Source organism: Enterococcus sp. 6D12_DIV0197, from assembly GCF_002174385.1.
GTDB lineage: Bacteria > Bacillota > Bacilli > Lactobacillales > Enterococcaceae > Enterococcus_D > Enterococcus_D casseliflavus.
Genome location: NZ_NIBN01000001.1, coordinates 2,291,370 through 2,406,712 on the forward strand (window position 1 = coordinate 2,291,370; position 115,343 = coordinate 2,406,712).

Genomic DNA, 115,343 nt, shown 5'->3' on the forward strand with positions numbered 1-115,343 from the left:
GACCATACGGTCATTAAGCTCATAAAAATTAACTTTGCTAGCTATTGCTTGCATGTATTTGTTTCAATAAATTGAAACGTCCTACACATTGGTTCGTTTGCTTGCTTTGTTCAGTTTTCAAAGGTCTACCGTGCTGTGTTAGCAACTTTTATATCATATCAGAGCGACAGTTGATTGTCAACTCTTTTTTAAAAAGTTTTTTTCGCTCGTTGTTTTTCAACTTCGTAGCGGCTGTCTCAGCGACTTAATTAGAATAACAAATGATTTGTTATTTGTCAACAACTTTTTTCAATTAATTTTGTTGATGTATCAACATTGATTAACTGTTTTAAAACTGCGACTTCGTTATAATATCATCTGTTTTATTTTTGGTCAAGTCTTTTTTGAAGATTTTTCAACTGTTGTTTTGACCCGCTGGCTCAATTGCCAACGTTGAATACTTTATCATTCTATGAATGAAAGAGCAAGCTTTTTTTCTGAAATTTTTCCAATTAACAAAAACAAAGAAAAAAACTACCCAAAAGGTAGTTTAATCAATATCGATCGTACGGAAACGGATTTGATTTTGATCGTCTCGTTTTAAGGTTGTTTCTTCTTTCAAATAAGAGAACTTCTTCTCATCGATCGCTGGATTTTCAAGCATTTCTTCATAACCTGCAAAAATATCATGGATGTATTTTTTATAAGCTTTTTTCTTTTTGATTCTTTTCTTCATTTGGCACCGTCCTTTACGTGCTTATCTTAGCAAGCCGAAAGGATTCTGACAACCATTATCCACATTTTCATACCAAAAATTCACTTTGACACACCTTTTCCATTCTTTCAGCCAAGTGACAAGAATGGAAAAAGAATGTTTAGTTTGTGATCAAACGTTTTTGAAACGCCAATCGCTCTCCATTCGGAAAAGGAAATGTTACCTCTCCTTTATATTGATAGCCAGCTGCTTGGATATTCTTTTGCATCCCAATATTGGCTTTATACGTATCGATACGCAAATCAACGATTCCTTGCTCTAATGCAACCACTTCAAGAGCTTGCAGCAATTTGGCACTTAACTTTTGCCCTTTAAAATGAGAACTGACAACGACGCGATGAATGGATAGATACGGACCGTTTCCATCCCACCCTGCGCCGGTAATTGCGTTGTAGACAGGATCATCACCAGAAACCAGTGCCGCAGACGCTGCGATTTTCCCATCTTTCACTAACACATAGCTTTCACCTTTTGCAATATCTTCTTTGATTTGAGTTTCTTTTGGGCCATAGCCATTTTGCCATTGTGGTGATCCTTGAGCTTTTAAAAAAGCAATTCCTTCCTCAATCAGCGCCATTAACTCCGTTAAATCGCCCTCAGTTGTTTTACGAAATTTCTCCATTTAACCCCACCTTTCTTCTATGACTTTCTTCTATAAAAAGAAACAGAAGATGATAGAAAGTCGTTTTAATCAATCGTTTTTAGTTTGCCTTGAAATTCACTGATTGATTGATATCCTTTTTCTTTCATGATCGTTTCTAATTCTTTCGTCAATCGTTCAAAGATCGCCGGCCCTTCTTTTTGCAACTCTGTGCCGATCTGCAACATAGAGGCACCACACAACAAATGCTCGTACGCATCTTGACCATTACGAATCCCACCTGTACCAATAATTTTGATTTCTGGCTTGAGACGTGTATAGAAAGCCCGCACATTGGCTAATGCCGTTGGTTTCACATATTCGCCTCCGAGACCACCAAAACCACCTTTTGGTTTGATGACTACCGAGTCAGTAGCAGGATCGATGAATAAAGCATTCCCAATACTATTGATTGAATTGATGTAGGTTAACGGATACTTGTTTAATATCTTAGCCATCTCATCAAAGTGAGCCAAATCAAAGTATGGCGGCAATTTGACACCTAAAGGTTTTGTGAAAAAACCAAAGACTGTTTCAAGAATTTGATCGGTCAAAGGAAAATCATAGGCAACTTGTGGTTTTCCTGGCACGTTTGGACAAGAAAGATTCAACTCAGTGATTCCTTCAAAATCACTTTCTTGGATCTTCTTCAATAACTCAATGTTTTCAGCCACACTCATACCAGCGACAGAGAAAAAGAAAGGCGCTTGCTGAGTCATTTCCTGCTGTTTTTTGATTGCATAATCTAAGTAGTAGTCCACCCCTAGATTTGGTAATCCCATCGAATTGATGCTTCCTAAGGGTAAATCGGTATAACGTGGTTCTGGATTTCCGGCACGTGCTTCTAGCGTTGCACTCTTTGTGACAAATGATCCAGCTGCTGATACCGCTAATTCATCTAATTCCTCGATCGTCATACAATGGACTCCTGAGGCGTTCATAAACGGATTTTCGTATGTAAATTTCCCAAAATTCGTAGCTAACATTGATTCATTCCTCCAATCTTTTCAACTAGTTTACCGTTTCATTTCTGAAAATGCAACGGTGTCTTTGATTGGGACAGGTTTTAGAAGGAGCAACCTATTTAATCACTGTAGCAAATCAAAAAACCATATCCATAGCAGCTTGTTAAAGCTTGCTGAATAAAAATGGTTTTTGAAAACAATCTGTTTGTGCTGTAATCAAATGCTTAGTTTTTAGAGCATGATCATGATTTTATTAAAGCTTTCACTTCTATTTACCGCTAAATCAAATGCTCTTTGAAGATATTCTAACGGAAAGCGATGGGAAATCCTATGACTGGCACTCAAGCGTCCGCTTTCTAAAAAGGTGATTGAATCAAACCATTCTTTGCCTGGGAAAGGCGCAGAATAGCTATTCCAAAAACCCTTAATGGTTAATTCACTGCGAAAGATTTTTTCAAATGCCCGTTGCTTAATCAAAACATCAGAATAAGTGATCCCTTGAAATCCAATTTTCCTGCCTTTTTTTGTCACTAAGAGACATTGTTCTTCGGTTGTTTTAGTACCTGCACATTCCATTGCAATATCTACGCCTAAACCATCCGTTATCCGAGAAATCTCTTTTCAAGGTCTTGAACACTAGGATCGATCGTATCGGTGACACCTAAATCTAATGCTTGTTTCAGTTTCTCTGATTGAATATCAATGCCAATAATCGTTTTCACACCCGCAATTTTTAACCAATTTTTAACCATTGGATCGTCAGCAACCCAATCGTTCCTAACCCAAAACGGCAACGACTTTGTCACTTGAAAGAGAAAATGTTTGTGAAAAACCAAGAACGATTTTTCCTTTTTGCAATTATTTCTGAAGTCACGTAAAAAACAAAAAACCTCGTAACAATGAGTCACGAGATTTTGGTGAAGCAATCTATTCTATTTATGAGTATTTAAAAACTATCCGTAGCTCATCACTTCCGCCAATAAATCGAATGGGTGAACTAAATTAAGCCATTCCTCGCAGGAAATTTCCTTCGGTTTTGGTTTTATTTATGCGACCTCATAAGTAGAAATTCTCAAGTGTTACTCGATGATACTTGCGTTTTCCATCGAAAGCGTACAATTCAAATCATTTCAAATGATAAGACACTTGAATAGGAGTTTTTTAATTGACTGTTCAACTTTTTTTGAAATTGAAAACGAATAAACACATACTATATACATACAAATTTTTTACCTATCAAGTGAATTAAACCTTTTTCTTTGATACTTCAACACTCCAGTATCTCCGATGACGTATAATTTGTATTTTCCATACCCTACTTTAAATTCTAATCTTTCGCCACTTGCGATTTCAAATAAAAGATAATAGGTAATGGATTGATTCGTAAAGCCGTTTGCAGCAATATTCGTGCTACTAGTCATTCGTTTGTCTACTAGCGTGGCAAGTACTGCCACTTCTGGCGTAGATTGATCCTTTAAGAATTCGACAATATGATATAAGATAACTGCGACGAAAATAAAAGCAAATAAAGTAAATAGAAAATCCACAAAACACACTCCTTTTTTGTTTTTATGATCAAGGGAATCAACCAAATCATTTTTACAACTTAACTATAATTATACATTAATTCAATTAATTAATCTCGAATCTCTAATAAAAATATGTAACTCGCTAAATGATTGACCGAAACTGTAGTTTGGCTATCGTTTTCCTATATGTATGGTTGCATAGAACACATTTGTATATTTGTTAACCAAGAGTCAGTTGCTAGGATGAAATCACATGACCTTTGAAAAAACATTCCTAGAATCATCCTTCTTCATTCTACATTGACTCCTTAAGGAAAATTCATCGTATCCCAAAGTCTCTGACTAAATTCAGTAACTTTTCTTTAGACATGTTTTCTGGGATGCACCTTAAGGTTATCAATGTGGATGAATAAGAATTTATTCTGTGCTCTTTTTTTGTCAAAATGATCGAAGGTTTATAGAAAGTATTACTATTTCGTCAAAGTTAAATACTAACTCACTTTGAGTTGTCATATGAATGGAAAATACGTTGAGCTTTCAGGTTTAAAAATATATGATTTTCTTTAATGCTTTTAGTAAAAAAGTATAACTTTTTCACCAAGTAACTGTTTATTTAAGAAAGTATTCTAAAAAAAAACTCTTCTACCAACTTTTTCAAAGTTAATAAAAGAGTTCTGTGTTTATATCCTCATTTTGCCAACTGTCCGACACCTAAGAAAACAGCTTGTTCCATCTAGTTAACAAATATGAAACAACTTTCTATGATTGAAAATCCTTAACGAATCCCCAAAGCAATCCGTGCATAACGACTCATTTTATCGGTCGTCCAAGCGGGATACCAGACTAATTTCACCTCTGGATTTTTGACTTCTGGAATATCGCTTAGTGCTTCGTGTATCGATTCAGTCAATACGTCGGCTAAGGGACAGCCCATTGTTGTTAAGGTCATTTTGATTACGGTATTGCCTGTTTCTGCATCAAATTCGACTTCATAAACTAAGCCTAGATTCACTATATCAATCCCCAACTCAGGGTCAATCACGGTTTCCAAGGCAGCCAAGACACGCTCTTTGATTGCTTCTGCTTCTACTTCAGTATATGCCACGGTTGAAGACCTCCTTTAATTCTTGTTTCAAATAATACCTTCTTTTGCAAGATTTGTAAATGGACGATCCTTGATTATGGCCGGCTTTTCTTGTGTATTTTCAGTTCTGGGAAGACCCCTGTCGTTTTAAAGGTCCGTTGTTCATCATCTGTCGCAAAACGGCCTGTAATCGATTGGGTCGGCACAAAATTAATAAACGCATTGCCGTCAGCTTCTAAAACGGCTTGTTCTAAATCGTAGATCTCGTAGCGCGTCACGACCATCATGATCATATTGCCAGGTACGCCTGAATACCCTCCGACTGAGGGGAACAAAGTCATGCCGCGAAACACATGCTTAGAAATATTTTTCCCAACAGCTTCCGCATTGGTCGTAATAATCATTGCCGTTACCTTTTGATGACTTGTGTGCAGCATGTCCACAACGTAGCTCATCGCGAAAATCGAAATGATCGTGTACAAGGCACTTTCCCAAGAAAAGACGAAACCTGAGACCATGACAATGATGCCGTTTAAAATAAACATATATTTACCGACTGTTTTTCCAGTCGTTTTTGATAATATCAACGAAAGGATATCCATTCCGCCGGTGGTAAAACCCATTTTCAGTGAAAACGCAACGCCGACGCCTAACAGTACGCCACCTAGCAAAGCGTTAACCAAAATATTGTCAGTGATCGCTCCTTGCGGAAGGATCATCGTTAAGACGGAAACGACAACGACATTGATAAAGCTCAATAGTGTCGATGATTTCCCGAGTTTGATGAACCCGAGAACAAAGATAGGCAAGTTTAAGAGGAAAATAAACAGCCCCGTACTAAGGTGAACGCCAAAATGTTCCAAGGCAAGTGCCACGATCAATTGGGCGACCCCGTTCATCCCAGCAGAAAGAACGTTTGCGGGAATCAAAAAGAAATTTAAAGCAATGGCTGCAGTGATACCTGACAGCAAAATAACTCCTATTTTTTTCAATCGTTCTGATTGTTCGTGCTTCGTTAATAACTTACTCACAATGATCTAGCTCCTTCACTAAAAATCTCCTTCCAAAGAATAGCAGTTTGTGTGAAAAAATGAAACAATTATTTGCAAAAATTTACTTTTCATTCCCGCATCGTTCGCCTCCATGTTAAAATCATAGGTAAGAGATGAGAGGAGTGATTGATTTTGGCAAAAGAAGCAAGTTTTGATGTCGTATCTGAGATCAACACAGAAGAAGTGAAAAACGCCATTCAACAGGCGGAAAAAGAATTGAAAAACCGATTTGATTTTAAAGGCTCCACGGTAGAAATCAAGATGACTGAGGGCAAACTGACGATCGTTGGAGATGACGAATTTAAGTTGGAGCAAATCAAAGATGTGCTCTTTGCGAAGCTGATCAAACGGAATGTACCAACGAAAAATATTCAATTTGGCGAAACGGAGCATGCCTTGGGGGCAAAAGCTCGTCAAACGGCAGAATTGATCAATGGCATCGATAAAGAAAACGCCAAAAAAATAACGACAGCGATCAAAAACGCCAAGCTAAAAGTTAAAACCCAAATTCAAGACAATCAAATTCGGGTAACAGGCAAAAGTCGTGACGATCTGCAAGAGGTGATCCAATTGTTGCGTAAACTGCCCCTGACGATCGATTTACAATTTACAAATTATCGCTAATCAAAAAAACTAGAACAGAGTCTAACGTGATGGTTAGGCAAAATCAGCTTTATCTACTGATTTTGCGCAACCGCTCTTGAAAGCTCTGCTTCTAGTTTTTTTCTTGCCAAAAATGAGTCACTGCCTTTGATAACTCTTGCGGCCGACGAATCTGCAAGGCATGCTGCCAATGTAGTGGGAAAAGTTCTTGGTAACGCGGTGTCCGAAAGCGCTGATCCAGCAATAACACCACGCCACGATCGCTGACATCCCGAATCACTCGACCGGCTGCTTGCAGGACTTTATTCATCCCTGGCAGCTGATAGGCATACGCAAAGCCAGCTGCCTTTTTCTCATCGTAATATTCCCGAATCAATTCTTGCTCGTGATTGATTTGCGGCAGTCCGACTCCTACCACTGCTGCACCGATCAAGCGATCGCCTTTTAGGTCGATCCCTTCAGAAAAAATTCCACCAAGGACACAAAATGCCACTAATGTTTTTGGCTGGCTCTCTTGTCCGTCTTGACTTGTTTCTAGCAAGGATGATCGTTGCCGCTCAAGAGATTGAAACTGTGCAAGAAACGCCTCGCGCTCTACTTCGTTCATGGCTGTCCCCTGAATCAAGACCTCCACCTCTGGCGCCTGTTGGGAAAATGCTGCCGCCACATCATCCAAGTAACGATAAGAAGGGAAAAAGACCATATAGTTTCCCGCTTTCGCTGCAGTCATTTGCTGGATTGCATCAACGATTGCAGGAATGCTGGCTTCACGTTGGCGATACGTTGTTTGGATATAGTCTGCAATAAAAATCCCCTGATTTTTCGGATCAAAAGGACTTGGCAGGCGATAGCGCAAAGCTTCATTGCCGCCTCCTAACACCTCTTGATAATAGGACAAAGGAGTAAAGCTCGCAGAAAACAACAGGCTGGCCTTGCCCTTATCTAACACAGATTCCAAAAACGGCGCTGGTTCGATGCAAAATTGCCGTAGTTTGATATCATAGCGGTCGATCTCCACCGTCGTTTCGTAGTGATCATCATAAAATTCACTGATCTTCAAATAATGATTAGCTTCAAAATACACTTGCAGCACTTCTTCTTGCAATTCATGCTCAGGATTTGCCGGCAACCATTCCTTCATCAATTCAGCTACTTTGTAGAGCTGATTGACCATCGTTTCATGGGGAGCTGCTTGATGGTGGTATTCCCACTCTTCCTCTTTTGCTATTTGAGCAATAGCCGCAAATTCTTTGTCAACTTTGTTTAGGGCGCGTTTTAATTTTTGCTGGTCATTGGATAGTTTCTTCTTTAATTCCTTAAATGGCTGCCGGGTAATGGTTGCCGAATACATTTCTTTGGAACGGTTGACTAAGTTATGGGCCTCATCCACTAGAAAGAAATATTCTTCATCCGGCTCCTCAAAAAATCTTCGCAAATAAACGGTGGGATCAAACAAATAATTATAATCACCAATAATGACATCGCAAAAGACACTGACATCCAGTGAAAGCTCGAAGGGACAGACCGTATGTTTCTTTCCGTAGGTCTCGATCACTTCTCGGGTTATTTGGTTCTCGTGATGCAACAGATCCCATAATGCTTCATTGATTCGATTGTAATAGCCTTGCGCATACGCACAGTGTTCTGGCGTACAGTTTCGTTCATCTAAAAAACAGATTTTGTCTTTGGCGGTAATCGTGACACTTTTGGTTTCACTACCGTTGTCTGCTAACTTGCTCAGTGCATCTTCGGCCACTTGTCTGGTGATCGTCTTCGCCGTCAGATAAAAGACCCGATCAGCCCCTTCTTCCCCTAGCACTTTTAATGCGGGAAACAGCGTTGACATGGTTTTTCCAGTTCCAGTTGGCGCTTCCGCAAAAAGTCGCTTGCCATTTTTTAGTGTTTTATACGCCGCTGCTGCTAACTCTCGCTGCCCTTTGCGAAAGGTTTCAAAGGGAAAAGACAGCAGCTGCAAAGACGTATTGCGGACACGGCGCCAATTCTCTTGAAAAACTAACCATTTATGATATTCCTGAAGTAATTCTTCATAAAAAACAGCTAATTCTGAAAACTGAAATGTTCTTCTCGTACGGGTGGTCAGCTTTTCAGTGGTTTGATAATAAGTCAATTGTACGGCGATCCGATCGATGGGTCTCCTCGGATCATTTTCTCCATCAGCAGTAGCTTCTGCTTCTGCTTCTGGTTTCTCTTGTTTTTCACTGTCATTAAGCGCTGCTTGTTCATTTTCTTGTAGTAAAAACAAATAAGCATAAACCATTCCCTGGGCAAAAAACAAATCGATTTGATCTTCAGGGATATCTTCGAAAGCTGGTTCTGAAGTTTTGATCTCATCGATCACCCAAGAATTAACAGCTGCATCAAAAAAGAGACCATCGGCACGTCCTTCGACAGTGATCGAATCTTTCTCAATTTGGCTTTCTCGTTTGAAAAAGACTTCTTTTTGATACGCATCCCCAGCCTCTTTTTGTAGTTGGCGATGGATACGGGCGCCTTCTTGTGCGGTATGATTACTGACTTTGCGGCTATCAATATCGCCTCTGCGCAAAATAAATTCTACGATTTTTCTAACCGCAACTTTTCCTTTATACACGTGTTCACCTTCTCGTTTGCCATTATAGCGGATAGATCACTTTTGGAAAAGGGAACAGAAACAGCTTTTCATCCTCTGCGGAGAGTATCCTATCCAAACAGGTTTGATCTCTAAAAAAATCACTTGCGGCAAAATGCCTTCTCATCAGGTAATCAACGCCATTTCCACTTCCAGAGAATGGGTTTGACGAAAGGTTACCAAAAAAACCTACTCTACTCACCTAAGCAAGTAAAGCAGGAATATTTTTTTAAGAAAATTTATTGATCGACCTGAATGTCATAGCTAACGCCATTTTGATCATAGGCCTTCTGATTATTGGGATCTAAGGTGAACTCAAAGGTTCGCCCATCTGCCATGATCGTCAAACGTTTTCCTTCGACGATGTATGAGGCATCTTGATAGGTGATCTCATAAATTTGATAAGGATCGTTGGACAACTGTACCTCTGAATGGGAAAAATGACGCTGAAAATCACTTTCGATTTGTCCTTTATACAAGGCAACATCACTAGAGCTGGCTGAACTATCTTCTAAGTCTGCCATCGGCAAATACTGCTTAACGATCGTCAACTCATTCTCATGGAAATCATAAACCCCTTGGCTTTGCGGAAAGATGACACTCTCATCTTGGATCAACATCAAATCAAGGTCGCCATTTTCAACCGCTTTTGAGGCGGAAGTAACGGTTTCAGAAACTTCTTTCGAATCATCGATGGATAGCTCTTCCTCACCACAGCTCGCTAAAAGAAGCACAGCAAAGCATACAGTGAAAAAGAATTGGAGCGATTTTTTCATAAAAAACACCTTCTTACAAAAAGTTGATGTATACCAATCAAAACGAACACAAGGTCCTGAACACTTACTTTCCCCGAACTTAGTCACGACGAATGTTTCTGCTGCAGGAAAAAATTAGACCAGTTTCAAACGAAACACGCGCTTTCTTATTTTAATTAGTATAACAGCAGTTTTTTGCTAATGCGGTTTCTTAGAAAAATTTTCGAATTCCCACAATAATTCTGAGCTTTTCTCTCATCAAACTATTGGTTAGCCTTATCACCTGCCTGCCATAGGGTGGTCACAGCATCTTCACGAAATAAAGCCTATCCGTGCCAAGTACAGGCGTGTCAGAAAGCACAGCAAATTGTTCGAAGCCGACTGCTTGATAGAACTGTGGCGCTTGGTAGTCTTGGGTGGTAACTGTCACGGAACGACACCCCGCTTTTTTACCGTGATCGAAAAGTGCTGCCATCAATTGTTTCCCCACCCCTTGATTCTGATGGTGTGGATCAACTGCAAACAATTGAATATGAATCGTATTACCTGTCCGTTTCCCAATCAACCCACCAAGTTGATCGTGATTGTCAAAAAATGCAAATGAAAGCTGCTCTTGATCGGAAAAGGCACTCACTGCCTCTGTTTTTTTCGTTGAATAATTGAGCCATTGACAGATCGCCTGACGATTGTCTTCTGTGTTCATCGTTTCTATCATTAATTTTTCACTCCTAAAAACCTTTCTTTGTTTCCTCTTATACTTTAAGCTATACTTATAGTCAGACACAAGTATTTGTGATCCTAGGAGGTTTTAGCATGAAAATCATTGGTTTAGTGACAGGACCCGTTCAAGAAAATTGTTACCTTATTTGGAAAGAAGATTATTTGTTGATTATTGATCCTGGAGCAGAAGCAGCGAGATTGATCGCTGAGATCGAAAAAACAGGCGCAAAACCAGCAGCGATTTTATTGACTCACACTCATTATGACCATATCGGCGCAGTTGACCATTTGCGGGATTATTATCAGATCCCCGTTTACGTTAGTCCGCTTGAGCAAGAATGGCTAAGTGATCCTATGAAAAACCTTTCTGGTCGTCATCCTGAATTAGGAACCATCACCGCACGTCCAGCAGAATTCGAGCTAGAATTGAAAGAGTACAAGATAGCTGGCATGTCCTTTAAGGTTGTTGCAACCCCAGGTCATTCCATCGGCAGCGTCAGTTTTATTTTTGACAAGTTTGTCGTTTCTGGAGACGCCTTATTTAAAGGCAGCATCGGTCGGACCGATCTACCAACTGGCAACCTTGAGCAATTGCTGACCAGCATCCAAACGCAACTTTTTGTTTTACCGAATCAGATGGCCGTTTATCCTGGCCACGGGGAACCAACAACGATCGAGATTGAGAAACGGACCAATCCGTTTTTTAACGCATAAACGAATTACGAACCAAAGGAGGAATTACTACTTATGGCAAAAACAGAATTGTATGTCGTGCGTCACGGGAAAACCATGTTCAACACATTGCAGCGTGTACAAGGCTGGTGCGACACCCCATTGACTCGTACTGGTGAACAAGGCATCCATTATTTAGGACTCGGGTTACGAGATGTGGATTTTGTGGAAGCAGTATCCAGTGACAGCGGCCGCGCGATCGAAACGATGCGTCTGATACTGGGTGAACATGTCAGAGGACCAGAGATCCCTTATCATATCGACAAACGGATTCGTGAATGGTGCTTTGGCTCACTTGAAGGTGCCTATGATGCAGAAATGTGGGGCGTTCTGCCACGGATTCTTGACTTTCCTGATTACGATGATATGATTGCCAATCATGTCTCGTTTGAGGCGATCGCCAATGCGATCTACCACGCAGATACAGCCAATTGGGCGGAAACCTTTGATGTGTTGACCGAACGTGTCAAAACAGGGTTTGAAGATATCGCCTACCGCGTTGAGAAAAAAGGCGGCGGCAATGCGCTAGTTGTGTCTCACGGCTTAACGATCGCTTTTCTTTTGCATCTGATCAATGATGAGAACAATGTTCGCATGGATATTGAAAATGGCTCGGTCACTCGACTGATCTACGAAGATGGCAGCTTTACGATTGCTGAAGTGGGCAATACCGATTACATCAAAAAAGGCTTGGCACTCTCTCAAGAACTTTTATCCTAAGAGAAACCTTTGGCAGTTGATCAATTTCTTTAAGAAAGGAGCAGTTTTTGTTTTAAAAACTGCTCCCTTTTTTTAGGAAAAAGATTGGTATTCGAATCAGGAAACGGTATACTAAGAGTTGTATTTTGTCATAGAAAGGACTGAACCAATGTTTTTTACAAATTTCATAAAAGCGATTTTATTTGGGATCATTGAAGGGATCACGGAATGGCTGCCAATCAGCAGCACGGGTCACTTGATTCTAGCCGACGAATTTATCGGATTGAATGTTACTCCCGAGTTTATGACGATGTTCAATGTTGTCATACAACTGGGTGCGATTTTAGCAGTCGTCTACTTATATTTCCATAAACTAAACCCTTTTTCACCGAAGAAAAATGAGTTAGAGAAAAAAGATACATGGACGTTATGGTTTGAAGTCGTCGTGGCGGTCTTGCCATCGGTTATTATCGGATTACCGTTAGATGATTGGTTAGATGCGCACTTCTACAACTTTTTCTCTGTTTCGATCGTCTTGATCGTTTATGGGATCGGCTTTATCGTGGTAGAAAAACGCAACAAAAATAAAGCACCAAAATGTACCGATTTGAACAAGTTCACCTACAAAGCGGCATTGATCGTAGGAATGTTCCAAGTATTGGCATTGATCCCAGGAACTTCTCGTTCTGGTGCTACTATCTTAGGTGCTATCATGATCGGCGCTTCTCGTTATGTTGCTGCTGAATTTTCATTTTTCTTAGGTATTCCCACCATGTTTGGTGCCAGTGCCTTGAAAATCTTCAAGTTTTTGAAAGATGGCAATGCCTTTGATTTCCAAGGAACCGTCATCTTATTGACAGGAACCATCGTGTCATTCATCGTTTCGATCATCGCGATCCGTTTCTTGATGAACTACATCAAACGGAATGATTTTACCGTATTTGGATGGTATCGCATCGTTTTAGGAATCATTTTGATCGGCTATTGGCTGATCCAATTATAAGCAAAAAGAGCAACTCTTGGGCAGGTAACTGCCGCAATAGTTGCTCTTTTTTTCGTTTGAATGCTCTCTAGTTCCTCACGTGTTTTTGATCACCATACCATCGATGATATCAACCGCACTTTCGGTGTCGTTGATAATCGATTCAAAGCGATCATAAATATCTTTCCACTTAATAATTTCCAGCACTTCTTTTTCATCCGTAAACAACGCTTTTTTCATTTTTGAATACAAAAGATCTGCTTCTGATTCAATCGTATTTACATCGTTGATCATTTGACGCAATGTTTTTGAATTTTTGAACTTCGGAAACTCTTTTAATGCTGTTTCGACCCCCTGTGTCGCTTGAACGATCATTTCAGCAAATAAGTTCGTCTCAGGGCGAATCTTCGTAATGACCAAATTCTCAAATAAATAAGTCAGTCCCATAATGCCATCCAAAATATCATCTAAACGCTCAGAGATGACCAGGATGTCTTCGCGATCGATCGGTGTGATAAATGAGTCGTACAACTCATTCGTTAACTCAGCGATCACCTGATCGCCTTCCTTTTCTAATCCATGAATCTCAGCTGCCGCTTCACTTAACGCTGTTTCAGAGTAATCATTGATCAACAGCGAAAAACGTTTCGCAGCTAGATGCCCATTTGTTGCCAACTGCTCCATTGCCGCAAAATAATCAAATCCTTTTTTTCGTGCCATTACTTTCTCTCCTCACAAAATTAGCAATAAAATTTTCACCATTAGAAACGCAATCAACCCGCAACCAGGGAACGTTAAAATCCAAGCATAGATCATTTCTTTAACGATGCGCCAATCAACGCTAGAAAAACGTCGAGAAGCCCCTACCCCCATGATGGCAGTCGTTTTTGTATGGGTCGTTGAAACTGGGATACCAAATACGGAAGACAAGAACAAACAGATCGCAGCGGTAACATCTGCAGAAAAGCCCTGGTATTTTTCCAGTTTTACCATATCCATCCCTACTGATTTGATGATTTTCATCCCACCGACAGAAGTACCGATCCCCATGGTCAAGGAACAAAGAACCATCACCCAGAGTGGGATCGAAAAGCCATTGCCGGTCTTTTCAGCAAGATTGTTGTAGAAAAGCCCTAACATGAAGACACCCATAAATTTTTGGCCATCTTGTGCACCATGTAAGAACGCATTGGCACCAGCCGCAATGGCTTGACCAACTGTAAAAATTTTGTTGGCTTTTCGCCGTTGGGTATCGCGAAAGAGCCATACGATCAGTTTCGTGATCAGAAAGCCGCCAATGAAGCCCATCAACGTAGAAACGACAAGACCGATCAAAACTTTCAGCCACTCCTCGCCATTGACTGCATGTAACCCACCAAGGGCCATGGCTGCACCAGTCAGTCCTGCGATCAACGCGTGAGATTCACTAGTTGGGATCCCAAAATACCAAGCTGCGACCGTCCAAACAACAATTGAAAACAAGGCAGCGGCTAATGCGATCTGTGAGACCCGAAAACTCCCGCCTGAATCAAAAGTCACAATGTTGCTGATGGTTTCTGCAACTTGCGCATTAAAATACGTCATCACTAGCACACCTAAGAAATTCATGACGACTGCCATGCCAATGGCGATATTCGGGCGTAAGACTCTCGTGGAGACAGCGGTTGCAATAGCATTCGGCGCATCCGTCCAGCCGTTGACGAAAATCACCCCTAATGACAACACAATCGTTAGAAACAAAGCGATATTCACATAGATTCCCCCATTTAAAAATTCCGAAGTAATCATAGCATAGAAAGCTGTTTCTGTGTAAACTTTTTATAACTATTCAGTAAAAAATGTGTAAAGAAGCATTTTTAAAATCCATAAAGCAAAAAATAGCACGGCCAAAAAACAAATTTTTGTGTTAAGTAAAATTTCTTTACAACTTTTATTGCAATCACTCTTGGCATTAGGTATAATGACTAGTGTTGATTTATACGTTTTCTAAACGTAATTGAACTTTTTTTTCGGAGGTGAAATACATGCCAAACATTGAATCTGCAATCAAACGTGTTCGCACAAGCGAAGCGGCTAATGCTAAGAATTCATCTCAAGTAAGCACAATGCGTACAGCAATCAAAAAATTTGATCAAGCTGTTGAAGCTGGTGCTGATAACGTAGATGCGTTATATAAAGATGCTGTTAAAGCAATCGATATGGCTGAGACTAAAGGATTGATCCACAAGAACAAAGCTAGTCGCGACAAATCTCGTTTAAGTAAAAAAATTGCAAAATAAGCAAATTAAGAAAGGCGCAGCAATCATCGATTGCTGCGCCTTTCTTTTTGACTTACTGTTTGCCATGTTTTAAAACAAATAGCTGGAACAAATACTCTTTGTCCATCTGACCACTTTTCACTAAGTAATCATTTTCGATCAATTCACTATAAAGTGCCGCTAATTGCTTTTCTCCAAACCCCCGAGCTTGCTGCATCGCTAACTTCACTCGGTACGGATGAATCCCCAACGTTTCTGCGATATTGGCTTGCTGGTAGCCAATTTTCATCAAAATCGCCGCCTGTAACAGCAGACGGACTTGGCTGATCAAGATAGCATTGATCTTGATCGTCTCTTCCCCTTGCAATAATAGATCGTCATACAAGCGCAACGCATCCGATACGTTCCCCTTTAAGACATCGCTGGTTAATTCAAAGACATTGTGTTCCAACGTCTTAGGGATCAACTGCAAGACGATCTCTTTCGTAATTTTATTGCCATTTCCTGCATACAGCCGTAGTTTCTGTAACTCCTGCATCGCTTTTGATAGGTGCAGATCCGTTAACCGTAAAAACAAATCAAACGCCTCTCGGCTCATTTCGATGCCATCATTTGCCAACGACTGTTGGAGATACTGACGCACGTCGGCTTCTTTCATAGGTGCGACATCAATCACAACTGCGGCTTTTTTCAATTGCTTAGTAATTTTTTTCCGTTCATCTAATTTATCGACATCTGCAAAAATCACCATTACCGATGATTCCAATGGGTCTTTGATGTAATTCAAAAAATCATCTAGGTCATGCTCAGGTGCATTGCTCTTTTTTTCAGCCGTTAAGAAAAATGGCCGCTCAACGAACAGTAATCGCTGATCGCCAAAAAAAGGCAACGATTGAGCTTCTTGGATCACCATATCAAGGGGATCTTTCTCCATGTCAAAGGAAGCAAAATTCAGATCATCTTTCCCAACGGAAAAACGCTCCAAAAAGGCCGTGCGAACTTGCTCTTGTAAAAACATTTCACTGCCGATGACCAGATAAATCGATTGCAACTCCTTGGTTCGAATTGCTTGCAACGCTTTTTGTAATTCCATCGTTCCCCCCGCTTTCATTCTTATCCTACCATTAGTCAATCGGATAGTCTAGCAGCGTTTTTATCAAAAATGATTGTTGTTTTTCAGACCAAATAAATTGGATCATGCCTTGCTGATCGGTTCGCAAAACGGTCTGATTTACCAACGTTTCAAGCACCTCTTCATGAGGATGCCCGTACCGATTGTTCCGTCCACTTGAAACGATCCCGAATTGGGGATCGATTGCCGCAACAAACTCAGGTGCCGTCGAGGTCCGACTGCCATGATGCCCTAGTTTCAATACATCAACTTTTAAATTCGGATAATCATGAATCAACTTTTTTTCCCCTGCTTGTTCGAGATCGCCAGTAAACAAAAATGTTTTATCCCCTACCTTGGTTTTAATCACCATCGAATCTTCGTTTTGTCCTGCACCTGATTCTGGTGCCAATACTTGCAACTGAAGGAAATCACCCACCACTTGGCCAACCGTCGTCCAAACAACGCTTGTCTGATTAGGCAGTTCGTTTAAAAGCTTGGCGATGCGGTGATCTTGTTCACTTCCTGGCACAAGATATAACGTTTCAACAGGGATCGCCTTCATCAATGCTAGCGCATCTCCCATATGGTCCGTGTCCCCGTGAGTTAGAAACAAACCAGTAATCTTCCTGACTCCCTCCCCTTTCAAAAAAGGAATCAATGAAGATTCAGCGGCAGCTTGTCGTTTGCGCTCTTGCCAGTTTTCTTTCGGAAAAGATAGAGAACCTCCAGTATCGATCACATAAACTTCGCGATTTTTTTCTGCCTGTAAAACGATACTATCGCCTTGACCAACGTCGACATAACTAATGGTAGGTAAAACGCGATTCTGTTGAAAGACCATTGGTACAACAAGCGAAAAACAGATCACCAGCAGCCACCGTTTCTTTTGGTAACAGAGCAGGCCAAGCAAACAACAACTAGCTGCCAATCCTGCAGGAAGGGCACCCACCGTTATCGATACGCCTCCTACAGCGCCCACGGCAACTTCCATAAGTAATAAAAGCTCTTCAAAAAGGGCAATCAGCCCACTGATGGTTGGGAAAAGCGTCCCAGCAATGAACATTAAGAAACAGGCTGGCAGCAAAACCAATTGAAAAAACGGTAAAAAGACAAACGTCAAAAAGCCCCCAAATAATGGAAATTCATAAAAGAGCGAGACAATGACAGGCGCAGCCAGCACCGTGAGGAACTGACTGCGCCAAAACCACGTCAATTTGATCGGTCGCTGCATCACTATCAGGAAGGTCATCAAAAGACTTAGTTGCCCCGATGTTTGAAGCAATACTTTGGGATCAACGAATAAAAGAGCCGTTAAGACGATCCCATAATGATCACTTGCCGATAGCCGTTGTTGATAAAGAGTGGTCACTTGAGTAACCGACAATGCCAAGACAGCACGCCAGACACTAATGCCGCCGCCACAAATCCCAATTACGACCAAGAAAAAGACCCCCATTGGCAACAGCATTTGTTGTTGCGTAAACCCCAATCGGCAGAAGCATCCGCGAAACCACTTGAAAAATAAGACGACATGCATTCCTGAGATCGTAAAGAAATGCAATAAGCCACTAGCACGATACATTTGACGTACTTCTTGAAAGTCATGGTCTTTAAAACCAAAGAGCAACGCATTGATATAGGCTGCTGAGCGTTCAGGAAAGATTCGTTGCACAGAAGAAATAACCTCTGCTCGAACTTTTGCAAGCGAAAAGCCTGAGTCTGCTGCTTCCATTCCTACCATTTGCTCGATATGGACTGTGCCAATAATTGATCGACTGGCTAGATAGGCAGAATAGTCAAACCCGTGGCGGTTTCGTGGTTTTTCAGGAAGAGAAAAAATTCCTTTCACCAGCAGCTTTCTTCCCCAATCGGATCGATCCTGCCATTGCTGTTTTTCAGTCTCTGAAGAAATCGTGTAACGGCCAATCACTTTACCTGCGGAAGATTTTGCTTCAAACGTAAGCAGATCGCCATTGATTTTGATCGTGTCTGGCAACACATTGACTACCCCTTGATACTCACCTTCTTGTATGTTCCCAGTCCGAGAAAGACAGACGCGGACACTTAACAGCAACAGTCCGACAAAACAAATCATGCACAAAAATGCTTGTCGTTTTAAGACAAGCATCACGAAATAATAAAGTGCAATGAGTCCCAGTAAGATGGACTGCACATAGTAAGCAGTCACCGAACAAGCAAAAATAATACTAAGAAATAAAAATGAATCAGTTCTCTTTTGTTGGTTGTGCATCATTCAGCACACCAAATGAAAGTTTTTCAAAATACACCGGATCAAGTTCAACTTGGTGGACGGAAGCACCTACTTGTTGAATCAATTCCATTGCATACTGATTGTTACGATAGTCATTCAAATAATGGATCGTTTTGACCCCTGCTTGCAAAATTGCTTTCGTACAGGGAAGGCAGGGGAAATGCGTCACATAGATTTCCGCATTGTCTGTTGACACCCCTAATTTTGCACATTGCAATAAGGCATTCATTTCTGCATGAATCGTCCGAATACAATGGTCATCGACAACATAACAGCCATCGTCGATGCAGTGTACATCGCCACTGACTGACCCATTGTAGCCTCCAGCGATGATTCGGCGATCTTTGACTAATGTAGCGCCGACTTCAAGTCGGGAACACGTACTGCGTAAAGAAAGTAAAACAGCTTGCGCCATAAAATACTGGTCCCAAGGGATTCTCGTATTGCTCATTCATTTGCTCCTTTGCGATTGATTAGTTCTATTCTAATCGAATTTCTTGAATTTTCAACCGTCATTTCTTAGTATTTCTTACTTTTATTTGGTTCAGTCCGTCACTGTAATCATCTCTTTCAAGGACTCAAAGGTCTTCTCTCCGATGCCTGTGATCTTTTTTAGATCATCAATCTGTTTAAAAAAGCCATATTCTTCGCGGTAAGCGATGATTGCTTCTGCTTTTTTGGCACCCACGCCTGGCAGTTCTTGCAATTGCTGCGCATTGGCTTGATTCAGGTTGATTTGTGTCACTGCTGTCTGGCTGCCACCTACTCCTAAAGCACTCATCTCCATAAACGCTTGATCCTCTTTATGAGGGACGATCACCATCTGTTGGTCTTGCAACACCTGTGCTAAGTTTATGGCTGTTTCTAACGCCTCTTCTGTCAGACCACCTGCTTGTTCGATCAATTCATACATCCGCGCACCTGATTTTAAACGATAAATGCCCGGTTGGTGCACTTCTCCTTTGACATCGATAACGATCTCATACTCTTCATCGTGAAGACCATCTTCTTGAAGGGTTCCACCTTCCCCCATTTCAGACGATTGACCTGCTGCATCTGCCATTGATTGCCAGTTTGTTTCTTTGTTTTGCGAGAACGGTACAAACCAGATGATCAGCAAAACCATCAAAACAGCACCACCAACTGCAAATCGCCAATAGTCTTTTAGCAGCTTCCATTGATCCATTTTCACCACCTCATAGATGAAATACGCAAAAAATAGAAAACGACAGAAAAAAGTCAACACTTTCCACGTGTCGACTTTTTCACTAGCTAAGAAGTAATCGTATATATACAGGTAACTTTCTTTTGGCTCCCCTCATCCTCTATTTTCTCGCTGACTTTTCTAAAACCTTTCATCTGACTGATTTCATAGCCACATGTTCGTGGCAACTCCACCGTTAAGCGAACGGTACGATCAGTCTTTTCCCAGCTTAAAGTTACTAATCCAAACGTACTTTGTAAGGAGCCTTTGACATGGGCTACAGGTACATCGAAGGCTGGTTGTATCAGTATCCCAGCGCTTGTCATCTGAATGCCTAATAAATGACGGACAAACCAATACCCATAAGAAGCAAACATGGCATGATTCAACGAACCCTCGTAAGTGGCTGAATGTTGCGGCGTCGGAAAATGTTCCATTAAAGTGCCGTTTCCACTTGCCAGCATTGCTGCATAACTAGGCGCAGATTTCCTTGTTAACCAATCAAAAATAATATCATTATAGCCAGCTTCAGCCAGCAACTGATAACTCCATGCCATCCCGAAGATGCCGAAAGAGAAAATACCCTCTTGCTGCTTGATCCGTTGTACTAATTTTGGCAAGATTTGTTTTTTTTCACTGAGTCCTGTTTTCATTGCAAAGATCATGCTAGACAAGGTACCCGCACCGTATTGCTCATTTCCTTTAGAAAACTGCTGTTTGATTTGCTGTGTCGTGTACTGGATCGCTGCTGTCACTCGCTGACAATAGTCCTCGTTACCAATGATCCTCAAGTCGATCAATTCTTGGTAACGCTGTAGTAAAAGCAGATACATGCAGGCAGAGCAAAAGGACTGATCTGGCGAAGTAATGACCCCGTTTTGCTGAGTTTCATCAATTGCTCCCCAATCACCGAGGCAGCACTGGGCAATATAATCAAAATCAAAAGCGAGTAAATAGTTGAGGTGCCGTTCCAACTGTGGACGCAGCTTGGCAACCGCTGCTTGTTTCCCATAGGTCTTGACCAATGCCAAAGCAAGCTCTGGAACTACCAATTGCCACCCTAACGCACCACCACCATTTGATGGACCATTTGTCATGATTCCTACAAATGGCGCAGTTGCAGTCATTGCACCATCCGGTCGTTGGTCGTTGGTAAAATCCCACAACACTTTTTCCAACAACGGCGCAATCGCCAGATCTGCCATCTGTGTTGGCAATAAAGCGACGATGTCTCCGCCATATCCGAACCGCTCACGGGTGCAGTCCTCAAAATACGAGTGGATGTTGTTCAACCGCGTGGCTTGGCCAACCGCCCATAACTGATTTAAGAAAGGATCGGAGGTTTCAAGGGTTAGCAACGATTTCACATCCGTATGCAGGCGATAGGCTTTGATTGCGCCCACAATCGCTTGAAGTTTGTTAGCAGGTTTCGTCTCGATCAACGCATAGCGAAAGGAATGATACGTGTAGCGGTTTTCAAAAACGAACGTCCTCGCTGCCGTTTTCTCAATGATGTCTCGTTGAACGATGGGATCATCTGGCTGCTTCCCTTCATAGGGATCGTATATGCCATAAGTTCCACTGATCGTAGACGTATAATCAGGGGTGCCTTTCTCATCTAATGTTTCTGCATAGCTGATTCTGATCTGACCAATGAAATCTTTCTCAAGTGTACAAGCAAATTGACCGCTGATGATTTGACCGAAGTCAATAAGCAGTCCCGCTGCAGTTTCGGTCATTTTTTGGGGAACGATCGATTGTGTGCGCTTGATTTTAGGAATAAAGCTTGGCTTAAAACGTCCGGCGGGACCAGCAATTTGTACCGTTTTTCCTTCTGGACGAGGATCAGGTACATCGGTAACGATTTCTCCTATATAAAGATTGTTTTGCAAATAAGGCCCAAAACTACTCTGCCACTGATTGTCTGAGTAAATGTAGCGATTCTCTCCTCCGTCATTTAACTGAAGCTCCCCCCAGAAACAAGGTTTACCAATCGCTAGTTGTTTGCGGATGTTATACCGACCTAAAATCTCAATCGGAGCAGGGTTGTACCAGCCATTCGCAAGTTCAACTTCGATCCGATTGTCTCCCTCCTGTAAAAAATCAGTTAACTCATAAGTATCATAGTAGACGACTCGATCATAGTTCGTTACATCACTGTTTAAATAAACATCTGATACGGTTTTACCATTAACAGACAAGCGATAAAAACCAAGCCCGCAGCAATCGATCATTGCATAGGAAGGACACTTTTCCAGTGTGAAGGAGCGGGACAAGCAGCTATTTTTCTCTTCTGAAAAGTAAAACCGTTCTTTTTTAATTGGATCATCTAAGCGAGTGATCCACTTGCCCATGGTTTCTTTAGGTTGCTCACGCTTTTCTATCGTGAAAAACACACTGCTGTAAACGGTGACATCGTTGCCTGCTCTTGCTGTCAATTTGACTTGATATTTTTTTCGCTGTGGATGCTGTGGTAAATGGACCGCCATTTTATTCTCAGAAGCGGCTATGTTGGAAACGTCATACACTGCTTGCTGCTGTTCATTGAAAAGTTGCAATCGATAGCCTTGGTGATTGGTCATCGACCACTCAATAAGGACCGGATCATTTAAATCCACTGTTAATGGCTTTGTCTTCCCGTTGATGGTTACCGTTTCTTTCATACGCTGCTCCTTTCGTGGGTTATTGTGCTTCTTCAATACAGATCTGCTTATCAGCAACTTTGATAAATGGCAACCAAATCACCGTTGCGATCACGATCAAGACGATTTGTAGCAATGCGCCCATGATACTACCAGTGACAAAATAGCCGCTAATGATCGGCGGAGTCGTCCAAGGAATTTGTGCAAGCCCTGTTGGGATCGGGACTAACCCGAAATAAAAGGCAAAGTAAGCGACGATCGTTGTGACGGCATTCGCAAAAACAAAGGGAATGAGAAAACTGAAATTCAACATTAACGGTATCCCGAACAACGCTGGTTCACCGATATTGAAAATATAAGGAACACTAGCAATTTTTCCAACCTCTTTGTACTGTTTGCTTTTTGCTACGATCAAAATAGCAATGATCGCACCGACGACCCCAATCGAGGCAAAATGATTCCGAAAGCTCATACTGATAATATTCGTTGGAATCTCTCCCGCCACTGATGCCACACGATTTTGATCTTCAAGGACTTGATGGATTGGGTCCATCACTGCTTGAATGATCGAAGTTCCATGAAGGCCAAAAAACCACAAGAATTGCTCGAAAATTTTCACAACGACCATTCCAACTAGGGAGCCACCTAACATAGTTAATGGAATCCCAAGGGTCCCATTGATCAACGTCATGGCATCACTGTTAAATAAGGCTTCGATGATGAGTCGGATGACCCAAATCGTCGTGATCACAAGAAAAGATGGAATCACCGATTCGAATGGACCAGAAACAGCTGGTGGTACCGCTGCTGGCATTTTGATTTTGATTCCTTTGCCCTCAATTTTTTTATAAAGAACTGTACTAAAAATACCGACAATAATCGCTAAAAACATCGATTGCGCGCTAACGCGGGTGATATCTAAAAAAGTTCCTGCTTCCATTGCATCCAACGGTGTTAATAGTAAAAAGGAAACAAAAGCAGTTAAGACACATTGCAAAACATTTGTTTCAAGTTTTTCTGCCAGTGATTTTGCGAGGGAAATGACAACTAGCAAACCACCGATTGCGAGTGTGGCATTGTTGACATAGAGCAATTTCTCTTGCCAGACACTAGCATCTTCTGTTCGCAACACCATAGTAATAAAATCGGTCACTTGTTGGATCGGAAAAAAAGCAATAATTAAAAAGATCGACGCAATAAAGGTGAATGGCATGTAAGCTAACATTGCATCCCTAACTGAAGTAATATAAATATTCCCATTGACTTTACTTGCAAATGGACCAAGGGTACTTTGGATCTTATCCCCTAATGATGGTTTGTCGTGGTTCATGGTGATTCCCCATTTCTTTCGAATTTGCTGGTACTATTGACTATTATTATCATCCGGATTATGATAATTGATAACGCTACCATACAAGTATTATATACTATCTCTACCTGTCTTCAATGACGATACTCTACTATTTGATTGACTATTTTTTACCTAAGGAGAAAGCGATGGATAAACAAAACATTCTGCAGCAGTTACAACAATTGACGACTACTGAAGAAATAGCCCTTAAAAAGACGCAAACCCTTCCATACAATTATGAGGATTTCAAGAAAGTCTACACTGAGAAAAATGAGCCAATTTACCAATATACCTTCGAAAAACACCTTTCTCGTCTCATACGAAAACGACCGCAGGATAGCGGATTTCTTAAGACAAGCCAGCTCTTGATTTTAAAACATGCACGCTTTTCTTCTACACCACTACATCAGCATGATTTTATCGAAATGAATTATGTTTTTTCTGGAACAGTCACGATCATGATCAATGAGAAAAAAGTGATCCTAAAGGCAGGTGACTTTTGCTTACTAGATACTGGGGTGATCCACCAAATTATCGAAACAAATCAAGACGACATTGTTATTAACTTTTTGATCAGCAAAGAGTACTTTTCCACCCAGATGCTCAGTCGGTTAGCATCCAATAGCATGATCGCCGATTTTGCCATCAATGCGTTATCTGAAAGCCAAAAGCACAATCAATACCTAGTGTTTGAAACGAGTAACAACGACTATTTGATTGATGCGATTTTCGGGGTCTTGGCCCAGTTCTTCAACCCCTCCTTCGGTTCTCATGAGGTCATCCATTCCTATATGATCATTATTTTTTCCGAACTCGTTCGTAACTTCCAGGAAAAACAACGGATCGAGTCGCAAAACAGTGACCAATTGTACCTCGGAGAAGTGTTGGACTATCTGGAGAAACATATCGCTACTTGCACACTAGCTTCGGTTGCGGAGACATTTGGATACAACCCGAGCTATTTGAGTCGCCGTATCAGTCAGCAGCTTGGTCGATCCTTTGTGACGATCCTTCAAGAATTAAAACTCAATCAAGCCAGTTTATTGTTGAGAAACTCTTCCCTACCTGTGGAACAAATCGCACACCAAGTCGGCTATAAAAATGTCTCATTCTTCTATAAGCTGTTTCAAAAGAAGTATCAGTGCTCTCCTCATGCCTACCGTCAAAACTAAATAATACTGCTGCACACCATTTTATCGACAAAAAAACACTGCTCACTTGATGCTGCTAACGCAGCAATCTCAAATGAGCAGTGTTTTTTAACTAATCAGTTTCAAGCAATTCAGGAATTTACGACGCCGATCCTCGGTGATACAACGTTGTATAATATGGCTGTTCGCTGGTATCGATCGCAATACCGATCCCGAGAAATTGATACTCATCATTTAGAATCGTTGCCCGATGTCCCTCTGAATTCATTAAACCTTGATGGGCGTAAATACTGCTGGCTTGGCCAAATGCCAAATTTTCCCCTGCAGCAGTGAAGCTGATCCCGTCTTCTTGCATCCGATCAAATGGAGTCGATCCATCTAACCCGATATGGTCAAAGTATCGATGTTCTGCCATGTCTTGGCTATGCTTCACGGCAGTCTCACTGGTTGCTTCGCTGAAACCAAGGGGTGACAAACCAAATTTCACTCGGGTAGCATTCGTTAATTCAAATAACTGTGTTCGTAAACCGCTTAAAATGGCGGCTTGATTTTGGCGAAAATCATTCGCATGGCGTGTTTCTAGGGAGCGATTGATGATTTGGATCGCAGTCACTGTATCTTCGGCATGAACATCATAGAAAAAAGTAATCAATTGATCGTCTTGCAAGAACAGATCATAGTCGGCATCCGAATCGATGCGATACCGTCGTGATCCTCGTTGTAGACTTTCTTGACGCGTCCCCATCTGATTACGAACGTTTGCTTTTGAAGACCCGATACCTAGCGTGTCATCGATAAGAATCGTGTCTTGATTCGTATAGATCCCTTGCGCAATATCATGTTCATCATACATCACCATCATGAAGTTACGAAAATCATCGTGATAGGAAGTCCAGTTCAGTCCATACCGATTCGCTGATTCATTGATCGCTTCCCCAAAGGTTTCTTCGATCACTTGTCGTGATTCATTATATAAATATGTCTGGGCAGGCGTTTCTGCCGCTGGCCTTGCTGAAGTGTCTTGTGAAAGAGAAAATTGGGACGAGAGAGATTGAGTGATCTCGTTGAGTCGGGCATCACGAAATGCCAAGCGCCCGTCTTGCCATGTGATCATCTGGCTTGCAAAATAAAGAAGCCCGATGAGAAAAATGCTTTTGATCAAGAATTTTATTTTTTTCATATGACACCTCCGTCAATGAATCTTTATGTGTTAGCTTTAGCGCGATCATTTATCCATTCATTCATCCCTAGATTGGATCGCTGATGCACCCTTCCTGTCTTTTCTAAAGACTATCATTCCTGTGGGAAGTTGACCAGCTGCATCATGAAATTTCTTAGATGATCTAGGTCTTTTTAAGCTCCTGTTAAGAAACTTTTTTTACTCATGAAAACTTTGCAGCGCCATCGAACGCTCCATCAAGGGATTGGCGATTTTAGCTAATGTATGTCGATCGTATTCTTCTGGTCGCTTGATAGTGAGGTAAAGAATAAACTGTGGATCATCGGTTGGGTAGATGGAGACCGCAGAGTAAATATAATCAAACTCTCCCGTCATGTAGCCTTGACCATTCTCATTGGCGATCTGAGCAGTCCCAGTTTTGACAGAAATCTCATGGTTCGTCAGTTGGTATACATCATAAGCGGTGCCATAACGTTCATCCGTCACTACATCGGTCATGTATTCTAAAACAGCATCAGCTGCTGCTTGTGAAATAGGCTGGGAAACGACTTCTGGAAAAACTTGAGTCTCTTCCCCTACTCGCCGAATCAATTGCGGACGTATCATCTCGCCACCATTGGCAAATGCACTAAATAGCTGCATCATCTGCATCTGATTGACGCCGATCGCATGGCCATAGGAGCTCATGGCATAATCCACCCGATTTCTTGAAGGTAAGATCCCAGGCACTTCCCCAGGAAGCTCACTTCCTGTAACTTTCCCTAGTCCAAAATCAGTTAAATACTGTGCCCAATTATCAAAACCGATCCGTTGCTGAAGTCGAACCATCCCAGTGTTGCTTGACCAAGCTAACGCTTGCCGCATCGTCAACTCACCATTTGCTCCTGAGTCGTGGTCATTGATGACTCGATCTTCAATCTGCATACTCACAGGATTGTAGCGTTCCGTCGGATCAAAAACACCTTCATCAATAGCGGCCGAAACGGTTGCCAGCTTCAAGGTCGAACCAGGTTCATACATCTCTTCCGTAAAAAGATTACGCCAAATAAAGTGTTCATCCGCAACTCCTTCTTGGGTCTCTGGATGAAAACTAGGTCTTTGAGCCATCGTTAAAATCTCCCCAGTTTTCGCATCCATCAATAAAGCCGTTAGATTTTCTAGTCGTGTTTGTTCCATAACTTCATCCATCACTGATTCAGTGAATAACTGCAGATGAGCATCTAATGTCGTCCAAACATCATTCCCATCTACTCCTTCTTCTACGGTTTGATTGGTTGCGGGAACAGGATTCCCTGAAGCATTGACTTGAAAGGACTCTCGCCCATTTTGATTCTTCAAAAAGTCGTTTAGTACATATTCTAATCCAGAAACTCCGACTCGAATCTCTTCATCATCTGACGTTGTCCCTATCAAATGTGAAGAAAAGATACCATTCGGATAACTGCGACTTGAACGAGCATCGAAATAGATACCGTTGATTCCAACTGCATCAAACGCCGCTTCGATTTGATTTCGAGTAGTCACACTTAGACCACTGCCAACATTGCCAAATTCCACTTGAAAGACAGGCGGGTTTGTTTGATTCGCACCGTCTGTCAAGATAGACAAAACTTGCTCGTTAGAAATAGGTAAATACTCCGAAAGAATCGTTGCGGTCTCCTCAAAGCGCGCTCTGTCTAAATACATGGGTCGTCCATTGTCAATGTAATCTTCAGAAAGAACCGCTCGAACAGTATAGGAAAGAATATCCTGTGCGATCACTGTCCCCTGCCGATCAAAAATCGCCCCTCGACTTGTTTCGATCGATCTTGAACTATAATATAAATTTTCTATTCTTTCAGACAAAGAGACGCCAGCAATCACGCCGACTTGAACAATGTAAATCAAACGTGCAGAAAACCCCATAAAAAGCGCAAGACTGATTATGTATAACCAATGACCGACTAGCTTACGATTTTTCTTTGCTTTTTTCTTTCTGACCATATGATAGTCATACATCGCCAAAGCGCTCCTTTCGATTGAATATACCTCTATAGTATTGGGTATTTGTGATGATCTTGTGAGGGAAAGAACAATTATTTTTCAAAGAGTCATTTTCCTATTAAATCAGCGATTATGCTGTGATATACTTTAAAAAAATATAAATTATTTTTAAGGTTGTGAATAAAATTGCAAAAAATATTGATCGTTGATGATGACACCCATATGCGTGCCCTAGTGAAAACTTATGCGGAGATCGAAGGGTATCTATGTTTTGAGGCAGCGGATGGAAAAGAAACTTTGGAAAAATTAACCAATCATTTATTCGATTTGATCCTCCTAGATGTCATGATGCCGGGAAAAGATGGCTTTCAGACGCTTTCGGAAATCAGAGGCAGCTGTAACACGCCAGTCATTATGATTACCGCTCGAAAGGAAGAATATGACAAACTCTTTGGCTTCAATCTTGGTGCCGATGATTATATTGCCAAACCATTTAGCCCTAAAGAGCTGATGGCTCGCATCAAAGCTGTGTTGAAACGAAGCAGTCAGTTTCAGTTCGAAAAGATCGTTTTTGGTGATCTCGAAGTCAATGTTTTTTCTCATACTGTAACGATCAATGGGAATCCTCTGCCGCTTACGCCAAAAGAATTCGATCTGCTGGTCTATTTGACGAAAAATAATCATATCGCTTTGAGCCGAGAATCAATTTTAGAAGGTGTCTGGGGCTTTGATTATTTTGGAGATACCAGAACAGTGGATACACACATCAAGTCCTTGCGAGAGCGTCTAGGGGATTACCGAGAGTTGATCCAAACGGTTTGGGGAGTTGGGTATAAATTTGATTATGAAGACTAGTCGGTTAGGTTTTACTTACATCAAAAGTAAATTACTCGTGCGGCTTTGGTCCGCCAATATGTTGCTAGTAATCATTGGTATCGCTTTTTTGTGGACTGTTCAAATTTTGCTCTTTGAACCAAATTATATCAATGTAACGAAAGAATCACTTTTAGAAACAGTTCAGGAAACAGCTGCCGCTATTGAAGAAATGGCAGTAGATCCAGATGATTTACCAGAAGAGCCATTACTTTTCCTCAGTAAAACGATCGTTGGGACTCTTTTCTTAGTCGACGAGGATGGCGAAATTCTGGCGGCATTTAACAATGGACAACAATTAAACATAGATGGGTTGAACAACGAATACATCTGGTTGTTATCTCATGCACCTACTGTCCTTAACGGTGAGAGCCTGAGTGCTGTAGAAGACTTTGAAAAGTCTTCTGCCATTCTTATTGGCGTTCCTACCACTCTTTTCCAACGCCCAGCTGCCCTTTTGCTCTCCAATACGATCACTCAAATCGAAGCGCTTCAAAGCTTGAATCGACAGCAACTCTTTCTATTCACCATCATATTAACTATTTTTGCGTCAACGATCTCTTTTTTTTTAGCACAGCATTTTATTCGCCCGATCAAAACCATCAAAGAAGCCATCATCCGCTTAACCAACGGCGAGCTTTATTCCGTACCCAAACTTAAGCGTAGTGATGAATTAGGTACACTTTCTGAATCGGTTGCGGACTTAAGCACAGAACTTCAGCGAGTAGACGTCTTGCGAAAAGAAGTGATTGCCAATGTTTCTCATGAACTACGCTCCCCCCTCGCGTTAATCACTGGCTATGGGGAGATGGTACGTGATGTATCTGGAAGCGACGAACGCCTTCGAAAAGAACATATGGACCTAATTATCAGCGAAGCCCACCGCATGAGTGCTATGGTCGATGACATCATGGATTTCTCTATCATGCAAGCTGGCTACACACAACTTAAAAATGAAATCTGGAATACATACGAGGTGGTTTCCTCCGTCGTTGCTTACGCAAGAGGGATCGCCAATCAATATGACATCACTGTCGATTTTGAAGCAGATCGTACGAATGGAAATGCTCTTTTTGATCGCATCAAAATGGAACAGGTTTTGCGTAATTTAATAAACAACGGCATCAACCATACACCTAAAAATGAACGACTCTTAATCAAATTAACGAATACATCTGCAGGAACAAAAGTTGCTGTAATCAATACTGGAAAAGATATCCCTCCAGAACAACTCGAACTTATTTGGGAAAGATACCAACGCGTCCAACATCAAGCAGGACATAAAGAAGGAACCGGCATCGGCTTAGCGATCGTAAAAACCATTTTGACTTCTCATGCTTTCGAATATGGTGCTGAGTCGAAAAATGGTGTGACTTGTTTTTGGTTTGTTGTGCCGAGACTAGAAGATCAATGAGAACTACGTTTATACCGTTCATCATGAGTACTGAATGACTTACTTTCTATGCACAAAAAAAGCCTTGATTTCTCAAGACTTAATGATTTCTTGTATTTCAGCCATTGATTGGACGGTATGGTCGGCAGATACATCTTTTAAGAGACCTTCTATATCATAAAATATCGTCTTGACACCTGCTCCTTGTCCTGCAAAAACATCCATCGTGCGATCACCGATCATGACAGTCTGATCTTTGTCTAGTTGATACTTTTCAACAAGATAAATCAGGGAAGTTGGATCCGGTTTGCGGGGGAAGTTGTTTTCTGGGCCAACGATCTCAACGATCAGGTCTGCCATCTGTTCTTTTTCTAACAACTCTTTCGTTGAGACGACATCGCGGTGGGTCAAAATGTAGTTCTTGCCGCCAGCAGCAACCACGGCTTCTAATGTTTCTTTGGTTCCTGCAAAGGAAAGCGGCAAACGATCATCCAGCGCTTCATTTGCTTTAAATGCTTTAGTGAACTCTTGAAAATCTAAGTTGTATTTTTCAGCAACTTTTTTGGAAGATGAATCTTTCAGTATATAATAAATCTCCGCTGGATCTGGATCAAAGCCATACTCCTTCAATGTCTTGATAAAAGCTTTTAACATGATTGGGTAGCTGTCGTAAAGTGTTCCGTCAAAATCCCATATGTAAGATTGGTACATGATATCCCTCGTTTTCTCCCTTTTTCAAATGAATGAAAGTCCCATTCATTTTCAGTAACTCTAAAAAGTTTACCACACTTTGTTTGGTTTGTCTTATTTATCAAGGGATTTCCTCCACAAGAAAAAACGCCATTGACATACAATCCTTCCGCTTGCACAAACCTACATGCAAGCGAATGCATTGCAGAACAATGAACGTTCTTCCTTACGAAAAAATTACCAGCTACCAGAAACACCGCCACCGCTACTGCTTCCTCCGCTAAAACCGCCAAAATCATTCGACGAACTTTGCGTATCGGCAATGACTTGTTCTTGATGGGTCACATGATTATTCATCATCACAAAGAACAACGCCATATTCATACCATGGGGGTCATACTCTTGGCGAGCATTATTCAAAACGGCTGCTCGATCAGAAGCATCAAATGAGGATAATTTGTTTGCTAAATCTGGGTGATTTTGATAAACCTGTTTCAAGTCAACTTGGAACAAGGCATCTGTTTTCACTTCCGCTAGAACATTAGAAACTTCTTTTGGAATGGCTTGTACCATCTCAGGATAGGTCGCTTTTTCCGTCACAAGTTGAGCTAAGTATCGCCCTTGCTCATTGCGTCTTCTGATCTCTTCTTTGGCTTGCTTGGCTATTTCTGCTCGATAAGCATCTGCTAAAGGCAGATTCTCGGGTAACACCGCATCAGTCAAATCGTAGTCTGCCATCCGTTCAGTCACTTCCCTGCCTAATTGGGCTTCATAGGTTTTTAAGGTGTCATGTTGTGTAAGGATCACCTGACCGAAATGTTTGACCGTGGTTTGTTTCTTCATCAGCAAGTTTGAAAAATAGGCGCCAATTGCTGGATTCATCAAGCTGTGTTGGATGACTCGTTTATCCGCTGTCGACAATCCAGTGACCGAACTCAATTTCGCTGGCACATAAGTACTCGTCACATACTGCGTAAATGCTTGTTGACAATCTTTTGCTGTCTGATACTGATGGTAACGCTGATAGTTCTTTCTATTGCTAGCCCATTTCAAGAAATCTTTCTGTTGGAAGTGACTATCTTCTAACAGATGTTTCGGCAATGGCAGGTGCTCTTCAAAACGCCGTTTGGTTTTAAGATGGCGAAAACTGATGAACCCGACAAGGCCTGCAGCTGCTGCCGCTACGACACCACTGACGATTTTACCAATAGTGAACCACATCTGCTTAGTGGCTTCTGCTTCTTGTGCCTGTTTTTCTGCTAACATTTGCTTGCCATCTTGATAGATCGTCCCTAAACCAATCGTTTCATCCGCTTCTTTCATTCGCTGATAGACTTCATTAGAAGCTGCCAATATCGCTGTATCATAATCTTCATCTCGTAATGCGTCTTTGGCATCTTCATCCACTAAATCATCTTCCGATAGCTCACTGAAGACATAGGATAGTCCATCGCCATAACCCAGACGAAATTCACGATCGTCAATGGCAAAGAGAAACAATAGTCCATTATTGTCCTCTGGATTTCCTAAACCATACTCATTGAACAGTTCCAAATTACGCTCTTCAATCGATTGCCCATCTAAAGAAGGGATCGTGATCACAGCATATTCTGGCGCGCCAGTCAATGATTGAAAGCCCTCTTTATTCAAAGTATCGATTTGTTTGATCGTCTCTTGTGAAAGGACCCCGGCATCATCACGAACAAATGTCTGTCCAAAGGCAATTGATGGTTGAAGGACAAAAAATCCCATCAAACCAACAAAAACCAACATCCCAAGTTGGAAGATTTTCTTCATTTTACCACCCCTTTTCATCGTGTTATCTTTCATTGTATTCGATTTCAAATGATAAAACATCCGCCTTAAGCATGAAAAAAATAGTTACATGACTAAAAAACCTTTAAAAGACAGCATTTTGGTCGGTCTTTTAAAGGTCATTTTATCATATTTTCCTATTAAAGGAGTACAAATTAATTTTTGAATGAATGGATCGGAGCGGGAATACGTCCCCCACGTAAAATGAAATCAGTAGACTGTGCAGGATTGGTTTTCATCACTGGTGCCGTCCCTAATAATCCACCAAATTCAATGCGGTCGCCGATTTTTTTGTCTTTCGCTGGAATGATTCGGACAGCTGTCGTCTTGTGGTTGATGACGCCGATCGCTGCTTCATCCGCAATCATTGCGGCGATCGTCTCAGCAGAAGTATCTCCTGGAATCGCAATCATATCCAAACCGACAGAACAGATCGCCGTCATGGCTTCAAGTTTTTCTAAATTCAATAAACCAGCTTCTACAGCCTTGATCATCCCTGCGTCTTCAGAAACGGGGATAAAGGCACCCGACAGACCTCCAACATGGTTACATGCCATTACGCCGCCTTTTTTTACTGCATCATTTAACAAGGCCAAAGCCGCTGTCGTTCCGTGGGTACCGACAGATTCTAGACCCATTTCTTCTAAAATCAATGCCACACTATCGCCGACTGCAGGAGTTGGCGCCAACGAAAGATCGACGATCCCGAATGGAACGCCCAAGCGCTCGGAAGCCACGCGCCCGACCAATTGCCCCATCCGCGTGATCTTGAAAGCTGTTTTTTTGACTGTTTCCGCCACAACATCAAAGGACTCGCCTTTGACTTTTTCCAAGGCACGTTTGACGACACCAGGTCCGCTGACACCAACGTTGATTTCCACATCAGCTTCACCGACCCCGTGAAAAGCCCCCGCCATAAAGGGATTGTCTTCCACTGCATTCGCAAAGACAACGAGCTTCGCACAGCCCATATCTGATGCCTCAGCCGTCTTCTTGACTGTTTCTCCCATCAGACGTACTGCATCCATGTTGATCCCAGCTTTCGTTGATCCAATATTGACCGACGAACAGACAAAATTGGTTTGAGCCAAGGCTTCTGGAATCGATTCGATCAATGCAAGGTCGCCGCCTTGATAGCCTTTTTCTACTAGTGCGCTATAGCCGCCGATGAAATTTACTCCGACTTCTTGCGCCGCTCGATCCAAGGTCTTCGCAACTTTGATACAGTCTGCGGGTGTCGGCTGGCAAGCTGCCACTACGATCGCTACAGGGGTAACCGAAATCCGCTTGTTAATAATCGGAATGCCATATTCACTTTCGATCTCTTCGCCGACTTTGACAAGATCTTTCGCTTTTGTTGTAATTTTTTGAAAAATTTTCTCACAGGTACGATCAATGTCGGCGTCAATACAATCCAATAATGAGATCCCCATTGTGATGGTACGAATATCTAAGTTTTCTTCTTCCACCATGCGAATGGTTTCAAGTATTTGATTTGTCTCCATAGTGCCTCCTATAATTTGTGCATGGTATCAAAAATCTCTTGATTTTGAATGCTGATTTTTACACCTAATGTACGACCAATTTGGTGAAGCTCCTCACGAACACCATCAAAATCCTGATTGGCATCCATGTTTAAAAGCATCATCATCGTGAAGTAATCTTCCATGATTGTTTGGGACACATCTAAAATATTGATTTCTAATTCTGCTAATTTCTGGCTAACACCAGCAATGATCCCAACCTTGTCTTTTCCAATAACGGTTAATACGGCTTTCATATCCTCCCGCCTTTCATAAAATTTTTCTTATTATAGCACAACAAAACCACATTTTCGATGTAACATCAAACGAAATTGTGGTTTATTCTTTAAATGTTCGTTATTACGCCCGTTCAATCCTATTTGCTTGGCTATCAAACTCATAAATGATCGGCTGTGCGTTAGGAATATCGATCGTATCCATGGCATCTTTTGGCACGTCTTCCAAGTATTTGACTAACGCCCGCAAGCTGTTCCCATGACCAGTAATGAGAATATTCTTATGATCTTTAAGTAACGGAACCACCTGGTCTTGCCAAAATGGGACTACTCGCGCCACCACCATCCCCAGATTTTCTCCCTTAGGTATCAAGCGAGGGTCTAAAGAATCATAGCGTCGGTCTAAATCATTTTTCTCCACATATAAAGGCGGTTCATCATATCCACGTCGCCATTTTTGCACCTGTTCTTTTCCATACTTTGCCACCATCTCATCTTTATTGACCCCTACTAATTGGCCATAATGACGTTCATTTAGGCGCCATGTTTTTTTCACAGGGACCCAAAGCTGATCGCTGGCTTCCAGAACGGCATCGCAAGTGATGATCGTTCGCTGCAGCACAGATGCAAAGGCAAAATCAAAGGAAATCCCCAATGCTTTGATCTGTTCCCCCGCAGCCCAAGCTTGTTGTCGGCCTTTTTCGGTCAGAGAAACATCTAGCCACCCTGTCCAGTAATTTTCAAAATTTGCTTCGCTTTCACCATGTCGAATCAATACGACCTTCATTCTATCGCCTCCTCTTCTCTTTTATTATCGCAAGAAATCCAAAAAATGTCTTATGTTTCGTTTTTGCCGCTTTGTTTCAGACAACTTTTTATTTTGTCATTGCAGATCCTGTTTCTCGTTTAAGCGAAGCTGCTTTCTTTCTTCACTATCCGTTATTTTCTAAGCATCCTTTCAAATAGATGTGTATAGAAAATGGCTGCTGTTCCTTCTCCACTTTGTTCTTCCTTGGATTGCAAATAATTTGAATAAATGGTTTTACGCTCTACAACAATTTTTGACTTTTTTTCTCTGACTTATTGACTTCAACTGATGTTATGCTATGATAGTTTCTATCACTTATATGTATTTTTATACATTTATTAGTTATTATTTGCATTTTTAATAGATGCGCAGAAAAAGTTAAAGGGGCGTTTACATGAAAAGGTTTAGTAAGGGTACTGTTTTATTAGGGATCATCACAGCGTTGCTGCCGTTTTTCTTTGTCGGACAAGCACATGCAGAAGAAACCGATCCAATCTATGAAAAAGTCAAAGAAAATGGTGTATTGGTCGTGGGTTTATCTGCCGATTATGCACCATATGAATTCCGTGCCAATGTTGATGGAAAAAATGAAATCGTGGGGATCGATATCTCGATTGCCCAAAAAATTGCAGATGACTTAGGGGTCGATCTGAAAATTGAGGAGCTTGGGTTCGACGCGCTGTTAGGGGCTCTAAAAACGGGTAAAATCGATGTCGTCATCTCTGGGATGGCTGCTACGGATGAGCGCCGTAAAGAAGTCAATTTCACTGACACCTATATGGAAGTCCAACAGACCGTCCTGGTTCGAGCAGAAGATGCGGATCGTTTCCAATCGACGGCTGATTTTGATGGTGTAGCTGTCGGTGCACAACGACAAACCACACAAGAAGAGCTGGCAAATACAGAATTGACTGGCTCGACCGTCACCTCTTTGCAAAGGGTGCCTGATTTGATCACCAATCTAAAATCACGCAAGATCGATGCGATCGTGATGGAAGGTCCCGTCGCTGAAGCTTATGTGACGGCGAATGATACCTTGGCATTAGCCGAAAATGTCACGTTTGAAAACGGCGTGAAGGAGACCGCGATCGCCATCTCGAAAGAAGCGCCAGTTTTACTGGAAAAACTCAATTCCTCCATTGAAACTATCATTAGTAATGATCTTTTAAGCCAATACAAAGAAGATGCCTATCGATTGATGTTTACCGAAGAAGGCACGATCGATGAAGAGCAAAGCTTTTGGGAAAAATATCTGCCTTTTTACATCACTGGAACTGGCTATACGATCTTCCTAGCCTTGGTTGGGGTATTATTCGGCTCTATCGGTGGCAGCTTGTTAGCCTTTATGAAGCTTTCTAAGTCAAAAGCATTGAAAGTCATTGCCGCTGTCTATATTGAATATGTTCGGGGAACACCTTTGTTAGTACAAATATTTATTGTATACTTTGGAACAGGCGTGTTAGGCTTAGAGCTTTCGAAGTTAGCTGCTGGCTGTATTGCCTTAGCACTAAACAGTGCCGCCTATGTGGCAGAAATCATTCGTGCTGGGATCAATGCCGTCAATAAAGGACAGCTGGAAGCCGCTCGTTCATTAGGCATGAATCAGATCCAAGCGATGCGCTTCATCATTTTCCCGCAAGCCATCAAAAACATCTTGCCTGCTCTAGGAAATGAATTTGTCACGGTCATCAAAGAGTCTTCGGTCGTATCGGTAATCGGTGTGTCTGAACTGATTTTCCAAACAGGCGTCGTTCAAGGGGCCAGCTTCAAACCATTTTTACCATACGTTATCGTATCATTGATCTACTTTGTATTGACCTTCGCCCTCTCACGTCTATTGGGTGTTGCTGAAAGGAGAATGAAAACTAGTGATTAAAGTTGAAAAATTAGTGAAAACATTTGGCGAGAATACCGTCTTAAAAGAAATCGATCTTGAAGTGACACCTGGTGAAGTCGTTGTGATCATCGGACCCTCAGGAAGTGGGAAAAGTACTTTCTTACGCTGCTTGAATCTTCTTGAACAGCCGACTGGCGGGAAAATCACCTTCGAAGGCAATGATTTATTGGCAAAAGGGGTGAAAATCGATCAGATTCGTCAAAAAATGGGAATGGTCTTTCAAAGCTTCAATTTATTCCCTCATAAAACGGTGTTAGAAAATCTGACTATCAGCCCGATCAAAGTCAAACAGCAAGAGCAAGCTGCTGCCGAAGAGACAGCGAAAGGATTGCTGGAGCAAGTTGGCTTAGCTGAAAAAGCGGATAGTTACCCCTCTAGCCTTTCTGGCGGGCAGCAGCAACGGGTGGCTATTGCTAGAGCGTTGGCAATGGATCCTGATGTAATGCTCTTTGACGAACCAACCTCAGCATTGGACCCAGAAATGGTTGGAGAAGTGTTGACGGTCATGCAAGCTTTGGCAGAAAAAGGCATGACGATGGTCGTCGTTACCCATGAAATGGGCTTCGCAAAAGAAGTCGCCGATCGTGTCATCTTTATGGCTGACGGTATCATTCAAGAACAAGGAACACCAGAACAGATCTTTGAGCATCCGCAAAATGCGCGGACACAGGATTTTTTAAGCAAAGTTTTATAGAAATTGGAGATGACAAAATGAACCGTCCGTTGATTGCAGAACGTTTTTTACAACCAGAAGAAAATCTTTTAATGGAGATCGCCACTCTTGCGAAGAAAACCCCAAATTTGATTGATTTGTCGATTGGTGATCCTGATTTGATTACAGATGCGACAATCATTGAAGCAGCTTTTGATGACGTCAAAGCAGGTCATACAAAATACACCGCTTCAGACGGCAGTGCTGATTTTATCCAAACTGTCGTTGATTTTTACCAAAAGCAATACCAGCTTACTTTTTCTCCTAGTCAAGTACGAGGAACTGTCGGTGCATTGCATGGCATGTACTTAGCTTTGGCTGCCATCATTGATCCCGGTGATGAAGTGATTATTCACGAACCGTACTTTTCGCCTTACAAACAACAAGTCGAACTAGTCGGTGGTGTGCCGGTCTTTATCCCGACCTTTGAAAAAGATGGTTTTCAAATCGATGTCGAGGTCTTAAAATCCGCCATCACTGAGAAAACTCGGGCGATCATTATCAATTCACCAAACAATCCTACTGGTGCTGTTTTTTCTCCAGAAACTTTTGAAAAAATCGCAGCAGTTGCCATTGACCATGACTTGCTGATCCTCTCGGATGAAGTTTATGAAGCCTTTTGCTTTGATGATACCTTTGTACCGATGGCAGCCTTCGCACCTGAGAACACCATCACATTCAGCAGTTTCTCAAAAGCCTTTGCCATGACTGGCTGGCGGATCGGCTACATGATCGCACCTGAATCGATCAATCTTACGGCAAAACTGATCAATGAGGCGATCGCCTATTCGGCACCAACCCCTTCACAACGGGCAGGTATTTACGCATTGAATCACTATGATACCCTCGTGCCGCAAGTGGTTGCTGTCTTTAAGGAACGACTGACTTACATTGAACAACGGGTTGCTGAGATCCCCTTCCTTTCCTTATCCCCTGTCAAAGGAAGCATGTATGCCTTCATCAACATTGAACAAACGGGGTTGGACTCTGTCAGCTTTGTCGAGAAATTATTAAAAGAAACCAGTGTGCTGATGATTCCTGGGAAAGCCTTTGGAGAAACGACCGGCGATGACTATGTTCGCTTAGCTGCCACCCAATCGTTGGACTTGTTAAAAGAAGCTTTCGACCGCATTGCCGCGTGCTCATTTGACTAAAGAAAATCCCACTCACTTCTAGTGTGTGGGATTTTTTTTAGTGGCAGCCGTTTTTCAAAAGTATCACGTTCCATATAAAAAAGGGACAGAAGAATCCGATTGGATTCTTCCGTCCCCTGACTATCTGCTCGTTTTTACTTTTTTGCTTCTTCCAGCAGTTTTGCCATCGCTTCTTTTTGATAAGCTTCTGTCAATTCAGCGATTTTTGCTTTTTGGGCTGCCTCATCCATAGTTGGATCAGCCATTAATGCAGCTTGCATTTTTTCTTGGACATACGCTTGTCCTTGTGTTTTCATGGTGTCCGCTTGTTCTTTCGCTAAAGAAGCCAGTTTTTTTGCTTGATCCACACTCAAGACTTCCCATGAATCTGGCAATGAGAACGTATTGGTACGGCTGACATATTGTCCATCGTTATCAGCGATCCCGAACAAGAAGCGTGATAGGTCACTTTTATAAACCCAGCGCGTCGTTTTTGTTTCTAATCGAGCTGAATCAGCCCCTGTTTCCACGACATTGGTCACTTTATCAGTACCAGTTTGTTTTGGTTCCTCTTGATCAGCATCCGTTTTATACAGGTAGATTTTTTCCGTACCATCTCCTAATGGCTGATACAATAGCAAATCAAAATTCTCGTTATCGGCACTAGAAACCAGTGCGGTTGTTTTAGCAGTCGTTTCTTTTTCCATTCCAAAATGATAGGTCAAATTGGCCATCAATGCGACGACACTTGCCACGAAGACTAGACCTAAGACCAATGATAAACCTGTTTGCAGCTTGTTTTTAGCAAAGACATTCAGTACCGCAAACCCTAACACGCTAAGAACGATCAAAAGCAAGATCATTTGTCCGCACCTCCTTCAAGAACCGTCAATCGTGGTTCTTTTTTCTTTAAGGAGAAGGCGATCAAGAATCCTAAGAAGCTAAAGACCGCTGCCACATAAAAGGCGGCATGGTAGCCAGATAAAGTCGCTTCGATTGCTTTCTCTTTGTATGCCAAAGGCGTTGCATCCAGCAAAGAATCACTTGGCAAGTTGCCCTTGGTGACGTTTGTCAAGACACTGATCAAGATAGCCGTACCAATTGAGCTGGCTACTTGACGGAACGTATTGTTTACCGCGGTACCGTGACTGATCAAATGACCAGGTAAGGCATTCATTCCTGAAGTCGTTACTGGCATCATCACCATTGAGATCCCGAACATCCGAATGCCATAAAGAATGATGATATGCAAAATCGGTGTATCTTTTGTTAAGAAAGCAAATGGTAAGGTTGCGGCAGTCAAGATAAACATCCCGGTGATAGCTAAACGTTTTGCACCATACTTATCAAAGATCGCACCAGTGATCGGCATCATGATCCCCATGATCAAAGCACCTGGTAATAACATCAATCCTGAATGAAACGCTGATTCACCACGAATGTTTTGGATATACAATGGGAGAACCATTTCAGCACCGATCATCGCCATATTCGTGACCCCTGAAAGGATCGACGCCAAGGTAAAGGTCGTTGATTTGAACACGCGCAACTCTAAGAATGGATGCTCAATGTGCAATTGACGCCATGCAAAGAAAGCAATGAAAAAGACACCGGCTGCTAGAAAACCGATTACTTCCATACTGCCCCACCCTTTGTCGCCGACGCTTGAAAAGCCATAGAGCAATGTACCAAAACCAAGGGTTGATAAAATCGCTGAGAACAGATCGATTTTCGGATGCGACAATTCAATTACACTCTTCATTAGAAAGAGCGCTAAGACTAAGACTAAAACGACGATCGGAATGACCATTCCGAACAAATAGCGCCAGTCATAATGATCAATGATCCAACCAGATAACGTTGGGCCTAAGGCTGGTGCTAACCCAATAACGATTCCGGACATGCCCATGGCTGAACCGCGTTTTTCTGGTGGGAAGATCGACAACATGATATTTTGCAAAAGCGGCATCGAGATCCCTACACCGGCAGCTTGCACTAAGCGGCCAATCAATAATGTAGAAAAGTTCGGTGCAGCAAAACAAGCGATCGTTCCTGCAAGGAAGATGCTCATTGCCGTTAAGTAAAGACTTCTCGAGCTGAACTTGTTGATCAGCCATGCGGTGATCGGGATCATGATCCCATTGACCAGCAAGAAACCAGTGGTCAGCCATTGAACATCAGATGCTGAGATGTCAAAGGCATCCATCAAAGTTGGAAAAGCCGTTGTTAACAATGTTTGGTTCAAAACAGTACAAAACGTACCGATCAGCAAAACCATGACCAGTAAGGAACGGTTGTAAGGTTTGCCGTAGATATCTAAAGGACGACTCGTTGACATATTTCACACTCTTTTCAGTATATTTTTCATAAAACCTTCTTTACTTTAAATCTTTCCCTAACATTTGTCAACCTACTTGACATAAAAGTAAAACAAGTTACAATATTAACAAATACCTTTACAAGAATGGAGTCCGTATGTCTCATCTTTTTCGAAAACTCGTTGATAATGAAAACTTGTTGGTCGGCATCAGCGAACTTAGCCAAATGTGTGATATTTCCCCTCGCCAATTGCGTTATTGGGAACAAAAAGGATTTATTCAATCGGTCCCACAAGAAGAAAATGCCCCACGAAAATACCGACTGCCCACGGTCGTCAAAGTGGAAATGATCAAAACGTTTTTAGATGAAGGCTTTACGTTAGCCAAGGCTGTTGAAAAAGCGGACAAAAAAATCAAGACCGCCCATCATATTCGCAAAGTGTTTTCTGGGGTTCTACAAAATTTAGAAGTCATCAATGAACGCTTTACAATCATCAGTCTGGGACCAGTAGATGACGAAGGAAAAATCCTCCATATCATTCACGATGAAGAAACAGAACGATTGCAATACGAAGTGCTGCCTGCTAATCAAACGATCGATTTTGAAAAGTTCAAGCAATGCACGTCAAAACAAGCAGAATAAAAATCTGCCTAGCCTATTCGTTACGTGCAGCAAGTATCCATGACAATGATGCTTGCTGCACTTTTTTTGAATGTCTTGCCTTTGATTCAAAGAGGTGTTGATTCATTTACAAGCAAAAAACCTCATGATATAGTCGAAGGGAGAAACGAACCTTTATCAGAATGGGAAGTGTCATATAAATGGAAAAAGAAGTCTTTACCCAACAAATCAAGGGCGGGTTGATTGTTTCTTGTCAAGCATTGCCTGGAGAACCCTTATATACCGAAAACGGCGGTGTCATGCCCCTATTGGCAAAAGCAGCTCAAGAAGCTGGAGCTGTTGGCATCCGTGCCAATTCCGTTCGCGATATTCGCGAGATCCAAGCCGCTGTTGATCTGCCGATCATCGGAATCATCAAAAAAGACTATCCACCTGAAGAACCATTTATCACAGCGACCATCAAAGAGGTGCACGAATTAGCAGCTTTACAGATTGCGGTGATCGCTTTGGACTGCACCTTGCGCAAACGTCACGATGGCTTGACGGTCAGTGCCTTTATCAAACAAATCAAAACTCTCTATCCCCATCAACTACTCATGGCAGATATCGCCACCTATGAGGAAGGTATCAATGCCTTTGAAGCGGGTGTCGATTTTGTAGGTACAACTTTGTCCGGCTATACGGCGAATAGTCCCACCATTGACGAACCAGATTATCAATTGATCCAGCAATTGGTTGCGGCAAAGGTTCCAGTGATAGCCGAAGGCAAGATCCACACCCCGAAACAAGCAAAGAAAATCCAAGATATGGGTGTGACGGGTATCGTGGTTGGTGGTGCCATCACCCGACCCAAAGAGATCGCCAGCCGATTCGTGCAAGAGCTGCGCAACTGAGTCGTTCATTTCCTAAAATAAGTCTTTCACTGCGCCTTGTGACAGAAGGCGCATTCTTTGTTGTCTTTTTGAGAAACGTTTATACTTAAAAGAGAACGAATGACAACAGAGAAAGCGAGTGAAGAAAATGACAAAAATCAATGCTGGTACAGCAATGATCAAGGTTTTTGAAGCTTGGGGCATCGACCATATCTATGGAATCCCCGGTGGCTCTTTCAACTCAACGATGGATGCTTTGTACCATGAACGGCAATCGGTCAAGTATATTCAAGTACGTCATGAAGAAGCGGGTGCGCTGGCAGCAGCGGCTGATGCCAAGCTAACGGGAAAAGTCGGTGCGGTTTTTGGTTCTGCTGGTCCGGGTGCTACCCATTTGATCAATGGCTTATATGATGCTCAAATGGATAACGTGCCCGTCGTTGCCTTGTTAGGACAAGTAGCTTCGAGCTCGATGAACTACAATGATTTTCAAGAAATGAATGAAAATCCGATGTTCGCTGATGTCAGTATCTACAATCGCACGGTCATGTCCCCTGAAAGTTTGCCCCACGTGGTGGACGAAGCCATTAAAGCAGCTTACAAATTTAAAGGAGTCGCTGTGGTAACGATCCCAGTCGATTACGGGTTTGCAGAAATCGACGAACAGGAGATTGCAACCGCAAAAAATCATAAGACAGGTGTTCTCCAGCCTGATGAAGAGGATTTACAGGCTGCCCTTCCTTATTTTGAACAAGCAAAAAAACCCGTCCTTTATATCGGACAAGGTCTCTTTGGTCATTTTGATGCCATCGATGCTTTTTCTAAGCATTTCTCGATGCCTATCGCAGCTTCTGTCTTAGCCAAAGGCATCGTGCCTGATCTTTATGAAAACTTTCTTGGATTTGCTGGACGGGTTGCGACAAAACCTGCCAATGAAGCTTTGGCAGAAGCCGATCTCATCGTTTTTGTCGGCAGTGACTTCCCTTTTGGACGCCGCTTTTTCAATCCTGATGCCAACTTTGTCCAAGTTGATATCGACGCCTCGAAATTTGGTCGTCGTCATCAGACGGATGTCTCCGTTTTAGGAGATGGTGCGACCGCTCTTAGAAGATGGACAGGGATGGCAGCCCCTCGTCCTGCAGATGCCTGGATAAAAGCCAATCAAGAAAACGCTCGGAATTGGCATGCATGGCGTCATCGTTTTGACCATGATGCGCAAGAGCCCTTGCGTCCTGAACCTGTTTATCGAGAAATCAACCGTATCGCAGCTCCTGATGCCCTGTTTGTCACAGATGTTGGTAATGTGACGATCCACAGTATCCGTCATTTAGAAATGACGGGTCAACAGCGTTTCACAACGTCTGGCTGGTTTGCGACAATGGGCAATGGTGTACCTGGTGGGATCGCAGCTCAATTGAGCTATCCGAATCGCCAAGTATTTACCTTTAGTGGGGATGGCGGTTTTGCGATGCAAATGCAAGACATCATCACCCAAGTGAAATATGATTTGCCAATCATCAACGTGGTCTTTTCCAATGACTCATTCGGCTTCATCGAAGCGGAGCAAGAAGATACCGAGCAAACCAAGTTCGGTGTCCAACTAGCCGGTGCTGATTTTGGTAAAGTTGGGGAAGCATTGGGTGCGAAAGGCTTCACGGTAACGAAGGAAGAAGAATTAGCATCCGTCTTTACACAAGCTAAAGAAAGCCACGGACCTGTGGTGATCGATGTCAAGATCGCTAACGAACGACCTCTTCCTGTCGAAGAACTGAAACTTGATCCGAACCGCTTCAGCTCTGAAGAAATCGCAGCTTTTAAAGCAAAATACCAAGTCCATGATCTGCCAGCTTTGAGTGAGTTGTACGTGGATTCTCAAGAGTAAATAAAAAAGAGAGAAAGACAGAAATCCTGTCCTTCTCTCTTTTTTTTCATCAACCATTTCATGTTTCTAATGCATCGCCTTACTTATTATAAATTTTCGGGCCTTTACGCATGTTTTTTCGATCGTTTTTTGGGGATTCCATTTTTTTTGAACGGCCGCCGCCTTGTTTTTTCTTGATTAGTTCTAACATTTTTTCTTTTTGATCCATCGATTCCACCTCTATTTCTTAGCAATACTGTCGGTTGAAAAGAAGTGTTCCTGACTTCTTTTATGTTTGCGAACAACTACCTTCGATCTATGGCAATAGAAAATAAAAGCTGCCTCTTACGATTCAAATCATCAGCAGCTGATTTTGCCTTTTTCTAGTACCCTGATTTAATCTACTTGGATTTTCCTGGTTTGTCAATGGTTGGTGAAAAAAAGCTGACTTTTGATTGGCTCTTTCAAGAAAAATAAACCTCCCTTTGTTGTACTATTTGTTCAAATTTACTATTTTATTTAAGTTTTTTTATTATTTATTGGTATAATTATAACAGAACACCTATTCTGTTCTTTTCCTTCCCTCGTTCTTCTTCCGATTGTTTCTTAGCTTTCATTGTTCTTACAAATCACTCTATTTGAAAGGAGGTGGATACGTGCTGCACACTTACGCACCTGATCAGATTTATTTGTATGTATTGATTGGCTGTGCCATTTTAGCCTTTTTGCTGCTTCTGTTTGGCGATATCTTCGATTTTGATGGTCCAATTGATCCGATGTTGATCATCCCCTGGTTTGCCTTTACGAGTCTTTTCGGTTACTTAGGGGAAACTATTTTCCCAGGCTATTCGATGATGCTTTTCATTGGTAGCGCTTGTCTTTCTACAGGGCTCGTTTTTCTCTTGAATTTTTACGTGCTGATTCCCATGAGGAATGCTGAAGCGACGCTTTCGAGTTCCGAGAAAGACTTTGAAGGTCGAATCGCAACGGTGCTGACGCCGATTCCTTGTGAAGGAATGGGTGAAATTCAACTCACAAGTGTCACTGGTTCAAGTAATCGTCCAGCCTCGGCTTTTCAACCAATCGATGAACCATTAGCAGCAGGATCAAAAGTGTTGATTATTGAAGTCAAAGAGCGTATTTGCTACGTCGTTCCCTATACAGAAAAATTTTTGGACAACTAAAATAAATCACTAAAGAGGTGCATCTATGGATATTTTCTTATCACCAATTGTCTTTCCGATCGCAATCGTGGCGTTCATTTTACTGATGCTTTTGATCATCTTTGTCACGAAATATCAAACAGCCAAGCCCGATGAAGCGTTGATTATCAGCGGAAGTTACCTTGGCAACAAAAATGTTCATGCGGATGAGAGCAATAACAAAATCAAAATCGTGCGTGGTGGCGGAGCCTTTGTTTTGCCAGTGTTCCAACGATCAAACCGAATCAGCTTACTTTCCAGCAAGTTGGATGTTTCAACACCAGAAGTGTATACGGAACAAGGAGTTCCCGTTATGTGTGATGGAACTTCCATTATCAAGATCGGCTCATCCGTAGAAGAAATCGCAACGGCAGCGGAACAGTTTCTAGGAAAAACCCGTGAAGAATTAGAAAATGAGGCACGAGAAGTCTTGGAAGGTCACCTGCGTTCGATCCTTGGTTCGATGACCGTCGAAGAAATCTATCAAAATCGCGACAAATTCAGCCAAAGCGTGCAAGAAGTTGCCTCTGTCGATCTAGCGAAAATGGGCTTGATCATTGTCTCCTTTACGATCAAAGAAGTTCGAGACAAAAATGGCTATTTAGATTCTCTTGGAAAACCTCGAATCGCTCAAGTCAAACGGGATGCTGAAATTGCGGAAGCCGAAGCACTGAAAGAAACCCGCATCAAAAAAGCCCAATCGGAACAAGAATCGCAAACAGCAGAATCAAAACGCATGACCGAAATCGCTGAAGCATTGAAGGAAAAAGAATTGAAGCTGGCACTTTACAAGAAAGAACAAGACATCGCCAAAGCCGATGCCGATCAAGCCTATCATCTGCAAAGTGCCATCATGAAACAAAAAGTCCGAGAACAAGAGATTGAAGTTGAAGTCGTTGAACGACAAAAACAAATCGAATTGGAAGAAAAAGAAATCTTGCGTCGTGAACGCCAATTTGATTCTGAGATCAAGAAAAAAGCCGATGCCGATCGTTATGCGCTTGAACAAGAAGCATTAGCGAAAAAAGCGTCTGCGTTAGCAACCACTGAAGCTGAGCAGTTTCGAACAGAGTCGTTGGCAAAAGCTGAAGCCGAGACGACCTTGGCGAAAGGAACGGCGGAAGCAGAAACGAAGGAAAAAATCGCCGAAGCCTTCAAGAAATATGATGAAGCAGCGATCCTTAGCATGATCGTTGAGATCATGCCGCAATTAGTCAAAGAGGCTGCCGCCCCATTAGGCAATATCGATAAAATTTCGGTCGTTGATACAGGATCAGGTGAAGGCGGCGGTGCCAATCGTGTCACCAATTACGCCACCAATCTCTTATCGACCACACAAGAAACTTTGAAAGAAACCCTCGGTCTTGATGTGAAATCGTTGATCGAAAACTTCGCTGGTTCCAATACGAGCGAGCCGCCTCAAGAATAAGAAAACTGCTGTTCATCTTCATCGCTTCAAAAGCGACAAGGCGAACAGCAGTTTTTTTCTTACTCATTGCTATTGTGCTTACTCAGTGACCTCTTTGACATAGTTTGCAGGTACACCAGCCACGATCGTGCGTTCAGCGACATCTTTGGTCACCACTGCCCCAGCAGCAATGATCGCATGGTCACCGATGGTCACACCGGCAACGATCGTTGCATTTGAGCCAATCCAGACATTCTTCCCAATCGTAATGGGTGCTGGATAAAGCGTACTACGATCTTCAGGGTGAAGTCCATGATTCAAGGTAGCTAGAACTACGTTGTGCCCTATTAGGGTACCATCACCGATCGTGATCCCTCCTTGGTCTTGAAAATGACAACCGGCGTTAAGAAACACCCCTTTACCAATGCGGATGTTTTTGCCGTAATCTGTATAAAAAGGCGGAAAAAGCGAAAATGTCGGTTCAACTGCTTTCCCAGTCAATTGAGCAAAAAGTTCTTGTAATTCATGAGGTTCATGATAAACCGTATTGATTTTCATGGTCAATTTTCTCGCCTCAGCACTCAAAGCCATCATTTGTTTTGAAGCTTGCGAACCGGCAAGTAAGGGTTCACCACTTGCCATAATTTTGTTTAATTGATCGATCGTCATTTGTTTTTCTCCTAATCATTCGTTACTCACGAGTATTTTCTAGCGAAAAGACAACCTCCACGTCTTCTCCCCCCAACGCTTCTCTTAATCCTGCTGGATCTTCAATAACGCCGATACGACTATAGCCACCATAAGAATTGGTAAAGGTCTGATAAAACAGCACCAATGTATGACTATTCCAGCTCATGATTTCTCCTTCGTGAATGATCTCCGGCCGTTCTGTAGTCATTTCTGGCAAATTCTCAGAAAAACGATAATATTTCTCGTTGTTGTTCAAGTCACTCATTGTCAACGTGAAGGGCATTTGATTCATTAGGTATTCAGACGCCTCATTTTCATAAAACTTCGCTATAAAATCCTGTTGACCAACCGTAATGACCACAGCTGTTGCTGATTCAATCGTCGGTTGATCATGATCCTGACTTGCCTCAGAGGAAGTTTCGCTGGCAGACAGCGCATGCCTCTCCTCTGTTCCACTTGTCCCACAGGCACTTAGTAGGAACAGCAAGACAGCAGGGATGAGTTTTATCAGCATGGCTTCGCTCCTTTCTGCTGATGATTCGATGTAGCGGCGGGCAACGGGATGCTTATTTTCTAAAATACGACTGCTCAGCAGAAGATATGGGACTGAACAGTCGTGCAGCTGGTTGTTGCTGTTTAATTCAAATGCTCTTGGAAGAATTCGGTCATTTGGTCAAAAGGAATCACCTCTGTTTGGTCGTATAGATCAACATGCGAAGCATTAGGAATGACTGTCAGCTCTTTGTTATCACCTTGCAATTGCTCAAAAGCGTCTTGACTGAAGTAAAGTGAGTGGGCTTCTTCTCCATGAAGCAATAAAACGGCGCTTTGGATCTCATCAATGTAAGACAAAAGTGGCATATTTAAGAATGACAGCGAAGACGTGACATTCCAACCATCATTAGAGTTCAAGGAACGTTCGTGGTAGCCTCGTTCTGTTTTGTAATAATCAAAGTAATCCTGCATAAAGACCGGCGCATCTTCTGGCAGTGTATCTGGTACCCCACCTGCTCGTTCGTAGCTGCCATTGGCAAAATCAACTGTACGTTGGGCGTTCAGCTGCTGGCGCAATTCATGGCGTCCTTCAGCCCCCATTTCATCAAAATACCCTTGAGCATTGACTCTCGACATGTCATACATGGTGGCAGAAACAGTCGCTTTCACACGGGTATCGATGGCTGCGGCATTCAAAGCTAGACCACCCCAGCCACAAATCCCGATCAAACCGATTCTTTCTTCATCTACGTTTTCTTGGACAGATAGAAAATCGACGGCTGCTTGAAAATCTTCTGTATTAATGTCTGGGGAAGCCACATAGCGTGGTTCGCCACCGCTTTCACCTGTATAGGACGGATCAAAAGCGATCGTAACAAAACCACGCTCTGCCATCGTTTGCGCATATAGACCAGATGTCTGCTCTTTGACTGCTCCCAAAGGTCCGCTAACGGCGATTGCTGGAAGTGGTCCTTGCGCATCAATTGGTTCATAAAGATCCGCAACTAAAGTGATCCCGTAACGATTCTGGAAAGTCACTTTTCGGTGATTCACCGTGTCACTTTCTGGGAAAACTTTATCCCATTCATCTGTCAATGAAACATTTTCTGTCATCGTTTCTCCTCCTGAGCTGGCATGCGGCTCTTCATTCGTCTCCTCATTATTGCTACTACAAGCACCTAAAACCAACGGTGCCAGCACAACTAAAGACACAAGGGCCTTCTTTTGCCATTTTTTTCATTTCATTCGCCTTCTTTCTCGGTCAACTATCCTGTACCTTAGGGCGATTCTCCAATGTTTCTCAACTGATCAAGGTGTGGATGATCGTTTTTTCTTGATCGCTTGAGCTATTTTTGGATAAACCTATTGTACTTGCAGCATCTTTCTATGTAAAATACTAATATCAAATATCCAACTATTCATATATAGCATAGAAAAAGGAGTATAGACCTATGGAATTAAAAAGTTTAACCACCTTTCTAACAGTTGCAGAAAAAGAAACGATTTCAGCTGCCGCAAAGCATCTGCATCTCTCGCAACCATCCCTGTCACGACAGTTAATGGAGTTAGAAAAAGAATTAGGTGTCACGCTGTTCACCAGAGGCAATCGCAAAATTACGCTGACGGAAGATGGCCTCTTGTTTCGTAAGCGGGCGGAAGAAATTGTAGAATTGTTAGAAAAGACCCGTTCTGAATTTTTGTCGCCTCGAGATACGATTACCGGTAACGTGTCGATCGGTGCTGGAGAAACCTACGTGATCCAGCTGTTGGGAAAAATCATCAAGGAGATTCAAGTTGAGTACCCTAACGTCAAATTTCATTTATTTAGTGGCAATGCTGACGAGGTCAAAGAACGGTTGGACAAAGGATTGTTGGATTTTGGCGTCGTGATCAGCCCCGTCGACGTCAAAAAATACCATTCCTTGCGCTTACCTGCCAGAGACACCTGGGGCGTCTTGATGCGAAAAGACAGTCCCCTTGCTAGTAACGAAGTCATCACACCAAAGGATCTCTGGGAGGTTCCCTTGATTACTTCACGACAAAGTCTGGTCAGCAGTGAGCTTTCTAAATGGTTGAAAAAAGACATGAACAAATTGACTGTCGTTGCCACGTATAATCTCGTGTACAATGCGTCAAAGTTGGTTGAAGAAGGCGTCGGCTATGCATTGACCCTCGACAAATTAATCAACTTCACCCCTGACAGTCCTTTATGCTTTAGAAAATTGAGTCCCACTCTTGAATCAGATCTTGCAGTCATTTGGAAGAACACCCAAGTTTTTTCAAAAGCCTCTGGACTTTTCTTGGAGCGGATGAAGGAACGCTTTATAGAGGAATGATTTCAAATAAAAAAAGATTTATCTCAAAACAATTATGAGATAAATCTTTCTTTACGTTTTTTCTGATTCTTTTTGAATGTGAACTCTTTAGACACCGCCATCCTCCAAGCTTAGCAAATTTCCTTCTGGATCGCGGAAATAGGCAATATGAAAAGCTTGGTCCCCTTCCCCCAAAACGGTTTTACTCACTTCAAACACTACACCAGCATTGTTCATTCTCGTATAATCTTCTTCAAAATCCGTGGTATGAAACGTTGCCGAAAGCGTATCAGATGAAATCCGATTATCCGAAATCGGATAGCCCTCCATTTGATCGATCACGGCATCCACTTGGAACATACCAAAAAAAGGCGCCTCCTCTTTCTTCGATGCAAAGCTTGTATAAGGACCTGACTCATCGCCATAAATTGGTACCAAGCCAACTTTTTCCGTATAAAAATGATAACACTTCTGATAGTCTCCTTTGACTTGAATGCAAGCTGTGATTCGTTGAATAGTCATTTGTCTTTTCTCCTTTTCCAATGTGTCTTCCATCAATCCAAAAGTAAATCAAGCATATTTTACCCATAATAGCATATTTAGCGAGTAAAATTTATTTCATTGTGAATTTTATCCGATAATCTAATCAAAATTAGTGTTGGTTTTCCCAATAGTTACTTATATTAAAACCCAATCAGATGAAAGGCGATAAACTTAGAGTCTTCTGATTGACTTTTACTTTTCTTAACCTAAAAAATGGGTAAACTATAACAAAGATTCCTTTTTGATAGATGTAATAAAATCAGACTATCCAAGTTAAATAAACATACTCTTACTTTATTTACTTTTTTTGAACACGATCAATTCGGTGATATCTTCAAAGAGTGATGGATTAGCGACATCAAAAATCACAGAAAAAAACTTCATTTTCGTGCCATTAGTTGGCGCCTTAAGAATGGTTTCCTTTGTCTCATCGCTGACTGGTAAAGACAATAACTGTGTTCGGACTTTCTCGCTAAAGTGAAAGGAGACTTTGAAGAAGCCCTCCCACATCGAGAGCCAAAAAATTGGTTTCACTTTATTCGTTCCACGAGTCGTTGTCCATTTGTATTCGCCTTTGGACAACCACGCTTTTCCATCTTGGTAATAGCGCCAATCCATAAGAGAGATGCCCTCATTTTCAAGGGTTTCGATAAAACGTTGATAAATGGCATATCCTTCACCCAGTGATTCAGCAATCAGCTGCTCAGTTGGTTTGACGTTTTTGTCTCGAAACAATTGCTTTTTGCCTTCCATCCTTCCACTCAACTCCTTTGCGCTCCGTTTTTTAAGGTTTTCGCTACGTTACAATTTGATTTTGTTGATATCATCTGTGATGACCCAATCATCCATATTTTTTTCACGATTGTACTGAAATGGTGTTATTTCTTCTAATTCAGCGATTTCATAGACCGCTAGATACTTTTTCCCTGCCCATCGATCGACTTGTTTTTTCGATAAAATCAGCTCTTTTTCATAGCGTTTTACAAAATCTATGGATTCTTCTTTCGTCATCTTTTAAGATTCAATCACGTTGGCAATGATGCCCCGATGAGTGATGGTCAAATCGCCGCCGGTCTCCACAAAATAAACAAGATCGTTGATTTTGGTTCTTCCTCCTAAAGGTGATTTTCTGCCGGCTGCCCCCCGAATGATCATTGTTTTGTCACCTTGAATCAGTTTCTCAAGCTCTTTGGCTTCCTTATTTAAATAGACCAAATGTTCTGCCCGACCGGCTTTTCCTTGATACCATTCTGCTGTCTTTGTCATAAGAATTTCCTCTTTTCATATGAATTGTTTTTTGCGCTGTTCATTCCATAGTGGCTAGTTATAGGAACGTTTTTTCAATGGTGTATAGGTGAGAGCTGCAACTGTTTCCATTGATGAATGAATAAAACTTTTGTGCAAAGGCATTAGGCGTGCCGCATCGGGCAAATGTTTCCGCATCTTCTTTCGTTTCGAACTTGGTGATGTCCGCCCAAGTTTCTCCATCTACGAATAATTCAAAAGAAAGGTATCCTCTTTGTTTGGAAATGTATTCTCGGTTTAATTGTTCAACAACACGAACAAATTCCGCTGTTGAGACGCCTTTTTTTAATTTGTACGAATTATGAAAAGCAACCTGTGCCATTGGGGCTTCCTCCTTTTAGATTCCTTCAAGAAATAGAGTGTTTAAAAAAAATACCAGTCCTCCATTCAACCGTTCAAATGACTTTTTTAACATCCGTTGTATTTCTACCCTGTCCTTTCTTAACAGTTGCAACAAAAAGTCCGTTCAGCAGGAGAGCACTTGGAATTAAAGCGAGCACTCAAGAACTTCCCCCAATAGCTTGTCGTGGGGAACGATCAAACATTTCTCGATTGCTTTCCAGTAACTTTCATACAACTTTTTTTGAGCTTTGCCATAATTTTCTTCGCTATCAAACTCCCAATAGTGAGCATATTTCACACATTTTATGACTCTCGTCAATGGATCTGGCAGGCGACCTTCCTTGATGGTCCTCATTTCTTTGATGTAATGGGTTCGTTTCATTAATCGAAAGAACAAGGCCCCCTCCATGGCCTTCATTGCCTCTGTTGCTTCCTGCATGACTGCTTCAAAGGTCTCAACACTACTGGGTTTCACTTGATAGATACTGATTTCTGAAAACACCCCGACCGCTCCTTTCACTTGTGATTTTCTTCTCAATTATAGTATACCAAGTTTACGTCGTTGATAGTTTGGTCATTTTATTCATTTCTCATTTATCTTCCGTTTATTATTGATTTAGCCTCCTACCTGCGGGATCAAATTGCTAAATTATAATTTCATAAAAGGCTAGCAGCCGAGCTTTATCAGTAGGTCACCTGCCTGCCATAGTCACAAAAGGGATCATTAAGCTTTCGCCTACAAAAAAAGCAATCAACTTTTGACAGCAGACTGCTTTTTCTTAACGCTCATTAGTGCAAAAGGAACGGTTTTAGCTCTGTCTCGATAAAGTCGATGCGATCAAAGACAGTTGGCTTAAAATACGCCGTAATGGCGATAACAGTCTCTGATTCGGGATCAATATAAAGGACATTTCCGCTATTGCCGATGGCGGCATAGGTGCTTTTCTCAGCATCCAAGATCCACCATAAATACCCATAACTCATATTTTGAAATTTCTCTATGTTTGTCTCTAGCGGATTGACCATTTCAGTGAGCCATTGTGAAGAAACCACTTGTTGTCCTTGATGGATGCCTTGGTTCAAGCATAGCTCACCGATTTTGGCTAAATCTTTTGCTGAAAGACAAAGCCCGTAACCTGCAGTGCCAATATTTAAAGGATCGCAAAACCAAACCGGATTTTTTGGTGCCTTGCTCATCGTAAAGTGCTTATGCTCTTGTGCCGTTTCCGCATAATAATTGGTCAGTTCGGCTACAACAAGAGGTCGAAATAAATAATGGTTCGCATAATCAACGGTCGTCATTCCAGAAGCTTTCGCTAACAAACCAGTGAGGATCTGCAGACAAACGGTTTGATAATTGAATTCATTTGTCACTCCTTTTCTTCCTCCCAATAAATCAAGCGAGGCGCTGGTCCAGTCGTCACTCGAACAAACGTTTGTCCATGGATCATCTTTGCATTTATACGGGGCTCGCATCGTTAATAGGTGTTTGATCGTAATATCCTGAATCGTTTTTTCGCCCCGTTTTACTTGATAGTCTGGAAAATAATCGAGTACTTTGTCATTGACACTTCGGATGACACCTTGATCGATCGCTATCCCAACTAGTAGAGAAACGATACTTTTCGTAGCGGACATAAGGTGGCAAGTATCCTCTGGCTTATACTCATGCCATTCATCCGAGTAAACTTCCTTTCCATTTTGGTAGGCAGCAATTTGGCAAATATTAGGCTGTTTTTTACTGATACATGCATGCAGTTCTTGTCTATTCATTTGTGAAGCCTCCCTTCAAAGATAAGCATAATACCATTAAAAATTGTTTTCAATGTTATTTTTAAAATTGTTTTTGAAGGGTCTTTTAAAAGACTATTAGCGATGAATACGCAAAAAAAGGCCCTCAATGATAGAGGTGCCTTACTTAAAACTTTCGAATATCGATTTTTGATTTCTATCCAGATTTTTTGAGAGGATCGTTATCAGCAATTCTTCTAATGCCGAAACAGTGGCGATGGTCTCCAAAAACAAGACAACAATTTTTGCATGACTCACCATGAGCAGCAATGGGAAACTACCCAAAAGAAAACCGACTGCTTTGTTGAGCCATGTATGCAGACTACTAAAAGACCGATATTTTACATAGCCAATCAGATAACTGACAAAACGAATCATAGCAATCACTAGTAGCCAGACCCAAAGTGTATGAGCCGCCAACAGCTGTGGTAGAAAAGAAAGAAAAACAGCGAGAAAAAAGCTTACATCTGCGAAACTGTCTAGTAAGGCACCCACCTCACTCGTAAGATTCATCCTTCTTGCAAGCAGCCCATCGACGAGGTCGCTTAAAAAACAATAGGAATAGAGCAGCCAAAACCAGCCTGACATTGGCTGAAGGAATAGTAAAAGTGGTGCGAGAATCAGTCGAGAAGTGGTAAGGATATTGGGTAAATAATTCATTTGTACTCCCTGCATTTCATTTTCTTCACAAATTTTGAAAGCCTAAGATTATTTTACGTGCATAAAAGAAGTCCAAAGACTTTTAAACGTTTTTTCTTTTGAGCGTCCTACAAGCCCTGATGCGAATGTTTCAAAACTGGCTCTTAGTATTCCTTCAACAATCGTATCCGATCCGTACTTCCTGGTATCCGATTCTGCACCTTTGTCCACCCCCCTGCTTGGTATACTTCATATTCTTGAAAGCGGCAAGGAAGACCTTTTGCATGGGCGATATCACTTGTGTCCATCACTTGAAAATGCAGATGAGGCGAAGTCGAATTTCCTGAATGGCCAACGTTTCCGATCACCATCCCTTTGGTGATATTTTGTCCTACGGAAACAGTGACAGATCCTTTTTGCAGATGAACAAATGCCATATAAACGCCCTCAGAAGCTTTTATCACAATGTAGTTGCCAGCTATTTGTTGATAATCATCTTTTTGTTCATTAAAAAACAAACCATTTTTTACAGCGATCGAAAAATCTCTGATCCAGTGAACGATTTTCCGTTCCCGATAGCCATCTCTTGCAACAATTACTTCGCCATCACAAGGCGCATAGATTTTTTCGCCCCAACAATAACAGCTCTCCAGCGGAACCCCTAAGAAGAAATAGCGCAGAAAGCTTCGATTATGAAAAGCTTTGGTTTTCCCCTCAAAATTAACTTGTAAAAAATCAAAGGCATAACGCAACCCCATTCGATCGGTACCATGGCTAGGAATCTTCTCAGCTGGTGTAGTCGGCGCAAGCCACTCACCTCTTAAGGGGAATCCAATGGTTATCGGCTGCTCTTTCATAAGGCTTTCTCCTTTTTGGATCACATGATCTCTTTTATTTTGAAATGACTATCAATCGCGCGGCACTCTATACCCGTGCTTTACTCCTTTTCACTATAGGTCACCTAAGGATTTTTTTCAACTCTAAAAAAGTGGGCTAACGGGCGTGCCTATCAAAAAAACACCTCAATCATGTAGTGATTCCAAACTGTTAGACCAAAAATTCTAACTTTTGAGCGTCGCTTCATGGATGAGGTGTTCTTACATTTTATTTTTTTGTAGCTCTTGGCGGTGACGACTAATCCATCTAGTTATCGTCTGACAAAATAGCATTTGTCCCCCCGCTACTGTTTGCGCTCCACCAATCGATAGTAGACTCTTGCGGTGATGAAATACACCAGTAGATAAATCATTGTAAACAATAGGACAGAAATAATCGTTACCGTGATCAATAAGTTACGATCCGTCAGACCAAAAAGAATCAGTAATTTTCGAATCATTGGTAAAGCAAACGCCAAATGGATGATCGCTGCCATCAAAGGAAATGAGAAGATCATCAAAACTTGCTGCTGGATCACTTGCTTGACTTCCTTATGGCTTAACCCAACTTTTTGCAAGATCTCGAAACGTTCTTTGTCCTCCATCCCTTCGGAAACTTGTTTATAATAAATGATCAATGCAGCAGCTAAAATAAAGATCACACCAAAAATCAAGCCTAAGAAGAAGAAGCCGCCGGTAAAGGTTTTTGTCTCAACTTCAAAAAGATCTTTTGACTCAACGCTCGCCTGAATATCTGCTGCTAGAAGTTCACTACGAATCTCTTTTGCGATGGCTTCGCGATCGCTTGCTTCTGCTGCTTGAAAATTAAAGACTGTTGTTGTCACTGGTTGCTGGTAAAGTTGAAACTCTTCGTTTTGATACCAAGAGCTTAGCTTTTCGGAAAGCCACTGATCATCCGCCACGAGAACAAGATGCTGAACCGGGTTTTCTGCTTTCGTGAATGTTGGCAGTTCTTTCAATTCCCGCAAGCGAAATTGACGATCATCGATCGTCGTCTTTTCTGGTAATGCTTGATGCGTCCATGTGGCAGGAAAAACGAAAAGTTCGTCGTCGGCGGGTCCTGTTTTCCCGGTGATTTCATGGTATTCAGAACTGGTAAGAAAAATAAGATACACGGATTTATCTAAAATACCGCTATTTTCTTCAAAAGTGGTTGAGGGAACAAAATTTGGTTCCTCAAAGGTAAAAAGCAACGGTCTTGTTGTAGTGACTTGCTGGCGCTCTTTGATCGTTAGCTTCGCTTCAAGTCCATTAATTGCTGTGTTGATTTGCTGGGAATCAGCCGCTGACTCAATTTGAACATCGTAAGGAAAACGGGTTTCGATCACATTCTTTTGTCCAAAATAAAGACTGGCGGTCGTAGCAACGGTCACTAACACCATCGTTGATAAAATACAAATACTCGCTAAACCAGCCGCATTTTGCTTCATCCGATACAACATGGTAGAGACATTGATAAAATGGGTCGTTTGATAATAATAGGTCGTTCGTTTTCTTAAAAACTGCAATGCTTTGATACTGCCCGCAATAAACAACAAATAGGTAGCCAAGATTACGAGGACGACGGCGACAAAGAACAGGCCTAATGCACTGATAGGAGATTTGATCGTCACAGAGATCGTATAGCCCGCCACTAAACAAAGGACACCTAATAGTGCCAAAATACCTTTTGCTCGTGGTTCTTTTTCATTTCGCTTGCTTCCCTGCAGTAATTGAAGTGGATTGGTTTTGCGTACTTGCAGTATGTCAAATAAAAATAAACAACCAAAGACGAACATAAAATACAGGATCACCAAGCCAATACTCTCAAATGACAGTTTGAAGACAAAGAACTCGCCTACGGCTAAGATTTTCTTCAGTATCAAAAATCCTAATCGTGCAAACAATAAGCCACTGATCAGTCCGGCGGCAAGACTAATGAGAAAACTGTAAAAGAGTTCCCAAAAGACCACGAAGGCTATCTCACGTTTTCCTAGTCCTAAAACATTGTAGAGACCAAATTCTTTTTTTCGCTGTTTGATCAAAAAGTTATTGGTGTAAAAGGAAAAGATCGCCGCAAAAATCATGAGGATGATATTTCCTAAACGAAACATGAAGATGGCGCTTTGACTACTAGGAAGTTCCTTCATTCCTGGATTGTTCACGATGATTTGCGTCATCATCAAAACAGCCACCAAGAAACTCATAGATAATAAAAAGGGTGTGTAAGCTTTGGCATTTTTACGCAAATTGGAGAAGGCGATTTTTTGAAAGAACATTGGTTACTCCTCCTTTGCAAAGACAGCAGTCATTGTTTCGGCTATTGCTTCTAGAAAAGCGGTATTGCTGCGATCCCCTCGATACAGCTGGTGAAACACATACCCGTCTTTGATAAACAAGACGCGTTGTGCGCGACTGGCTGCGATCGAACTGTGAGTGACCATCACGATCGTCTGTCCATTTTGATTGATCTGTTGAAATAATGTCAGTAATTGATCAGAGGTTTTCGAATCCAGCGCTCCGGTTGGCTCATCTGCTAATAGCAGTTCCGGTTTTGTGATGATTGCTCGTGCGACAGCAACTCGTTGTTTTTGTCCGCCAGACAATTCATACGGATAGTGCTGCAATAAATCGGCGATCCCTAAAGTTTGTACGATAGGCTGAAGCTGCTTTTCCATTTGTTTGACGGAAACTTTTGATAAAACTAATGGCAATAAAATATTGTCTTTTACCGAAAAGGTGTCCAATAAATTAAAGTCTTGAAAAACAAAGCCTAAGTGATCCCGTCGAAAACTCGCTGCGTCTTTTTCTTTGATCGTGGTCAGATCGATGCCATTCAGCTGCATTTCACCCGCTGTTGGTTGGTCTAACGTCGCCATCAAGTTCAGCAACGTACTCTTTCCCGAACCTGATTCCCCCATGATAGCGACATATTCCCCTTTTTCTACCATAAAGGTAATATTTTTCAACGCTTCAACGGGTTGTCCGTTCAGCTGGCTTTGATAGATTTTTTTTACTTGTTGAATGTTTAAAAGTGTCATCTTGTTCCCTCCTTCCTTTTTAGAATAAGCTGACTGGCAGAAAAAAGCGACTTACAATAAAAACCGCAAACTTACAGTGTTGAAAGTTTGCGGCTATCGGTTATTTGTGGTGGGAAAATGAAGTGTGACGATGGTTCCCTGTCCTACTTCAGAGTCAATCGCTAAACGGCAGCCGATTTTTTCAGCCGCTTGTTGACTCATATATAAGCCTAGCCCGCTCGCTCGTTGCTGAAAGCGACCATTTTGTCCCGTATATCCTTTCTCAAACACCCTTGGCAAGTCTTCCTTACGAATACCAATGCCGCTATCTTGAATCACTAAGGCATTGTCTTTAGTGAAAACATTAATGCCACCGGTTTCAGTATACTTCAAGCTGTTGAAAAGAACCTGTTCAAAAATAAAAATGAGCCACTTTCGATCAGATGTCACCGTCAAATCCACTGCCATATCCAGTTGCAGATTCTTTTTCGAGAAAAACAAGGCATACTTTTTGATTGTTTGACGAACAAGGGGCTCTAAAGCAATCGACTCAAAGACAAAATCATCATTCGCTAAATTTTGTCGCAAATAATTCAACATCATTTGCAAGTAATCGTTCACCTTAAATAATTCCGCTTTGACCTCCGTCGGTGACAACGAATCGCTTTGGACCAAAAGATCCAGCGCAGCTAGAGGCGTTTTGATTTGATGAAGCCACAAGCCGAAATCTTCATAAATTTCTTCATTTTTTAACGCTGCCTTGTAATCAGAAGTGGTTTTTTCTCTTGCCAATTGTTTAAGAAGGGCTTGGTATTCGTCTTCTAAACGATTTCGAGTGGCAGGCAAGAACGCCAACGCCGCTTCCGTCATACGTTCTTTTCTTAATAAATGCTGCAGCTGCTTTCTTTTTTGTGCGTAACGAAAATAATGAAAAAGGGAAAGTCCCCCTAAGATCACCCCTGAAAAGACCACATAGTCAATGAAGGGCTCCAACGAAAGGCTGTGGAGAAAGAATAGCCCAAATAGGCCCGCACTAAACAGCAGGTAAACGAGATAAAACTTTCCATAAAGGACGAAATATTCTTTCACGTTAGTCATAGGCGTGTTCCTTTTCTATCAAATACCCTTTATTCTTTACCGTCTGGATCAAATCGGATAGTTCGATCTGGCTTAATTTTTTTCGCAAGCGGGTCATATTGACCGCTAATGTGTTATTATCGATGAATTCTTCACTATTCCAGAGCATTTCAATGATGGTCTCTTTGGCTACGATCTTCCCTCGATGCTGCAAAAGCAAGGAAAGAATCCGAGCTTCATTTGGAGACAGTGGCAACTGTTCCCCCTGTTTTTTTAATACATTTTCTGTGGGATAAAAGGTTACTTGCCCTATCTCAAAGGTCAGCGCTTGTTGGTGGCTATACTGATAGCTCCGCCGCAGCAATGCTTGGATTTTTGCCAAAACGAAGGCTAAATCAAAGGGTTTTGTTAAATAATCATCTGCTCCCATGTTCATCGCCATGATCTGATTCATCTGTTGATCCATCGACGAAAGGAAAATGATCGGCACTTCTGACGTCTTGCGAATTTCTTGGCACCAATGATACCCGTTGTAATAAGGCAGCGAAATATCTAAAAGAACGAGATCCGGTTTGATCTCATGAAACTCTTGCAAGATGCTAGCAAAATTCTTCGCGGAAACACATTCGTACCCCCATTGCTGCAAATATTCTGCTAGAACAGAGACGATCGTTGCATCATCTTCAACAAGATATATTTTTTGCATGTCTTTCTCCTCTCTGTTGATTAATCACTTGCTTCTTTACAGACAGTGTACCAGAAAAGAAAAAGAATCGTCTAGATGGGGGGAACCTTTCAAAGGGCTGTTTTTTTCCTCAATCCTCTGCCAATCAAGCAAGAATTTCTTGGTAACGCTGTGTGGCAAAGGGACTGATATGCCCTTTTTGGCAAAAATTCAGTTTCCCCAGTTTGGGTACGACCCGTTCTACGATGACATTGCCATTTTGAACTTTCGATTCAAACTGCTGCAAAGCCTCCAAAAATCGTGCGTCTTTTCTGGCAGAAGGATAAAAAGACAAGACATACAGATAATAAAAAAGATTGTATCCTCTAAAGGGATATTCTGTCTGCATAAATAATGTACCCATCCCATAATGACAGGGACTGATTGGCTGACGGATCTCCCAATGAGCAAGCAAAAATTCGCTTGCTTGCTTAAGCGTTTCCATTTGTTCACGATCATGAGTATAGCGAAAAGCATCAAGGACCGTTAATGTCGTCATCGGGGTTGAATAGCGGGTCTCCGGGCCGCGACCAAAACTGTATTTATTGCACTTCCAGCCGCCATCTGTTTCCTGAGTAGCAAGAAAATAGTGAAAGGTCTGTTGTAGCCGCGGGTCCCTTGCGTAACCAAGAGCACACAGCGTTCGCAAAGCCAGCGCTGTATGACAGGGATAAATCCCCCCTGATGGCGAAATTTTAAATCTGCCATCTTCTCTCCATCCTTGAAAGATCAATGCAGCGGTCTCTTTTAATAAGTTCTCCTCAGGCGACATACCAAGTTCAAGCAAATAATGAGGACACTCTAAGGTTGTAAAGGGTGCTCCTTTCAGTAATTTATGGTCTGGCGTCGACCATAAATCGGCGCCATGATCATATTGACGGGAAATGATCGCTTCGATATCTTGCTGAACCGTCTGATCCATATTGTTCCTCCTCCATTTCTTAAGTGCCCTGCAATCAACGCAACAACCCCTTATTGACCCACAGTGCAACAGCTTCTAGAATGATAAAATCGACGTTTTTCAACACATGAGTTAGATTTTTGTATTCGAATTGTCCAAATAAATTTTAGGAACCAACGAGTTTTTCAGGATGGACGTACTTAAAACAAGAGTGTTCAGATTTTCCTGATGACAGGTTCTAAAAAAGTTTCTCTCTAAACTCGCCTGATTATGCTAGCCCCTTAATGAAAGATCACCTTAATAAGAACGCGCTCACGCAATAATTTAATGCCACACTCTTTTAGTTAAAGGAATCAGGCATAATGAAATAGCTCAAAACGAATGCCTTCTGGGCTTTCAAAGAATAAGGCATAGTAGTTAGGAGCGATGCGCTCTTTGTACTCCATTGGTCGATCGTGAAGGATCTTTACCCCTAAGGTTTTTATTTTGGGAAAGATCGCATCTACTACTTCGCGGCTTTCCGCCTTAAACGCCATGTGCTGAACCGAGCCAGGTTTTCTTGAATCGATTTTCTCCTTCTTCCATTCTTTTCGTGGGGAACAAATACCGAAATCAAATGAATCCCCTATATATTCTACTACTTCCATCTCGGCATGTTCTAAATACCCAGAATATTTCTTCTGAAGGTCGAAACCTAATAGTGCAAATAATTGATCATAAAAACCTTCTGCTTTTTTTACATCATTGACTGTGATTTGGATATGGTGAAACTGAATGTTCATAATCGCTCCTTTCTGGCTAACAAAGTAAGTGTTTCAGGAAGAAAAGCCGCTTGCGGAAGTTTGATTCAATGGAATTAGCTAGGAAACTCATTTAATGTAGAAATCACATTTTCCATTGCCTTTGCTACCTCTTTAGGCAACTTATTATAGCCATCATTTTCTGTTTCTTGAGCCAAAATAAAGTCCAGCCGTCCTTGCATCCGCTCTCTTAAATGAGAAACATAGGAGGCATCTTGAAAATCGACTTTAAAGCCTGTTACTGGCAGGAAACTCATTTCGGTGATCCCACCGAAATTTTTAAATTCAGCCTCGCCTTCCACAATTTTTTCAATCGATGTTAGTGTGACTTCAGGCGTGACTTTCTTGCCTTTGTAAAAGCCTGTATTTAGAATGTAACAAGCCGTTTGGTTTTCTTTAAACAAGTGCATGAAATGGGCAAAATCTTCCCCTAAAGGATAGACCCTAAATGGATTGGCATAAGGTTCGATGACCAGTTTATCTATATCCGTGGTCTCGACAATATGTTCAGCTGTCGTGCGCTTCGTAGCTAAGGTCAAACCAAAAACAGCGGCTAAAATCGGATCGTCAATTTTTACTACAGGAGGTAGCGTGTCATCTTTCATGATCCAAAATACTGCATCGATCGGCGAATCTAAATGATCCACCCGGTTAGGTGTGACATACCGTGATTTGACGGTTCGACCATTCCCGTTACGAATATCTTGGGTCACAAGCACCTTCTTTCCTTCCTCGTCTAAAGTAACCCCAACATTTTGACAGGTGATAAAGTAGCGGACATTTGGGTTGGTTAATGGATAATCCTGCGTTTTATCAAAATAAGAAGGCTCCAGAGCAGTGGACGCACCGTTTGTTTGATTGATCACAAACGCATCGTCATGCAGAACCTTGATATCATATTTGCCATCATGTTCTGCCAATGTAATGGTCGATTTTCCTGATCCTGAAAGACCAAAAGCAGCCATCGTAAATGTTCGATTCGGTAGCTGATATTGCTTCATTCCTCCATGACACGCCACAAAGCCATTGCGATGCGCGGTAGCCCAAGCCAAAGTTAATGTCGCTTTTTTCAATTCACCAAAATAGTTTAAGCCTAAGACTGCCGCAACATTGTGTTCAGGATCAAAAAGAGACAGCCCATAAGGAAAATCAGGATGAGACCAATCTGGATCAGCGTACAAAAAAATGTCCGTCTCTGGATATTCTTTGGAACGTTGGTACCTTTCCTCCCATGATTTCGTCATCAATTGAAAATTCAACAAATAAGAGTAAAAATTGGTTTCATAGTGCTCTGGTAACAACAGGTGTGCTTTGACCATAAACGCTTCGTCTAATCCTACAACAACTTCACCGCCATAAAATTGCTTGCGGGTTCCTTGGTACAAGGCATCTCGCAAAATGTCTTCATATAATTCTCGCTGGATTCCAGGATGTCCGATAATGCGTCGAGCTGCCGCTGTCCGTCCAACAACTTTTCCGTCATTAAACACGATGACTTTTGCATCCTCTGGTAGTCCTAACTCCTTGGTGTGTATTACCGGCATATCCGTAAGAATAGCGCCAGAAGATTCTTTTGCTAAGTGATAGGCAGTGGCTAGATCATCAATCCAAGTGACATTGTTCCCATAAAAAGCTGACTCTATCAACACTTTAAAACTCGATAAATGTGTATTTTGCGGTGTAATCTCTTTGTGCGAAAATGCACGAATCGTTGCCATGTGCAATCCCTCCTAACAAAAATTTTCTATTCACTACGTTTATTATAATACTTTCTAATCACGCCACGCCATATTTTTATACACATTAACTATAAATTGCTGACAAACCATTTTGTTAAAGGATTTGGCTGTCTGCATATTTGTAGCTTCCCTGCTTTTTGCATTGATTTTGTCCCCGCTCATCAATAGTGAGAAAGAACAAAAAAACTGGAACAAAAAAGAATGTCTTTCTGTTCCAGTTTCTGGTTTTATATTTCATCCATTCTAAACGTCACAATCGACGTAATTAGATAGACAGATGGGTTTTAGTTGCTTATTTCTCAATTGATTCGCCTTCTCTAGTAACTTTGTTATCGTAAGACTTTATGACAATTACCATAAAAAGAACTCACGGTCAAAATCACTGAAAAGAACTCGTTTTTCTTAACGACGTTCTAACAACACGACACACTCCACATGGGTCGTTTGTGGGAACAAATCAACAGGTTGGACTTCTTTTGTCACATACCCTTCTTCTTCAAACAACGCGAGGTCACGAGCCAAGGTTGCTGGATTGCAGGAAATGTAAACGATGCGCTCTGGTTTAACTGCAGAGGTCGTTTCAATAAAGCTGGCATCTAAACCTTTGCGAGGTGGATCAACGAAGACGACCGTCGGTTGAATGCCTTCACGTAGCCATTGCGGCATGATTTTTTCGGCTTTACCGATAAAGTAATGCACGTTTTCGACACCATTTCTTTTGGCATTGGCTTTGGCATCGTTCACTGCTTCAGGAATGACTTCCATCCCTAACACTTCTTTCACGCGATCAGCCAAACTGATCCCGATCGTTCCGATTCCTGCATAGGCATCCACAACGATATCATTTTCAGACAGTTGTGCCATCTCGAAGGCGGTTTGGTACAAGACTTCTGTTTGCGCTGTGTTGACTTGGTAGAAAGATTTCGCTGAGATTTGGAAGGTTTTGCCTAATAATTGATCATCGATCGATGACTTGCCATACAAGACACGCTCGAACTCGCCCATGATCACATTGGTTTTTTCTTCATTGATGTTTTGAATGACAGAAACAACTTCTGGAATCTCTTCGTGGATCACTTCCGCGATCTCTTCTCCCTTGAAGAATTTCGGTTTACGTGTCACTAATACGACCATCATTTCACCTGAGTGATGCCCACGACGAACGACAATGTGGCGTAAGAACCCTTCATGGGCTTCTTCATTGTAGGCTTTGACATTGAAGCGCTGCAAAATATCTCTGACTTTGATGATTGCTTGATCGATGTTTGGATCTTGAATATAAAAGTCTTCGATCGGTACCAGAGTATGGCTGTTTTTGCGGTAAAATCCAGTCGTTAATTTTCCATGAATCTTTTGCACAGGGATTTGCGCTTTGTTGCGGTAACCAAATGGTTTTTCCATTCCGATTGGTGCATTGACCTTGATTTCAGGCAGTTTGGCGATTTTAGCCAAAACATTCTCTACTTGCTGCTGTTTGAAGGCTAATTGTTTGTCATAGCTCAAATGACTCAATGGGGCGATCCCGGTGCGCAACAATGCTTCATTCGGTAATTCTTGTCGATCAGGACTTGCTTGCAACAGTTTCATCACTTTGGCAAAACCAAATTTGTTGCCGACTTTCAATACTTTGATTAAGGCTCGTTCATTTGGCAGGGTGTTTTCAATAAATAATAAGTACCCATCGACTTTGGCGATCCCATTTCCTTCATGGGAAAGATCCAAAATATCAACTTCAAGTTCCTGATTCTTTTTAACAGGATAATTTTTCATAGATTTCTCCTTTGTGCTTGCTTTCTTCATTTTAAAAAGGAATGGCCGAAATTGCAAGCGGTGCTTATTCTAACGGTTCAACTTGACTTCGAGCAAAAAAGAACCGAAGGAGGGAAATCGGCTGATTGCTTTTTCTGGGTCCTGCGGCGAAGAGCCGCTGCAACACAGGAGCAATCCCTTTTCCATCCTTCGGAAAATCGAACAGATCAGAAGTGTTTAAAACTTTTGATCACTGTTTTAGTTATCAGTTATTTTTCTTTTTCTGTGATTTTTCCCGTTCGCTCTTGTTCAAGATTTGTTTTCTTAAACGAATGCTTTCTGGTGTTACTTCACAGTATTCATCATCATTCAAGAATTCCAGTGATTCTTCCAAAGAAAGAATACGAGGTTTCTTGATAACTGAGGTTTGGTCTTTGTTTGCAGAACGGACGTTGGTCATTTGTTTTGCTTTCGTGATATTGACCGTTAAGTCTTTGTCACGAGAGTTTTCACCAATGATCATTCCTTCGTACACTTCGGTACCTGGTTCAACGAAGACCGTTCCACGTTCTTCAATACTCATGATCGAGTAAGTCGTTGCTTTTCCTGTATCGATCGATACAAGTGCGCCTTGATGACGGCCACCAATTTGTCCTTGGATCATTGGCAAATATTGATCGAAGGTGTGGTGCATGATGCCGTAGCCGCGAGTCATTGATAGGAATTCTGTCGTGTAACCGATCAAGCCACGAGCTGGTGCCAAGAAAATGATCCGTACTTGTCCATTCCCTGTATTGATCATATCTTGCATTTCTGCTTTACGCATTCCCAATGATTCGATTACTGATCCCATGTATTCTTCTGGGGTATCGATTTGCACCCGTTCAAATGGTTCGCATTTCACGCCATCGATTTCGCGTTCGATAACTTCTGGACGAGAAACTTGCAATTCAAATCCTTCACGACGCATATTTTCGATCAAAATTGACAAATGAAGTTCGCCACGTCCAGAAACGATCCATGAATCAGGTCCGATTGGATCCACACGCAATGAAACGTCTGTTTGCAATTGCGCCATTAAGCGTTCTTCAATTTTACGAGCGGTTACGAATTTTCCTTCGCGACCCGCAAATGGTGAATTGTTCACGATAAAGGTCATTTGTAACGTTGGTTCATCAATGTGTAAAACAGGTAATGAATCTTGATGATCGATTGGTGTAACAGTTTCACCAACGAAGATATCTTCCATCCCAGAAACGGCAATCAAATCACCGGCTTTGGCTTCTTGGATTTCTAAACGTTTCAAACCGAAGAAACCGAAAAGTTTCGTCACACGGAATTTTTTAACTTCTCCGTTTAATTTCATCAATGCAACTTGGTCGCCGACTTTGATTGATCCGCGGAAGACACGGCCAATACCGATGCGTCCAACGTAGTCATTGTAATCAAGCAATGATACTTGGAATTGCAATGGTTCGTCGCTGTTGTCGATTGGCGCTGGAATATGTTCGATGATCGTATCAAACAATGGTGCCATCGTTTTTTGTTGATCAGCAGGATCATCTGATTCACTTGAAGTTCCGTTGATCGCAGAAGCGTAGATCACTGGGAAGTCCAATTGGTCATCGTCGGCACCTAATTCGATAAATAGTTCTAAGACTTCATCGACGACATGCTCAGGACGAGCAGATGGTTTGTCGATTTTGTTGACAACTACGATTGGCACTAAGTGTTGTTCCAACGCTTTTTTCAATACGAAACGTGTTTGAGGCATCGTTCCTTCATAAGCATCAACAACCAAAACAACACCATCGACCATTTTCATGATCCGCTCTACTTCACCACCGAAGTCCGCGTGTCCTGGGGTATCCATGATATTGATTTTTGTACCGTTGTATTCAACCGCTGTATTTTTCGCTAAGATCGTGATGCCACGTTCTTTTTCGATCGCATTTGAATCCATCGCCCGTTCTTGTAATTGGGTATGGCTATCTAACGTTTGGGATTGTTTCAATAATTCATCAACTAATGTAGTTTTTCCGTGGTCAACGTGGGCAATAATAGCGACGTTGCGGATATCATTTCTAATATTCAATTTATAAACTCCTTTTTTGGTGACATTGCACTCGACAAGCCATTATACCAGAATTTCTTTCTGAAATATAGTGCAAAGTTTTCATTTTTACAGAAAAAGCAGACATCTTGTCGATATCTGCTCCAATTCATCCTCGTTTTGGCATAGAATGCTTAACGGGAAACAGCAATTTCAGTTCAAACCAGCCATCTTCTGTTTGGATCACCATCGTTCCTTTGTATTTATTCACCGTTTCGCGAACACTTTTTAACCCATACCCATGAAAATGTTTGTCTTTCTTGGTGGTGATCGGCAAGCCGTTTTCAAACGTCAAGGGTTCTTCGTAGCGATTTTCTAGGCAGATCAAAAGCATCTCCCCTTTACGGCTGATTTTCAATTGAATCAAGCGATTATCTTCTTTGGTAATTTTGCGGACACTTTCAATGGCGTTATCGATAATATTACCGAAAAGCGTACTGATATCCACTGAATTCATAAAAGAAAGGCTTGCCCCATCTGCAATCACGGTGAAGGTAATTTTTTCTTTCTGACAAAAGATTTGTTTTCCTGTCAAAACAATATCTAACACACTATTGCCGGTATCCATCCTTAAGTCGTACGAGTTGATTTCTTTTTCCATGACAGCCAAATAATCCTGTGTCTCCTGTGAGAGAGGATCATTTTTCAAAACATTGATCAAATGTTTCAGGTCGTGATACTTTTGATTGATGATCTCAATGCTTCTTTCCGAGGTTTGATAATTGATCATTTGATTTTTTAGCAAGCTTTCTAACTTCTGTACTTCAAACTTTTGTTTCATTTCATTCAATTGAACGTGGTAGGCAAATAGCAGCGCCACTCCCCCAAAATCCACCATCGTTCGAATATTAAAAATATCTCTAGCCATACTCCCACTAAAAGGCGTATTTTGATACACATAGCTGATATTGCTCATGGTGAATACCACGATCACGATAATCATCACCGAAGCGATTTCTCGATAGGTGATTACTTGTTCGGCACTTTCGATCACAAATCGTTTTTCCAATTTGTACAAAAGGCCTAACAGCATACTGCATCCCAAAAAAATAAACGCATAGGTTCCGATATAATCGAAGGAAACTTTGAAATCCAATACAAGAAAATAGTAGATTTGATACGTGAGTGATGCAGCAAATTCACCTACGATAAATGCCCTTGCAGTGAAATACAAGGCATTTTTCCACGGAATCTCAGCAGTGGTAAAAAGAAATAGAAACATTATAAGTGCTGAAATGATAATGATCGGAATAAAATAGACTTGTGAGACATCGGAATTAATGATTTCCATATGCAGATACAAGATCAAAAGGAATACAAAAACCCGTCCAATTTTTTTCTTGGTTAGCTTCTCTGTTTTCGTCAGTAATACGAAAAGTAAGGTACTCATCCAATAAGCGATCGCATAAAAAATACCTGGAGTTTCTGATAGTTGATACGGGGACAAAATTGCTTCACCTCATCTAATAGTCATTTAGACATGCCATTGTTTCGCCAGTGTATCCATGATCAATTTGCGTTTTCCTCGGCTGATAGGCAACTCTGCTTCTCCAACGATCACAGTCGAATGATTAATACCCGTGATATGCCTCAGATTGACAATAAACCCGCGATGGATTCTCAAAAAACGATCCGGTTGTAACTGCTGCTCCAATTCCCGCATGACACCGATCGATTCCAATTCTTGATCAGTTAATTTAAAAATCAATTTATGTCCTTGGCTTTCCACGTACTGAATCGCATCTTGATTGACGCGATAATAATTCTGTCCGGCTTTGATACGCAGAAAACTGTCTTCTTTCATCTTCAGTCGCTTGATTGTTTTTTTTAAATACTCCGACAACGAATAATAATTAAAGGGTTTAAGGATATAGCCAATTGCATTGACATCATAGCCTTTGACTGCATATTGCGCCGTACTGGTAATAAAAATGACGAAGACATCAGAATCCCGCTTGCGAATTTCCTCGATCGCTGACATTCCATCGATCAATGGTAGATGGATATCCATCAGCAGCAAATCAAATTCCGAGTCATAACGTTCTACGAAATCATACCCATCATGAAAGGTTTCTACTTGAAAAACGACTCCTTCTTTTTCTTGAAATGTCTGTAAATATGACAAGAGCTGTTGCCGATATTCTTCTTGATCTTCCACGATTCCAACACGGATCATGCGCTCACCAGCCCGCTGCGTTTTTTTATAGTCATAGTGTTTAATCTCCCTTCTTTAAAAAAGTAAAGCGTTTTTTTCGTCGTTTTTCTTATTTTATTTTAACATAATTTGTTATTTATGAAGCGATTATTTTTACGCAGGAAAAGCATAGAGAACGAGCGCTTTCACGTCTTCTCTATGCTTTATTTTTATCGCTTTACTAGGTAACTGTTTTCTTCTGTCCAACATCGAAAAAGGCTGCGATGACAGAGATCAACCAAGTGGCTACGAAGATAACAATGATCATGATGGCTTGAGAGCCAGCATCGAACGCCGCTTCATTGTTCATTTCAAGGTTAGAACCGAAAATATAGCCAAAGGATTCAAGTCGCATGCTGATGAAGTGCACACCACCTAAGATAATCAATAAACTAGCTACGATACGGCTGATATCAGCTGCCATTAACAGTGATTTGGTTTTTGCATAAAAGGATAGCCCAATCGTCAAAAGCAGGAATACTAGCGCTGCTGCTAACAAATACAGAACATTGACTTGCATGTCTTGATAATACGCTTTATTAACGTTGGAGATATACAAGAAGACCAAACTCGTCGTGAGGACGAAAACCAGCAGATAGATATACAAACTGATTTTTTGTTTCTTTAACATTGTCATCATTGTTCCGCTCCCTTCTTCTTCATTGAAATAAAGACATAGCCACTAAAGCTAATAACTGCTACTGCAAGGCCGCCATAGATTCCGACGGTCATGGCTGTCTCCCACCATGGTGTAATTCGGATCGTCTGAACATTTTGGGCGGCACTTTGGGCATAGGCATATAATTGATACTTCATGTTTTCTCTCGCTTGTTCAACAAATTGCGCATCTTGGGCTGCCAAATCAACGGTCAGATAAGGCCAAGCCTCTAAGACATTCGCCATCGTCTCATTTGAGGCAAAATCTGCCATCATCGTAACGCCTGCCATAATAATGGATTCTGGACGGAAGTAGCCGTTGTTGTTGACCATATCTGTCGTCAGTAAGCCATTGAAGCCCCACTCTTCTCGTAAAATATTGATCAACATTGGGACAGAATTATTCCCGTTCGTTGCACCGATCCGGCTGAAGGTCACCATTGCGCCTAACGCGCCGGCATCTTCAAATGATCCTTGGAAGGCACGTAAATCACCTTCACGGGCTTTTTGCTCCGTCATATAAGGCGCGATGCCACTTCGTTGTGTTTCTTGATCATTAAATGCCAGATGTTTTGGACCAATAATGATTCCGTAGTCCAAGGCACCTTTGACTGTATTTGCCGACATATAATTAGACAACATTGGGTCTTCAGAATAGTATTCATGGTTTCTTCCGTTGTAAGGGGTCCGATGAATATTAGCTGCTGTGCCCCAAATCAAGTAATTCCCACTCCATAGACCGTCATTACCAAGTAAGTTGCCCCATTCTTCTGCCAGCTCATGACTAAAGGTGCTGCCGATGATCGTAGCATTTGCCATCGTTCCTAGATGGTAATCTGCATTTTCATCCTCTTCATTTAACCCTCGACCACTTAGCGTTGTGCCGAAACCATTCGGACCGTCATTTTGATAAACGAGTGGCGAATTGATTTCTTCAATGACATCACTCGTACTTCCACCTTTAGCGATTCGCGGTATCAAGATGTCTAAAGGAATCTGATTAACTAGCTGATCCCAACGAATATCATCAATGTCAGTAACCCCTGCCATATCAGAAAACATCAATGGGTCTTCGATTCCATCTACATTGGCTTCCCCATTTTCCGTAAATTGATAGTTTTCATTCGCAAGGTTTTGGACCCATTCTTCCACTTTGTCACCGTCGATCGTCAAATCGTCATAGGTTCGAGGAAAAGTTCCTGCCCAATCTTGTCGAGTAAGATAGGTGGCATAGTCTGGTTTGTAGTAGTTGATGTCGGCATCTTCCAGCTGATTCACGATCGCTGTGCCATTTTCAGAATAAGCAAATGTTTCTTCGTCAACGGTTCCTTCTTCACCGATCGCCACACTCACTACCTGAGCTTCATTTCCATCGGTATCATGCCCTTTAGCTGCCAATACTGCATTGACGGCTTCGTGTGCTCCATCACCAACAGCAAAATAATAATCGCCGCCATCTAAAATATACCCGCCTAATCCGTCTTTCGCTGTCGAATCCCAGCTAGCCATATATTTCATGTCAACTTCGATCGTAACTGTTTGCGATTCAGAAGGCTCTAATAGCTCTGTTTTCTCAAATCCGATGAGATTGACAGCTGCCTTTTCAATGTTTTGCTCACGATTATAGTCCGTGTATGGCGCATTAAAGTATAGCTGACTAGCAAATTTACCGCTTACATTTCCTGTATTGGTAACAGTCACTGTCGCAGTTACTTTATTGTTTTCTTCGTCGATATCGATCGCATCTAAACGCTGGTCAAAGGTCGTATAAGAAAGACCAAACCCAAAATCATAGGTCACTTCATTGGCATAATCCCAAACGTCTACCCCATCGATCGCACCGACGTTGCTATCGGCTTGTCCAGCACCGACCACTGTATCATAATAGCGGGTTTCATAATATTTATAACCGGTATAAATTCCTTCGGCTTGGATCAAGTAGTGGTCGGCAGCTAATGACGCATCCCCACCAAAGCTTCCTAAAGGAGAAGTTGCTGGCAGTTCCCCCATCAAGGATTCCTCAAAACGAATTTGAGATAGATCATCCAACTCAATTTTACCAAAATTCTGCATCGCAGGGGAATTCGCAGTTGCAACAGCATAGGTGTCCGTCAAGCGTCCTGAAGGATTGACTGCTCCCGTCAAAATATCGGCAACACCTAAGAAGCCATAAGCACCAGGGAACCCAACGTACAAAATAGCATCGATGGCATCGTCTTTTTCCAGCTCGTCGATTTCCATCGTCGAACTGCTGTTGATCATAACGATCACGCGATCGAAGTTTTCTTTCGCAAGCTCAATCAAGGCTTTCTCGTTTTCAACTAGACCTAGCGGCGTATCCGTACCATAAACTTCTTGATCGATGCCTTTTTCTCCAGGATAGTAATCACTGCCCTCAGAGCCTGGTCGTGAAATCACCACAATGGCGGCATCATTATACTCAGCAAAGCTTTCTGTAAAGTCGGAATCATCATTTTGCGCCGTCTCATAAAGATCTGTTGCTGGTTCAGATGGTTCATAAGGGGTTGAAAAATTAGCTGGACGATGTCCGTAGATCGGAACGGTATTCCCAAAACGCTCAAAAGAGCCGGTCTGGATCTCCCCCAGACCATTGTAGATCTCCGTCATCGTAGGATTTAATTCAAATCCCCGTTCTTCTAAAGCTTCTTGCAGATTGATTTGGGAATCGCCAACAACGGTACTCCCCATTGTCCCACCTAAAAATGGATAAGCACTCCCCATCCCCAACAAGGTGACCCGATTCTCTGTTTCCGCTAGGGGCAACGCTTGATTTTGATTTTTTAATAAAACGGTCCCTTCTGCTGACATTCGTTCACCCAGGTCACGATGTGCTTGGATCAGCTCCGCACTAGTTTCGTAATCAGAAGTGAATTTGTCATCATTGATGATTTTGGTACTTGAAGTCCCAAGGGCACCATCAATGATCGGGCGCCACTGATCCGCAACGCCGGTCAAGCCCATCAAAGCACCTGACATCGATAATGACAGTGCAGTCATCCCTCTGCATAGTCGTGATAGATTTTGATTCATGTAGATTTCCTCCTTTTTTTCAACTCATGTTTTCCCACTGGATACGTTTCTTGAATGGTATTTTCTTATCTACTCCCTCCTTTAGGTTTTCATCGCTTCTTGCGATTGTTTTGCCCGTTGTTCTTCTAAAATCAATCGTTCTTGGGGATCGATCCATTCTCCGCCAGATTGGAGAACCTTTTCCTTCTGACTAGCTAAGATCAGCGCCTGATCTTCTTTCGTGTGCTTTTCTACGGTTAGAAAAAGGAGCAAGATCGCGATACCCGCATAACAAATCAGCTCAAACCCTAAAAATGCCCAAACAAGAACGGACGAAACTTGTGCGTTTTGGGTGATAGCAGTCGGGTCATAGCCGCTGAGCGTCAGCAAACTGTTGACTAAGGCATTCCCAACCCCTGTCAGACCTACCATGATCGAACCGTAAACAGACATCGTAAACCCATCGCTACGAAAGCCATTTTTGGCTTCTAAGTGATCCAGCACATCTGAAAGTAGCGCTAGTGTCACAAACATCGCAGGCACAGCACCGATCCCTTTTAAAACTAAACCGATGGCAACCGTTGTGAAATCATGGACATCAATAAAACTGATCAGGCCGCCTACCACAGCAAAAACGATCCCTAGCAAAACGGAATTGCGTTTACCCAGTTTGTTTGCTAGCGGCCATGCCACCAACATCCCAATTGCGGTCGGTAAACCAGCGATCAAACCTAGTGAGCCCATTGCGACACCGGCAGAGGCTTCGTCGACCACGGAACTAAACATCCAGCGAGCGTAATACCCCATCGATCCGTTTTTTACGAGCCCACCGAACTGGAACAAGAAGAAATAAGAGATGATCAACCACCAATACTTATCCGAAATACAGGCGGAGAACTGCTTTTTCAAAGAAATCTTCTCTTCTTTGATCGCTAGTTTGGCGTTTTCTTCAGTGATTCGTTCTCGGGTAAAGTAATACTCTAAGAAAATGGCTAGAAACGTCGTGACACATAAAAAGATCATCATCACGCGCCAGTTGTTATAGCTAGCTGCTCGATCGATCACACCCTCCGTCGAAACGAAAAGATAGCTTTGTAACAAGATCGGCACTAAGATACTTCCGCCTAACCCGACAGCCGCTACACCCGAGGCATTAGAAAATGTCGCTAATTTGCCGCGCTGATTACTATCTCGTGTGGATAAGGCGACCATGGAACTATGTGCTGTGTAAAAGAATGGATAGGCTACGGCGTAATAAAAATTATAGGAAAACGCCAGCCAGATCATCTGTAACGTCGGGGATGCGTTCGTTGGTGTAATGAATAGAAATACGATCGCTATCACCAATAACGGTGCAGAAATCAACATATACGGTCGAGCTTTTCCCTGGCTGGTTCGCGTATTATCGATCAATCGACCAACGAATAAGTTACCCAAAATGACAAAGACCACTGAGATTAATGGTAATAAGGCTGAAAAATGCCCGAACTGATTTGTATCTGTCCAACCAATCACATCGGAATAATAACGGTTCAAATAGGCACCGAAGATCGCATTGGAAAGCAATGCCAAAAAAGGCCCAATAAAATATCCTAGAAAAACTTCTTTCTTTTCGACTTTTGCGGTGGTGATTTTGGTCTTGAAGGCGGGCGATTCAAAAAGTGTTTTGACTTTCATGCGCTGCTTCCTCCTATTGCTTCTGAAAATTGATACTTTCCGTTGGTCAACTGATGGCGCTGACCACTAGGCATTTGTAAATGAGCGGTCGTCCCAATAGGTACCTGCACTTCAATCGAAAAGTAACCATCAGCGATCTGCCAATTGCTGATAATTTCGCCATAACTACACCTTACTTTCGTCTTGGCAAAGGTCAGATCACCACCAATGATCGGTCGCACAGTGAACACTTGATAGCCGCCTTTGATCGGTTCGATCCCGGCGATCCGCCGGTAGAAAAAGTCACCGACTGCCCCGCTGGCATAATGATTGAAGGAAACCATTCCATTGGTTCCATCATCGGCACCCGTATTACTAGTACCGTCTTCTCTCAAGGCATCCCAGCGTTCCCAAATCGTCGTGCCGCCAGCTTTTACTTGAAAAAGCCAAGATGGGCAGGTATCTGTTAAAAGCATTCGATAGGCTTCTTCTACATACCCATTATCCGCCAACGCAAACAAAATATACGGGGTACCGGGAAAACCGGTGCCGATATGATACTCGTTTTCTCGTACCAAACGTGCCAGATTGGCTGCCGCTTTTTTCGCATCTGTCTCTGTAAGCATTTGATAATACAGCGGTAAGACGTACGCCGTTTGAAATTCTTTTTTCACACGGCCATCTTTGTCCATCAGTAATTGACGATAAGCGGTGGATGTTTCATGAAAAATTTTCTGATAGTACGTACTATCTTCAGAATAGCCCAAGATCGTTGCAATTTGTGCTAAAAGATTGCTAGTGTTGGCAAGGCTAGCCGTGCCTGTCCATTTGCCCCGCAGCATCCACGTCCAAAGTTTGCCTTCAGGAGCGACCCAATCGCCATAATGATGCAGCAAACGCCAGATTCTTCGGTGCTTGCCAAAGGAAAACAGTTGCGCCCAAAACAGACACGCTTTATGGTATTTCTTCATCGCATGGTAAGTGGTGCGCAGAACTTCAGGATCGCCGCTACTCAGGTATTCCGCCCATGGAACCAATATCACCGCATCTCCCCAGTGGTCAACAGCCATTGGGATCATGATCTCCCATTGAAAGGGCACGACCACCAGCGGCACGGTCACCGGAATACCGCCACTTTTTCTCTGTTCTGATCGGACATCTTGGAGCCACTTCTCATAAAAACGGCGCATATCAAAGTTATTAGAAGCCGTTCGAGCAAACAAAGCAATATCTCCGGTCCAGCCCATTCGTTCATCTCGTTGTGGGCAATCGGTGGGAATATCGACAAAATTAGATTTTGCTCCCCATAAAATGTTACTTTGCAGCTGATTCAACTGAGGATTAGAACAAGTAAAAGAGCCGGTTTCCCTTACGTCAGAATACAAAGCGATTCCTTCAATGATGATTGCTTCTGGATCGATTCCTTCGACACTCAGATAGCGAAAGCCCATGTAGGTCAACCGTGGCTGATAGACTTGCTTTCCCTCCTTGCAGGTGTAAATAATTGCTTGCTTCGCAGTCCTGAGCGGTTCGGTAAACAGTTCGCCATCCATCAAAATTTCAGCATGTCTGATCGTTAGTTTCTGACCTTCATTTCCTTGAATGGTCAGCTTGACAATACCGGCAAAATTTTGCCCCATGTCATAGAGCCATTTTCCACTCGGTGATCGTGTCATTGACTTTGGCTCAAAAACCTCATGCTCTCGCACAGGTACACCAATTTGGGCAATGATCCGCGGCTTGATTTTGACTGTTTCAAGGGAAGCTGGTTGCCACGAGCGTTGCGTTTCATGGAACCGTGCATCGTAAATTTCGCCGTTGTAAAATTCCGCCTCTTTTAACGGACCCTCCATTGCTGTTTGCCAGTTTGTATCAGTAACGATCTTCTCAAAAGACCCATCACTGTATTCAATGTGAACCTCCGCTAAAAAGGCTTGTCTTTTGGCATAGACGCGGTTGCGTCGTGCGTAGGTAAAGGCACCAGAAGCCCATCCTCCTGCCACGACAACTTCCATTTCGTTGCTCTTTGCCAACTGTTTTGTGATGTCATACGTTTGATACTGCAACTGATGTTTATAAGAGGTGAAACCTGGAGCAAAATAGTCGCGACCAATTTTTTCTCCATTCAGGGTCATCTCATAGATCCCTAACGCTGTGGCATAAATTCGTGCCTTGACAACTGACTTTTGACAGGAAAAGGTATGTTTGAAGTACATCGGTTTTGGCGATGCTTTCTTCTCCGTAAAACGATAACTTCCATTGGTGATCCATGATGCTGAAAATGAACCGTCCATCTTCCCCGTCTCAAAATCGCAACCGGCTGCTGCTTGATTCCCTTGATCATCTTCTACTGTCAAATGGACGGTATAGGCGGAGAAAGGCTCCAATGGCGGACCATCGTAATAATGATGATTCCCATTGGTCGCATCACACGTCCATTCCCCCAGCGTTAAGACTGCTTTTTTGATCGTTGTATTTTGTCTTTGACTGGCAACGGTATAGGAAAAACAAGGATTGGACTTATCAGTGACGCATTCCTTTTCTAAATCTTCAACAGTAAAACGCGTAATCTCTAGCATACATCCTCCTTCATTTCGTGTCATTGCTTTTTTTCACTACTTCGTTTATCTGAATGGCTGTACGCTCAGACCTACTTCCGTCAGCTGCCATCAGTTCGATTTCGTTTGCTTCAGAATCAGCTTGCACGATCGCTAGTGCTTCGCCATAATAGGTTTTCGTTTTCGAACCAGTATAGCCTTCTGGGTTGTAAGGACAAGCATGACCTAACCCTAATAGCTTACCGCCTTTGACAGAAACCGCGACTTCATGGTTTTCCATCGGCTTTAAAATGCCGTTGCGATCGGTATACCGCAAACGAATAAAGGCCAGCCCTCGAGGAGAAACAGTACTACTTTCAGGTTCAAGCGTTAACTGAGTTTCTTTTTGTGCGGTCACTAAAGAACTACGGCCAATTTCTTGCTCATTTTCGTCATAAGCAACAACGGTCAATGTGCCACTTTGATAAGTGGTCTTGACGACGGTTCGACAATCATTTTTCATTTTTTTCTTAACGACAAGCTGATCATTCAAATAAAGAGCGATTTGAGCCGCTCGAGCATAGACTTCGACTTCGGCTTTCTGACCTTCGCAGCCCGGCCATGTCCAAGAAGGCATCGCATCCGTCAATTTCCATGCGGATGGTGAATGTTTGCCTTTTTGATAAACAGGCTTCACCGCTAAAAGGGGCGTTGTGGTTTTTTCGAATGCCACTTTTGTGTAAAGGGTTTCGCCACCTGCTGCACCAGTGATATCCAAGCGACCGCTTCCAGCGGTCAACCAACCAGCTGGACTGGCATTTTTAGGATAGGCATCTTCATAAACCCACGAACCAATACCGGCTTCACCGATATAGTCCATGCCTGCCCACACGAAATCTCCAATAATTCGAGGGTGTTTTTTTGCCAGTTCCAAGAAATAAAAAGCATCCTTACAGAAAGTTTCTGTCCCTAAAATCAGCCGCTTCGGATATTTTTTCAAGTCTTTTTTATAGCGTAAAATGCCGTAATTGTAGCCGGCTATGTCCATATTGGCAAATGATTCATAGGTCGTACGGTCACTTCCTCTGAGGGTTGCCCCCAACTTCATGGTCTTATCGCCCAACAAACCAGCCAGCTTATTATAAAACTCACTTCCGACAGCTTTTTTCTTTTCTTTTTGGGCTTTTTCATCAGTATAGACCCCAAAGCCTAGTGAGCTTAGATAATTGAAAAAGATGTTGACACCACATGTTACCGGTCGCGTTGGGTCCAACCCATGCAAGTGTTCCGTTAGTTCTTTCGTCAGCTCGATTCCCCGTGGCTCGGCTGTTTCCGAGACTTCATTCCCCGTCGAATAGAGGATCACGCTAGGATGATTAAAATCTTTGTCCACCATGTCAGCAAGATCCTGACGCCACCAATCACTAAAATCATTAGCATAATCGTAACGGGTTTTATGGGTGTACCACATGTCGACATATTCATCCATGACCAGCATTCCCAACTCGTCACAAGCATCAAGTAGTGCTTTTGAGCAAGGATTATGGGCTGAACGAATCGCATTATAGCCAGCTTCTTGCAAGAGTTTGACTTTTCGTCTTTCGGCATCTGGAAAAGCAGCTGCGCCTAACAAACCGTTGTCATGATGTATACAGGCACCTTTTAAAATGCGACGAACCCCATTAATCAAAAGCCCCGCTTCCGAATCCCATGTCAGCGTTCGTAAGCCGAATCGAGTTTGATACTGACTGCCTTCATACTCAATTTGACACTGGTATAAGTTCGGCTCTTCTGGTGACCATGCCTTTGCATTGGGCAGCGGTAGGTTGATCTGTGCTGATCCGTCGATCGAGACATTTGACCTTGCGATCACTTCCTCCCCATCGATAATCGAGAACAGCGCTTCGCCTTTACTGTTGGATTTTAAAGTCAATGAAATGACTGGTGGTTTTGTTGATACAGTAGTGATTTTTATGCCATTTAGCAAAAGATGCTTTTTCGGTAAAACGAGTAGATTGACGGGACGGTAAATCCCTGTGCCCGTATACCAGCGACTATTTGGCTGATCGGAATTTCGAGCAATGACCTCTATAGTATTTTCCGATCCAAAATGCAAAAAAGCATCCGCTTCAACATAAAAGTTGGTGTATCCGTATGGACGAAAACCAGCCTTTTTTCCGTTGATGATCACTTCGGCGTTGCGATAGACTCCTTCAAATTCAAAAACGACTTTTTTTTCTTGGTAGTCCGCAGGCACGAAAAATGTTTTCTTATAGAGGTAATCAAGTCCTTCATACCAGCCGATGTTGGCAGCGCCTAAACTCGATTCGCTTCGTGGCTCTTCGCGCATTGCATCATGTGGGATGGAAACAGGTTTCTGATTGTTTGTGCCTAAAACACCACAGACCCAACCTTCATTAAAATTTATGATCTCCAAAAGAATCCCTCTTTCTTCCTCAATTCTTTACGAAACCAATTATAGCGTGCACAACAAGCGAAAAAACGCTTTCTCACGAATGGTCGACTTTTTTGCACGAACGGTTATGATTCTAAAAAGAAAAAGGACAAACCTCATTTATCCGTAAGGTTTGTCCATAGTATTGAAACGATCTCATCTAATATAAGTTGCATCAATTAAAGCCATAAAATTTTTGAGCAAGGTGGTAAAAGCCTAAGGAAGCTTTTCGCCCGATAGCTCCTGGAAAATGGACGCCGTGTCCTAAGAGACCGAACCGTAAACGAAAATACAACAGCTGATCTCGAGAGCGAATCAACTTCCAAAGATCCTTTTTCTTTAGCAAACTTTCTTTCGACCCTTCTTTGATCAACAAAATCGTTGAAACAGTTGTGATTGCTTCTAAATATCGTCGCATATAATGAGTGACTTCTTTGCCAGCTTGATCCAGTGAAAGATAGTAATCGATCATTGTCCGATTGACTTTCAATTGCTGGTCGATACGACTGATCATCACTTTTTCATTGACGGACTGATCCGATCGACCAATATAATAGCGATAAAAATCGACATTTAAGTAGACCATTTTTTTGACGTACGGCAATGGTTCATAGACATACAGATTATCTACATAAAAGGTATGTTTGGGCAACTGCAAGTTTGCTTTTTCTAATATGCTTTTGCGATAGATCACTGAGTGCATCAATAGGTACTTACTGAATGGAAAACGCACGTCCGCCCAGCCGAATGGTTTATTTTCTGGCAAGAAGCGTTGATAATGGATGCAACGCTTATTTTTCTTCCACTGGGTTTCATAGACGTAATTGCTGATAACCATATCGATCGAATTTGCCTGTGAATCGCTTGTCAAAAAAGTCAAAATTTGTTGGTATGCCTCTTCATCTACCCAATCGTCGCTATCTACGATTTTGATGAAGGTGCCACTAGCAACTTCTAAGCCCGTATTGATCGCTTGACCATGTCCGCCGTTTTCTTGATGGACTGCTTTGATTTGCTTTGGGTAAGAACGCTGATAGCGTTCAGCGATCGCTCCGGTTTGATCATGGGACCCGTCATTTACAATAATGATCTCAACGGTTTCCCCTCCTACTAATAATGAATCAATACAGCGTTCCATATAATCTTGCGAATTATAGCATGGAACAATTATACTTAAAGTTTTCACGCTTGATCCCTTCCCCACATTTAACTTTTTTTGCTTCTTTCCCCAAAGTGTTGCAGCAGATTTATTTTTGTCTTTTGAAAAACATGAAACCATCAGTGAAGCTGCGATAGTTGTTTCTTATACTTTCTTTGTAGCTTTTTGTTGCGGATAAATGCCCGACAAAGCCCGAAGCTTCCTTTGAAGAAGTGCCCGTTGCATATAATCAACAATTGGTCGATCATTGCCATGCTGACCATCCCATTGGTCATTTTGGCGATGCCACGAAACGGCATGTTCCAAATGAATAATAAGTTTAGATCCAATTTTCCTTTTTTTTCGTTGCGCTTCCTCATGGTATTCAAGACAAGAAAAACCAAACGACCTAGAGGACTTTTTGCCTGCTGCAACTCTGCAATAGTACTGTTTTTGGCTAATGGCTGATCGCTTGATTCTTGCGGTAATGGTTGGTTCAAAAACTGTGCAAAATCATGTAGCGTTGCTTGTTCGATCCGCTCAGGATAAATAGCTTGTTCGTTCACCGTTCTTGGTCGTAAAGTGGCGGCTTTCTGATCGATCAAAAGCGTGCCTTGAAGTTGGCTCTCTTCACAATTCCCACCAATAAATAGGGTATATTCTCCTGCCTCAACTGCCCAGCAATTTTGTTGGCTGTCATAAACACGAAAGGTCTTATCATCAAAAGGCAATGTGACCGTGCGTTTTTCACCACTGGCTAAGGCTACTTTTTTGAATCCTTTTAATTCTTTTTTCGGTCGCATCAGTTGACTTTCTTTCAAACCAACATACAATTGGACTACTTCTTCACCATCTCTGTCTCCAACATTTTCAATTGTAAATTTTACCTGATTTTCTTCAATGATTAAACCACTATAAGCAAATTCCGTATAACTTAGACCGTAGCCAAACGGAAACAAAATTGGTTTTTTAAACGTGTCATAATAGCGATAGCCAACAAACAGTCGCTCTTTGTAATAGGCAAAGCGGCTTGTTGCTGGGAATTCTTGACCGAACAAAACATCGTCATAGGAATATGGATAACTTTCTGCTAGTTTTCCGCTCGGATTATATCGACCGAAGATCACATCAAGCATCGCTGAAGCGCCTGCTTGTCCACCTAAGTAGCCATGAAGCACACCAGCAGCTTTATCCAGCCAGGGCATTTCAACAACCCCTCCCGCAGATAAAACAACAATTACTTTTGCAGTCGTCTGACAAAGTTTTTCAATCAACTGATTTTGATTTGCGGGCATCGCCAACGTCTCACGATCGATCCCTTCACTTTCATAGCTCTCATCAAGTCCGGCAAAGACCAGCACAACCTCACAGTCATCTGCTAAAGAAACAGCTTCTTCGATCAATGCTGCTTGTTCTGTTGCTGTTTTACTACTACTTTTTCGGACATAGCCTTGTGCATAACCTGCCATTTCAGGAGTATAATCGCCAATCTTTTCTAAAATCGACTCGACTTGTTTCGCATTTACCATCGAAGACCCCGCACCTTGGTACCGAGGTGTTTGAGCAAAATCGCCAATAATTCCAACCTTTTGCTTAGGATTTAAAGGCAAGCAGTTGTCATCATTTTTAAGCAGAACCACGCTGCTTCTGGCTGCTTCTCTTGCGACTGTATGATGCTGTGCCCAATCGATCGCATCTGTTCCAGATTGCTTCTTCGTCTCTGAGAAGACCGCTGCTAGTTCAGCAACCCGTACATCAAGCTCCGACTCAGCCAAACGATTCCTTTCAATTGCTTCAATAATTTCTTGTGCGCCAGCGATCCCTTGCCCTGGCATCGCCAAATGACAGCCATTTCTGACCCCTTCAACATGGTCATTATCCCCGCCCCAGTCGGAGACAACAAAGCCAGCAAATCCCCATTCATCTCGGAGAATCTCTTGTAATAAGCGTTTGTTTTCATTGGCGTAAATGCCATTGATCATATTATAGGCGCTCATGATACTTTTAGGTTTTCCTTCAGTGACGGCGATTTCAAAATTTGTTAAATACATTTCTCGTAATGTCCGCTCATCAACGATGGAATCCGATGCCATTCGTCTCGTTTCTTGACTATTGACAGCAAAATGCTTCGGGCAGGCAATCGTCCCGTTTTCTTGAATACCTCTGATATTTGCAGCCGCCATTTTCCCTGCCAAATAAGGGTCCTCACTGAAATACTCAAAATTGCGCCCGCCTTTAGGATTTCGCTTGATGTTCAGACCTGGACCCAAAACGACATCAACCTCTAACGCTTTTGCTTCTGATCCAATACATTCACCAACCTTCGCAGCAAGTTCACAGTCCCAGCTGTTTGCAATTGTTGCCGCCGGCGGAAAACAAGTTGCTGGAACGCTTTCATTCAGCCCCAGGTGATCTGCTTCTCCCATTTGTTTACGAATACCGTGCGGACCATCTGCCATAAAAATCGATGGACAGATCGCTGGTAGCTCATGTGTCTCCCAAGTATTTTTTCCTGAAACAAACAATGCCTTTTGTAAACGTGTTAATTCTGCGATTTTTTCTTGGCTATTCATCTAAACCCAACTTTCTGCTATGTATAAATCATACGTCTATAAATCTACTAGCAGTAGTTTATCATGGAAGCGCCAAGCAATGAGCGCCCTTTCATGAACGGTCGCTTTTTGCTCATGAATAACCAGCCAATTATAAAGATTCTTTGACTCTTTTAGAAAACGCTTGCTTTGATCGGTGGCAGCCTTTATCTTAGAATTTGTATATCTTAAACAAAAGCTGAGAGGAGCGAACACATGAAGACTGGCAACTACCAGTACTTGATCGTTGGTGCGGGCTTATTCGGGTCGATCTTTGCCCATGAAGCAGCCAGAAAAGGGCATCGTTGTCTGGTGATCGATAAGCGTGACCACATCGGAGGCAACTTATATACTTATCAAGAAGACGGCATCACCGTTCATCAATACGGCGCCCATATTTTCCACACGGATAGTAAACATATTTGGGCATACATGCATCGCTTTGCTGACTTCATTCCTTTTACCAATCAAGTCTTAGCGAACTATCAAGATCAATTTTATAATTTGCCTTTTAATATGAACACCTTTTATCAACTCTGGGGGGTACGAACACCGACAGAGGCACAAGCGATGATCGCTGAACAGATTGAAAGTGCTGGAGTGAAAGGTAAGCCTAAAAATCTTGAAGAACAGGCGATCCAATTAGTGGGAACCGATATTTATCGTAAGCTGATTGCCGGCTATACTCAGAAGCAATGGGGAAAGCCCCCTCGCGAGCTGCCGAGCTTTATCATTCGTCGACTGCCGATTCGTTTCACCTATGATAACAATTATTTCAATCATCGGTTTCAAGGGATTCCCGAAGGCGGCTATACGCCGATTTTCCAGAAATTATTAGATGATGATCGGATCGATGTTTGTTTGAAAACGGACTTTGAAGCTGAAAAAGCAGCCTATTTAGCACGTTTTCCTAAAATAATCTATACAGGACCGATCGATGCCTTTTTCGACCAAAGATACGGTCCTCTAGAATATCGTTCGTTACGTTTTGAAACAACCAAACATCCATCACCAAACCTTCAAGGAAATCCCGTGATCAATTACACGGATGAACGGATTCCCTATACGCGCAGCATGGAATGGAAACACTTCGATAAGCAAGGTGATCCTGGCACATCCATTCTGACCAAGGAATATCCAGCGCCATTCACGACGGATGCTGAGCCCTACTATCCAATCAATGACGAAAAAAATAACCAGCTGTATAAAAAATACAAACAGCTGGCAGCGAAACAGTCGCAAGTCTTATTCGGTGGACGTCTCGGCTCCTATCGGTATTTAGATATGGATCAAATCGTCAGTGAAGCATTAAAGCTGGTACAAAAAGAACTTACTGCGAACTAAAAAGGCTGGGCTACCGTTTTCGCTACTTAAGGACAGCGTTGACTCCCACCAGGTCCAACGAGTGGGAAACGGAGTTTCCAGCCTTTTTTTCTATGCGTATCAGTTCATCGATTATCAGATAGTACGCAAGCTTCCTTATTGATTGACGATCGCCAATAATTCTTCAAAAGCTTTCGGTGTACCGCCTACGAACAATTCCCGTCCATTCAAGGATAGCGGCTCTCCTTTGATGTTTGCCATTTTTAATCCAAGGGTTTCTAACAAAACGCCCCCTGGCGCATAATCCCATGGCGCAAGATGAGAAAGATAGCCTGCTCTTTGTCCTTTAGCGAGGGCAATCAGCTCTACCCCAGCACAGCCAGTCATACGAATGCCTAATGCTTTGTCACTGACCTCGGTTTCGTGGTGGCGGTTATGGATCAACATAGGCGAATTCAAGCCAACGAGACCTTCGGATAAGGCAATATCTTTCGGCGGTTCGATCTTCTCGCCATTGTTATAGACACCAATCTCTGGACCACCCCATAAGAATTCATCTTTCATAACATTATAGACAAAGCCAAAGCGCCCTTTGCCCTCTTCGTAAATCGCGATCATGATACAAAAGTTTTCTTTTTCTAACACGAAATTCATCGTTCCATCGATCGGATCAATGATGAAGACCCGCCCACTCATGTCGGCAAGTGTGTCCAGTCCGTTTTCTTCACCTAAAATTTTGGCATCCGGATCATAGGATTGGATCTTACCAATCAGAAAATCTTGCGTGGCTTTATCCAATTCTGTCACTAAGTCTTTCCGTCCTGATTTTGTCTCGACCACTAAGTCTTCTTTATTTAAATTGTCTTTGATCGTTTCACCTGCAGCGATCATCCACTGGCGAACTTCATTAACGATTTCATGCATTCGTTGATCTACCCTTTCATTTTTAGTTTTCCCTCAGTCTTTTTCGCTGCCTGCACAGCATGGTACAGCGAATAGCCTGATAGTTCTTCAAATTCTCTGCCTAAACGGCGTTCCTCGCCAATGCTAGGAACGACTTTCTTAAAGGCTTGATACGCCTCAAGAAACGTACTACTAGGAAGGCCTTTTTCATAGGCTTGTTCTAATCGTTCCCACATCTTCATGACGACGACCATTTCATCTGTCGACCAATCTAAGTCAAGAGGATATTGATAATCCCGCATATTACCACTCCTATTCATCTTATTCAGTGTACCACAAAATTAAAAATAGGTCAGAGCCTCCGCTGCAAAAAAGGTACATCCTAGCAATGAATGTACCTCTTGTATACAAACTATTGAGATTTTTAGAAGCTGAAACCCATGAATCTCAAATAAGAAGGAAATTCCTTTGTTCTTTCAACGAGATTGCTTATTAGAAAATGACCAATTTCAAAAAGGTTCGTCTAGAAAAGCCTGCAAAAACAAAAAATTTTTAATGATAGTAATTGATTTCCACCACTGTTTACTTATGAAAAACTCTGGGTAATCCGTTCCCCATTGCCATGGAATGACAAATGATCCATCTTCTTGTTGGTATTTTAAAATTTCTTGGGCTTCTTTTTTACATAATTCTTCACTAAAGATCCCAAGCAGCTGCTCTCTTGTAAAGAAAAAATTTGAAGGTTTGCTGACATAAGACGTGAACCACTCTTCTGGCTCGTTTGAGACAGTATGGCGAATTTGCTGGAATAAGATCTCGCGAAAGCGTTCATTTGCTAAAACAGGCTGATACTGGATTTCTTCACAGTCTTGTAATAATTCTAGATAGACGACTAATGTGTGCATTTCACTGGTTGGCTCCTTAAGGAAACTTGCAACTGCTGTTTCGACGATTTCTTGTGCTTTTTGATAGAGGGTAGCTTCCCCTGTTTTTAAGATCATACCAGCTAGACTTACTGTTGGGTTGTCTGCTGGCACGCCTACAGGACTTTCCCACCAAATCGCATGCGGATAGGATACCGTTGACGGCACTTGGTTGAACCATTTCCCTTCAGAAAACTCTTTTCCACTAGCTAAATACCTTAAAATCCCTTGGACTTGTGGATTTGTCGAATGAAGGCATTCAAGCTCTCTTAAAATTCGACATGCCTCCCACACTGCAATCGGTGTACTGTTGGGATTCCAATGATCAGGTTCCAAACCATGCCCATACCCACCATCTTCATTTTGGTAGAATTGTAACGCCTGTAATACAGCCTCGCGAGATCCATTTTCAAAATGATACTGCCAACGAGCAAGGTCTAAAGGGCGCGCGTTTTTGTAAATAAATTTTCGAGCATTTTCGAATGCTTCCACATCTTCGCCTCCTTTGGCTTTCTTTCATTATCTCTTACTTTCCTAATGATTACAACGCTTACATCACTACCATTTCTCTGAATGACCATTCTCAAAATAGCTTCTTGGCATTTTTTAAGAAGCATACTTTTGGTGTTTCTCTTTGCATGATGTTACAGTAAGAATAACAAGAAAAAGGAGGAATTCTCTTGCGTTTAGAAAACAAAAAAATCATTGCCTTAGTCGACAATGATTTCGAAGATTTAGAACTGTGGTACCCGGTCCATCGGTTACGGGAAGAAGGCGCGCAAGTCGATTTAGTCGGTGAAGAAGCGCATAAAACGTATATTGGCAAATACGGTGTACCCGCAGAATCAGCCTATGCTTTTTCTGATATTCATGCCGATGACTACGATGCCATCTTAGTTCCAGGTGGTTGGGCGCCTGATAAATTACGACGTTTCCCAGAGGTCATCTCTTTCGTGCAAACGATGGACAAAGACGAAAAAGTCATTGGTCAAATCTGTCATGCAGGCTGGGTCTTGATTTCTGCGAATATCTTGAAAGACAAGACGGTCACCAGTACACCAGGCATCAAAGATGATATGACAAATGCTGGAGCCACATGGGTGGATACACCTGTGGTTACGGATGGACATATCGTTTCCAGCCGCCGTCCTCCAGATCTACCAGACTATATGCGGGAATTTATCGCTGTATTAGAAAAGAAATAGTACCCGTTAATCAGATTCAAAAGAGTTGCGACCGAAGCAAATACGGCCGCAACTCTTTTTTCTACCTATCGATCATTCGCTTAGGATCGCTAGTTTCTTGTTACTTTTAGGGATTTTTTTCACACCGATAAAGGTCAATGCAGCACCTAGAACGGCAAACCCAGTCCCAACCAAAAGCATTTCCCAAACACCGAAGCTTTGGATCAGCATCCCGCCCAAAAGATTGCCAATCACGCCACCGATCGTGGTAGCAATGATAATAATCGTTTGTCCAAAAACCCGATCTTCATCTGCCAAACTATGGTTGAACAAATAAGCCGAAGCTGGAATAAACAAAGCAAAACTAACTCCTTGCATCAAATGGCTCAATTCCATCAAGATAATGGAGCTGATCAACAGCATCAGCACCCCACGAATGGCAAAGGCAACACTGGAAAACAACAGCCAAAAACGGCTAGACCGTATCCTCACTAACTGTTCAAAGAAAATCATGCCTGGCAATTCGCATAACGCCGCAACCATCAGGGCGATGCCAACTTCCTTACTGCCACCGCCAATATCGGCAAAAATTTGTGCCAAAAAGCTGTTGATCATCGTGTGGAAGCTGAAAAGAAAGCTAAACCCGACAAAGAGAAAGAGTAAAAAAGGATATTTTTTCAAAAAGGCCCCTGAATGACTTTGTTCTGTCAGCATCACGGGCATTTCTGGCTTCTTGATCGCTGGCAGTAAAAGCAAAATAATGAGAAACAAAACAGCCTGCCCGATAGCGATCATAGGCAAAAGGGCTGCCGAAAACTCCTCTAAGAGCTGCCCCAATAAAAAGGAGGTCCCCGCAAATCCTAGTGACCCACCCGCACGCGAAAAACCAAAATTGATTTTGTTGCCGCTATTCGTGTATTCAAACGCCAAGGCGTTGAGAAAGGACTGCATGGAAACGAGCAAAATCCCTCCTAAAACATAGGTCAGTATTGAGAATTCAGGGAAAATCACACCTGCTAAGAGCACCGCGACCACGCCGATTGTCATCGTTTTCAAGACAACGATCAGCGGTACTTTACTTTTTTTGATAATGACTTGACTGATGAAGGGCTGCAAGATCGTAGACGCAATATTGACTAAGGCTAAAATACCGCCAATTTTTGCTGGATCGACCTTGAAATAAATCAAAAAAAGGGTCGCAAAGCCATAGATTGAGCAAAACATCATCCAATAAAGAAATTGCAAACTTGTGTAGTAAAACCGAATCCTCTTGTCACTTGCATGATTACGCATACATCCCCCACCTTATCCATATTCTTTAGCAACTAAATATAGCATAGAACCGATGGATTTACTATCCTTCTATCAACAGAAACCGCAGTTTTATTTGAAACACTAACCGACAACAAAAAAGCGCAGCATAGTATCCTGCGCTTTTCCTACTGCTTCAACTATTTAGAGCTGTTGGAAGGCTTGCGTGAGATCTTCCAATAGATCGTTGATGTTTTCCAATCCAATGGATAGGCGAATCGTCTCTGGACGAATTTTGGCTGCTGCAAGTTCTTCTACGCTAAGCTGGGAATGGATCGTCGAAGCTGGATGGATGATCAAGGACTTTGCATCCCCGACATTTGCCAGCAAAGAGAAGAGCTTGGTTGCGCCACAAAAGGTTTTGCTTGCTTCTGCTCCACCCTTTAATCCAAAGGAAAAGACGGAACTGGTCCCTTTGGGGAAATACTCCTGCGCCCGTTCAAAATAGGGGCTGTCCGGCAGTGTTGGGAAATGAACCCAAGAGACTTCCGAGTGCTTGGCTAAAAATTCAGCAACTTGTTGCGCATTTTCTACATGACGTTCCATCCGCAACGAAAGCGTCTCGATGCCTAACAGCAACACCCATGAATTGAAGGGAGAAATCGCAGCGCCTGTATCCCGTAAAAGAATCGTTCGTGCTCGAGTGATATAGGCAGCGTTACCAGCGGCTTCTACCCATGAGATTCCATGGTAGCTATGATCGGGATCGACCAGCTTGGGAAATTTGCCATTTGTCCAATCAAAGTTGCCGCTGTCGATAATGGCCCCTCCCAAAGCAGCACCGTGACCACCGAGGTATTTTGTCGTGGAATAAACGACGATGTCCGCCCCATGCTCAAATCCTCGAAACAGATAGGGAGTCGCAAAGGTATTGTCAATGATGAGGGGAATCCCTGCTTCATGAGCGATCGCTGCAATCTTTTTAAAGTCGGCAATATCAATATCTGGATTGCCTAAAGACTCTAGAAAAACTGCTTTAGTATTTTCTTGGATGGCTGCTTTTAGTGCTGCCAGATCTTCACTATCAACAAAGCTTGTAGTGATGCCAAAATCTGGCAACGTATGAGCGAATAAATTATAGGTCCCCCCATAAATTGAAGCAGCAGAAACGATATGATCTCCTGCTTGTGCAAGATTTAAAATCGCATAGGTGATCGCTGCTGAGCCAGAAGCCGTTGCTAACGCACCGACACCGCCTTCTAAGAGGGCTAATCGTTCTTCTAGAACAGCCGTTGTCGGATTGGTAATACGGGTATAGATATTGCCATTCTCACTAAGACTAAATCTCGCTGCCGCTTGATCTGCGTCCTCAAACACATACGATGTGGTTTGATAAATGGGTACGGCGCGACTCCCTGTGGTAGGATCTGGTGTTTGTCCTCCGTGTAATTGAATCGTCTCAAATCTTTCTGTCATACTATTCCTCCTTAATAATACAAATAAAAAAGCCCTCTGATATCGAGATATCAAAGGACGTGTTTACGTGTTACCACCTTTATTCAAGCAGACTTTCCAGCATGCTTCTCAGCAAGTACGCGACAAATAAACGTCGTTATACTCTGACGCGATAGCGGGCGCACCCGGATCTCCTTATCTTTCGTACAAGTTCAGAAGATCACCTCTGAGGCCATTTTCGATTGATTCTACAAGTTCTTCTTGCACCCTACGAAGACTCTCTAGGCTTGCCAAATCAATGTACTTTCCTCATCAACGGTTGAAATATTAAGAGCATCGTATCATTTACAGAAGATTCTGTCAATAGCTTAGGATCGCTTTATTTTTGGTGATAAAAAAACTCGTTCACCAAATGATGAACGAGTTTCAAAAAGCTTAAATGTGGATTGGTAAACCTAGAGCTAACTCAGCAGCATCCATTGTGATCTCACCTAGAGATGGATGTGGATGGATGGTTAACGCGATATCTTCTGCGTTCATGCCAGATTCAATAGCAAGAGCAAGTTCTGAAACCATATCGCTTGCTCCTAAACCAGCAATTTGCGCACCGATGATCACATTGTCTTCAACCGTTGTTACTAAGCGAATGAATCCTTCGGTTTTTCCTAGAGATAACGCACGACCGTTACCTGAGAATGGGAATTTGAATGCTTTTGCTTCAATTCCAGCATCCTTGGCATCTTTGATGGTCATACCGACAGAAGCCAATTCTGGGTCAGTAAAGGCAACTGCAGGCATCGCTTTGTAATCAACAGCAACTTTTTTGCCAGAGATTGCTTCAGCAGCGATTTTTGCTTCGTAGCTGGCTTTATGTGCTAATGCAGCACCAGGAACGATATCACCAATTGCGTAGATGTTTGATACGTTGGTACGGCCTTGTTTGTCAACCGTGATCAATCCGCGTTCGCCTACTTCAACACCTGCTTGTTCCAAGCCCATGTCATCAGTATTTGGACGACGGCCAACAGTAACCATCACGTAATCAGCAGTAACTGATTCTTCTTTACCATCTACGGCATATTTCACAGTTACGCTATCGCCATTGTCAATTGCTTCTTTCGCCATTGCGTTGGTAACGACTGTTACACCTTTTTTCGCAAAGTCTTCTTCAACCAATTTGACCATGTCTTTTTCATAGGTTGGCAAGATTTGAGGAGAACCTTCAAGGATTGTTACTTCTGCACCTAGGTTTGCATACGCTGCACCTAGTTCAGAACCGATGACACCGCCACCGATAACAACGAATTTTTTAGGAACTTCTTTTAATGCCAATCCGCCAGTTGAATCAAGGACACGTCCGCCGAATTTGAAACCAGGGATTTCAATTGGACGAGAACCTGTTGCGATGATTGCATTGTTGAAAGAGTAAGTTTGTGCTGAATCTGGGTGGATGACACGCAATGTGTGATCATCAACGAAGAAAGCTTCTCCTTCAATTGTTTCAACTTTATGTTTTTTCAATAGGAAACCAACACCAGAAGTTAACGTTTTAACGACTTTGTTGTCTTTCCATTCTTGTGTTTTGGTAAAATCAAGGGAAACATTTTCACTTGTTACACCAAACATTGTTGAATCCAAAGATTCTTGGTAATGATGACCTGCAGCGATCAAAGCTTTTGAAGGGATACAACCAACGTTTAAACAAACGCCGCCGATGTATTCTCTTTCAATGATTGCTACTTTTTGTCCCATTTCAGCAGCGCGGATGGCAGCTACATAGCCGCCAGGTCCCGCACCGATTACAACTGTATCTAATTCAACAGCAAAATCTCCAACTACCATTTGTTAATCATCCTTCCATCATTAATAGCTCTGGATCAGCTAATAGACGTTTGATATTATTCATTGCTTGTTGCGCTGTTGCGCCATCAACGATACGGTGGTCGAAGCTTAATGAAAGTTTCATCACACGTCCGACAACGATTTCGCCTTCAGCGTTTACGATTGGTTGTTGCGCAATCGTACCTACACCCAAAATAGCTACTTCAGGGTAGTTGATTACTGGTGTGAACCAGCCGCCACCAACTGAACCGATGTTACTGATCGTGATGGTACCGTTACGCATATCATCTGCAGCTAATTTGCCGTCATGAGCAAGTTTTGCTTTTTCGTTGATTTCATCAGCGATAGCAAACATGCCTTTACGATCTGCATCTTTTACGTTTGGTACATACAAACCATGGTCAGTATCTGTTGCGATACCGATGTTGTAATAGTTTTTGTATACGATCTCTTGTTTTGCATCATCGATCGACGCATTCAAGATAGGGAATTTTTTCACTGTTGCAGTCAATGCTTTCACAACATATGGTAAGAAAGTAAGTTTTGTGCCGTTTGCAGCAGCAACTTCTTTGAATTTCTTACGGTTATCCCATAGGTTTGTTACTTCAACTTCATCATGCAAGGTTACATGAGGTGCTGTTTGTTTGCTGTTTACCATCGCTTTAGCGATTGCTTTACGTGTAGGTGTTAAGGCCACACGTTCTTCTAAATCACCTAAGTTTGATTTGAAGGCTTTTGCTGGAGCTGCTGGTTTGCTTTCAGTTGCTGCAGCTTTTGTTTCTTCTTTCGCAGGAGCTTGAGTTTCAGCTTTTGCAGCTTGTCCGCCACCTGATAGGAAGTTTTCGATGTCTTCTTTTGTTACACGGCCGCCTTTACCTGTTGCTGATACTTGAGAAATATCAACATCTTTTTCACGAGCAAATTGACGGACAGAAGGCATAGCCAAGACGCGTTTGTTAGGATCTGCTGCTTCAACAACACTTGCTGAACCAGAAGTTTCCACTTTTTCTTTTGGTGCTTCTGCAGATGTGCTTGATGAAGCAGGCGCACTGTTGTGACCAGGTGCGTCGATTTCAACTAAAACATCCCCAACATTTGCGACTGTTCCTTCAGCAACAACGATGTTTTTCACTGTTCCTGTTACTGGAGATGGAATTTCTTCCACTGATTTGTCGTTTTGAACTTCAAGCAACGTATCATCTTCATTGATGGTATCTCCTGCTTTAACGAACCATTTTACGATTTCACCTTCTGCAATACCTTCACCGATATCTGGTAATTTGAATTGGAAAACGCCTGCGCCTTCAGAAGAACCAGCTGATGCTTCAGCCGTTTCCGTTGTAGGTTCTGCCGCTGGTTTTGCTGGTGTTTGAGACTCTGCTGCTACACCTTCATCGCCTTCGTTGTCTTCATGTCCTGGTGCATCGATCTCAACAAGGACATCCCCAACGTTTGCGACTGTACCTTCAGGGACAACGATGTTTTTCACTGTTCCTGTTACTGGAGATGGAATTTCTTCCACTGATTTATCATTTTGAACTTCTAGTAAGGTATCATCTTCATTGATGGTATCCCCTGCTTTGACGAACCATTTTACGATTTCGCCTTCTGCAATTCCTTCACCGATATCCGGTAATTTAAATTGAAATGCCATTTTCTATTCTTCCCTTCTTCAACTATTAAAAGTTCACGATTTCTTTCACTTTGTCTTCGATGTCTTTTGCATTTGGCAACCAAATGTTTTCAGCTTGACCGAATGGGAAGATCGTATCTGGTGCAGACACGCGTCCGATTGGAGCTTCTAGTGATAGAACCGCACGTTCAGAAATTTCAGAAACGACTTGAGCGCCAACACCTGCTTGTTTTTGTGCTTCTTGAACGACAACCACACGACCAGTTTTTTCAACTGATTTGATGATCGTTTCAACATCAAGAGGAGCAACTGTACGCAAGTCGATGATTTCAGCGTTGATGTTTTCTTTCGCTAAGTTGTCAGCAGCTTTGATTGCTTCACGAACCATCGCACCATAAGTGATGATGGAAACATCAGAACCTTCACGAGTTACTGCTGCTTTGTCTAAAGGAACTTCGTATGCTTCTTCTGGCACTTCTTCACGGAATGAACGGTAAAGTTTCATGTGCTCTAAGAAAACAACTGGGTCATTGCTGCGGATAGAAGCAATCAATAATCCTTTTGCATCATATGGGTTTGATGGAATAACGACACGGATACCAGGTGATTGAGCGATCAATCCTTCCAAGTTATCTGAGTGCAATTCTGGTGTATGCACACCGCCACCAAATGGTGAACGAATAGTGATTGGTAAATTACGTGTACCACCCATACGGTAACGAGTACGCGCCATTTGACCAACGATTTCGTCAAAGGTTTCAAATACGAAACCAAAGAATTGGATTTCTGGAACTGGACGGAAACCTTCTAATGCTAAACCGAAAGCCAAGCCGCCGATACCAGATTCAGCAAGAGGGGTATCGAAGACACGATCTTCGCCGAATTTTTCTTGTAAACCTTCTGTTGCACGGAAAACCCCGCCGTTTTTACCGACATCTTCACCAAAGACTAAAATCTCTTTGTCATTTTCCATTTCAACAGCTAAGGCATCTGTAATTGCTTGAATCATTGTTTTTTGTGCCATGACTATTTCGACTCCTTCGCTTCGTAAGTTGCAATTTGTTCTTTAATGTTTTGTGGTTGAACTTCAAACATGTTTTTCAAGAAATCTGAAACTTTTTGTTTTGGCACGCGGTCAGCTTCAGCGATCGCTGCTTTGATTTCTTCTTTTGTTTGTTCAATGACTTGTTCTTCTTTTTCTTCAGACCAAAGTCCTTTTTCAGTTAGGTAAGTACGGAAACGTACCAATGGATCTTTTTGTTGCCATTCGCTGTCCATGTCTTTTGAACGGTAACGGGTTGGATCATCACCAGACAATGTATGTGGACCGTAACGGTAAGTCAAGGTTTCAATCAATACAGGACCGTTGCCGTTTGCTGCCCATTCACGAGCTGCTTTAGAAACATAGTACACTGCCAATGGATCCATACCGTCAACTTGGATACCAGGGATCCCAGCTGCTGCTGCTTTTTGTGCCAATGTTGGTGCCGCACTTTGTACTTCACGAGGTGTAGAGATCGCAAAACCATTGTTTTGGATGTAGAATACAGCGTTTGCATGGTATGCCCCTGCAAAGTTGATTGCTTCATAGAAGTCCCCTTGTGAAGAACCGCCATCACCTGTATAAGTGAATACAACATTTTTCTTATTGCGTTTTTTCAATCCTAAAGCAACGCCGGCTGCTTGGACGTATTGTGCACCAATGATGATTTGTGGTGGCAATGCTTTTAAATCTTCTGGGTAAAGGTTCCCAGCAACGTGACCACGTGACCATAAGAACGCTTCTTTCAATGGCAGACCGTGTTGGATCAACTGTGGTACATCACGGTAACCAGGTAATAGAACGTCTTCTTTTTCAAAAGCAAATTGACTTGCTAATTGGCTTGCTTCTTGTCCAGCAGTTGGCGCGAAGAAACCTAGACGACCTTGACGGTTTAACGCAGTTGAGCGTTGGTCTAATACACGAGACCATACCATACGAGTCATCAATTCAACTAATTCGTCGTCACTTAAATCTGGTACTAACTCTTGATTTACAATTTTCCCGTCTTTGTCCAAAGCTTGGTAAGTTGGAAAATCTGCATTGACTTGCTCCAAAATCGCTTGGAAATCAAGTGCTTTTTGTTTTTTTGCCATCTTGACACACTTTCCTCTCTGATATAAAAATTCACTTTCGTATGTAACAGGGTTTAAATCTGTACTATCGAAATTTCATTTACTCTTATAAATTATCATTTAACTTCGAAAATGACAAGTGAAAAGGGTATTTTTTTTAATAAAACAATTCCCACTGTAGCAACTCTTAAGAAAACATTAGTGAAATTAATCACATTAAAGCAATCGCTTTCTTCAATTTTTTCTTTTCAGATTCTTTTTTTTATTTAAGAATAGTACAGCAATCATCATTTGGCTAAACAGATTCACCATTAACCTCCTTTTATTACTTGTGAAGGATTCGACTTGAATCAAAAAGAATTTTCTTAAGATGAGAAAAAAATAATACAGAGATTGGATAAAAAGAAACAGATCGGCAATTCTCCCCTCCATAGGAAGAACGCCGACCTGTTTTTTTAAATCCATTCTTTCGTTACATGAATGTAAATGCGTTTGGCAAATTCAACTGTTACTAAATAAGCGAAATTGATACCAATAAACCATGGCCAGTAGCTTGATGGCAACGCCGCAAAATCGAAGACGGTGTGCAATGGCGTCAAGATAACTAAGAAGCCAACTGCAATTGCTAGGACGCTGGAGATCAAGACTGCCGGTGAAGCAATACTATTGATAAATGGTAATTTTCTTGTTCGGATCATGTGAACGACTAAGGTTTGTGTCGTTAAGCCGATCATAAACCATCCTGCTTGGAACAAGGCTTGCTCTTGGATCGTATTTGCACTAAAGACATGCCACATCACAAAGAAGGTCAAAATATCAAAGATGCTGCTGACCGGTCCAATGCCGACGGTAAACTTCAGTAGTCCGCCTACTTGCCATTTGACTGGTTTTTCTAACTCTGCTTTATCTACATTATCCCATGGAATCGTCAATTGTGCCATATCGTACACCAAGTTTTGAACCAACAATTGAATGGACAACATTGGTAAGAAAGGTAAAAAGGCACTAGCAACTAAGATCGAGAAGACATTCCCGAAGTTCGAACTCAACGTCATTTTGATGTACTTCATCATATTGGTAAATACTTTGCGCCCTTCGATGACCCCTTTATCAAGGACATTTAAACTTTTTTCTAATAAAATGATCGAGCTGGCATCTTTGGTGATATCTGCTGCTGTATCAACCGAGATGCCAACATCTGCCGTGCGTAAAGCAGGCGCATCGTTGATGCCATCTCCCATAAAGCCGACTGTATGGCCTGCTGCTTGAATGGTTTCAATGATTCGTGATTTTTGCATTGGGTTTAATTTTGCAAACAGATTGGTTTTTGCAGCTTTCGCTGCTAACTCTTCATCTGACAGATGATCAATGTCGGTTCCCAACAAGTATTCATCTGCATCGATACCAACATCTCGGCAAACTTTTTGCGCAACGATCGCATTATCTCCAGTCAACACTTTGACATTGATGCCATGACCGTGTAAAGAAGCAATCGCTGTTTTGGCTGTTTCTTTTGCTGGATCTAAGAAGCCCATAAAGCCAATCATGATCATGTCTTGTTCGTCTGCTACAGAATAAACGGCATCTGCGTGAGCATCGCGTTTTACGGCAACTGTCAACACACGCATCCCTTGTTTATTCAAGCGCAGGTTCACTTGACGTAATTGCTCTCTCAATTGAGGAGTCAATTCCATCACTTTGCCATCAACTTCTACGTATTTGCAGACTTGTTCCATTTCTTCAGCTGCACCTTTTGTGACCATCAGTTGATGACCATCCGCATTGACAACAACCGTCAAGCGGCGACGTGAAAAGTCAAAAGGAATCTCATCGATTTTTGTCACATCGTTAAATGGCGCTGCCAAACCTTCTTCTTCATAGTAGTTTAGGACTGCGATATCCATCAGGTTTTTCCACCCTGTTTGATAGTAAGAATTTAAATAGGTCATATCAAGAACTTGTTTATCTTCTACGCCAAACGGGTTTAAATGTTGTACCAGCACGACACGATCTTCGGTGATCGTACCCGTTTTATCGGTACATAGGACATCCATTGCACCTAAGTTTTGAATCGAAGGCAATTCTTTGACGATCACTTTTTCTTTTGACAAAGAGATCGCCCCTTTGGCTAAGTTACTGGTAACGATCATTGGTAGCATTTCTGGCGTCAAACCAACTGCTACTGCAATCGCGAAGAACAACGCTTCGCCCCAATCACCCTTGGTTAATCCATTGATCAATAAAACGATTGGGAAAAGAACCATGACCATTCGCAACAAAAGTTTGCTGACTTTCGTTAAGCCATCTTCAAAGGTTGTTTTGCCGCGTTTCGTGGTCGCATTTTTAGCAATATCGCCAAAGAATGTACTTTGACCGGTTTTCAAAATAATGGCTTTTCCTTGACCACTTAAGACATCGGTACCCATGAAAACAAGATCTTGCATATCTAGTGCAGAAATTTGTTCATCGCTTTCTTTGATCCCAGCATCGACAAATTTTTCAACGGGCATTGATTCGCCTGTTAATGAAGATTGATTGATAAATAAATCTTTGGTCCAAATCAAGATCGCATCCGCAGGGATCATGTCGCCAGTTGCTAAGGTGACGATGTCTCCAGGAACGACTTCATCCATTGGAATTTCTCTCGTGATTCCATCTCTGGTTACGGAACAAGTATTTTCAATAAGTTCTTTTAACGCTAAGCTTGCTTTTTGGGAACGGTATTCTTGGACGAAAGTAATCATGACACTGGCTAAAATCATGATTCCCATCACGATCACTGCTTCAATATCGCCTGTTACAAAAGAAATAATCATTAATAGGGCTAAAACTAACACAAAGGGATCTTTAAAAGCGCCTAAGATCATCAACCAAGCGGGTGTTGGTTTTTGTGCGTCGACTTTGTTTGGACCATACTCTGCTAAACGCTCTGCAGCATCTTCTTCCGATAACCCTTGAAAGGAGGTCCGCATCTCCATCAACAATTCTCTTTCGGTCAATTTTGCAAGTAATTTTAGTTCTTGATCTTTCGATAGTTTTTTTAACATCTTTTTTTCCTCCTAGCACTTAGGAGTTGCTTACGCCACCCCTAGCGATTCGATAACTACTCCGCTGTTTCATCTGGGGACTGGGGTATTCCATGTGAATCTTCCTTTCTTTTTATTAGGTAAGTCACTGTGGAACGCGCGCAAAAGACACAAAAAAACGCACGCTCCCAATAAGCATGCGTAAAAAACTCATGATCATTGTAGAGCTTTAGCACTATAGGGCGTAGATAGCAAATTTGCTATCAGCTGCTTTGGGTTTAACCTTCACGATTAGACCTGTCCTACCAACTAAGCATCTCTCGATGCTTTTGCGGCAGCAGCTTGTGTCCATATAGGAGCCTCACCTAACAATTATTTGTATAAAATGTCAGTTCGTCGGAAGTCTTTCTTCCAACTACCCACATAATAACTGCTATCCTAACCAATGTCAACAGCATCTAAGGAAAAAAGTACCCTTTTTTCAAAGTTTTCCATAGGTTTTCAAATGAAAGGTCTTACAATAAAATAACAACGTTAAAGAACTGATGTGATTTTATACTTGATAAACCTTTATATACGAGCAGATGAACAGAAATCCTTTCAAAGCGAAACTCACACTTAATCAAGCTTCTTCGTTTGTCACAATCAACGAAAAAATGGAAACGGCGTTCCCGCGTGTTTCATGTATATAAAAAGACAGCCATTTAACAAACAGCTGCCTCTTTCTCTATGTTCACCTATACTGGGAGAATTATTATTCACTCTAGCTCTCACGAAAAATGATCGGCTAAAATTTGCAGGATTCGCTGGCTTGCTTTCCCATCGCCGTATGGATTTTCTGCATGTGCCATGGCATTGTAAGCTTCTGGATCTTCTAGCAGTCGCTTTGTTTCTTGATAAACCGCAGCTTCAGACGTACCGATCAGTTTTAACGTACCTGCAGCAATACCTTCGGGACGCTCTGTTGTATCTCGCAAGACCAAAACAGGAACGCCTAATGACGGCGCTTCTTCTTGGACACCACCGGAATCCGTCAAAATCAAGGTACTTTGATTCGCAACGTTATGAAAATCAATGACATCTAAAGGCTCAATCAACGTAACATTTGCTAGTTCCCCAAGAATCTCCTGAGCAATCCCTCGGACTTGGGGATTCTTGTGCATAGGGAAAACCACTTTGATCGTTGGCTTCTCCTTTGCGATCTGTGCTAAAGCACGAAAGACCTGCTGCATCGGAGCACCTAAGTTTTCTCGACGATGCATTGTTAGTAGGATCATGGTTTGATCTGCTGCGGAAAGTTCTGGATGCTGGTATTCCTCCGAGATCGTATAACGCATCGCATCAATGGCGGTATTACCTGTTACATAAATCGCAGCCTCATTGCGGTTTTCAGCCAGCAGATTTTTTTTGCTTTGGGAAGTTGGCGCAAAGTAAAAATCAGCTAAGACATCGATCAACTGACGATTGGCTTCCTCTGGATAAGGAGATTTTTTGTTCCATGTGCGCAAACCGGCTTCCACATGACCCACAGGAATTTGCTGATAAAAGGCGGCCGTCGCGGCTGCATAAGCGGTGGTCGTATCGCCATGAACCAGCACGATATCAGGAGTTTCTTTTTGCAGGATCGGTTCTAGATCCAGTAAAACTTTGGTGGTGATCCCTGTCAAGGTTTGCCCTAAAGTCATAATATCCAGATCATAGTCTGGTGTGATCTCAAAAACCGTTAATACTTGATCCAACATTTCTCGATGCTGCGCCGTCACCACAACGATCGATTCAAAACGCGGGTCGTTTTCCAATTCCTTTACTAGTGGCGCCATTTTGATGGCTTCCGGTCTGGTACCGAACACTGACATCACTTTGATTGTCATTTGGTCACCCGCTCCTCTACTCTTCGTTGCTTCTATTATAACGAAGAAAACAGAAAAACAAAATGGTTCTTCTTACAAAAAAAGAAACGACCAATAGAAGGTCGCTTCTTTAGTATCCTGTTTAGATCGTATCTCCATTAAAAATCGAATTTTTCACGATTACGTAATCCACTTTACGAATCGATTCTAAATCTTTTCCACCTGCATAAGAGATCGATGACTGCAAGTCTTGCTGCATTTCAACTAACGTGTCTTTCAAAGAACCTTTGTATTGAATCCAAATTTTCTTTCCTTCCACGTTTTTCTTTTCACCTTTTTGAAATTCTGATGCAGAACCAAAGTATTCTTTCATCACAACGCCGTTTTCTACTTTCGTTTCACCAGGTGATTCTTCATGACCTGCAAACAATGAACCGATCATGACCATTGTTGCACCGAAACGGACAGATTTAGCGATATCGCCGTGTGTCCGAATGCCGCCATCTGCAATGATTGGTTTGCGAGCAGCTTTGGCACACCAGCGTAGTGCTGCTAACTGCCAGCCGCCAGTTCCGAAACCAGTTTTGATCTTTGTGATACACACTTTCCCAGGTCCAATGCCGACTTTCGTTGCATCTGCACCAGCGTTTTCCAATTCACGAACTGCTTCTGGTGTTCCAACATTTCCAGCGATCACAAACGTTGCTGGCAAATGCTTCTTGATGTGTTGGATCATATTGATCACGGCGTTTGAGTGGCCATGAGCAATATCGATCGTAATAAAATCAGGAACAAGCTCTTTGTCAGCTAGTTCTTCCACAAAGGCATATTCATTTTCTTTGACACCTACGCTGATAGAAGCAATCAAGCCACGGCTCTTCATTTTTTTGATAAATGGAATCCGTGCTTCTTCATCAAAGCGGTGCATAATATAAAAATAGCCATTTTCAGCTAAAAATTCTGCGATCGAATCATCAATAATCGTTTGCATATTTGCAGGAACGACAGGCATCTTAAATGAGTGTCCGCCTAATGTCACCGTGGTATCACATTCTGAACGGCTGTTCACGATACACTTGTTAGGAATCAGTTGTATATCTTCGTAATCAAAAACTTTCATGTCAAACATAAAAATATCCTCCAAATCTTACTAAGAGTGAAGCAAGCATCAAATGGCCTCAGCCTATTTTTAACGCCCACAACAATTTAAACCACCTAGAAGTGAAATACAAGCTTTTTAGAAATACTTTTTGAAAAAAAAGGATGAATGTTCGTCTTTTGCGAACATTCATCCTTATAAGTACTGAAAAAAACGGGATTTACTAATAAATTACGGCAAGATGTTTCCTGCTGCTTTATACACCTCATACCATTCATGGCGGGTCAATACGATCGAAGATGCTTGCGCGATTTCTTCGATCCGATGTGGGGTCATCGTTCCAGCAATCACTTGCATGTTTGCAGGGTGACGTAAGATCCACGCAGAAGCAATACCTGTTGGTGTCGTTTGATACTTGTCCGCTAGTTCGGTCAATTTTTCGTTCAACTCTGGGAATTTCTCGTTACCGATAAAGACACCTTCGAAGAAACCATATTGATACGGAGACCAAGCTTGGATCGTCATCTCATGCAAGCGAGAATATTCAAGAATTTCTCCATCATGATCGACACTACCAGCATCCGTCATGTTGACATGAATTCCTTGATCGATCATTCCCGTATGCATGATCCCGAATTGCAGCTGATTCGCTACTAAAGGTTGGGAAACATATTTTTTCAACAATTCGATTTGACCAGGTTTTTGATTGCTGACACCGAAGTATTTCACTTTGCCGTCTTTTTCTAATTGATCAAAGGCAGCTGCCACTTCTTCTGGTTCAAACAAAGTGTCAGGGCGATGCAATAGTAGCGCATCCAAATGATCGGTTTTCAAACGCTGTAAACTACCTTCCACGGAAGAAATGATATGCTCTTTCGAAAAATCAAACATTTCACCTGGAACGATGCCACATTTTGATTGAATGAACAACTCTTCTCTTTTGGCATCCGTTTTTGCTAACGCTTCCGCAAAAATCGTTTCACACTCCCCGCGCCCATAGATATCGGCATGGTCAAAAAAGGTAATGTCATTTTCAATCGCTGTCGTCAATACTTTCACTGGGTCTTTGGCATTGTTGATTCGCATCAAACCTAAAATCACGCTAGATACTTCTAAATCAGTGGGACCGAATTTAATTTTTTTCACGTAAAGTTCCTCCTTATTTAAACTACATTCTTATTTTAGCACAACAAGATGAAAACGCTACACCAACGTCAAAAAAACCTCCTATAAAATGAAAACCACCAGCACAACCGATTGGTTCTACTGGCAGTCATCCTTTACTTTCAATTTGCATTACGCATTGAAACGTTCTTTACTTCATCGCCTTTGATGAGTTGCTATAGTGTAAGGCTTTGTCACCAATGTCATTTCGATAAAACAAACCCGACAAAGGCAATTTATTGATTGCTTCATAGACGTTCTTTTGGGCAGTAGCTAAATTCTCAGCTGAAGCTTCCACAAGAAAAACACGACCACCAGCTGCCGTCAAATCGCCTTGATCAGCAGTCTCCTCCACTCCTGCATAAAAGAATTGTGTTCCTTCTCCTTGAGGAGATGGAACAGGCATTCCTTGCTGATACTTGCCAGGATATCCTTGCGATGCAATCACGACACCGATCGAAGCCGCTTGATTCCAGCGGATCGCGGGCTCTCGATCCTGCAAGAGATCATCAATGATCTGTGCCAGGCTACTATCTAAACGACTTAACACGACTTGCGTTTCTGGATCACCAAAACGAGCATTAAATTCAATGACTTTCGGTCCGTCATTAGTAGCAATCAGACCTGCATAAAGAATACCAGTAAATGGTGTCTTATTAAGAATCATTCCTTTTGCTGCAGGAAGTAAAACTTCTTTGACCGCTTGATCGACCATTTCTTGCGGAATCTGCGGTACTGGTGTGTACGCCCCCATACCTCCTGTATTCGGCCCTAAATCGCCATCAAACGCACGTTTATGGTCTTGCGCAATGACCATTGGATAGACGGCTTCGTCCTTAACAAACGCCAAGAGCGAAAACTCTTCGCCAGCCAAAAACTCTTCGATCACCACTTTTGCACCACTTTCACCAAAAGCATTTTGCTCCAGCATCGCTTCGACAGCTGCATTCGCCTCATCAACGGTTTCAGCAACAACTACGCCTTTGCCTGCCGCTAAGCCATCCGCTTTGATAACGATCGGTGCACCTTTAAGTTGGATATATGCTTTTGCTTGCGCACTATCTGTAAAGCTTTGATAGTCAGCTGTTGGAATGTGATTGGCACGCATCAATTCTTTGGCAAACTCTTTTGATCCTTCGATCATCGCTGCTTGTCGATTGGGACCAAATATTTCCAAGCCCGCCGCCTGAAAATCATCTACGATGCCATTTAGTAATGGAACTTCTGGACCAACGAAGGTCCAATCAACCTCCTGCTCTTGAGCAAAAGCAATCAAACCTTCATGATCGGACTCTTCAATTGCGACTGTCACGATCCCGTCTTTTCGCATTCCAGGATTGCCCTTTGCACAAAAGACTGTTTCAACTTGAGGGTCTTGCAGAAACTTTTTTGCGACGGCATGTTCTCTGCCACCACTACCAATAACAAGTATTTTCATCGTCTTCTCCTATTTCTTAGTGTTTAAAATGACGAACACCAGTAAAGACCATCGCCACACCGTACTTATCTGCCATGTCGATCGATTCTTGATCTTTGATACTACCACCAGGTTGAATAATCGCTTTGATTCCTTGTTGTGCTGCATATTCGACACTGTCATCCATCGGGAAAAAGGCATCGCTTGCCAGCACTGAACCAGCCAATTTATTGTTTTCACGGGCTTGTTCCACAGCGATTTTCACTGAACCAACGCGGTTCATCTGACCAGCACCGATCCCGACGGTTTGCTGTTGATTGGCTAAAACGATCGCATTGGACTTCACGTGTTTCACCGCTTTCCAAGCAAATGCCAAGGCTGCGATTTCTTCTGGTGTCGGCTGTCTTTTGGTCACCACGGTCCAATCTGCTGGTGACTCCATTTGATTGTCTGGTTCTTGCACCAATAAGCCCCCAAGGACAGAGACAACTTCTGGCTGTTTGGCTGCTTTTTCGAAATCAACAACCAGCAAGCGCAGATTTTTTTTCTTCGTTAGGATTTCAAGTGCTCCTTCTTCAAATGCAGGTGCAATAATGATCTCAAGAAAAATCCGCTGCAGCTGCTGCGCAGTTGCCACATCAACTGGACGATTTAAGACGATAATCCCGCCAAAAATCGACACTGGGTCTGCTTCGTAAGCTTCTTGGAAAGCTTCAGCAATCGTTTCTCCACTTCCGATTCCACATGGATTCATGTGCTTTAGGGCTACCGCAGTTGGCTCTGTAAATTCTTCTGCGATCCGTAAGGCAGCGTCAGCATCTTTAATGTTGTTGTAAGACAATTCTTTGCCGTGGATTTGTTTTGCGCTGGCAATCGAATAGGGCACGGGTAATGCGTCTTGATAGAAGGAAGCTTTCTGATGACTATTTTCACCATAACGCAATGTTTGTTTCAAAACATAGGTTTTCGTCAAGTTCTCCGTTTCTGTTTCGGCCACCGCTTTGGTCAAGTATTCACCAATCAAGGCATCGTAGGCTGCGGTATGACGGAAGACTTTGGCAGCTAATTTCTTTCTTGATGCCAACGTCGTATTGCCTTCCTTCAGCTCAGTTAAAACCCAGTCGTAATCCTTGGGATCAACGACAACAGTTACTGAGGCATGGTTTTTCGCCGCAGAACGCAGCATGCTTGGTCCGCCGATGTCGATATTTTCGATTGCGTCGGCTTCTGTGACATCAGGGTTGCTGATCGTTTCTTTAAATGGATAAAGATTGACGACAACGAGGTCGATCGGTAAAATACCGTGCTCAGCCATTGCCTCCATATGAGAAGGCAGATCACGTCGCCCTAACAGACCACCATGCACCCGCGGATGTAGCGTTTTTACCCTACCGTCCATCATTTCAGGAAATTCTGTGATCGCTTCGATGCCGATCGGTTGAAGCCCTGCTTCCTCCAAGACGGTTTTGGTCCCGCCAGTTGAAATGATCTCAAATCCTAAATTGGTCAATTCTTGGACAAATGGTACCAGTCCCTCTTTGTCAGACACACTGATTAATGCACGTTTATTCACGATTTGATAGCCCCTTTTCCACAATTTCAGCTAAAACAGCTGGATAGATTTGGTGTTCCACTTGATGAATTTTCTCTGTCACACTTGTTAACGTATCGTCGGTGTCAATCCGAACGATTTCTTGGGCAATGATTGGCCCTGTATCAATGCCAGCATCGACATAATGAACCGTAACCCCCGTCACTTTCACGCCATAAGCGAAGGCATCGGCAATCCCAGATTTGCCTGGGAAGCTCGGCAACAACGAGGGATGGATATTGATGACTCTGCCTTCATAAGCGGATAATAGGGTGTTCCCGATGATCCGCATATACCCAGCTAAAACAATAAAATCGATGGCATGATACTGCAATTCTTCGATCAATTTCCTTTCAAAGGCTGCTTTTGACGCAAAAGCCGCTGGCTCCAAGACAAGCGTTTCATAGTCTCTTGCGCGAGCTTTTTCTATCACTGGCGCTGCAGGTTTATCGGAAAAGACCAATCCGATCTGCGCCCCTTTGATTTCATTAGCCTGGATCGCATCGGCGATCGCTGTAAAATTGCTGCCCGTTCCAGAAGCAAAGACGGCGATCCTCATCGGACTGCCTCTTTAAAGCAGACAGCTTCGTTGTCACGTTTCGTCACTTTACCGATCCGATACGCTGGTTCTTCATTGGCAGATAGAAGCGCCATTACTGCCGCAACATTTTCTGGCGCAACGGCTAAGACCATACCGATCCCCATATTGAAAATCTCGAACATTTCTTGGTGAGGAATCGCGCCATGAGCAGCGATCAGATCAAATATCGGCAACTGCGGCCAAGTGTCTAGGGAGATTTCTGCCGCAAGTCCTTCAGGCAGCATCCGCGGGATATTTTCAACAAATCCGCCACCAGTGATATGAGAAATTCCAGCTAGCAATCCTTCTGTCAATAAAGGCTTCAATGCATCCACGTAAATTCTCGTTGGCGTCAATAAACTTTCTGCAAGTGTTTGGTTGCCAAGTTCTGCAAATGTTTCTGCTCCTGTATAGCCATGCTGTTCAAAAAAGACTTTTCTGACTAAAGAGTACCCATTCGAGTGAATGCCTGATGAAGGCAAACCAATCAGCTCATCGCCTTCTTTGATGGTTTCTCCAGTGATCAAGCGACTTTTTTCGACGATTCCTACGGCAAAGCCAGCAAGATCATATTCTTCTGGTTGGTACATTCCCGGCATTTCAGCGGTTTCCCCACCAATCAGGGCAGCACCCGCTTGCACACAGCCCTCTGCGACACCAGCAATGATTTGTTCGATCTTTGCAGGATCGTTTTTACCGACTGCAACATAGTCAAGGAAGTAGATAGGTTCTGCCCCTTGAGCGACGATATCATTCACGCACATTGCGACGCAATCAATGCCGATCGTTGTATGCTGTTCTTGCTGGATCGCCAATAAAAGCTTAGTTCCTACACCATCTGTCCCAGAAACGAGTACTGGTTCTTTCAATTGGTACGATGATAAGTCAAAACAGCCACCAAAACCCCCGATTGCCCCCATCACGCCTAGACGTTCTGTTCGTTTCACATGCTTTTTGATCCGTTCGACTACTTCATAACCGGCTTCGACATCGACACCGGCTTTTGCATATGCATTTGCCACGTTCGTTCCTCCTCAATCATTCATCCGCTTTTCTTCATTCAGCTCATTCGTCGTTAACGCAAGTAAACCAGCGGTCCTTCACTGCTTCGTTTGAAAAACCATTTTTGCCTACAATTTATTCAGCTAAAGACGCGAGATAGTTTTCTTCATAATCATACAAAGGGGTTGGATAATCGCCATTGAAATAGGCCATACACAATCCTGAGTAAGGTGCGTCAAAATCTAAACCGATCGCTTCGATCAACCCGTCTTCACTTAAAAAGGCCAAAGAATCTGCTTCGATTTTTTCACAAATCTCAGCTTCCGTATATTTGGCTGCGATCAATTCTTTTCTCGTTTGAATGTCGATCCCGTAAAAACACGGATAGCGCAAAGGCGGCGAACCGATACGTACATGAACTTCTTTGGCACCTGCTTCTTTTAGCAGTTGCACGATACGGCGGCTGGTGGTTCCTCGGACGATCGAATCGTCGACTAGAATCACTCGTTTGCCTTCGACTACGCCACGAACAGCTGAGAGCTTCATCCGTACACCTTGTTCCCTTAACTCCTGCGTCGGTTGAATAAACGTTCGTGCGATGTATTGATTTTTTACTAAGCCTAATTCATAGGGAATACCTGAAGCTTCTGCATACCCGCTGGCAGCAGATAAGGATGAATTCGGTACACCAATGACCATATCCGCTTCGATCGGCGCCTCTTGTGCTAAGCGACGGCCCATATTTTTACGGGCACGATGGACGTTGACGCCAGCGATGTTGGAATCAGGACGGGCAAAATAGATAAACTCCATCGAACATATCGCGGGTTGTACTTCTTGGGTATACTGTTCAATTTGAATGCCTGCATCATCAATGATCACGACTTCGCCTGGTCGGACATCACGAATAAATTCCGCACCGATGACTTCCAACGCACAGGTTTCTGAAGCCACCACATAAGCACCATTGACCATTTTCCCGATTGACAATGGCCGAAAGCCATTGGGGTCTAGTGCTGCGATCATGGCATTTTCGGTCAGTAAAAGGTACGCAAATCCACCTTTAACTTGATTTAATGCCTCCTTGACCCGATCCATAAAAAGCGGTTCTTCGCTGCGACGGATCAAGTGCATGAGAATCTCTGTATCGGAATTCGAGTGGAAAATCGCACCAGCCTTTTCTAAGGATTTCCGTAGACTTTTCGCATTCGTCAAGTTGCCGTTATGAGCTAAGCCAATCTGCTGATCAAAAAATTTGAATAAAAATGGTTGAATATTATCAACGCTACCATTACCAGCAGTTGCGTAACGAACGTGACCAATGGCAGCATCTCCTGTCAGACGCTGGAGGACACGTTCATCCGAAAAGACTTCCGCTAGCAACCCTAAATCACGGTGGCCATTGAGTTTCCCCGCATCATTCGTGACAATCCCTGCACCTTCTTGGCCGCGATGTTGCAAACTGTGTAGTCCGAAGTAGGTGACACGAGCGGCATCTGGATGACCCCAAACACCAAAAACCCCACATTCCTCGTTGAGGCTCTTTACTTCATTAAACATGGAATGGCTTCCTCCCATTTCAATTTCGCCTCAGTAAGGGGCATCTCGATCGTATCATCTTGTGCTTGCATGCGAATCTGGCCATCAGCAGTCACTTCCCCGATCGCTGTTGCAGCAGCGCCTACCAGCGCTTCAAAAGCTGCTTGCTTATCAGGTGCGACTGAAAGCACAAATCGGGATTGGGTTTCTGAAAACAATTGTGCTGCTGGCAATGACACGGTCACATTTAGACCAAAGCCCTTGTCAAAAGCGGATTCGGCTAAAGCGATCGCTAAACCACCTTCGGCACAATCGTGGGCACTTTGAACAAGACCTGCTTGGATCGCTGCGGTAACCAATTGTTGGTTCATTTTTTCTGTTTCAAGGTCAAAGGACATTAAACGCCCAGCGATCTTTCCTGTCTGCAGTTTTTGCAATTCAGACCCATTGAAGTCAGCATGGGTTTCCCCTAGGACATAGATCAGATCCCCCGCTGCTTGGAAATGCTGCGTCGTGATATGCGCCAGCTCTTCGATCAATCCGACCATCCCAATTACCGGCGTTGGATAGACCGATTGTCCGTCCGTTTCGTTGTATAAGGAGACGTTCCCAGAAATGACTGGTGTCTCTAGCACACGACAAGCTTCTGAGATCCCGTCAGCAGCCGTGGATAACTCCCAGAATCCTTCTGGTTTATCTGGCGAGCCGAAGTTAAGGCAGTCAGTGATCGCCAATGGACGCCCACCGGAAGCGACGATATTTCGAGCAGCTTCTGCAACTGCGATCTGTCCGCCGACTTCTGGATCTAAGTACAGGTAACGAGCATTACAGTCAGTCGTCATCGCCAAGGCTTTATTGGTTCCCTTGATTCGTAACACAGCGGCATCACTGCCGGGTCCTACCACGGTATTGGTACGAACTTGCGAATCGTAGGTTTCAAAAATCGAGCGTTTTGAAGCGATCGTCGGCTGCTGCAGTAGATCGGCAAATACAGACGTTGCTGAGTGAATCACTGGAACAAAGTCTGGTGTTTCCTTAAACACTTTGATCCGTTTCGGTTCTGCCATCTCTTTGTAGTAAGTCGGCGCATCTTCAGCTAAAGCATCTACTGGCAAATTAGCGACTTCCTGTCCGTGATGGAACAAACGATAGTTGCCATCATCTGTTACTTCACCGATCACGACGGCTTCTAGATCGTATTTCTTAAAGAGTGCTTCCACTTCAGCTTCATGTCCTTTTTTGACACAGATCAGCATCCGCTCTTGAGATTCTGACAACATCATTTCATAAGGCGTCATATTGGTTTCTCGTTGTGGAACATCATCTAACGTTAAGCGCAACCCTGATCCGGCTTTTGATGCCATCTCGGCACTAGAAGAAACCAATCCAGCAGCACCCATATCTTGAATTCCGACTAAAATGTCCGAATGATCCACGATCAATTCCAAACAAGCTTCCAACAAAAGTTTTTCCATAAAAGGATCACCGACTTGTACGGCGGAACGTTGTTGTTCTTCTCCTTCGACAAATTCTTCCGATGCAAAAGTCGCCCCGTGTATCCCGTCGCGTCCTGTTTTTGCGCCGACATACATGATGGTGTTTCCAACACCTTTAGCCTGCCCTTTTTGAATATCCTTGTGAGCAATAATCCCTACACACATCGCATTGACTAATGGATTGCCTTCATAACAAGGATCAAATGCCACTTCACCACCGACGGTCGGAATCCCAATACAGTTGCCATAGCCACTGATCCCAGCAACGACTTCTTCCAAAAGATATTTCGTTCTTGGATTATCTAACTCACCAAATCGTAAGGAGTCTAAAACAGCAATCGGTCTTGCACCCATACTGAAGATGTCGCGGATGATCCCACCAACACCAGTTGCTGCTCCTTCATAAGGTTCCACCGCAGAAGGATGATTATGGCTTTCCGCTTTAAAAACGACGGCTAGATCATCGCCGATATCCACGATACCCGCACCTTCGCCAGGTCCTTGCAGTACTTGCGGCCCTTCTGTCGGGAATTTCCGCAAAACAGGTTTGGAATTTTTGTAAGAACAATGTTCACTCCACATCACTGAAAAGAGTCCAGTTTCGGTATAGTTCGGTAAACGTCCCAAAATATCTTCTGAGATCATCCGATATTCTTCTTGGGTCAATCCCCATTGCTCGTATAATTTCGTGTCTTTGATTTCTTGTGGTGTAGGTTCTTTTACGATCATTTTATCCATTTACCGGCACCTTCCCAAAATTTTTCAATAATGAAGCAAAAAACTTCTTGCCATCTTCTGAGCCTAATAAGCTTTCCATCGCTCGTTCTGGATGAGGCATCATGCCTAGAACATTGCCAGCTTTATTACAGATACCAGCGATGTTGTGTAGGCTGCCGTTGACGTTATCTTCATAACGGAAAACGATTTGATTGTTGGCAACCAATTCCTGATAAGTCGTTTCATCACAATAATAATTGCCCTCACCATGAGCGACAGGAAGCGTAATGACTTGATCCGTTTCATATTCAGAAGTAAAAGCTGTTTGATTATTCACTTGCAGACGGACCGGTTTGCAAATAAAATGGAGTGATTCATTTCTTTGTAAAACCCCTGGTAACAAGCCCGCTTCCGTTAAAATTTGAAACCCATTGCAGGTACCAAAGACAGGTTTGCCTTCATTTGCCAGACGAATGACCTCTGACATGATCGTTGAAAAACGGGCGATCGCTCCACATCTTAAGTAATCACCATAAGAAAATCCTCCTGGAAGCAAAACACCGTCAAAACCAGCTAAGCTGTCTGCATCATGGCGCACATATTCTGCTTCTGCCCCCATGATATCTTTGATTGCCCACATCAAATCAACATCACAATTTGATCCAGGAAAAACGATCACTGCAAATTTCATAGGGCCGCTTCCTCCATTTGAACCATTTCATAACGGTAGGTTTCCATATTGACATTTGCCAAAAGCTTGTCGCAGATCGCTTCGATTTCTTCTGCTACAGCTGCTTGTGTTTGATTGTTTGAAGGTGTCACTTTGATTTCAAAGTATTTCCCGATCCGAATATCACTGACATCTTGATACCCCAAGCGATGAACCGCTCCTTTCACAGCTTCCCCTTGAGGGTCTAAAACAGATTCCTTATAGGTTACATAAACTTTGACTAAATACATGCTGAATTCTCCTTTTCTAAACGATTTAAGACTTCTTCATAAACAGGAACGATGTCCCCTAAATCACGTCGATAAACATCTTTATCAAGATGCTCATTTGTCCCCATATCCCATAAACGACAAGTATCTGGTGAAATCTCATCAGCCAGAAGCAACTCGCCCTTTTTGGTTTTGCCGATCTCGATTTTAAAATCGATCAAGCGAATGTTGATGTTCGCAAAGATTTCCAGTAACGCAGCGTTGACTTGCAGCGCCAATGTTTTGATCTGGTCCAGCTCCTCTTCTGAGGCAAGCCCTAGATAAAACACATGATCATCATTGATAAACGGATCATCCAAGCGATCTTCTTTGTAGTAAAACTCTACGATCGGCTTTGGCAGTTTGGTTCCTTCTTCGATGCCCAAGCGCTTTGAAAAACTACCAGCAGCCGTGTTGCGAACAACGACTTCTAAAGGAATCATGGTGACAGCTCGAATTAATTGTTCGTGTTTAGACACCAATTGAAGAAAGTGACTTGGGACGCTTTTGTCGGCTAGCCGCTGAAAAAGATGCGCAGTGATCTGATTGTTCAAGGCACCCTTTCCTACAACGGCATCTTTCTTTTGACCATTCAATGCAGTAGCTTGATCCAAATAAACGACTCTCAATACATCCTCTTCGTTGGTTTTAAACAATTTTTTGGCTTTTCCTTCATAAAGAAGCACTTCTGATTCCATAATCCACCTCAGTTAAGTAATATTTTTCACATAGCGATGACACACATCTTTATTTGCTTATTATTCTAACAACGCAGAAAAAGCGGGTCAACGATTATCTGTACATTTAAATATTAATAAACACGAATGTTCGCTTTTTACCCAGTTGGTTGAAAGCAGATTCCTCTTTAGAAGCAGCGAAGGATTTATAAAGCGTTTACAATATCCTTTTTTCATGCTATATTTAGGTCGTATTGTAGCTACATTCAAGGAGGAGTACTATATGTGGTCGCTAAAGAATCGTGCTGAACTTTTTTTAGCTCATTTATCAGACAAAGAAAAACAACAGCTCCATAACGAATTATTGGCCGTGCAGCAAATCCTTTCCATCAACCAACAAACAAGTTTCTATTTATTCAGTCCCTTCAAAAAAGGGGCGCGCCCTCATTATACCGAAGAACAAAAGCGTGTTCTACAATTTCAAAATGAACGCAATGACGAATTGATTATTCATCAAATCCATCGCCAAAGCTTATTTAA

At 42.4% G+C, this 115,343-nt stretch carries 97 protein-coding genes, 2 pseudogenes, 1 riboswitch and 1 other annotated feature (1 of these 101 only partly in view); of the genes and pseudogenes, 20 read left to right on the forward strand and 79 right to left on the reverse strand.

What is annotated here, in order from left to right; translation table 11 throughout:
• Nucleotides 1-529: 529 nt before the first annotated feature.
• From A5867_RS10640 to A5867_RS10670, 7 genes and pseudogenes are all read right to left on the reverse strand, one after another.
• Nucleotides 530-715: a hypothetical protein gene (locus tag A5867_RS10640; RefSeq protein ID WP_005230211.1), complete on the reverse strand. Its 186-nt coding sequence runs from the start codon at nt 713-715 to the stop codon at nt 530-532.
• A 139-nt stretch (nt 716-854) separates the two neighbouring features.
• Nucleotides 855-1,376 carry a GNAT family N-acetyltransferase gene (locus tag A5867_RS10645; RefSeq protein WP_005230207.1) on the reverse strand — a complete coding sequence of 174 codons (522 nt, stop codon included), beginning with the start codon at nt 1,374-1,376 and terminating at the stop codon, nt 855-857.
• A 65-nt stretch (nt 1,377-1,441) separates the two neighbouring features.
• Nucleotides 1,442-2,380 (reverse strand): dihydroorotate oxidase, encoded by a 939-nt coding sequence (locus A5867_RS10650; RefSeq protein WP_074932577.1) that lies wholly within the window; start codon nt 2,378-2,380, stop codon nt 1,442-1,444.
• Between the two features lie 210 nt (nt 2,381-2,590).
• Nucleotides 2,591-3,146, reverse strand: a pseudogene (locus A5867_RS18315) (zinc-binding dehydrogenase); the annotation flags it as partial.
• A 442-nt stretch (nt 3,147-3,588) separates the two neighbouring features.
• Nucleotides 3,589-3,906, reverse strand: coding sequence for a DUF2500 domain-containing protein (locus A5867_RS10660; protein WP_087627568.1), 318 nt, complete (start codon nt 3,904-3,906; stop codon nt 3,589-3,591).
• Nucleotides 3,907-4,663: 757 nt separating this feature from the next.
• Nucleotides 4,664-4,993, reverse strand: a complete 330-nt coding sequence (locus A5867_RS10665; RefSeq protein ID WP_005231940.1) for a metal-sulfur cluster assembly factor — start codon at nt 4,991-4,993, stop codon at nt 4,664-4,666.
• Between the two features lie 74 nt (nt 4,994-5,067).
• Nucleotides 5,068-6,003, reverse strand: coding sequence for a YitT family protein (locus A5867_RS10670; RefSeq protein WP_005230189.1), 936 nt, complete (start codon nt 6,001-6,003; stop codon nt 5,068-5,070).
• A 153-nt stretch (nt 6,004-6,156) separates the two neighbouring features.
• Between A5867_RS10670 and A5867_RS10675 the strand changes: the two genes are divergently transcribed.
• Nucleotides 6,157-6,648, forward strand: coding sequence for a YajQ family cyclic di-GMP-binding protein (locus A5867_RS10675; protein ID WP_005230187.1), 492 nt, complete (start codon nt 6,157-6,159; stop codon nt 6,646-6,648).
• 91 nt (nt 6,649-6,739) lie between these two features.
• Here the strand turns inward: A5867_RS10675 and A5867_RS10680 are convergent, their stop codons facing one another.
• The 3 genes from A5867_RS10680 to A5867_RS10690 form a co-directional block, all read right to left on the reverse strand.
• Nucleotides 6,740-9,238, reverse strand: a complete 2,499-nt coding sequence (locus A5867_RS10680; RefSeq protein ID WP_087627569.1) for an ATP-dependent DNA helicase — start codon at nt 9,236-9,238, stop codon at nt 6,740-6,742.
• Nucleotides 9,239-9,495: 257 nt separating this feature from the next.
• Nucleotides 9,496-10,032, reverse strand: a complete 537-nt coding sequence (locus tag A5867_RS10685; protein WP_016611127.1) for a hypothetical protein — start codon at nt 10,030-10,032, stop codon at nt 9,496-9,498.
• A gap of 280 nt (nt 10,033-10,312) precedes the next feature.
• Entirely contained in the window at nt 10,313-10,726 is a 414-nt protein-coding gene (locus tag A5867_RS10690; RefSeq protein ID WP_015509841.1) for a GNAT family N-acetyltransferase, read from the reverse strand.
• 98 nt (nt 10,727-10,824) lie between these two features.
• Between A5867_RS10690 and A5867_RS10695 the strand changes: the two genes are divergently transcribed.
• The 3 genes from A5867_RS10695 to A5867_RS10705 all read left to right on the forward strand — a co-directional run bounded on the left by A5867_RS10695 (nt 10,825) and on the right by A5867_RS10705 (nt 13,165).
• Nucleotides 10,825-11,445 carry an MBL fold metallo-hydrolase gene (locus A5867_RS10695; RefSeq protein WP_087627570.1) on the forward strand — a complete coding sequence of 207 codons (621 nt, stop codon included), beginning with the start codon at nt 10,825-10,827 and terminating at the stop codon, nt 11,443-11,445.
• A 33-nt stretch (nt 11,446-11,478) separates the two neighbouring features.
• Nucleotides 11,479-12,183, forward strand: a complete 705-nt coding sequence (locus A5867_RS10700) for a histidine phosphatase family protein (RefSeq protein ID WP_005230175.1) — start codon at nt 11,479-11,481, stop codon at nt 12,181-12,183.
• Between the two features lie 148 nt (nt 12,184-12,331).
• Nucleotides 12,332-13,165 (forward strand): undecaprenyl-diphosphate phosphatase, encoded by an 834-nt coding sequence (locus A5867_RS10705; RefSeq protein ID WP_087627571.1) that lies wholly within the window; start codon nt 12,332-12,334, stop codon nt 13,163-13,165.
• A 75-nt stretch (nt 13,166-13,240) separates the two neighbouring features.
• Here the strand turns inward: A5867_RS10705 and A5867_RS10710 are convergent, their stop codons facing one another.
• Both A5867_RS10710 and A5867_RS10715 read right to left on the reverse strand, forming a co-directional pair.
• Nucleotides 13,241-13,864 (reverse strand): DUF47 family protein, encoded by a 624-nt coding sequence (locus A5867_RS10710; RefSeq protein ID WP_005230171.1) that lies wholly within the window; start codon nt 13,862-13,864, stop codon nt 13,241-13,243.
• Between the two features lie 12 nt (nt 13,865-13,876).
• Nucleotides 13,877-14,932, reverse strand: coding sequence for an inorganic phosphate transporter (locus tag A5867_RS10715; protein WP_005230169.1), 1,056 nt, complete (start codon nt 14,930-14,932; stop codon nt 13,877-13,879).
• Between the two features lie 236 nt (nt 14,933-15,168).
• Here A5867_RS10715 and rpsT point away from each other — a divergent pair, with 236 nt between their 5' ends.
• Nucleotides 15,169-15,423, forward strand: coding sequence for a 30S ribosomal protein S20 (gene rpsT, locus A5867_RS10725; RefSeq protein WP_005230162.1), 255 nt, complete (start codon nt 15,169-15,171; stop codon nt 15,421-15,423).
• Between the two features lie 52 nt (nt 15,424-15,475).
• On the opposite strand, the gene holA is transcribed toward rpsT, so the two are convergent.
• From holA to A5867_RS10755, 6 genes are all read right to left on the reverse strand, one after another.
• A complete protein-coding gene (gene holA / locus A5867_RS10730; protein ID WP_034869424.1) occupies nt 15,476-16,495 on the reverse strand; it encodes a DNA polymerase III subunit delta in 1,020 nt (339 codons plus the stop codon).
• A gap of 31 nt (nt 16,496-16,526) precedes the next feature.
• Nucleotides 16,527-18,770, reverse strand: coding sequence for a DNA internalization-related competence protein ComEC/Rec2 (locus tag A5867_RS10735; RefSeq protein ID WP_087627572.1), 2,244 nt, complete (start codon nt 18,768-18,770; stop codon nt 16,527-16,529).
• Nucleotides 18,742-19,239 carry a ComE operon protein 2 gene (locus A5867_RS10740; RefSeq protein WP_005230159.1) on the reverse strand — a complete coding sequence of 166 codons (498 nt, stop codon included), beginning with the start codon at nt 19,237-19,239 and terminating at the stop codon, nt 18,742-18,744. The genes A5867_RS10735 and A5867_RS10740 overlap by 29 nt, the downstream gene beginning before the upstream one ends.
• A gap of 93 nt (nt 19,240-19,332) precedes the next feature.
• On the reverse strand, nt 19,333-19,974 hold the full coding sequence (locus A5867_RS10745; RefSeq protein ID WP_087627573.1) for a helix-hairpin-helix domain-containing protein: 642 nt from the start codon (nt 19,972-19,974) through the stop codon (nt 19,333-19,335).
• 86 nt (nt 19,975-20,060) lie between these two features.
• Complete coding sequence (locus tag A5867_RS10750; RefSeq protein WP_087627574.1) at nt 20,061-22,655, reverse strand: family 78 glycoside hydrolase catalytic domain; 2,595 nt, start codon at nt 22,653-22,655, stop codon at nt 20,061-20,063.
• Between the two features lie 19 nt (nt 22,656-22,674).
• A complete protein-coding gene (locus A5867_RS10755; RefSeq protein WP_087627575.1) occupies nt 22,675-23,964 on the reverse strand; it encodes a PTS transporter subunit EIIC in 1,290 nt (429 codons plus the stop codon).
• A gap of 167 nt (nt 23,965-24,131) precedes the next feature.
• On the opposite strand from A5867_RS10755, the gene A5867_RS10760 reads away from it, so the two are divergent.
• Complete coding sequence (locus A5867_RS10760) at nt 24,132-25,157, forward strand: AraC family transcriptional regulator (protein WP_170927530.1); 1,026 nt, start codon at nt 24,132-24,134, stop codon at nt 25,155-25,157.
• 118 nt (nt 25,158-25,275) lie between these two features.
• On the opposite strand, the gene A5867_RS10765 is transcribed toward A5867_RS10760, so the two are convergent.
• Complete coding sequence (locus A5867_RS10765) at nt 25,276-26,316, reverse strand: CAP-associated domain-containing protein (protein ID WP_087627577.1); 1,041 nt, start codon at nt 26,314-26,316, stop codon at nt 25,276-25,278.
• 198 nt (nt 26,317-26,514) lie between these two features.
• A complete protein-coding gene (locus tag A5867_RS10770; RefSeq protein ID WP_087627578.1) occupies nt 26,515-28,314 on the reverse strand; it encodes a penicillin-binding transpeptidase domain-containing protein in 1,800 nt (599 codons plus the stop codon).
• A 171-nt stretch (nt 28,315-28,485) separates the two neighbouring features.
• Here A5867_RS10770 and A5867_RS10775 point away from each other — a divergent pair, with 171 nt between their 5' ends.
• Nucleotides 28,486-29,154, forward strand: a complete 669-nt coding sequence (locus A5867_RS10775; protein WP_087627579.1) for a response regulator transcription factor — start codon at nt 28,486-28,488, stop codon at nt 29,152-29,154.
• Complete coding sequence (locus A5867_RS10780) at nt 29,144-30,586, forward strand: HAMP domain-containing sensor histidine kinase (RefSeq protein ID WP_087627580.1); 1,443 nt, start codon at nt 29,144-29,146, stop codon at nt 30,584-30,586. The genes A5867_RS10775 and A5867_RS10780 overlap by 11 nt, the downstream gene beginning before the upstream one ends.
• A 72-nt stretch (nt 30,587-30,658) precedes the next feature.
• On the opposite strand, the gene A5867_RS10785 is transcribed toward A5867_RS10780, so the two are convergent.
• From A5867_RS10785 to A5867_RS10810, 5 genes are all read right to left on the reverse strand, one after another.
• Nucleotides 30,659-31,276 carry an HAD-IA family hydrolase gene (locus A5867_RS10785; protein WP_005230151.1) on the reverse strand — a complete coding sequence of 206 codons (618 nt, stop codon included), beginning with the start codon at nt 31,274-31,276 and terminating at the stop codon, nt 30,659-30,661.
• Between the two features lie 216 nt (nt 31,277-31,492).
• On the reverse strand, nt 31,493-33,085 hold the full coding sequence (locus tag A5867_RS10795; protein WP_087627581.1) for a TPM domain-containing protein: 1,593 nt from the start codon (nt 33,083-33,085) through the stop codon (nt 31,493-31,495).
• A 140-nt stretch (nt 33,086-33,225) separates the two neighbouring features.
• A complete protein-coding gene (locus tag A5867_RS10800; protein WP_005230144.1) occupies nt 33,226-34,575 on the reverse strand; it encodes a PFL family protein in 1,350 nt (449 codons plus the stop codon).
• Nucleotides 34,576-34,583: 8 nt separating this feature from the next.
• Nucleotides 34,584-34,850 (reverse strand): ACT domain-containing protein, encoded by a 267-nt coding sequence (locus A5867_RS10805; RefSeq protein ID WP_005230142.1) that lies wholly within the window; start codon nt 34,848-34,850, stop codon nt 34,584-34,586.
• Nucleotides 34,851-34,953: 103 nt separating this feature from the next.
• Nucleotides 34,954-35,616 (reverse strand): 2,3-diphosphoglycerate-dependent phosphoglycerate mutase, encoded by a 663-nt coding sequence (locus A5867_RS10810; protein ID WP_087627582.1) that lies wholly within the window; start codon nt 35,614-35,616, stop codon nt 34,954-34,956.
• Between the two features lie 415 nt (nt 35,617-36,031).
• Here A5867_RS10810 and A5867_RS10820 point away from each other — a divergent pair, with 415 nt between their 5' ends.
• From A5867_RS10820 to A5867_RS10830, 3 genes are read left to right on the forward strand one after another with little or no spacing between them, the layout of a single operon-like run.
• A complete protein-coding gene (locus A5867_RS10820; RefSeq protein WP_005230136.1) occupies nt 36,032-37,513 on the forward strand; it encodes an ABC transporter permease subunit in 1,482 nt (493 codons plus the stop codon).
• Nucleotides 37,506-38,228: an amino acid ABC transporter ATP-binding protein gene (locus A5867_RS10825; protein ID WP_005230134.1), complete on the forward strand. Its 723-nt coding sequence runs from the start codon at nt 37,506-37,508 to the stop codon at nt 38,226-38,228. The genes A5867_RS10820 and A5867_RS10825 overlap by 8 nt, the downstream gene beginning before the upstream one ends.
• A 17-nt stretch (nt 38,229-38,245) precedes the next feature.
• Nucleotides 38,246-39,400 (forward strand): pyridoxal phosphate-dependent aminotransferase, encoded by a 1,155-nt coding sequence (locus A5867_RS10830; RefSeq protein ID WP_087627583.1) that lies wholly within the window; start codon nt 38,246-38,248, stop codon nt 39,398-39,400.
• Nucleotides 39,401-39,534: 134 nt separating this feature from the next.
• Here A5867_RS10830 and A5867_RS10835 read toward each other — a convergent pair whose 3' ends face one another.
• Entirely contained in the window at nt 39,535-40,242 is a 708-nt protein-coding gene (locus A5867_RS10835) for a DUF4811 domain-containing protein (RefSeq protein WP_087627584.1), read from the reverse strand.
• Nucleotides 40,239-41,717: an MDR family MFS transporter gene (locus tag A5867_RS10840; RefSeq protein WP_010749631.1), complete on the reverse strand. Its 1,479-nt coding sequence runs from the start codon at nt 41,715-41,717 to the stop codon at nt 40,239-40,241. The genes A5867_RS10835 and A5867_RS10840 overlap by 4 nt, the downstream gene beginning before the upstream one ends.
• A gap of 137 nt (nt 41,718-41,854) precedes the next feature.
• On the opposite strand from A5867_RS10840, the gene A5867_RS10845 reads away from it, so the two are divergent.
• From A5867_RS10845 to spxB, 3 genes are all read left to right on the forward strand, one after another.
• Nucleotides 41,855-42,340: a MerR family transcriptional regulator gene (locus tag A5867_RS10845; protein ID WP_005230125.1), complete on the forward strand. Its 486-nt coding sequence runs from the start codon at nt 41,855-41,857 to the stop codon at nt 42,338-42,340.
• Nucleotides 42,341-42,519: 179 nt separating this feature from the next.
• On the forward strand, nt 42,520-43,212 hold the full coding sequence (locus A5867_RS10855) for an N-acetylmannosamine-6-phosphate 2-epimerase (RefSeq protein WP_087627586.1): 693 nt from the start codon (nt 42,520-42,522) through the stop codon (nt 43,210-43,212).
• 127 nt (nt 43,213-43,339) lie between these two features.
• Nucleotides 43,340-45,073 carry a pyruvate oxidase gene (gene spxB, locus A5867_RS10860; RefSeq protein ID WP_087627587.1) on the forward strand — a complete coding sequence of 578 codons (1,734 nt, stop codon included), beginning with the start codon at nt 43,340-43,342 and terminating at the stop codon, nt 45,071-45,073.
• A 79-nt stretch (nt 45,074-45,152) separates the two neighbouring features.
• Here the strand turns inward: spxB and A5867_RS18300 are convergent, their stop codons facing one another.
• Nucleotides 45,153-45,281, reverse strand: coding sequence for a hypothetical protein (locus tag A5867_RS18300; RefSeq protein WP_005236316.1), 129 nt, complete (start codon nt 45,279-45,281; stop codon nt 45,153-45,155).
• 427 nt (nt 45,282-45,708) lie between these two features.
• On the opposite strand from A5867_RS18300, the gene A5867_RS10865 reads away from it, so the two are divergent.
• Together A5867_RS10865 and A5867_RS10870 are read left to right on the forward strand one after the other, a co-directional pair.
• Nucleotides 45,709-46,236, forward strand: coding sequence for an NfeD family protein (locus A5867_RS10865; RefSeq protein ID WP_034858578.1), 528 nt, complete (start codon nt 45,709-45,711; stop codon nt 46,234-46,236).
• Nucleotides 46,237-46,261: 25 nt separating this feature from the next.
• Nucleotides 46,262-47,683: a flotillin family protein gene (locus tag A5867_RS10870; protein WP_087627588.1), complete on the forward strand. Its 1,422-nt coding sequence runs from the start codon at nt 46,262-46,264 to the stop codon at nt 47,681-47,683.
• Nucleotides 47,684-47,761: 78 nt separating this feature from the next.
• Here A5867_RS10870 and A5867_RS10875 read toward each other — a convergent pair whose 3' ends face one another.
• From A5867_RS10875 to A5867_RS10885, 3 genes are all read right to left on the reverse strand, one after another.
• The gene (locus tag A5867_RS10875; RefSeq protein WP_087627589.1) at nt 47,762-48,331 is read right to left on the reverse strand and encodes a sugar O-acetyltransferase; all 570 of its coding nucleotides are present in this window, start codon (nt 48,329-48,331) and stop codon (nt 47,762-47,764) included.
• Between the two features lie 22 nt (nt 48,332-48,353).
• The gene (locus A5867_RS10880; protein WP_087627590.1) at nt 48,354-48,866 is read right to left on the reverse strand and encodes a cyclophilin-like fold protein; all 513 of its coding nucleotides are present in this window, start codon (nt 48,864-48,866) and stop codon (nt 48,354-48,356) included.
• A gap of 122 nt (nt 48,867-48,988) precedes the next feature.
• Nucleotides 48,989-49,960, reverse strand: coding sequence for an alpha/beta hydrolase (locus A5867_RS10885; RefSeq protein ID WP_212648503.1), 972 nt, complete (start codon nt 49,958-49,960; stop codon nt 48,989-48,991).
• A 338-nt stretch (nt 49,961-50,298) separates the two neighbouring features.
• Between A5867_RS10885 and A5867_RS10890 the strand changes: the two genes are divergently transcribed.
• A complete protein-coding gene (locus A5867_RS10890; protein ID WP_010749621.1) occupies nt 50,299-51,183 on the forward strand; it encodes a LysR family transcriptional regulator in 885 nt (294 codons plus the stop codon).
• A gap of 87 nt (nt 51,184-51,270) precedes the next feature.
• Here A5867_RS10890 and A5867_RS10895 read toward each other — a convergent pair whose 3' ends face one another.
• The 26 genes and pseudogenes from A5867_RS10895 to A5867_RS11025 all read right to left on the reverse strand — a co-directional run bounded on the left by A5867_RS10895 (nt 51,271) and on the right by A5867_RS11025 (nt 85,020).
• The gene (locus A5867_RS10895; RefSeq protein ID WP_087627591.1) at nt 51,271-51,684 is read right to left on the reverse strand and encodes a VOC family protein; all 414 of its coding nucleotides are present in this window, start codon (nt 51,682-51,684) and stop codon (nt 51,271-51,273) included.
• Between the two features lie 315 nt (nt 51,685-51,999).
• Nucleotides 52,000-52,458: a DUF3788 domain-containing protein gene (locus tag A5867_RS10900; protein WP_087627592.1), complete on the reverse strand. Its 459-nt coding sequence runs from the start codon at nt 52,456-52,458 to the stop codon at nt 52,000-52,002.
• Between the two features lie 48 nt (nt 52,459-52,506).
• Nucleotides 52,507-52,971 (reverse strand): annotated as a pseudogene (locus A5867_RS18320) (hypothetical protein).
• Between the two features lie 58 nt (nt 52,972-53,029).
• Nucleotides 53,030-53,332, reverse strand: a complete 303-nt coding sequence (locus A5867_RS10910; RefSeq protein ID WP_087627593.1) for a hypothetical protein — start codon at nt 53,330-53,332, stop codon at nt 53,030-53,032.
• 165 nt (nt 53,333-53,497) lie between these two features.
• Nucleotides 53,498-53,872 carry a hypothetical protein gene (locus tag A5867_RS10915; RefSeq protein WP_087627594.1) on the reverse strand — a complete coding sequence of 125 codons (375 nt, stop codon included), beginning with the start codon at nt 53,870-53,872 and terminating at the stop codon, nt 53,498-53,500.
• A gap of 269 nt (nt 53,873-54,141) precedes the next feature.
• Nucleotides 54,142-55,125, reverse strand: a complete 984-nt coding sequence (locus A5867_RS10920) for a serine hydrolase (RefSeq protein ID WP_087627595.1) — start codon at nt 55,123-55,125, stop codon at nt 54,142-54,144.
• 141 nt (nt 55,126-55,266) lie between these two features.
• Nucleotides 55,267-55,818, reverse strand: a complete 552-nt coding sequence (locus A5867_RS10925; RefSeq protein ID WP_087627596.1) for a CDP-alcohol phosphatidyltransferase family protein — start codon at nt 55,816-55,818, stop codon at nt 55,267-55,269.
• A 128-nt stretch (nt 55,819-55,946) separates the two neighbouring features.
• Entirely contained in the window at nt 55,947-56,639 is a 693-nt protein-coding gene (locus A5867_RS10930; protein WP_087627597.1) for a M23 family metallopeptidase, read from the reverse strand.
• A 323-nt stretch (nt 56,640-56,962) separates the two neighbouring features.
• Nucleotides 56,963-58,936 (reverse strand): ABC transporter permease, encoded by a 1,974-nt coding sequence (locus A5867_RS10935; RefSeq protein WP_087627598.1) that lies wholly within the window; start codon nt 58,934-58,936, stop codon nt 56,963-56,965.
• 3 nt (nt 58,937-58,939) lie between these two features.
• Nucleotides 58,940-59,698, reverse strand: coding sequence for an ABC transporter ATP-binding protein (locus A5867_RS10940; RefSeq protein WP_087627599.1), 759 nt, complete (start codon nt 59,696-59,698; stop codon nt 58,940-58,942).
• Nucleotides 59,699-59,791: 93 nt separating this feature from the next.
• Entirely contained in the window at nt 59,792-60,775 is a 984-nt protein-coding gene (locus A5867_RS10945; protein WP_087627600.1) for a sensor histidine kinase, read from the reverse strand.
• Entirely contained in the window at nt 60,768-61,460 is a 693-nt protein-coding gene (locus A5867_RS10950; RefSeq protein WP_016611088.1) for a response regulator transcription factor, read from the reverse strand. The genes A5867_RS10945 and A5867_RS10950 overlap by 8 nt, the downstream gene beginning before the upstream one ends.
• A 124-nt stretch (nt 61,461-61,584) precedes the next feature.
• Nucleotides 61,585-62,400 (reverse strand): prenyltransferase, encoded by an 816-nt coding sequence (locus tag A5867_RS10955; protein ID WP_087627601.1) that lies wholly within the window; start codon nt 62,398-62,400, stop codon nt 61,585-61,587.
• A 332-nt stretch (nt 62,401-62,732) separates the two neighbouring features.
• Nucleotides 62,733-63,161, reverse strand: a complete 429-nt coding sequence (locus A5867_RS10960) for a VOC family protein (RefSeq protein WP_086332321.1) — start codon at nt 63,159-63,161, stop codon at nt 62,733-62,735.
• 74 nt (nt 63,162-63,235) lie between these two features.
• Complete coding sequence (locus tag A5867_RS10965) at nt 63,236-64,897, reverse strand: phosphoenolpyruvate carboxykinase (ATP) (protein WP_087627602.1); 1,662 nt, start codon at nt 64,895-64,897, stop codon at nt 63,236-63,238.
• 423 nt (nt 64,898-65,320) lie between these two features.
• Nucleotides 65,321-66,688, reverse strand: a complete 1,368-nt coding sequence (rlmD, locus tag A5867_RS10970; RefSeq protein WP_087627603.1) for a 23S rRNA (uracil(1939)-C(5))-methyltransferase RlmD — start codon at nt 66,686-66,688, stop codon at nt 65,321-65,323.
• A gap of 244 nt (nt 66,689-66,932) precedes the next feature.
• Nucleotides 66,933-68,762 (reverse strand): translational GTPase TypA, encoded by a 1,830-nt coding sequence (typA, locus tag A5867_RS10975; protein ID WP_005236363.1) that lies wholly within the window; start codon nt 68,760-68,762, stop codon nt 66,933-66,935.
• Nucleotides 68,763-68,889: 127 nt separating this feature from the next.
• Nucleotides 68,890-70,227: a sensor histidine kinase gene (locus A5867_RS10985; RefSeq protein WP_087627604.1), complete on the reverse strand. Its 1,338-nt coding sequence runs from the start codon at nt 70,225-70,227 to the stop codon at nt 68,890-68,892.
• 27 nt (nt 70,228-70,254) lie between these two features.
• Nucleotides 70,255-70,956, reverse strand: coding sequence for a LytTR family DNA-binding domain-containing protein (locus A5867_RS10990; RefSeq protein WP_087627605.1), 702 nt, complete (start codon nt 70,954-70,956; stop codon nt 70,255-70,257).
• A gap of 199 nt (nt 70,957-71,155) precedes the next feature.
• Nucleotides 71,156-71,614, reverse strand: a complete 459-nt coding sequence (locus tag A5867_RS10995; RefSeq protein WP_087627606.1) for a hypothetical protein — start codon at nt 71,612-71,614, stop codon at nt 71,156-71,158.
• Entirely contained in the window at nt 71,611-74,682 is a 3,072-nt protein-coding gene (locus A5867_RS11000) for a glycoside hydrolase family 3 protein (RefSeq protein WP_249270047.1), read from the reverse strand. Before A5867_RS11000 ends, A5867_RS10995 begins: the two co-directional genes overlap by 4 nt.
• Nucleotides 74,683-74,763: 81 nt before the next feature.
• Nucleotides 74,764-76,338 carry an MFS transporter gene (locus tag A5867_RS11005; RefSeq protein WP_087627607.1) on the reverse strand — a complete coding sequence of 525 codons (1,575 nt, stop codon included), beginning with the start codon at nt 76,336-76,338 and terminating at the stop codon, nt 74,764-74,766.
• A complete protein-coding gene (locus tag A5867_RS11010) occupies nt 76,335-78,896 on the reverse strand; it encodes an alpha-L-rhamnosidase (protein WP_249270048.1) in 2,562 nt (853 codons plus the stop codon). The genes A5867_RS11005 and A5867_RS11010 overlap by 4 nt, the downstream gene beginning before the upstream one ends.
• A gap of 10 nt (nt 78,897-78,906) precedes the next feature.
• On the reverse strand, nt 78,907-81,291 hold the full coding sequence (locus tag A5867_RS11015; RefSeq protein ID WP_087627609.1) for a glycoside hydrolase family 2 TIM barrel-domain containing protein: 2,385 nt from the start codon (nt 81,289-81,291) through the stop codon (nt 78,907-78,909).
• Between the two features lie 193 nt (nt 81,292-81,484).
• Nucleotides 81,485-82,495, reverse strand: coding sequence for a glycosyltransferase (locus tag A5867_RS11020; protein WP_087628174.1), 1,011 nt, complete (start codon nt 82,493-82,495; stop codon nt 81,485-81,487).
• Nucleotides 82,496-82,587: 92 nt separating this feature from the next.
• Complete coding sequence (locus tag A5867_RS11025; protein ID WP_087627610.1) at nt 82,588-85,020, reverse strand: glycoside hydrolase family 3 C-terminal domain-containing protein; 2,433 nt, start codon at nt 85,018-85,020, stop codon at nt 82,588-82,590.
• A gap of 234 nt (nt 85,021-85,254) precedes the next feature.
• On the opposite strand from A5867_RS11025, the gene glf reads away from it, so the two are divergent.
• A complete protein-coding gene (glf, locus tag A5867_RS11030; protein ID WP_087627611.1) occupies nt 85,255-86,382 on the forward strand; it encodes a UDP-galactopyranose mutase in 1,128 nt (375 codons plus the stop codon).
• Between the two features lie 135 nt (nt 86,383-86,517).
• Here the strand turns inward: glf and A5867_RS11035 are convergent, their stop codons facing one another.
• The 3 genes from A5867_RS11035 to A5867_RS11045 all read right to left on the reverse strand — a co-directional run bounded on the left by A5867_RS11035 (nt 86,518) and on the right by A5867_RS11045 (nt 88,679).
• Nucleotides 86,518-87,285: an inositol monophosphatase family protein gene (locus A5867_RS11035; RefSeq protein WP_016611043.1), complete on the reverse strand. Its 768-nt coding sequence runs from the start codon at nt 87,283-87,285 to the stop codon at nt 86,518-86,520.
• 8 nt (nt 87,286-87,293) lie between these two features.
• A complete protein-coding gene (locus A5867_RS11040; RefSeq protein WP_008381425.1) occupies nt 87,294-87,566 on the reverse strand; it encodes a UPF0223 family protein in 273 nt (90 codons plus the stop codon).
• 207 nt (nt 87,567-87,773) lie between these two features.
• Nucleotides 87,774-88,679: a hypothetical protein gene (locus A5867_RS11045; RefSeq protein WP_087627612.1), complete on the reverse strand. Its 906-nt coding sequence runs from the start codon at nt 88,677-88,679 to the stop codon at nt 87,774-87,776.
• Between the two features lie 188 nt (nt 88,680-88,867).
• Between A5867_RS11045 and A5867_RS11050 the strand changes: the two genes are divergently transcribed.
• Complete coding sequence (locus tag A5867_RS11050; RefSeq protein WP_087627613.1) at nt 88,868-89,392, forward strand: type 1 glutamine amidotransferase domain-containing protein; 525 nt, start codon at nt 88,868-88,870, stop codon at nt 89,390-89,392.
• Nucleotides 89,393-89,464: 72 nt separating this feature from the next.
• Here A5867_RS11050 and A5867_RS11055 read toward each other — a convergent pair whose 3' ends face one another.
• The 19 genes from A5867_RS11055 to purC form a co-directional block, all read right to left on the reverse strand.
• Nucleotides 89,465-90,664 carry an MFS transporter gene (locus A5867_RS11055; RefSeq protein ID WP_087627614.1) on the reverse strand — a complete coding sequence of 400 codons (1,200 nt, stop codon included), beginning with the start codon at nt 90,662-90,664 and terminating at the stop codon, nt 89,465-89,467.
• 162 nt (nt 90,665-90,826) lie between these two features.
• Nucleotides 90,827-92,098, reverse strand: a complete 1,272-nt coding sequence (locus A5867_RS11060; RefSeq protein WP_087627615.1) for an O-acetylhomoserine aminocarboxypropyltransferase/cysteine synthase — start codon at nt 92,096-92,098, stop codon at nt 90,827-90,829.
• Between the two features lie 50 nt (nt 92,099-92,148).
• Nucleotides 92,149-92,402: a binding site (T-box leader), on the reverse strand.
• A 110-nt stretch (nt 92,403-92,512) separates the two neighbouring features.
• Complete coding sequence (gene lpdA / locus A5867_RS11065; RefSeq protein WP_005230052.1) at nt 92,513-93,919, reverse strand: dihydrolipoyl dehydrogenase; 1,407 nt, start codon at nt 93,917-93,919, stop codon at nt 92,513-92,515.
• Between the two features lie 7 nt (nt 93,920-93,926).
• Nucleotides 93,927-95,573, reverse strand: coding sequence for a dihydrolipoyllysine-residue acetyltransferase (locus tag A5867_RS11070; RefSeq protein WP_005230050.1), 1,647 nt, complete (start codon nt 95,571-95,573; stop codon nt 93,927-93,929).
• Nucleotides 95,574-95,598: 25 nt separating this feature from the next.
• Complete coding sequence (locus A5867_RS11075; RefSeq protein ID WP_005230047.1) at nt 95,599-96,576, reverse strand: alpha-ketoacid dehydrogenase subunit beta; 978 nt, start codon at nt 96,574-96,576, stop codon at nt 95,599-95,601.
• Between the two features lie 2 nt (nt 96,577-96,578).
• Entirely contained in the window at nt 96,579-97,688 is a 1,110-nt protein-coding gene (pdhA, locus tag A5867_RS11080; protein WP_005231936.1) for a pyruvate dehydrogenase (acetyl-transferring) E1 component subunit alpha, read from the reverse strand.
• 434 nt (nt 97,689-98,122) lie between these two features.
• Nucleotides 98,123-100,714 (reverse strand): magnesium-translocating P-type ATPase, encoded by a 2,592-nt coding sequence (mgtA, locus tag A5867_RS11090; RefSeq protein WP_010749598.1) that lies wholly within the window; start codon nt 100,712-100,714, stop codon nt 98,123-98,125.
• Between the two features lie 187 nt (nt 100,715-100,901).
• A riboswitch (M-box (ykoK) riboswitch) is annotated at nt 100,902-101,073 on the reverse strand.
• A gap of 390 nt (nt 101,074-101,463) precedes the next feature.
• Nucleotides 101,464-102,564, reverse strand: a complete 1,101-nt coding sequence (gene wecB / locus A5867_RS11095; RefSeq protein ID WP_010749597.1) for a UDP-N-acetylglucosamine 2-epimerase (non-hydrolyzing) — start codon at nt 102,562-102,564, stop codon at nt 101,464-101,466.
• Between the two features lie 121 nt (nt 102,565-102,685).
• Nucleotides 102,686-103,663, reverse strand: coding sequence for a GMP reductase (gene guaC / locus A5867_RS11100; RefSeq protein ID WP_005230038.1), 978 nt, complete (start codon nt 103,661-103,663; stop codon nt 102,686-102,688).
• Nucleotides 103,664-103,873: 210 nt separating this feature from the next.
• The gene (locus A5867_RS11105) at nt 103,874-104,788 is read right to left on the reverse strand and encodes an aldo/keto reductase (RefSeq protein WP_016611032.1); all 915 of its coding nucleotides are present in this window, start codon (nt 104,786-104,788) and stop codon (nt 103,874-103,876) included.
• Between the two features lie 169 nt (nt 104,789-104,957).
• Complete coding sequence (gene purD / locus A5867_RS11110; RefSeq protein WP_087627616.1) at nt 104,958-106,244, reverse strand: phosphoribosylamine--glycine ligase; 1,287 nt, start codon at nt 106,242-106,244, stop codon at nt 104,958-104,960.
• 16 nt (nt 106,245-106,260) lie between these two features.
• Nucleotides 106,261-107,796: a bifunctional phosphoribosylaminoimidazolecarboxamide formyltransferase/IMP cyclohydrolase gene (gene purH / locus A5867_RS11115; protein WP_087627617.1), complete on the reverse strand. Its 1,536-nt coding sequence runs from the start codon at nt 107,794-107,796 to the stop codon at nt 106,261-106,263.
• Complete coding sequence (purN, locus tag A5867_RS11120; RefSeq protein ID WP_010749592.1) at nt 107,789-108,373, reverse strand: phosphoribosylglycinamide formyltransferase; 585 nt, start codon at nt 108,371-108,373, stop codon at nt 107,789-107,791. The genes purH and purN overlap by 8 nt, the downstream gene beginning before the upstream one ends.
• The gene (gene purM / locus A5867_RS11125) at nt 108,370-109,416 is read right to left on the reverse strand and encodes a phosphoribosylformylglycinamidine cyclo-ligase (RefSeq protein WP_015509886.1); all 1,047 of its coding nucleotides are present in this window, start codon (nt 109,414-109,416) and stop codon (nt 108,370-108,372) included. The genes purN and purM overlap by 4 nt, the downstream gene beginning before the upstream one ends.
• A 115-nt stretch (nt 109,417-109,531) precedes the next feature.
• Nucleotides 109,532-110,956 (reverse strand): amidophosphoribosyltransferase, encoded by a 1,425-nt coding sequence (gene purF / locus A5867_RS11130; protein WP_010749590.1) that lies wholly within the window; start codon nt 110,954-110,956, stop codon nt 109,532-109,534.
• The gene (gene purL / locus A5867_RS11135) at nt 110,941-113,169 is read right to left on the reverse strand and encodes a phosphoribosylformylglycinamidine synthase subunit PurL (RefSeq protein WP_170927531.1); all 2,229 of its coding nucleotides are present in this window, start codon (nt 113,167-113,169) and stop codon (nt 110,941-110,943) included. Before purL ends, purF begins: the two co-directional genes overlap by 16 nt.
• Nucleotides 113,162-113,839, reverse strand: a complete 678-nt coding sequence (gene purQ / locus A5867_RS11140; protein ID WP_010749588.1) for a phosphoribosylformylglycinamidine synthase subunit PurQ — start codon at nt 113,837-113,839, stop codon at nt 113,162-113,164. The genes purL and purQ overlap by 8 nt, the downstream gene beginning before the upstream one ends.
• Nucleotides 113,836-114,108, reverse strand: coding sequence for a phosphoribosylformylglycinamidine synthase subunit PurS (gene purS / locus A5867_RS11145; RefSeq protein ID WP_010749587.1), 273 nt, complete (start codon nt 114,106-114,108; stop codon nt 113,836-113,838). Before purS ends, purQ begins: the two co-directional genes overlap by 4 nt.
• Nucleotides 114,099-114,824, reverse strand: coding sequence for a phosphoribosylaminoimidazolesuccinocarboxamide synthase (gene purC / locus A5867_RS11150; RefSeq protein ID WP_087627618.1), 726 nt, complete (start codon nt 114,822-114,824; stop codon nt 114,099-114,101). The genes purS and purC overlap by 10 nt, the downstream gene beginning before the upstream one ends.
• A gap of 214 nt (nt 114,825-115,038) precedes the next feature.
• Here purC and A5867_RS11155 point away from each other — a divergent pair, with 214 nt between their 5' ends.
• Nucleotides 115,039-115,343 carry the 5' portion of a hypothetical protein gene (locus tag A5867_RS11155; RefSeq protein ID WP_087627619.1) on the forward strand. Its footprint extends 130 nt past the window's final position, so only the first 305 of its 435 coding nucleotides appear in the window; the start codon lies at nt 115,039-115,041; its stop codon lies off the right edge, out of view.

What these genes read in the sequence shown, in the direction of transcription:
- A5867_RS10640 (WP_005230211.1), bottom strand. Translation starts at nt 715, where the DNA reads ATGAAGAAAAGAATCAAAAAGAAAAAAGCTTATAAAAAATACATCCAT.
- A5867_RS10645 (WP_005230207.1), bottom strand. Translation starts at nt 1,376, where the DNA reads ATGGAGAAATTTCGTAAAACAACTGAGGGCGATTTAACGGAGTTAATG.
- A5867_RS10650 (WP_074932577.1), bottom strand. Translation starts at nt 2,380, where the DNA reads ATGTTAGCTACGAATTTTGGGAAATTTACATACGAAAATCCGTTTATG.
- A5867_RS10685 (WP_016611127.1), bottom strand. Translation starts at nt 10,032, where the DNA reads ATGAAAAAATCGCTCCAATTCTTTTTCACTGTATGCTTTGCTGTGCTT.
- A5867_RS10690 (WP_015509841.1), bottom strand. Translation starts at nt 10,726, where the DNA reads ATGATAGAAACGATGAACACAGAAGACAATCGTCAGGCGATCTGTCAA.
- A5867_RS10695 (WP_087627570.1), top strand. Translation starts at nt 10,825, where the DNA reads ATGAAAATCATTGGTTTAGTGACAGGACCCGTTCAAGAAAATTGTTAC.
- A5867_RS10700 (WP_005230175.1), top strand. Translation starts at nt 11,479, where the DNA reads ATGGCAAAAACAGAATTGTATGTCGTGCGTCACGGGAAAACCATGTTC.
- A5867_RS10705 (WP_087627571.1), top strand. Translation starts at nt 12,332, where the DNA reads ATGTTTTTTACAAATTTCATAAAAGCGATTTTATTTGGGATCATTGAA.
- A5867_RS10710 (WP_005230171.1), bottom strand. Translation starts at nt 13,864, where the DNA reads ATGGCACGAAAAAAAGGATTTGATTATTTTGCGGCAATGGAGCAGTTG.
- A5867_RS10715 (WP_005230169.1), bottom strand. Translation starts at nt 14,932, where the DNA reads ATGATTACTTCGGAATTTTTAAATGGGGGAATCTATGTGAATATCGCT.
- rpsT (WP_005230162.1), top strand. Translation starts at nt 15,169, where the DNA reads ATGCCAAACATTGAATCTGCAATCAAACGTGTTCGCACAAGCGAAGCG.
- holA (WP_034869424.1), bottom strand. Translation starts at nt 16,495, where the DNA reads ATGGAATTACAAAAAGCGTTGCAAGCAATTCGAACCAAGGAGTTGCAA.
- A5867_RS10735 (WP_087627572.1), bottom strand. Translation starts at nt 18,770, where the DNA reads ATGATGCACAACCAACAAAAGAGAACTGATTCATTTTTATTTCTTAGT.
- A5867_RS10740 (WP_005230159.1), bottom strand. Translation starts at nt 19,239, where the DNA reads ATGAGCAATACGAGAATCCCTTGGGACCAGTATTTTATGGCGCAAGCT.
- A5867_RS10745 (WP_087627573.1), bottom strand. Translation starts at nt 19,974, where the DNA reads ATGGATCAATGGAAGCTGCTAAAAGACTATTGGCGATTTGCAGTTGGT.
- A5867_RS10750 (WP_087627574.1), bottom strand. Translation starts at nt 22,655, where the DNA reads ATGAAAGAAACGGTAACCATCAACGGGAAGACAAAGCCATTAACAGTG.
- A5867_RS10755 (WP_087627575.1), bottom strand. Translation starts at nt 23,964, where the DNA reads ATGAACCACGACAAACCATCATTAGGGGATAAGATCCAAAGTACCCTT.
- A5867_RS10760 (WP_170927530.1), top strand. Translation starts at nt 24,132, where the DNA reads ATGGATAAACAAAACATTCTGCAGCAGTTACAACAATTGACGACTACT.
- A5867_RS10765 (WP_087627577.1), bottom strand. Translation starts at nt 26,316, where the DNA reads ATGAAAAAAATAAAATTCTTGATCAAAAGCATTTTTCTCATCGGGCTT.
- A5867_RS10770 (WP_087627578.1), bottom strand. Translation starts at nt 28,314, where the DNA reads ATGTATGACTATCATATGGTCAGAAAGAAAAAAGCAAAGAAAAATCGT.
- A5867_RS10780 (WP_087627580.1), top strand. Translation starts at nt 29,144, where the DNA reads ATGAAGACTAGTCGGTTAGGTTTTACTTACATCAAAAGTAAATTACTC.
- A5867_RS10785 (WP_005230151.1), bottom strand. Translation starts at nt 31,276, where the DNA reads ATGTACCAATCTTACATATGGGATTTTGACGGAACACTTTACGACAGC.
- A5867_RS10795 (WP_087627581.1), bottom strand. Translation starts at nt 33,085, where the DNA reads ATGAAAGATAACACGATGAAAAGGGGTGGTAAAATGAAGAAAATCTTC.
- A5867_RS10800 (WP_005230144.1), bottom strand. Translation starts at nt 34,575, where the DNA reads ATGGAGACAAATCAAATACTTGAAACCATTCGCATGGTGGAAGAAGAA.
- A5867_RS10805 (WP_005230142.1), bottom strand. Translation starts at nt 34,850, where the DNA reads ATGAAAGCCGTATTAACCGTTATTGGAAAAGACAAGGTTGGGATCATT.
- A5867_RS10810 (WP_087627582.1), bottom strand. Translation starts at nt 35,616, where the DNA reads ATGAAGGTCGTATTGATTCGACATGGTGAAAGCGAAGCAAATTTTGAA.
- A5867_RS10820 (WP_005230136.1), top strand. Translation starts at nt 36,032, where the DNA reads ATGAAAAGGTTTAGTAAGGGTACTGTTTTATTAGGGATCATCACAGCG.
- A5867_RS10830 (WP_087627583.1), top strand. Translation starts at nt 38,246, where the DNA reads ATGAACCGTCCGTTGATTGCAGAACGTTTTTTACAACCAGAAGAAAAT.
- A5867_RS10835 (WP_087627584.1), bottom strand. Translation starts at nt 40,242, where the DNA reads ATGATCTTGCTTTTGATCGTTCTTAGCGTGTTAGGGTTTGCGGTACTG.
- A5867_RS10840 (WP_010749631.1), bottom strand. Translation starts at nt 41,717, where the DNA reads ATGTCAACGAGTCGTCCTTTAGATATCTACGGCAAACCTTACAACCGT.
- A5867_RS10845 (WP_005230125.1), top strand. Translation starts at nt 41,855, where the DNA reads ATGTCTCATCTTTTTCGAAAACTCGTTGATAATGAAAACTTGTTGGTC.
- A5867_RS10855 (WP_087627586.1), top strand. Translation starts at nt 42,520, where the DNA reads ATGGAAAAAGAAGTCTTTACCCAACAAATCAAGGGCGGGTTGATTGTT.
- spxB (WP_087627587.1), top strand. Translation starts at nt 43,340, where the DNA reads ATGACAAAAATCAATGCTGGTACAGCAATGATCAAGGTTTTTGAAGCT.
- A5867_RS18300 (WP_005236316.1), bottom strand. Translation starts at nt 45,281, where the DNA reads ATGGATCAAAAAGAAAAAATGTTAGAACTAATCAAGAAAAAACAAGGC.
- A5867_RS10870 (WP_087627588.1), top strand. Translation starts at nt 46,262, where the DNA reads ATGGATATTTTCTTATCACCAATTGTCTTTCCGATCGCAATCGTGGCG.
- A5867_RS10875 (WP_087627589.1), bottom strand. Translation starts at nt 48,331, where the DNA reads ATGACGATCGATCAATTAAACAAAATTATGGCAAGTGGTGAACCCTTA.
- A5867_RS10880 (WP_087627590.1), bottom strand. Translation starts at nt 48,866, where the DNA reads ATGCTGATAAAACTCATCCCTGCTGTCTTGCTGTTCCTACTAAGTGCC.
- A5867_RS10885 (WP_212648503.1), bottom strand. Translation starts at nt 49,960, where the DNA reads ATGACAGAAAATGTTTCATTGACAGATGAATGGGATAAAGTTTTCCCA.
- A5867_RS10890 (WP_010749621.1), top strand. Translation starts at nt 50,299, where the DNA reads ATGGAATTAAAAAGTTTAACCACCTTTCTAACAGTTGCAGAAAAAGAA.
- A5867_RS10895 (WP_087627591.1), bottom strand. Translation starts at nt 51,684, where the DNA reads ATGACTATTCAACGAATCACAGCTTGCATTCAAGTCAAAGGAGACTAT.
- A5867_RS10900 (WP_087627592.1), bottom strand. Translation starts at nt 52,458, where the DNA reads ATGGAAGGCAAAAAGCAATTGTTTCGAGACAAAAACGTCAAACCAACT.
- A5867_RS10910 (WP_087627593.1), bottom strand. Translation starts at nt 53,332, where the DNA reads ATGGCACAGGTTGCTTTTCATAATTCGTACAAATTAAAAAAAGGCGTC.
- A5867_RS10920 (WP_087627595.1), bottom strand. Translation starts at nt 55,125, where the DNA reads ATGAATAGACAAGAACTGCATGCATGTATCAGTAAAAAACAGCCTAAT.
- A5867_RS10925 (WP_087627596.1), bottom strand. Translation starts at nt 55,818, where the DNA reads ATGCAGGGAGTACAAATGAATTATTTACCCAATATCCTTACCACTTCT.
- A5867_RS10930 (WP_087627597.1), bottom strand. Translation starts at nt 56,639, where the DNA reads ATGAAAGAGCAGCCGATAACCATTGGATTCCCCTTAAGAGGTGAGTGG.
- A5867_RS10935 (WP_087627598.1), bottom strand. Translation starts at nt 58,936, where the DNA reads ATGTTCTTTCAAAAAATCGCCTTCTCCAATTTGCGTAAAAATGCCAAA.
- A5867_RS10940 (WP_087627599.1), bottom strand. Translation starts at nt 59,698, where the DNA reads ATGACACTTTTAAACATTCAACAAGTAAAAAAAATCTATCAAAGCCAG.
- A5867_RS10945 (WP_087627600.1), bottom strand. Translation starts at nt 60,775, where the DNA reads ATGACTAACGTGAAAGAATATTTCGTCCTTTATGGAAAGTTTTATCTC.
- A5867_RS10950 (WP_016611088.1), bottom strand. Translation starts at nt 61,460, where the DNA reads ATGCAAAAAATATATCTTGTTGAAGATGATGCAACGATCGTCTCTGTT.
- A5867_RS10955 (WP_087627601.1), bottom strand. Translation starts at nt 62,400, where the DNA reads ATGGATCAGACGGTTCAGCAAGATATCGAAGCGATCATTTCCCGTCAA.
- A5867_RS10960 (WP_086332321.1), bottom strand. Translation starts at nt 63,161, where the DNA reads ATGAACATTCAGTTTCACCATATCCAAATCACAGTCAATGATGTAAAA.
- A5867_RS10965 (WP_087627602.1), bottom strand. Translation starts at nt 64,897, where the DNA reads ATGGCAACGATTCGTGCATTTTCGCACAAAGAGATTACACCGCAAAAT.
- rlmD (WP_087627603.1), bottom strand. Translation starts at nt 66,688, where the DNA reads ATGAAAAATTATCCTGTTAAAAAGAATCAGGAACTTGAAGTTGATATT.
- A5867_RS10990 (WP_087627605.1), bottom strand. Translation starts at nt 70,956, where the DNA reads ATGATCCGTGTTGGAATCGTGGAAGATCAAGAAGAATATCGGCAACAG.
- A5867_RS10995 (WP_087627606.1), bottom strand. Translation starts at nt 71,614, where the DNA reads ATGATGACAATGTTAAAGAAACAAAAAATCAGTTTGTATATCTATCTG.
- A5867_RS11000 (WP_249270047.1), bottom strand. Translation starts at nt 74,682, where the DNA reads ATGAATCAAAATCTATCACGACTATGCAGAGGGATGACTGCACTGTCA.
- A5867_RS11005 (WP_087627607.1), bottom strand. Translation starts at nt 76,338, where the DNA reads ATGAAAGTCAAAACACTTTTTGAATCGCCCGCCTTCAAGACCAAAATC.
- A5867_RS11010 (WP_249270048.1), bottom strand. Translation starts at nt 78,896, where the DNA reads ATGCTAGAGATTACGCGTTTTACTGTTGAAGATTTAGAAAAGGAATGC.
- A5867_RS11025 (WP_087627610.1), bottom strand. Translation starts at nt 85,020, where the DNA reads ATGAATAGCCAAGAAAAAATCGCAGAATTAACACGTTTACAAAAGGCA.
- glf (WP_087627611.1), top strand. Translation starts at nt 85,255, where the DNA reads ATGAAGACTGGCAACTACCAGTACTTGATCGTTGGTGCGGGCTTATTC.
- A5867_RS11035 (WP_016611043.1), bottom strand. Translation starts at nt 87,285, where the DNA reads ATGCATGAAATCGTTAATGAAGTTCGCCAGTGGATGATCGCTGCAGGT.
- A5867_RS11040 (WP_008381425.1), bottom strand. Translation starts at nt 87,566, where the DNA reads ATGCGGGATTATCAATATCCTCTTGACTTAGATTGGTCGACAGATGAA.
- A5867_RS11055 (WP_087627614.1), bottom strand. Translation starts at nt 90,664, where the DNA reads ATGCGTAATCATGCAAGTGACAAGAGGATTCGGTTTTACTACACAAGT.
- A5867_RS11060 (WP_087627615.1), bottom strand. Translation starts at nt 92,098, where the DNA reads ATGACAGAAAGATTTGAGACGATTCAATTACACGGAGGACAAACACCA.
- lpdA (WP_005230052.1), bottom strand. Translation starts at nt 93,919, where the DNA reads ATGGTAGTTGGAGATTTTGCTGTTGAATTAGATACAGTTGTAATCGGT.
- A5867_RS11070 (WP_005230050.1), bottom strand. Translation starts at nt 95,573, where the DNA reads ATGGCATTTCAATTTAAATTACCGGATATCGGTGAAGGAATTGCAGAA.
- A5867_RS11075 (WP_005230047.1), bottom strand. Translation starts at nt 96,576, where the DNA reads ATGGCACAAAAAACAATGATTCAAGCAATTACAGATGCCTTAGCTGTT.
- pdhA (WP_005231936.1), bottom strand. Translation starts at nt 97,688, where the DNA reads ATGGCAAAAAAACAAAAAGCACTTGATTTCCAAGCGATTTTGGAGCAA.
- mgtA (WP_010749598.1), bottom strand. Translation starts at nt 100,714, where the DNA reads ATGTTAAAAAAACTATCGAAAGATCAAGAACTAAAATTACTTGCAAAA.
- wecB (WP_010749597.1), bottom strand. Translation starts at nt 102,564, where the DNA reads ATGACAATCAAAGTGATGTCAGTGTTCGGTACCAGACCGGAAGCCATC.
- guaC (WP_005230038.1), bottom strand. Translation starts at nt 103,663, where the DNA reads ATGAAAGTTTTTGATTACGAAGATATACAACTGATTCCTAACAAGTGT.
- purD (WP_087627616.1), bottom strand. Translation starts at nt 106,244, where the DNA reads ATGAAAATACTTGTTATTGGTAGTGGTGGCAGAGAACATGCCGTCGCA.
- purN (WP_010749592.1), bottom strand. Translation starts at nt 108,373, where the DNA reads ATGAGGATCGCCGTCTTTGCTTCTGGAACGGGCAGCAATTTTACAGCG.
- purF (WP_010749590.1), bottom strand. Translation starts at nt 110,956, where the DNA reads ATGTTTAATGAAGTAAAGAGCCTCAACGAGGAATGTGGGGTTTTTGGT.
- purL (WP_170927531.1), bottom strand. Translation starts at nt 113,169, where the DNA reads ATGGATAAAATGATCGTAAAAGAACCTACACCACAAGAAATCAAAGAC.
- purQ (WP_010749588.1), bottom strand. Translation starts at nt 113,839, where the DNA reads ATGAAATTTGCAGTGATCGTTTTTCCTGGATCAAATTGTGATGTTGAT.
- purS (WP_010749587.1), bottom strand. Translation starts at nt 114,108, where the DNA reads ATGTATTTAGTCAAAGTTTATGTAACCTATAAGGAATCTGTTTTAGAC.
- purC (WP_087627618.1), bottom strand. Translation starts at nt 114,824, where the DNA reads ATGGAATCAGAAGTGCTTCTTTATGAAGGAAAAGCCAAAAAATTGTTT.